The organism is Nitrospirota bacterium, assembly GCA_015233895.1.
GTDB lineage: Bacteria > Nitrospirota > Thermodesulfovibrionia > Thermodesulfovibrionales > Magnetobacteriaceae > Magnetomonas.
Genome location: JADFXG010000003.1, coordinates 115343 through 217718 on the forward strand (window position 1 = coordinate 115343; position 102376 = coordinate 217718).

At 41.8% G+C, this 102376-nt stretch carries 92 protein-coding genes, 1 tRNA gene, 1 pseudogene and 1 riboswitch; of the genes and pseudogenes, 48 read left to right on the forward strand and 46 right to left on the reverse strand.

Features of this window, described 5'->3' with window-relative positions; genetic code table 11:
• Positions 1–20: 20 nt before the first annotated feature.
• Entirely contained in the window at positions 21–1061 is a 1041-nt protein-coding gene (locus HQK88_04245; protein MBF0616014.1) for a glycosyltransferase family 2 protein, read from the reverse strand.
• 173 nt (positions 1062–1234) lie between these two features.
• On the opposite strand from HQK88_04245, the gene HQK88_04250 reads away from it, so the two are divergent.
• Positions 1235–1873: a glycosyltransferase family 2 protein gene (locus HQK88_04250; protein MBF0616015.1), complete on the forward strand. Its 639-nt coding sequence runs from the start codon at positions 1235–1237 to the stop codon at positions 1871–1873.
• Between the two features lie 51 nt (positions 1874–1924).
• Here the strand turns inward: HQK88_04250 and HQK88_04255 are convergent, their stop codons facing one another.
• From HQK88_04255 to ilvB, 3 genes are read right to left on the reverse strand one after another with little or no spacing between them, the layout of a single operon-like run.
• On the reverse strand, positions 1925–3496 hold the full coding sequence (locus HQK88_04255; protein MBF0616016.1) for a B12-binding domain-containing radical SAM protein: 1572 nt from the start codon (positions 3494–3496) through the stop codon (positions 1925–1927).
• A gap of 42 nt (positions 3497–3538) precedes the next feature.
• Positions 3539–4024 (reverse strand): acetolactate synthase small subunit, encoded by a 486-nt coding sequence (gene ilvN / locus HQK88_04260; GenBank protein MBF0616017.1) that lies wholly within the window; start codon positions 4022–4024, stop codon positions 3539–3541.
• 13 nt (positions 4025–4037) lie between these two features.
• Entirely contained in the window at positions 4038–5771 is a 1734-nt protein-coding gene (gene ilvB, locus HQK88_04265) for a biosynthetic-type acetolactate synthase large subunit (protein ID MBF0616018.1), read from the reverse strand.
• Between the two features lie 511 nt (positions 5772–6282).
• On the opposite strand from ilvB, the gene HQK88_04270 reads away from it, so the two are divergent.
• The gene (locus HQK88_04270; GenBank protein MBF0616019.1) at positions 6283–7281 is read left to right on the forward strand and encodes a DUF4062 domain-containing protein; all 999 of its coding nucleotides are present in this window, start codon (positions 6283–6285) and stop codon (positions 7279–7281) included.
• Complete coding sequence (locus HQK88_04275) at positions 7281–7607, forward strand: hypothetical protein (protein MBF0616020.1); 327 nt, start codon at positions 7281–7283, stop codon at positions 7605–7607. Before HQK88_04270 ends, HQK88_04275 begins: the two co-directional genes overlap by 1 nt.
• A gap of 282 nt (positions 7608–7889) precedes the next feature.
• Here the strand turns inward: HQK88_04275 and HQK88_04280 are convergent, their stop codons facing one another.
• The 3 genes from HQK88_04280 to HQK88_04290 all read right to left on the reverse strand — a co-directional run bounded on the left by HQK88_04280 (position 7890) and on the right by HQK88_04290 (position 12594).
• The gene (locus HQK88_04280; GenBank protein ID MBF0616021.1) at positions 7890–9332 is read right to left on the reverse strand and encodes a menaquinone biosynthesis decarboxylase; all 1443 of its coding nucleotides are present in this window, start codon (positions 9330–9332) and stop codon (positions 7890–7892) included.
• Positions 9333–9355: 23 nt separating this feature from the next.
• Positions 9356–11944, reverse strand: coding sequence for a hypothetical protein (locus HQK88_04285; protein ID MBF0616022.1), 2589 nt, complete (start codon positions 11942–11944; stop codon positions 9356–9358).
• Positions 11945–12045: 101 nt separating this feature from the next.
• Complete coding sequence (locus tag HQK88_04290; GenBank protein ID MBF0616023.1) at positions 12046–12594, reverse strand: hypothetical protein; 549 nt, start codon at positions 12592–12594, stop codon at positions 12046–12048.
• Between the two features lie 258 nt (positions 12595–12852).
• Here HQK88_04290 and HQK88_04295 point away from each other — a divergent pair, with 258 nt between their 5' ends.
• From HQK88_04295 to HQK88_04350, 12 genes are all read left to right on the forward strand, one after another.
• Entirely contained in the window at positions 12853–14040 is a 1188-nt protein-coding gene (locus HQK88_04295; protein MBF0616024.1) for an argininosuccinate synthase, read from the forward strand.
• A 14-nt stretch (positions 14041–14054) separates the two neighbouring features.
• The gene (dprA, locus tag HQK88_04300) at positions 14055–15245 is read left to right on the forward strand and encodes a DNA-protecting protein DprA (protein ID MBF0616025.1); all 1191 of its coding nucleotides are present in this window, start codon (positions 14055–14057) and stop codon (positions 15243–15245) included.
• A gap of 76 nt (positions 15246–15321) precedes the next feature.
• Positions 15322–15606, forward strand: a complete 285-nt coding sequence (locus HQK88_04305) for a hypothetical protein (protein ID MBF0616026.1) — start codon at positions 15322–15324, stop codon at positions 15604–15606.
• On the forward strand, positions 15597–17888 hold the full coding sequence (gene topA, locus HQK88_04310) for a type I DNA topoisomerase (GenBank protein MBF0616027.1): 2292 nt from the start codon (positions 15597–15599) through the stop codon (positions 17886–17888). The genes HQK88_04305 and topA overlap by 10 nt, the downstream gene beginning before the upstream one ends.
• A gap of 96 nt (positions 17889–17984) precedes the next feature.
• Positions 17985–18059: transfer RNA gene (locus tag HQK88_04315), tRNA-Val, on the forward strand.
• Positions 18060–18227: 168 nt separating this feature from the next.
• Positions 18228–19292: a sigma-54-dependent Fis family transcriptional regulator gene (locus HQK88_04320; protein MBF0616028.1), complete on the forward strand. Its 1065-nt coding sequence runs from the start codon at positions 18228–18230 to the stop codon at positions 19290–19292.
• Between the two features lie 159 nt (positions 19293–19451).
• Entirely contained in the window at positions 19452–20234 is a 783-nt protein-coding gene (locus tag HQK88_04325) for a slipin family protein (protein ID MBF0616029.1), read from the forward strand.
• A 173-nt stretch (positions 20235–20407) separates the two neighbouring features.
• Entirely contained in the window at positions 20408–21676 is a 1269-nt protein-coding gene (locus HQK88_04330) for a sigma-54-dependent Fis family transcriptional regulator (protein ID MBF0616030.1), read from the forward strand.
• A gap of 48 nt (positions 21677–21724) precedes the next feature.
• The gene (locus HQK88_04335) at positions 21725–22369 is read left to right on the forward strand and encodes a hypothetical protein (protein ID MBF0616031.1); all 645 of its coding nucleotides are present in this window, start codon (positions 21725–21727) and stop codon (positions 22367–22369) included.
• A complete protein-coding gene (locus HQK88_04340; GenBank protein MBF0616032.1) occupies positions 22357–22758 on the forward strand; it encodes a hypothetical protein in 402 nt (133 codons plus the stop codon). Before HQK88_04335 ends, HQK88_04340 begins: the two co-directional genes overlap by 13 nt.
• Before the next feature lie 3 nt (positions 22759–22761).
• A complete protein-coding gene (locus HQK88_04345) occupies positions 22762–24093 on the forward strand; it encodes a hypothetical protein (protein MBF0616033.1) in 1332 nt (443 codons plus the stop codon).
• Complete coding sequence (locus HQK88_04350) at positions 24086–25144, forward strand: hypothetical protein (protein ID MBF0616034.1); 1059 nt, start codon at positions 24086–24088, stop codon at positions 25142–25144. Before HQK88_04345 ends, HQK88_04350 begins: the two co-directional genes overlap by 8 nt.
• Positions 25145–25208: 64 nt before the next feature.
• Here HQK88_04350 and HQK88_04355 read toward each other — a convergent pair whose 3' ends face one another.
• The 9 genes and pseudogenes from HQK88_04355 to HQK88_04395 form a co-directional block, all read right to left on the reverse strand.
• Positions 25209–25835 (reverse strand): hypothetical protein, encoded by a 627-nt coding sequence (locus HQK88_04355; protein MBF0616035.1) that lies wholly within the window; start codon positions 25833–25835, stop codon positions 25209–25211.
• Positions 25813–27183 (reverse strand): DNA repair protein RadA, encoded by a 1371-nt coding sequence (gene radA / locus HQK88_04360; protein MBF0616036.1) that lies wholly within the window; start codon positions 27181–27183, stop codon positions 25813–25815. The genes HQK88_04355 and radA overlap by 23 nt, the downstream gene beginning before the upstream one ends.
• Positions 27184–27192: 9 nt before the next feature.
• Positions 27193–27360 (reverse strand): hypothetical protein, encoded by a 168-nt coding sequence (locus HQK88_04365; protein MBF0616037.1) that lies wholly within the window; start codon positions 27358–27360, stop codon positions 27193–27195.
• Positions 27353–28120 (reverse strand): bifunctional hydroxymethylpyrimidine kinase/phosphomethylpyrimidine kinase, encoded by a 768-nt coding sequence (gene thiD / locus HQK88_04370; GenBank protein ID MBF0616038.1) that lies wholly within the window; start codon positions 28118–28120, stop codon positions 27353–27355. Before thiD ends, HQK88_04365 begins: the two co-directional genes overlap by 8 nt.
• Positions 28117–29415: a phosphomethylpyrimidine synthase ThiC gene (gene thiC, locus HQK88_04375; protein ID MBF0616039.1), complete on the reverse strand. Its 1299-nt coding sequence runs from the start codon at positions 29413–29415 to the stop codon at positions 28117–28119. Before thiC ends, thiD begins: the two co-directional genes overlap by 4 nt.
• The gene (thiE, locus tag HQK88_04380) at positions 29412–30032 is read right to left on the reverse strand and encodes a thiamine phosphate synthase (protein ID MBF0616040.1); all 621 of its coding nucleotides are present in this window, start codon (positions 30030–30032) and stop codon (positions 29412–29414) included. The genes thiC and thiE overlap by 4 nt, the downstream gene beginning before the upstream one ends.
• 21 nt (positions 30033–30053) lie before the next feature.
• Positions 30054–31076: pseudogene (thiS, locus tag HQK88_04385) on the reverse strand (sulfur carrier protein ThiS).
• A gap of 62 nt (positions 31077–31138) precedes the next feature.
• Positions 31139–31261, reverse strand: a riboswitch (TPP riboswitch).
• Between the two features lie 84 nt (positions 31262–31345).
• Positions 31346–32590: a divalent metal cation transporter gene (locus tag HQK88_04390; protein MBF0616041.1), complete on the reverse strand. Its 1245-nt coding sequence runs from the start codon at positions 32588–32590 to the stop codon at positions 31346–31348.
• Between the two features lie 3 nt (positions 32591–32593).
• Complete coding sequence (locus HQK88_04395; GenBank protein ID MBF0616042.1) at positions 32594–33877, reverse strand: magnesium transporter; 1284 nt, start codon at positions 33875–33877, stop codon at positions 32594–32596.
• Positions 33878–34053: 176 nt separating this feature from the next.
• Between HQK88_04395 and HQK88_04400 the strand changes: the two genes are divergently transcribed.
• The 12 genes from HQK88_04400 (at position 34054) to murA (ending at position 47221) form a co-directional block, all read left to right on the forward strand.
• Entirely contained in the window at positions 34054–34839 is a 786-nt protein-coding gene (locus tag HQK88_04400; GenBank protein ID MBF0616043.1) for a transketolase, read from the forward strand.
• Complete coding sequence (locus tag HQK88_04405; protein MBF0616044.1) at positions 34836–35756, forward strand: 1-deoxy-D-xylulose-5-phosphate synthase; 921 nt, start codon at positions 34836–34838, stop codon at positions 35754–35756. The genes HQK88_04400 and HQK88_04405 overlap by 4 nt, the downstream gene beginning before the upstream one ends.
• A 4-nt stretch (positions 35757–35760) precedes the next feature.
• Positions 35761–36840 carry a radical SAM protein gene (locus HQK88_04410; GenBank protein MBF0616045.1) on the forward strand — a complete coding sequence of 360 codons (1080 nt, stop codon included), beginning with the start codon at positions 35761–35763 and terminating at the stop codon, positions 36838–36840.
• A gap of 13 nt (positions 36841–36853) precedes the next feature.
• Positions 36854–38401 (forward strand): radical SAM protein, encoded by a 1548-nt coding sequence (locus HQK88_04415; protein MBF0616046.1) that lies wholly within the window; start codon positions 36854–36856, stop codon positions 38399–38401.
• 24 nt (positions 38402–38425) lie between these two features.
• On the forward strand, positions 38426–38905 hold the full coding sequence (locus tag HQK88_04420; protein ID MBF0616047.1) for a hypothetical protein: 480 nt from the start codon (positions 38426–38428) through the stop codon (positions 38903–38905).
• Positions 38880–39863, forward strand: a complete 984-nt coding sequence (locus HQK88_04425; protein MBF0616048.1) for a glycosyltransferase family 2 protein — start codon at positions 38880–38882, stop codon at positions 39861–39863. Before HQK88_04420 ends, HQK88_04425 begins: the two co-directional genes overlap by 26 nt.
• Positions 39850–40776, forward strand: coding sequence for a class I SAM-dependent methyltransferase (locus HQK88_04430; protein ID MBF0616049.1), 927 nt, complete (start codon positions 39850–39852; stop codon positions 40774–40776). The genes HQK88_04425 and HQK88_04430 overlap by 14 nt, the downstream gene beginning before the upstream one ends.
• The gene (locus HQK88_04435) at positions 40773–41495 is read left to right on the forward strand and encodes a class I SAM-dependent methyltransferase (protein MBF0616050.1); all 723 of its coding nucleotides are present in this window, start codon (positions 40773–40775) and stop codon (positions 41493–41495) included. The genes HQK88_04430 and HQK88_04435 overlap by 4 nt, the downstream gene beginning before the upstream one ends.
• Complete coding sequence (locus HQK88_04440; GenBank protein ID MBF0616051.1) at positions 41496–42458, forward strand: NAD(P)-dependent oxidoreductase; 963 nt, start codon at positions 41496–41498, stop codon at positions 42456–42458.
• 682 nt (positions 42459–43140) lie between these two features.
• Complete coding sequence (locus HQK88_04445) at positions 43141–43683, forward strand: hypothetical protein (GenBank protein ID MBF0616052.1); 543 nt, start codon at positions 43141–43143, stop codon at positions 43681–43683.
• A gap of 181 nt (positions 43684–43864) precedes the next feature.
• Complete coding sequence (cobB, locus tag HQK88_04450) at positions 43865–45940, forward strand: hydrogenobyrinic acid a,c-diamide synthase (glutamine-hydrolyzing) (protein ID MBF0616053.1); 2076 nt, start codon at positions 43865–43867, stop codon at positions 45938–45940.
• A 15-nt stretch (positions 45941–45955) separates the two neighbouring features.
• Entirely contained in the window at positions 45956–47221 is a 1266-nt protein-coding gene (gene murA / locus HQK88_04455; protein ID MBF0616054.1) for a UDP-N-acetylglucosamine 1-carboxyvinyltransferase, read from the forward strand.
• Here the strand turns inward: murA and HQK88_04460 are convergent.
• The 4 genes from HQK88_04460 to HQK88_04475 all read right to left on the reverse strand — a co-directional run bounded on the left by HQK88_04460 (position 47211) and on the right by HQK88_04475 (position 54055).
• Entirely contained in the window at positions 47211–51821 is a 4611-nt protein-coding gene (locus HQK88_04460; protein ID MBF0616055.1) for a protein kinase, read from the reverse strand. The two genes, murA and HQK88_04460, sit on opposite strands and share 11 nt — an antisense overlap.
• A 121-nt stretch (positions 51822–51942) precedes the next feature.
• Complete coding sequence (locus HQK88_04465) at positions 51943–52266, reverse strand: hypothetical protein (protein ID MBF0616056.1); 324 nt, start codon at positions 52264–52266, stop codon at positions 51943–51945.
• Position 52267: 1 nt separating this feature from the next.
• Positions 52268–53788, reverse strand: coding sequence for a protein kinase (locus tag HQK88_04470; GenBank protein ID MBF0616057.1), 1521 nt, complete (start codon positions 53786–53788; stop codon positions 52268–52270).
• A gap of 6 nt (positions 53789–53794) precedes the next feature.
• Positions 53795–54055, reverse strand: a complete 261-nt coding sequence (locus HQK88_04475) for a hypothetical protein (protein ID MBF0616058.1) — start codon at positions 54053–54055, stop codon at positions 53795–53797.
• Positions 54056–54205: 150 nt separating this feature from the next.
• On the opposite strand from HQK88_04475, the gene HQK88_04480 reads away from it, so the two are divergent.
• The gene (locus HQK88_04480) at positions 54206–54997 is read left to right on the forward strand and encodes a DsbC family protein (protein ID MBF0616059.1); all 792 of its coding nucleotides are present in this window, start codon (positions 54206–54208) and stop codon (positions 54995–54997) included.
• Positions 54998–55117: 120 nt separating this feature from the next.
• Here HQK88_04480 and HQK88_04485 read toward each other — a convergent pair whose 3' ends face one another.
• The 3 genes from HQK88_04485 to HQK88_04495 all read right to left on the reverse strand — a co-directional run bounded on the left by HQK88_04485 (position 55118) and on the right by HQK88_04495 (position 58414).
• Positions 55118–56344, reverse strand: a complete 1227-nt coding sequence (locus HQK88_04485) for a glycosyltransferase (GenBank protein MBF0616060.1) — start codon at positions 56342–56344, stop codon at positions 55118–55120.
• A gap of 11 nt (positions 56345–56355) precedes the next feature.
• Positions 56356–57048, reverse strand: coding sequence for a PHP domain-containing protein (locus tag HQK88_04490; protein ID MBF0616061.1), 693 nt, complete (start codon positions 57046–57048; stop codon positions 56356–56358).
• Positions 57049–57166: 118 nt separating this feature from the next.
• Positions 57167–58414, reverse strand: a complete 1248-nt coding sequence (locus tag HQK88_04495; protein MBF0616062.1) for a family 1 glycosylhydrolase — start codon at positions 58412–58414, stop codon at positions 57167–57169.
• Positions 58415–58617: 203 nt separating this feature from the next.
• On the opposite strand from HQK88_04495, the gene HQK88_04500 reads away from it, so the two are divergent.
• Both HQK88_04500 and HQK88_04505 read left to right on the forward strand, forming a co-directional pair.
• Entirely contained in the window at positions 58618–60222 is a 1605-nt protein-coding gene (locus HQK88_04500; protein ID MBF0616063.1) for a glycosyltransferase family 39 protein, read from the forward strand.
• 13 nt (positions 60223–60235) lie between these two features.
• A complete protein-coding gene (locus HQK88_04505) occupies positions 60236–61246 on the forward strand; it encodes a hypothetical protein (GenBank protein MBF0616064.1) in 1011 nt (336 codons plus the stop codon).
• An 8-nt stretch (positions 61247–61254) separates the two neighbouring features.
• On the opposite strand, the gene HQK88_04510 is transcribed toward HQK88_04505, so the two are convergent.
• The 4 genes from HQK88_04510 to HQK88_04525 all read right to left on the reverse strand — a co-directional run bounded on the left by HQK88_04510 (position 61255) and on the right by HQK88_04525 (position 65352).
• Positions 61255–62202 carry an AEC family transporter gene (locus tag HQK88_04510; protein ID MBF0616065.1) on the reverse strand — a complete coding sequence of 316 codons (948 nt, stop codon included), beginning with the start codon at positions 62200–62202 and terminating at the stop codon, positions 61255–61257.
• A gap of 346 nt (positions 62203–62548) precedes the next feature.
• Positions 62549–63817 (reverse strand): glutamyl-tRNA reductase, encoded by a 1269-nt coding sequence (locus HQK88_04515; protein MBF0616066.1) that lies wholly within the window; start codon positions 63815–63817, stop codon positions 62549–62551.
• Positions 63814–64527, reverse strand: a complete 714-nt coding sequence (gene ccsB, locus HQK88_04520) for a c-type cytochrome biogenesis protein CcsB (protein ID MBF0616067.1) — start codon at positions 64525–64527, stop codon at positions 63814–63816. The genes HQK88_04515 and ccsB overlap by 4 nt, the downstream gene beginning before the upstream one ends.
• A gap of 99 nt (positions 64528–64626) precedes the next feature.
• Entirely contained in the window at positions 64627–65352 is a 726-nt protein-coding gene (locus HQK88_04525) for a molybdopterin-guanine dinucleotide biosynthesis protein MobB (protein ID MBF0616068.1), read from the reverse strand.
• 222 nt (positions 65353–65574) lie between these two features.
• On the opposite strand from HQK88_04525, the gene lptC reads away from it, so the two are divergent.
• From lptC to rapZ, 6 genes are read left to right on the forward strand one after another with little or no spacing between them, the layout of a single operon-like run.
• On the forward strand, positions 65575–66084 hold the full coding sequence (lptC, locus tag HQK88_04530) for an LPS export ABC transporter periplasmic protein LptC (GenBank protein MBF0616069.1): 510 nt from the start codon (positions 65575–65577) through the stop codon (positions 66082–66084).
• Entirely contained in the window at positions 66084–66638 is a 555-nt protein-coding gene (gene lptA, locus HQK88_04535; protein MBF0616070.1) for a lipopolysaccharide transport periplasmic protein LptA, read from the forward strand. The genes lptC and lptA overlap by 1 nt, the downstream gene beginning before the upstream one ends.
• The gene (gene lptB / locus HQK88_04540) at positions 66635–67357 is read left to right on the forward strand and encodes an LPS export ABC transporter ATP-binding protein (protein MBF0616071.1); all 723 of its coding nucleotides are present in this window, start codon (positions 66635–66637) and stop codon (positions 67355–67357) included. The genes lptA and lptB overlap by 4 nt, the downstream gene beginning before the upstream one ends.
• Positions 67357–68811: an RNA polymerase factor sigma-54 gene (rpoN, locus tag HQK88_04545; GenBank protein MBF0616072.1), complete on the forward strand. Its 1455-nt coding sequence runs from the start codon at positions 67357–67359 to the stop codon at positions 68809–68811. The genes lptB and rpoN overlap by 1 nt, the downstream gene beginning before the upstream one ends.
• Positions 68812–68849: 38 nt before the next feature.
• Positions 68850–69386 (forward strand): ribosome-associated translation inhibitor RaiA, encoded by a 537-nt coding sequence (gene raiA, locus HQK88_04550; GenBank protein MBF0616073.1) that lies wholly within the window; start codon positions 68850–68852, stop codon positions 69384–69386.
• Positions 69383–70240, forward strand: coding sequence for an RNase adapter RapZ (rapZ, locus tag HQK88_04555; protein ID MBF0616074.1), 858 nt, complete (start codon positions 69383–69385; stop codon positions 70238–70240). The genes raiA and rapZ overlap by 4 nt, the downstream gene beginning before the upstream one ends.
• Here rapZ and HQK88_04560 read toward each other — a convergent pair whose 3' ends face one another.
• Positions 70241–72073 (reverse strand): TonB-dependent receptor plug domain-containing protein, encoded by a 1833-nt coding sequence (locus tag HQK88_04560; GenBank protein ID MBF0616075.1) that lies wholly within the window; start codon positions 72071–72073, stop codon positions 70241–70243.
• A 201-nt stretch (positions 72074–72274) separates the two neighbouring features.
• On the opposite strand from HQK88_04560, the gene waaF reads away from it, so the two are divergent.
• From waaF to HQK88_04585, 5 genes are read left to right on the forward strand one after another with little or no spacing between them, the layout of a single operon-like run.
• Positions 72275–73294 carry a lipopolysaccharide heptosyltransferase II gene (gene waaF, locus HQK88_04565; protein MBF0616076.1) on the forward strand — a complete coding sequence of 340 codons (1020 nt, stop codon included), beginning with the start codon at positions 72275–72277 and terminating at the stop codon, positions 73292–73294.
• A 33-nt stretch (positions 73295–73327) separates the two neighbouring features.
• Positions 73328–74497, forward strand: coding sequence for a hypothetical protein (locus HQK88_04570; GenBank protein ID MBF0616077.1), 1170 nt, complete (start codon positions 73328–73330; stop codon positions 74495–74497).
• 36 nt (positions 74498–74533) lie between these two features.
• Positions 74534–74836, forward strand: a complete 303-nt coding sequence (locus tag HQK88_04575; protein ID MBF0616078.1) for a DsrE family protein — start codon at positions 74534–74536, stop codon at positions 74834–74836.
• Between the two features lie 15 nt (positions 74837–74851).
• Positions 74852–75124: a hypothetical protein gene (locus tag HQK88_04580; protein ID MBF0616079.1), complete on the forward strand. Its 273-nt coding sequence runs from the start codon at positions 74852–74854 to the stop codon at positions 75122–75124.
• Positions 75125–75138: 14 nt separating this feature from the next.
• Complete coding sequence (locus HQK88_04585) at positions 75139–75306, forward strand: hypothetical protein (protein ID MBF0616080.1); 168 nt, start codon at positions 75139–75141, stop codon at positions 75304–75306.
• A gap of 238 nt (positions 75307–75544) precedes the next feature.
• On the opposite strand, the gene HQK88_04590 is transcribed toward HQK88_04585, so the two are convergent.
• From HQK88_04590 to xth, 3 genes are all read right to left on the reverse strand, one after another.
• The gene (locus tag HQK88_04590) at positions 75545–76825 is read right to left on the reverse strand and encodes a 4Fe-4S binding protein (protein ID MBF0616081.1); all 1281 of its coding nucleotides are present in this window, start codon (positions 76823–76825) and stop codon (positions 75545–75547) included.
• Between the two features lie 144 nt (positions 76826–76969).
• Positions 76970–77680 carry a hypothetical protein gene (locus tag HQK88_04595; GenBank protein MBF0616082.1) on the reverse strand — a complete coding sequence of 237 codons (711 nt, stop codon included), beginning with the start codon at positions 77678–77680 and terminating at the stop codon, positions 76970–76972.
• Complete coding sequence (xth, locus tag HQK88_04600) at positions 77670–78446, reverse strand: exodeoxyribonuclease III (GenBank protein MBF0616083.1); 777 nt, start codon at positions 78444–78446, stop codon at positions 77670–77672. Before xth ends, HQK88_04595 begins: the two co-directional genes overlap by 11 nt.
• Positions 78447–78551: 105 nt before the next feature.
• On the opposite strand from xth, the gene HQK88_04605 reads away from it, so the two are divergent.
• Positions 78552–81494: a glycosyltransferase gene (locus HQK88_04605; GenBank protein MBF0616084.1), complete on the forward strand. Its 2943-nt coding sequence runs from the start codon at positions 78552–78554 to the stop codon at positions 81492–81494.
• A 115-nt stretch (positions 81495–81609) separates the two neighbouring features.
• Here the strand turns inward: HQK88_04605 and HQK88_04610 are convergent, their stop codons facing one another.
• Positions 81610–82137, reverse strand: a complete 528-nt coding sequence (locus HQK88_04610; GenBank protein ID MBF0616085.1) for a chemotaxis protein CheW — start codon at positions 82135–82137, stop codon at positions 81610–81612.
• Between the two features lie 149 nt (positions 82138–82286).
• Between HQK88_04610 and HQK88_04615 the strand changes: the two genes are divergently transcribed.
• From HQK88_04615 to HQK88_04630, 4 genes are all read left to right on the forward strand, one after another.
• Positions 82287–82961, forward strand: a complete 675-nt coding sequence (locus HQK88_04615) for a hypothetical protein (GenBank protein MBF0616086.1) — start codon at positions 82287–82289, stop codon at positions 82959–82961.
• Positions 82958–83662 (forward strand): endonuclease V, encoded by a 705-nt coding sequence (locus tag HQK88_04620; protein ID MBF0616087.1) that lies wholly within the window; start codon positions 82958–82960, stop codon positions 83660–83662. Before HQK88_04615 ends, HQK88_04620 begins: the two co-directional genes overlap by 4 nt.
• An 84-nt stretch (positions 83663–83746) precedes the next feature.
• Positions 83747–84007, forward strand: coding sequence for a type II toxin-antitoxin system HicA family toxin (locus tag HQK88_04625; protein ID MBF0616088.1), 261 nt, complete (start codon positions 83747–83749; stop codon positions 84005–84007).
• Positions 84004–84342 carry a type II toxin-antitoxin system HicB family antitoxin gene (locus tag HQK88_04630; protein ID MBF0616089.1) on the forward strand — a complete coding sequence of 113 codons (339 nt, stop codon included), beginning with the start codon at positions 84004–84006 and terminating at the stop codon, positions 84340–84342. Before HQK88_04625 ends, HQK88_04630 begins: the two co-directional genes overlap by 4 nt.
• A 29-nt stretch (positions 84343–84371) precedes the next feature.
• Here HQK88_04630 and HQK88_04635 read toward each other — a convergent pair whose 3' ends face one another.
• Positions 84372–87740, reverse strand: a complete 3369-nt coding sequence (locus tag HQK88_04635) for a DEAD/DEAH box helicase (protein MBF0616090.1) — start codon at positions 87738–87740, stop codon at positions 84372–84374.
• A gap of 208 nt (positions 87741–87948) precedes the next feature.
• Here HQK88_04635 and HQK88_04640 point away from each other — a divergent pair, with 208 nt between their 5' ends.
• A complete protein-coding gene (locus HQK88_04640) occupies positions 87949–89181 on the forward strand; it encodes an ATP-binding protein (protein ID MBF0616091.1) in 1233 nt (410 codons plus the stop codon).
• Positions 89178–89612, forward strand: coding sequence for a hypothetical protein (locus tag HQK88_04645; protein MBF0616092.1), 435 nt, complete (start codon positions 89178–89180; stop codon positions 89610–89612). The genes HQK88_04640 and HQK88_04645 overlap by 4 nt, the downstream gene beginning before the upstream one ends.
• Before the next feature lie 114 nt (positions 89613–89726).
• Here HQK88_04645 and HQK88_04650 read toward each other — a convergent pair whose 3' ends face one another.
• The 13 genes from HQK88_04650 to HQK88_04710 all read right to left on the reverse strand — a co-directional run bounded on the left by HQK88_04650 (position 89727) and on the right by HQK88_04710 (position 102111).
• Positions 89727–90881 carry an NTP transferase domain-containing protein gene (locus HQK88_04650; protein MBF0616093.1) on the reverse strand — a complete coding sequence of 385 codons (1155 nt, stop codon included), beginning with the start codon at positions 90879–90881 and terminating at the stop codon, positions 89727–89729.
• A 5-nt stretch (positions 90882–90886) separates the two neighbouring features.
• Positions 90887–92053: a UDP-4-amino-4,6-dideoxy-N-acetyl-beta-L-altrosamine transaminase gene (gene pseC / locus HQK88_04655; GenBank protein ID MBF0616094.1), complete on the reverse strand. Its 1167-nt coding sequence runs from the start codon at positions 92051–92053 to the stop codon at positions 90887–90889.
• The gene (pseB, locus tag HQK88_04660) at positions 92050–93066 is read right to left on the reverse strand and encodes a UDP-N-acetylglucosamine 4,6-dehydratase (inverting) (GenBank protein ID MBF0616095.1); all 1017 of its coding nucleotides are present in this window, start codon (positions 93064–93066) and stop codon (positions 92050–92052) included. The genes pseC and pseB overlap by 4 nt, the downstream gene beginning before the upstream one ends.
• Positions 93067–93141: 75 nt before the next feature.
• A complete protein-coding gene (locus HQK88_04665) occupies positions 93142–94635 on the reverse strand; it encodes a protein kinase (protein MBF0616096.1) in 1494 nt (497 codons plus the stop codon).
• A gap of 41 nt (positions 94636–94676) precedes the next feature.
• The gene (locus tag HQK88_04670; GenBank protein MBF0616097.1) at positions 94677–95030 is read right to left on the reverse strand and encodes a hypothetical protein; all 354 of its coding nucleotides are present in this window, start codon (positions 95028–95030) and stop codon (positions 94677–94679) included.
• A gap of 14 nt (positions 95031–95044) precedes the next feature.
• Positions 95045–95881 (reverse strand): OmpA family protein, encoded by an 837-nt coding sequence (locus HQK88_04675; GenBank protein MBF0616098.1) that lies wholly within the window; start codon positions 95879–95881, stop codon positions 95045–95047.
• Complete coding sequence (gene motA, locus HQK88_04680) at positions 95878–96726, reverse strand: flagellar motor stator protein MotA (GenBank protein ID MBF0616099.1); 849 nt, start codon at positions 96724–96726, stop codon at positions 95878–95880. Before motA ends, HQK88_04675 begins: the two co-directional genes overlap by 4 nt.
• Positions 96727–96733: 7 nt before the next feature.
• Positions 96734–97504, reverse strand: coding sequence for a PilZ domain-containing protein (locus HQK88_04685; protein ID MBF0616100.1), 771 nt, complete (start codon positions 97502–97504; stop codon positions 96734–96736).
• 299 nt (positions 97505–97803) lie between these two features.
• Positions 97804–98229 carry a flagellar export chaperone FliS gene (gene fliS / locus HQK88_04690; protein MBF0616101.1) on the reverse strand — a complete coding sequence of 142 codons (426 nt, stop codon included), beginning with the start codon at positions 98227–98229 and terminating at the stop codon, positions 97804–97806.
• A 38-nt stretch (positions 98230–98267) separates the two neighbouring features.
• Positions 98268–99695 (reverse strand): flagellar filament capping protein FliD, encoded by a 1428-nt coding sequence (gene fliD / locus HQK88_04695; protein ID MBF0616102.1) that lies wholly within the window; start codon positions 99693–99695, stop codon positions 98268–98270.
• A 1-nt stretch (position 99696) separates the two neighbouring features.
• Positions 99697–100035, reverse strand: a complete 339-nt coding sequence (locus tag HQK88_04700) for a flagellar protein FlaG (GenBank protein MBF0616103.1) — start codon at positions 100033–100035, stop codon at positions 99697–99699.
• Between the two features lie 322 nt (positions 100036–100357).
• Positions 100358–101545 (reverse strand): hypothetical protein, encoded by a 1188-nt coding sequence (locus HQK88_04705; protein ID MBF0616104.1) that lies wholly within the window; start codon positions 101543–101545, stop codon positions 100358–100360.
• A gap of 2 nt (positions 101546–101547) precedes the next feature.
• Entirely contained in the window at positions 101548–102111 is a 564-nt protein-coding gene (locus HQK88_04710) for a hypothetical protein (protein ID MBF0616105.1), read from the reverse strand.
• Positions 102112–102376 lie beyond the last annotated feature (265 nt).

Below are 102376 nucleotides of genomic sequence, written 5' to 3' on the forward strand. Positions count from 1 at the left end.
CCACCTGTTCAATGATAACACTATCCCCTTGATTTGTCTATCACTAAGGGGGCAGGAGTGATCTTAAATATCTTTTCCTGAACAAATCGGTATATATGTCTCATCACGATATACACAGGTCTTGGAATAAAGATCATGGGTAAACTTATTAAACGGAGTTTCCATGAAAATCTGACAAATATAGTCAACATGTCTTTATAAAAAGTACCTTTATTAAATATTTTCCCATGGCCTATAAACATCATTAGAAACCTGTAACCACCTTGTTGTTTGAAAGGTGAGGCCATAGTTAGCTCCCTCAGTTTTGGGTCATGGATGATTGAACAGCAATATATCCAGTGCCTATACCATGAAAGAAGAGTAATAGGGGAGGCTCCCAGAAGATTCCTGATGACTATCAATTGTTCCGATACATATACAGTGAAATTTTCTCTGACCGATTTGTCAATAATTGCAAAATGGGGATAAGAATATGGGAAGAACTTATAATTTTCTATAAGGCACTGGGAATCATATTTTTCGGTTCTGTAAATAAATCCAGGGATAAAAGACAAAACATAATAATAATATATTCCTTGTTTAATTAAATCCATAGGATTGCCTCTTATCCCTCTTTGTGTATCAAAGAGCCCGGGGGAACCAACTATAATAATATCATAAGTACCGTAAATTATCGCACCAATGACATCAGAGACTTCTGTAAAATCAAAAGTGTCATCATCACATAATATCCATGTGTACTCCATATCCGAAATTTCAACAGCACGGGCATAATTCCCCGCGCCACCTATATTGTGTTTATGTCGAAAAATTGCAATGTTTCTGAAAAGATGGCTGTACTTTTCACATACCACAGGCGTATCATCCGGTGAGCAATTGTCTAAAACTGTTATCTTACAGTCTTTAAATGGACTACTTAGGAGTTGGCGCAGGGTTTCATCTAAGTATGAGGCCCTGTTGTAGGTAATTATCGTGATGCCGAGTTTCTCTTCTACCACTGTTTTGCAAAATAGCAGCAAGTGGGCTCTTTTGTCAAGAACATTTTTTACAGAGTTCTGCATACGATCCATGGTGAGAGGACAGACTTGTTTTCTTCTTATACTTAGGGTAGTATAAATATAGGGTGATTAGTTGTTAATGTTAATACAAGCAAGTGCTGTCCGATTTGTTATTGACAGAGGTGGCTGCTATCTGCTTATTTCATACACTAATGGATTAACGAGGGGTGTTGACCGTGCTTGAAGAGAAGCTCGGTATATCAATTATAACTTACAACAGGGACAAATACCTTGACCACACCTTGTCGAGCGTTTTAAACAGCATTTTTAAAAAATGCAATATAACAGTCTATGACAACTGCTCCACAGATGAAACACAAACAGTATGCGAAAAGTACAGGAGTTTGTTTTCAAACTTTGTAGTGATTCGGCATAGGTTGAATATTGGAGGCAGCGCTAATTACCTTCGTGCGGTGGAAAATTCTGACACTGAATATACATGGATATTGGCTGCTGCCAATGATTACGACTTTGAAGACGTTAGCGAAGTTGTTACAGCAATAGAGGATGGTACTTACGATATGATTGTCGTTGGTGATCAGCAGCCAGGTGAAGCTAGGAATGTGCAATGGAGATGGAATCAGCGTGGTGTTGGTAAAAAAGCAAAAGAATTACACATGGAAGGGATGAAGTACTTTTACCATATTAATTCTGTTCCTTGTATTATTTTTAAGACAGAGCTTTTTGATTCTGTTTGCTTACAAAGAGGTTACGAGTGTTTGTCCTGTAATTGGCCCAACGCTGAATTTATAAATAAATCAATAAGAGATAACTTCAAAGTATATATTTGCAAAAAATATCTGATATCTGGATAACTATTTACCTGCGGCCTGTGTAACGAGCACCGTATCGGATAACCCTTTACTTTATAAAAAGAACCGCTTAATGCGGTCATGTATTTTAATTAATTTAACGAATAATCTGTAATTCCACGGATATAAGAACAGTAACAATAATTTCCTGATAATATTATATGCAGAGGATAAGGGATAGAATCTTCGTTTGCAGTTTTTGCAAAAGATATGCCATGTTGTAGTGAATAAACGGGTTGTGTCAAAGTTTTTATACTCTAATCTTTCCTTACAATATGGGCAGCATACTATAAAACTATCTTTTTGTATCAGCTCAGGAACAACGTATTTGTTATATTTCCATGAATATCTATAGATTAATACAGACATTCTATAAAAGTCATTATCGTCCATTTGAGTCATGTTTATAATTTCAAATAAATGGTTCTTTACGAAATCAACACTGTCTTTAATGAGTCCTTTTTCGATACAATAACGATATAACATGCTGTTTGGAAAAGGTAAAATGAATCCAAGCAATATACCGGCTTCTATGTGTGTACGCCAGAACTCAAGAGTTTCCTTAGCAGTGTCAAGAGTTTCTTTCACATCGCCAAAAATGAAATTGCCCTGTATTGATATTCCGCAGTCCAACGTCATATGAATCGCGCTATGTATTTGTTCCTGAGTTATATGTTTTTTCATGCTTTTTAGTACAACAGGGCTATAGCTTTCAAATCCATAACTTATTATAAAACATCCGGATTGTTTCATAGACTTAAGGACTGTCTCATCTAATGACTCAACCCGCATCTGACAACCCCATTTAATATCCCATGATAATGTTTTTGTGAAATCCTTAAATCTTTCGCAAAACTCTAATATCCTGTCTGAATTATATGAAAACAACTCATCATAAATCCCTACAATATTTATACGGTATCTGGGAATCATAAGTTTCAGTTCCTGCATGATGGAGTCAATTGAGCGTTGCCTGTATTTATCACCTAAAGGATGATAACAAAACGTGCATGAGTATGGGCACGAACGGGACGATACCAGAGGATATTCCCTTGGAAAATCATAGAGATTATAATAATATGAATCCGATGATCTCAGTGAGTCCAGATGGTGGCTGAAATCGAAACTCTCATAATCCGGCATCGGTAATGAATCAAGGTTTTCTCTCTGTCTCCGTCTTCCGTTTAAGATAAACTCTCCGTTTTTGTAGTAACCAAGACCTAAGACATTAGATAAATCCATCCCATTATCCAAACAAGACAGAAGCTCTGTGACTGAATCCTCACCCTCGCCGACAACAGCATAATCAACGCCCAGGTGCCGGCTCATCAGTTCCGGGTCAGATGTGATAATACCACCACCGGCAATTATTTTCTTACCGTTTTCTTTTGCTAAATTCGTTATATCCTTGATATTGTGATATTGAAAAGATAGTCCGCCTGTTGCAACGAAATCGTAATTGTTCTTATTTAAGAGGTTCATCATGCCATTTTTACCCTTAAACACAAGGCAATCTACCTCATGGCCGGCAGACTTCAACGCTGCTGTTATATAAGAGAGCCCTACGGGGAAAATAAAATCTCCGCCTCCAATGCCAATATCAGGCGAAACGGCCAGTATTTTCACACACTATCTCCCTCTTGTTGTGGAAAATTCTGAATTACACTGCTATTGCCTGATTTTTTCTCTAGCGATAGCAATCTTACCGGAGCGTACAAATTCCTTTACACCCATAGGTTTCATAAGTTCTACAAAGGCCTCGATTTTCTTTTCATCTCCGGTAATTTCTATGGTGTAAGTTTTTTGGCTTGAGTCAACTACCCTGCCCCGGAATATCTCGGCAAGCCTCAAAGCCTCTGCCTTTAATTGTGCCGGAGGAGTTATTTTAATCAGTACCATTTCTCTTTCAACGTGTTCAACCTCGAAGAGATCCTGCACTTTTATGACGTCAATTAGTTTGTTCAACTGCTTTGTAATCTGCTCGACAATTGCCTCCTCACCCTCAGTAACAATAGTCATAACAGATATTTTAGGGTCAAGGGTTTCACCAACAGAAATACTCTCTATGTTGTATCCGCGGCCACTGAAAAGTCCGGCTACGCGGGACAGTACTCCAAACTTATTTTCTACCAAAATCGAAATAGTGTGTCTCATGTCCCTTAGCTCCTTATTTTATAACTTTTAACTTTTTTTCTTCTTTCTTAGGCTCTTCATCAAAAAGCATCTGGTCTATCGGAGCGCCTGCCGGTACCATTGGATAAACCTTCTCCTTCCAGTCTATGACAAAATCCATAAACACTGGCTTCCGCACACGCAGCGCCTCCCGTATAACAGGCTCAACGTCAGAGGGTTTCTCTGCTCTGAGTCCTACCGCTCCGTAAGCCTCTGCGATTTTTACAAAACTTGGCACCTCGTGCAGATAACTGTGCGAGTACCGCTCGTTAAAAAACAACTCCTGCCACTGTCTGACCATACCGAGATAATGATTATTTAAAATAGCCACCTTTACCGGCAGATCATATATGACCGCCGTGGCAAGCTCCTGAATGTTCATCTGAATACTGCCGTCTCCGGCTATATCTATTACGGTTTTATCGGGAAACGCCACCTGTGCCCCAAGGGCTGCCGGAAAGCCGTAACCCATTGTGCCAAGTCCGCCTGAGCTTAAAAATGTCCGCGGCTTTTTGTATTTAAAGAACTGGGCTGCCCACATCTGGTTTTGCCCTACCTCGGTGGCTATTATAGCATCCCCTCCGGTTGCCTCATAAAGCTTCTCAATAACATACTGCGGCTTTATGATATTTTCGTCAAACCGGTAACTAAGCGGCCTTGCCTTTTTCCACTCATCTATGTGTTTAATCCATGACTTCCTGATTTCCTCCCACTGCGGCTTGTCCGTTTCCTTAAGTATCTGATTAAGGGTAAACAGCACTTTTGTTGAATCGCCAACTATTGGGATATCCACATCCACATTCTTTCTTATAGACGTTGGGTCTATGTCAATGTGGATGATTTCTGCATTAGGAGCAAAGGCATCTATTTTACCTGTAACCCTGTCATCAAACCTCATTCCAACGGCAATTAGGAGGTCTGACTCCTGAATGGCCATATTGGCGTAGTAGGTACCGTGCATACCGAGCATTCCAAGCGACAGATGATGGTCGGTGGGAAATGCGCCTATTCCCATAAGTGTGGTAGTGACGGGAATATCCGTAAACTCGGCAAAAATTCTCAGCTCATCTGAGGCCCCGGAAAGTATTACTCCGCCTCCGGCGATTATAACCGGTTTTTTTGAACGGGTGATTTTTTCTGCCGCCTTTTCTATCATCCACCGGTTGCCCTCCATAGTGGGGTTATAGCTTCTTAAGTTAAGTTTGTCCGGCCAGTGGAATTTTCCCGTAGCGGCAGAGACGTCTTTTGGTAAATCTATGACAACCGGCCCGGGTCTGCCTGATGAGGCTATGTGAAAAGCCTCCTTTATTGTATAAGCCAGGTCATTTATATCTTTGACAAGGTAATTGTACTTACAGCAGGGACGGGTGATTCCAACAATGTCAGCCTCCTGAAAGGCGTCATTTCCGATAAGCATTGTGGGCACCTGACCAGTTAAGACCACAATTGGGATAGAGTCCATGGCAGCTGTTGCAATTCCTGTAACTGTGTTTGTAGCGCCCGGGCCTGAGGTAACAAGAGCAACCCCCACCTTGCCGGTTGAGCGGGCATAACCGTCTGCCATATGCGTTGCCCCCTGCTCATGCCGCGTTAGAAATAACTTTATGTCCTTGGCATCATAGAGAGCATCAAAAATGTTTAAAACCACCCCGCCCGGATAACCAAATATGTGCCTTACCCCTTCTTTTTTTAACGACTCAACTATTATCTGTGATCCTGTTGCTTTCATTCCTTTTACCTCTCTCTATACGTACTTTCATACTTTTTTTAACGTTAGCGTGTATTAAAGCATATTTTTAATGATAAGGTAAAGTAATCAAGAGAGTTTAAGAGAAAGGGAAAGGGCTTTGCCCTCTCCCTTAGACCTTCTCCTACAAGGAGGCTAGCCTCCTTGACCTCAGGTTTTTTGTCAGCGATTTGGTGGTTTAGTATTATGTTTTGTTTGTATGATTGTGATTTTAAGTTTTTTAACCGGCGTTCCGCCGCTTAAAAAGTTTCACAGGGGAATCCCCATTTGGGGAGGCGAGCTCTGCCCGCAAAACAGACAAGCAGATTAAAAGATTTATAAATGTTATTGCTTTGAACTCAATTTGCTATACCACTTTGAGCTTACTGTTATTACTTTCTTAAAAAGAATAATTCTGGACGGCGACGCTTTCTTATTCACATAAAATATGTTAAAATCTCCCATACACTAAGTAAGTTTCTATATATTATAAAAGGGAGTAGACCTCGAGACCTTGGAAGAGACTGTAAGAGTATATATTTCCTCAACGTTTGATGATCTGAAAGACTATCGGGCTGAGGTTAGAAAGGCGTTGAGTAAGATAAAAGCCCAACCAGTAGGCATGGAGGATTATACGGCACAGGATTACCGTCCTGTGGATAGCTGCCTTGAGGATGTTGCTTCATGCGATATATATGTCGGGATAATTGCCAGGCGTTACGGGGATATTCCGGACGGGCACAGTGAATCAATTACTGAGCTTGAATACAGAAAGGCTGTAGAGTTAAAAATCCCTATTCTCATTTTTTTACTTGACGAGAAAACAACAGACTGGCCGAGTGAATATTGTGCTATTGACAATGATAAAAAATGTCTTAATAAACTAAAAAATGAACTAAAAGGCAATAAGATGATAGCTCAGTTCACAAATCGTTATGATCTTGCCCTGGAAGTTATGCCTGCTGTTGCGGACTATCAAAAAAAGAAAATCATCAGGCTTCAAATGGAAAAAACCCTGAGAGACCAGTATGCAGAACTGAGTGTTACCGATAGCCTCAAAAAGGAAGCTGCCATAGTGCAATCTTTGTCTGAAAAGGGAAAAATGCAATCAGACGAGGTAAGTGAAATAACAGAAAGTGAGCAACAGAATATAGAGGCTATTAAAGAAATAGTTTTGTCTGGAGTTTATAATAAAGATAAAGAGAAGATTGTAAAAAATAAATTAAAAGAAAAGCTTGATAAAGTCTTAGCATCAGGACATAATAAAGAAAACTGTATAGATATTCTAAAAAGGGACTTAAATATTAATATCAAGGAAATAGCTGATGAAATAAATAATTATCTTAGAAAATACGGTAATAATTTAAATGAATATCAACAAATGAATATAGGTTTGTTGAATTCCAATTACCGCGATCTGGAACGTTTAAACAAAACAATTGAGAGTATTCTAAACACGAATAAGGATTCAAATAAAGCATTTGCTGAAATAATGATTGAATTATCTACCTAGTGGACTTAATAAGTATATATTTGGTTTATCTTGGCGTACTTTTACATGAAAAGAAACAGACGGCGGAGGCTCAGGATTTTATAGACCGTGGAATCACAATATGCAGGGATATTCTTGAAAAAACGCCAAAACAGTATGAGCAGCTCTATACGTTAGCGCTCGCGTTTATAGATAAAAGAAATGTAACTGAATCATTGGGCACTTACAAAAAAGCTATCGTAACATGCCCGGCAAAAGGCGTTTTGAAAAAAGAACTAATGACCTTAGATTTGCTGACAGGGCAGTACCGGAATGCCCAGAGCTTGACGAGGTTCAGAAGCTTCTGACAGAGGCTAATACATAAATCTTTTAATCTGCTCGTATGTTTAGCGGGCAGAGCTCGCTGTGAAACTTTTTAAGCGGCGGTACGCCGGTTAAAAAAATATTTACCTCACAACACACAATCAAAACAGCATATTTATTAAAAGCTGAGATTGCCACACCCCCTTACGGTGGTTCGCAATGACGTCAAAGAAGTCTGACAACAAACTTAGGGTCAAGGGAGCTAGCTCCCTTGTGGGAGAGGGTTTAAGGGAGAGGGCAAAGCCCTTTCCCTTACTTACTTACTCTTAAAAACCGTACTCTTTCCACTTTTCAGTAACTAACTTTATGATTTTTTCATCCATAACAATGTCAGGCGGCCACTCTCTGTGAAACCCCTCTGAGGGAAGTTTTTTTGTGGCGTCAATCCCCATCTTTCCGCCGTAAGCGGTTATAGGAGAGGCATGTTCAAGCACATCTAACGGCCCCTCAAGGATAACAACATCCCGTTTTGGATCCACATTGTTGCCAATTCTCCAGACAACCTCCGATGTGTTTTGCACATCCACCCACTTATCAACAATCACTATCATTTTAGTGAAACTCATCTGCCCCATTCCCCAAAGAGCATACATAATCCTTCTGGCATGACCCGGGTAACGTTTATCTATAGAGACTAATGCAATGTTATGAAACACTCCCTCAAGCGGCAAATTCATGTCAACCACCTCTGGCAGCTGCTTTCTGAGTAGCGGCAGGAAAATCCGCTCCGTAGCCTTTGCTATAAAGCAGTCCTCCATCGGAGGCTTACCCACTATGGTGGCAGGATATATGGCGTCTTTCCGGTGTGTGATACAGGTTATATGAAATACGGGGAAATCATCTTTCATAGAATAGTAACCGGTGTGGTCGCCAAAGGGCCCTTCAGTCCTTCTTTCAAACGGGTTCACGTATCCCTCAAGGACAATTTCCGCATTTGCCGGAACCTCCAGCTCCACGGTTTCACACTTGACAAGCTCAACGGCTGATTTTCGTAAAAATCCGGCAAAGAGCATCTCGTCAATTCCCTCCGGAAGTGGCGCTGTAGCGGAGTACATCACTGCCGGGTCTGCCCCTATTGCTACTGCCACCTCAAGCGGCTTGCCCAGTTTCTCTGCTTTTCTGTAGTGCCGTGCCCCGTCTTTGTGCATATGCCAGTGCATGCCGGTTGTGTGCTCATCGTAAACATGCATACGGTACATGCCGCAGTTGCGCTCGCCGGTTTCAGGGTCTTTTGTAAAGACCAATGGAAGGGTTATAAAGCGGCCTCCGTCTGAAGGCCACGTTTTAAGAATCGGAAATATACTTAATGATGGATTTTCTTTTGTTATAACATCCTTACAGTGTCCTGTTTTAACATATTTGGGTAAAAAATCCGCAAGGCGCTTTAACTTAGGAAGCGCCCTCAGTTTGGATATCAGATTTGTCGGTATCTCAGGCTCTAAAAACTCAAGAATCTCCACTCCGATATCATCTAATTTATCCACCTCAAGAGCCAGACACATCCTTTCAAAAGTGCCAAAGAGATTGACAACGCATGGAAATTGCGCTCCCTTGCAGTTTTCAAAAAAAAGAGCCTCTCCGCCGTTTTTGACAAACCTGTCGTTAATCTCAGTAATTTCAAGCTCAGGGTCAACCTCTGCTTTAATATACTTAATAAGCCCCTTCTTCTTTAATAACCCTATAAAGTCTCTGATATCTCTGTATGCCATCTCATCCTTTTTGCAATCAGCCCTTAACTCAGAGGCTTTTTACCACCTTTATTTTTACCACGGTTGCTGTTGCTCTTTTCTGCCGGAGTATCTTCAGTTGATACGTCATCTATACCGGCGATGCCTAAATCAGCCGGCAAGGAGATATCCGGTGTCATCTCCTCAGGTGTTATTTCAACACCACTGACACTCTCCTCACTGAGAATCTCCACAGTCGTGTCATTCAGCGATAAGTCATAATTTTCAAAAGACAACTTGGACGGCACTATCGTCTCCTCATCAAAGTCCGGAGTGCTGCTCTCATCTGTAGCTAACACTGCTGAATCACTTAGTCCAGGTTCATCATCAAGAGAGAGTTCAAGGTCCGGAATATCGTCTAAGTCCGGAGCGCTGCTCTCATCTATAGCTAACACAACTGAATCGCTAAGTCTTGGTTCATCGTCAAGAGAAAGTCCAAGGTCCGGAATATCCTCTAAATCCGGAGCGCTGCTCTCATCTATAGCTAACACAGCTGAATCACTTAGTCTCGGTTCATCGTCAAGAGAAAGCTCAAGGTCAGGAATATCCTCTAAATCCGGAGTGCTGCTCTCATCTATAGCTAACACAGCTGAATCACTAAGTCTCGGCTCATCCTCAAGAGAAAGCTCAAGGTCAGGAATATCCTCTAAATCCGGTGCGCTGCTCTCATCTGTAGCTAACACAGCTGAATCACTAAGTCTCGGCTCATCATCTAGCGAAAGTTCAAGGTCCGGAATATCGTCTAAATCCGGAGTGCTGCTCTCATCTGTAGCTAACACAGCTGAATCGCTAAGTCTCGGTTCATCGTCAAGTGTAAGCTCAAGATCTGGCTCTACAGCAACTTGCGGCTGTTTTTTGCTATCAATATCAATTCCAAAGTCCTCTATATCCTGGCCTAAAACAACAGTGGAATCATCCGAATAATCATAGTCCTCATCCTTAATCTCAAAGTCCTCTTTATTCTCCTCATTATAGTCGGAGTGCTCATCTTTTTCAGCTTGCGGCTCATCCCCCAAATCTATTTCCAGTGAAGAGGATAAATCCACTTCTGCATCATCATATGGTTTTTGATTTTCTATATTTATCTGATCTGATGGAGTTTCCAGAACAAGGTCGGAGTCAAAATCATCTGATAGTTCAAAGTCTTCACTGCCAGCTTCATCAAGTTTAAACTCCTCATCAGATGAAATCATGTCAACCGGTGTTTCCAGGCTGTCTTCTAACGCCTCAGCGTTTTTAATGCCAGGGCCTGTTATTGTCTCATACTCTTCATCGTCAGTTTTGAGAGCTGAGTCCTCCCCTGAATCGTACCGCAGCACACCCTGTTCAGAGTCATCCTCCACAACTTCAAACCCGAGGTCTTCTTTGTTAATCGTAAGAGTTTCCTCATCTTCAGCCGTCTCAGTCTGAGCAGTTTGTTCTAATGTTACAGCCTCATCAGAATCATCATTATATACAGCAATCGTGTCATCTATAGAGGAAAAATCATAACCCCGCGAGGGTGTTAAGCCAGCCCCTGCTGCAGACATATCCGTAGTTGACATATCCGATACATCATCCCATGCTCTTTTTTCGGAGGGGAGCTGTCCACCGGCAAATCTCTCCGCAAACATTTCCTCCTGTTTGCGCTTTTTGCCCGACATCCATATCAGATACTCAGGTGTTAAAAAGAACGCTAGTGTGCCAAGAAGCAGAAAAACAGACTCTGCTATTGCCAAAATAAAAGAAACAGGCAGCAACACTATGCAAACAAAAGATATTCCCCAAAATACATAAGAAGCGGCATGAACAACCCCTGCTTTCCTGTCAAGCCCCAGGTTTTCCGCAAGCGACATGTATGAAGCTGTAAACGCATACGGTAACGTTAAAGGAAAAATCAAAAGAGCTATCCACCACACAGGCTTTCCTGACACAATGACAACAGTATAGAAGTTGACAACCGGAATAAGAGCAATCAATACAGCAGGTACCTCAAGAAGCTTGGCAATCCTAAACAGTGAATAACCAAAGAACAAAGCAAACAGAAATATAACAATAGGAGCAATTTTAAGAAACAGAGGGTATTTTGTGGATATGATTTCAAAGTTTTTTAACAGTGCGTATTTTGATTTTGGAGATACTTTAACCTTGCCGGCTGTAACAGGAAACTTCTTAACGGGGTGCTTTGGCGGCTGTATGCGCTGAGGCTGAGTGGCTGCCGGCTGCTGCTCTGGGACAGGAGGTGCTGAAGCTGTAATGGCCGGTACAGGAGCAGGAGAGGGGGATGGAGCCATGGTTGGAGTTGGCGTCGGGGTACTTTGAGCTGTTTGCTGTTGTTCAGCCGGTTTGGGATTTTTTGCTTTCGTATCTTGTTTTTGTGTAACCTCTTTACCATGTCCGGGTGCAGTTACAGGAGATTTTTTTGACGGCGCCGGTGTTGGCAGAGGAGGTTCCTCATCCGATGTCGTTACATCCTCTGCGGGAGGAAAGTCGGTAAAATGAGTCATGCCTGCCTTATCCTTCCATCTATACAATTTGGCTTCAGATACTGCTGTCAGAAAAACCAATAGGGCCAACACAAAAGATGAGACTCCTACAGCGTACTTACCAAACATACATCCTCCCTTAATAAGGATTAATCAACACACTCCATGCTGTTTATCGCTCTCTTACACGATAACCGCTGCTGCTTGCTTTGCAATTATCAGGCAGACTACTATTTTATTTTTTCAAATTTGATAGTTATCACTTTGCCTGATGAGAAAACAGCTGAGCAGTCACTTCCGCTTACAGAGTTGCAACCGTTCCATGATGAGATAAAAGAGTGTGACGACGGTGTGGCAATAATAGACAGCTTTTTATCCTTTTTTAAATGGCCTATTGAACCTACATGACCTTTCCACGATATTTTATCCCCGCCTTTTACTGAAACAGTGCCGTTGCCTGTGCCCTCCTTTACTATGTATAGGACATCTGGTGAAGAGGGCGTTACCGCTGCTGCATAAAACTTACCATTACCGCCGGGTGTTGAACCGTTACTGAAGCCCGGCTCTGATTTCAAGCCCCGAAACTCAGGCAGCGCTGTAGTCTCGCTCCTCACGCTTATTTCATGTGTGTTCAAAGAGCCCTTAATAACCTTAAAGTCCGGGAATTCCTTAAATGTTGTCAACATGATAGTCAAAAATGAGAGCACATATATGGGGTTAAATATCGGATGTGCCGTCATAAAAGACCCTCTGCCCAACGTATTTACATTTTCTTTCATTTTGCTGCTGAACCTCCATATTTTATAATTACCATTGCCTCTGTCATACCCTGTTTGCTACTTTCTTCACCCTTCTGCATATGTGATGTAACCCTGCCGGATTCTATAACAAACTACCGTTACTTGTCAACATGCCGTAATTTCATAACAAAAAACTATATATAAATTCCCTTATGCGCTTAACAAAAAATATTTACATTTTTAACATTATAATGCTAAGTTTTAAGTAAAATAATTTTTAGCCAGCAGGGGGACATAATGAAAAAAGTGGTGCTTGCGTATTCGGGCGGGCTTGATACGTCGGTTGCTATAAAGTGGCTTAAGGAAAGCGTTGATGCTGATGTGGTAGCGTTTTGCGCCGATTTAGGACAGGGTGAGGAACTTGACCACGTAAGAGAAAAAGCGCTTAAAACCGGTGCATCTAAAGTCTATGTTGAGGACGTACGAGAGGAGTTTGCCAGAGATTATGTTTTTCCGATGCTTCGGTCTAATGCCGTCTATGAGCAGTACTATCTGCTTGGCACCTCAATAGCAAGACCATTAATTGCTAAAAAACTTATAGAGATTGCAATAAAGGAAAACGCAGCATACGTTGCACACGGGGCTACTGGTAAGGGCAACGATCAGGTACGATTTGAGCTTGGCTCGTATGCTTTAAAACCCGACATTAAAATAATAGCTCCGTGGCGGATGTGGCCGTTTAAATCAAGGCAATCACTGATAGAATATGCCGCAGCACACGGCATAGATGTTCCCGTAACTAAAGAAAAACCATATAGCACAGACAGAAACGCTCTTCACATTAGCTACGAGGGTGGCATACTTGAAGATCCGTGGGCTGAGCCCCCCTCTGATATGTTCACGCTTATGGTGTCTCCTGAAAAAGCCCCGGATGTGCCCACATACGTTGAGATTGAGTACGAAAGAGGGAATCCTGTAGCAGTTGACGGCAAAAAAATGTCCCCGTATGAGCTTCTCTCATCCTTAAATAAAACAGCCGGCAGTAACGGTGTTGGCAGAGTCGATATTGTAGAAAACCGGTATGTTGGCATTAAATCCCGTGGAGTGTATGAAACTCCGGGAGGAACCACTCTTCATGTTGCCCACAGAGCAGTTGAGTCCATAACTTTGGACAGAGAAGTGCTCCATCTCAGGGATTCATTAATTCCAAAGTATGCAGAGATGGTCTATAACGGGTACTGGTTTTCGCCGGAACGGCTTGTCCTTCAGAAGTTTATGGATGAGTGTCAGGACGTGGTAACAGGCACGGTGCGTCTTAAGCTCTATAAGGGTAATTGTAGTGTAACAGGCAGAAAGTCGCCACATTCTCTCTATGACTCACGACTTGCCACATTTGAAGAGGAGGATGTGTATAATCAGGCAGATGCCGAGGGATTCATAAAACTAAATGCGCTCCGTTTAAAAACAGGCCGCTTAAAACTCTAAGGCTGTAAAAATTGATGCAAGGGGATATTAAACATTGGCTGGCGCTTTCTGCGATAAAAAACGTGGGGCCAGGAACCGTACGAAAGCTTCTTGCCCATTTTAAAACTCCGGAAAACATATTTAAGGCAACTCTTACCGAACTTAAGGCTGTGGAGGGCGTTAAATCATTCAGAGCCGAGAGCGTTAAGAATTTCAACAGTTGGGATGCTGTTGAGCTTGCGTTAAAAAAAATTGAGCAAAACGGAATTAAAGTGTTTTGCTATCTGGAGGATGATTATCCGGAGATGTTGAAACCGTTTCCGGACAGTCCCCCTCTGCTTTTTGTTAAAGGAGATATAGTGCGTGAGGACCGCTACGCTATAGCGATAGTGGGTACACGTAAGCTCAGTCATTACGGGCAAAAGGTGGCGGAAAAGTTTACCGGTGAGCTTGTGGATATGGGCTTTACGATTGTAAGCGGGATGGCAAGAGGGATAGATACGATAGCGCACCGTGAGGCACTAAAATGTAACGGGCGCACTATAGCGGTTTTAGGCACAGGGATAGACATAGCTTATCCTCCGGAAAACTTGTGGCTTATGCAGCGGATAGCTGAAAACGGTGCTGTAGTGTCTGAGTTTTTACCCGGCACCCGTCCCCAAAGAGAGAATTTCCCGATAAGAAACAGAATTATAAGCGCCTTGTCTTTAGGAGTTCTTGTTGTAGAAGCCGGACAGAGAAGCGGCGCTCTTATTACTGCTAATTTTGCACTTGAACAGGGTAAAGAGGTGTTTGCTGTTCCCGGAAACGTGCTCTCCTTATCTGCTCAGGGCTCTCACAGCCTCATCCAAAGCGGAGCAAAGCTTGTTAACAACGCCTGCGATATTTTAGGGGAACTCGGAGATTTAATAAAAGCCTACATCAAAGAGAGAAAAGAAAATCCACCGGTTAAACGTAATGCAGAAAAATCTAAGACAACTGCTGCAGAAAAAAGAAAAGTCTCAGCTCATGATTCTCTGCGCACAACCTCCGATGAAAAACCTGTCTCAGAGCAAAGTGACGATGGTAAAAAGGTATTTTCCGTGCTTGGTTTTGAAAGTATGCACGTTGATGAAATTATCCGTAAGACATTGCTGCCGGCTCACAAGGTGCTCAACGTTTTACTAGAGCTTGAGTTAAAGGGACTGGTTAAACAGTCTGAGGGCATGAAATTTTATATTGTGTAACAGAGGGTGTTTATTTAAATAGAGTGTTCTGATAGAATAGTTGGAAATGTAAGCAATACATGTGGAGGTTAGATAGATGTACAGGAAATTTATGGCGTTACTAAAGCTGATAGCAAATGAGATAGTGTTAAATGATTTAAACTTAGAGTACAGTAACGTCAACATGATGGTTAAGGACTACAATGTGGCTGATTTGTACGAGGATTTGATGGAACTAGAAAGTCTTGGAATCATGACAGACGAGGATATTGACACATTGAAGTCTTTTTTGACTTACATAATCTCTAAAGACACTCATATGGACAAGGATGAGATTTACTCGATGGTCTTTGGCCGTGGTAAAAGGATCGTATGGCATTAAAACTCTTAATAGTGGAATCCCCTGCAAAGGCAAAAACGATAGAGAAAATACTTGGCAAGGACTTTACGGTAAAGGCATCGGTAGGACACATATTGGATTTACCTAAAAAGGTACTGGGTGTGGACAGAGAAAATGGCTATGAGCCAGAATATGTGACAATTCCCGGCAAAGAGAAAATCACATTAGAACTCAGAGAGGCAGCCCAAAAAGCAGAGGAAGTTTACTTAGCTCCTGACCCTGACAGAGAGGGGGAGATAATAGCCTGGCACATATCCACAATAATATCAAAAAACAAAGGCAGACAGCCCAAAATGTTTAGGGTGACCTTTAATGAGATAACGGAAAGAGCGGTAAAAGAAGCGATGACCCGTCCATCAAACATAGACATGAACAAGGTCAATGCACAGCAGGCCAGACGTGTGCTGGACAGACTGGTCGGCTATGGCTTAAGCCCAATGCTGTGGAAAAAGATAAGCTTTGGACTAAGTGCCGGCAGGGTGCAGTCGGTAGCAGTCCGCCTGATTGTTGACAGGGAAAGAGAGATAGAAGCGTTTAAAAAAGAGGAGTACTGGTCATTAACCGCTTCGTTTCTTGCCGACATAGAGCCTTCATTTCCGGCAAAGCTGCATAAGTATGAAGGGAAAACTGTCATTGAGAAATCATCAAAGGGTAACAAGTTTTTAATAACCAAAGAAGAGCAGGCAACTAAAATAAGAGAAAGTCTCTTAGTGGAGACTTACACACTAAAAAGTGTGGACAAAAAGGAAAAAAAGAGAATGCCTGCTCCGCCCTTTATAACCAGTACCCTTCAGCAGGAGGCAATTAAAAAACTTCGCTTTACTGCAAAGAAAACAATGAGTATAGCTCAAAAGCTATACGAGGGAGTGGGTCTTGGCTCTGAGGGTTCAGTCGGGTTAATATCTTACATGCGTACCGATTCAGTCCGCAGTGCTCCAGAGGCGGTAAAGTGGGCAAGGGAGTATATAGAAAAGACCTTTGGCAAAGAATACATACCAACTAAGCCCCATACTTTTAAAACCAAGCGATCAGCGCAGGATGCCCATGAGGCTATAAGGCCAACATACGTTAAGTATCCGCCTGAGGCAGTAAAAAAATACCTTAAACCTGAGGAATACGCTCTGTATGAGCTAATCTGGAAGCGCTTTATGGCAAGCCAGATGGCACAGGCAGAGCTTTTGCAGACCTCGTTTGACATATTTGACAGCGCTGAGAAGGCGCTCTTTAGAGCAAGCGGCACAATAATTAAATTTAAGGGATTTCTGGCTCTCTATTCAGAAGCACTTGAAAGTGATGACAGCGGTGAAACCTCAGTTTTACCAGCACTAAGCGGCGGCGAAAAACTTAAACTTCTTGAACTTAAACCGGAACAGCACTTCACTCAACCCCCACCCAGATACACCGAGGCCTCCCTTGTTAAGACTCTTGAGGAAAAAGGCGTAGGCAGACCCAGCACCTATGCCGCCATTTTATCCACCATAGGGGAAAGACAGTATGTTAACAAAGAGGAGGGAAAGTTTAAACCCACGGAGCTCGGAAAAATTGTAAATGATCTTTTGGTTAAGCGCTTTCCTGAGCTGATAGACATAACCTTTACGGCTAAAATGGAGGACGACCTTGATAAGGTAGAGGAGGGCAGTATTGCCTGGAATGCTCTCATTGGGGACTTCTATCCGCCATTTAAAAAGGAACTGGATGAGGCCACAGAAGCTAAGGACAGGGTTAAGCCTGAGGATATTCCCACTGATACGGTGTGTGAGAAGTGCGGCAAGGTAATGGTAAAAAAATGGAGCAAAAACGGCTGGTTTCTTTCCTGCAGCGGATACCCGAAGTGTAAAAACGCAAAACCTCTTGATGACGAACAAAATGGAACAAGCGGCGCTCCTGTGGAACAGACCGATGAGATATGTGATAAGTGTTCATCTCCTATGATCATAAAGACCGGCAAATTTGGCAGATTTATGGCCTGTTCCGCCTATCCTGACTGTAAGAACATAAAGCCAATCCCTACCGGGCTTAAGTGTCCTGAGGACGGGGGTGATCTTATAGAAAGAAAGTCTACAAAAGGAAAGTTCAGGGGACGAATTTTCTACAGTTGCAGCAACTATCCGAAATGCAAGTTTATCTCTAACTACAAACCAGTTAATGAAAGCTGTCCGCACTGTAACGCAAAAACCATGTACGAAAAGAAAAACAAAGATGGAGATACAATTATTTTTTGCCAGAACAAAGACTGTAAGCACAAAAGCGTGGTTGCTGACTGATACCAACTCAGAGACCGTTGCAAAAGTAACAGTAAATGTTGAGGTAAACAAATAAGTTGACTGAAAGCAGAGATGTTTTATAGAATACACATAGACAGGCGCATAGCTCAGTGGTAGAGCGCTACCTTGACACGGTAGAGGTCGGGGGTTCGATACCCCCTGTGCCTACCATTCCTATATCGGACTTCGGGTTAATCATTGACTTTTTTCCCTGTAAGTATTTATAGTACTAACTAAGTGATAGTGTTGTAGAAAGCTCAGTGTTGTTTTGGGGAGCAACATATGTAAAGGTGGCGTGTATATTGTGTTAAATATTACAAGAAGAAAGGAGCATACAATATGGCGGCACAAAAAGATTTAAGAAATGTGTTAGTAAAGGTCAAACTGGGTGATAGCGAAACTATGTCTAAAATTACCAAAGACGTGTTGGCAGCATCTGAAAATGACGAGATTGTGGTTATCGAAGGGGAGGCAGGTACAGGAAAACGTTACATAGCAAAGCTCATCCATCGCCTGAGTAAAAGAGCAACCCAACCTTTTGTTAAAGTTGATCTAAGTTTGATTCCGGAACACTTACTGGAAAGTGAATTGTTTGGATACGAAAAGGGAGCCATTGAAGGAGCAGAAAACGGAAAGCCCGGGTTTTTTGAGGCAGCCAACAATGGCACTCTGGTTTTAGATGAACTGCAATCTGTGTCGCGTCAACTGCAAACCAAACTGCTGCAGGTCATTAAGGACAGCAAAGTTACCCCTTTGGGAGCTAAACACCCCAAAGACATGGATATACGAATAATCGTAACAACAGATAAAAGCCTTGAGGAGCTTGTCAAACACGACTGTTTCAGTGCTGATTTATACAAAACGATCAATGAGCATTTGATAATAATTCCGGCAATAAGAGACCACAGAGATGATATAAAATTCTTTGCCTACAGGTTTTTAGAGGAAATAACAGGTGAGCTGGAAAAACAAATATACGGCTTTACTGATGAGGCGATTACGCTGCTTGGTTTTCACAATTGGCCCGGCAACTTAAGGGAAATAAAAAGTGTTATAAAAAGAGCTATATTGATCTGCAAGGGCAGCACCATAGAACATACCGACCTTGTATTTCTGCGCGCATATATAAAGGGCTATCGCCCTGCAGCAACAGGCAGACGCCGTGAAAGAATACACAAAACTTTAAAGGATATTTCCAATAAGGCAACTGAGTTCTTTGAAAAAGATGCGATATGCCATGTTCTTAACATCACATCGGGTAACAAAAAGAAGGCTGCCAGCCTCCTGCAAGTGGACTACAAGACGCTTTTCAATAAAATCAGGGATTATGATCTGATTTACCCCAAAGAGCCGCTTACTCTGAGGCCGCCCAGACTGGACATGAGGGCTAAAAGAGTTTTCTAAACCATAGTAAATTGATGCGGATGTGGAGAGGGCGAGGCGCTCTACCTCATCATCTGTATTACCATTTTATAAACACAATAGCGTATAATTAATCATCAGGGATTTAAGCTATATAAGAAAAGCAGTAAAAACCCTTTAATTACGTAAAGGAGGCTGACCATGTTCAACGTTTCCACAGGAATGCTGGTACTAATGGCTGTTTTGTTTTTTTTCTGGAGTGCCATAAAAATACTAAATGAATACGAAAGAGGCGTTGTGTTCAGGCTTGGCAGGGTGATACCGTTAAAAGGCCCCGGACTTGTTATAATCCTGCCCATGATTGACAAGCTTGTAAGGGTCAGCCTGCGAACCGTGACTATGGATGTGCCGTCTCAGGACGTGATTACAAGAGACAACGTAACAGTTAAGGTCAATGCAGTTGTGTATTTCAAAGTAGTTGAGCCGATAAAGGCTATAACTGAAATAGAAAATTTCTATTTCGCAACAAGCCAGATAGCCCAAACAACCTTAAGAAGCACCCTTGGACAGAGCCAACTCGATGATCTTCTTTCCAAACGAGAGGAGATAAACGCTCAACTTCAAAAGATAATAGATCTGCAAACAGAGCCGTGGGGAATTAAAGTGACCGCAGTTGAAACCAAAAATGTTGATTTGCCTGTAGAGATGCAGCGAGCAATAGCTAAGCAGGCTGAGGCTGAAAGAGAAAGACGCGCCAAGATTATACATGCCGAGGGTGAGCTTCAGGCTTCTTATAAACTGGCTGATGCCGCAAAGATTATTTCATCTGAATCCGGCACACTACAGTTAAGATACCTGCAAACACTGACTGAGATTTCGGCTGAGAAAAACTCAACCATAATCTTCCCGCTTCCCATTGAGCTTCTGACGCCTTTTCTAGATCGCTTCAAAAATAAGCCGGACCAGACAGTGAAAGACGCTTAAAATAGTGCTGTTATTCTAAAGGAACGACACTGGCGCAAACGAACCCAGACTTAACAGGCCTTTCTCTGCTAATCGTAAGTGGCAGCAAAGCTTCATTTAACGATATCCGGAAGAGATTTGAACAATTCGGAGGAAAAGCTTTTGTAGCAACGGAGCCGGATGCTGCCCTTTATATGTCAATGAAGGAGCGTATTGACATAGTGCTGGCTGATTCAAAAACGCTTGGGAGTAACGTATCTGTTTTTATAGAAAAATGTAAGTCAACAAATCCTGCCGCTATAATTTATCTGACAATTGATAACTTACGGGGTGCTGCCTCATCTGTGCTGCCGCAAGGAGTTGAGGATTATCTGCATAACAATATAACCGGAATCAGGTTTGCGCAAATGACGGAGATGAGATTTGGCAGGGGGCAGCAAGGGGAAAGCAGCTCGCTGACACTGATGGATCCTCTGGTGTCGCGTTTAAGGCCGTATTTTCAGTTTCACTCAGAGGCCATGCGCCGGGCGCTTGTCAATCTGCCAGCTATCGCCCGTTCAGAGCAAACCGTGCTGATTTCCGGTGAAACAGGGACAGGCAAAGAGATGACAGCCCGCTCGATACACGTACTAAGTAAACGGTCATCAGGCCCATTTGTAGCCGTTAACTGCGGAGCTATTCCGGAAACTCTGATAGAGGGTGAACTGTTTGGACATGAGAAAGGTGCTTTTACCGGTGCTTTCCGCACACGGAAGGGTAAGTTTGAAGCGGCTGCAAACGGCACCCTGTTTCTTGATGAAATCGGCGATATGCCTTTAGCGCTTCAGAGAAGACTGCTCAGGGTTTTAGAAGAGGGGCAAATTTACAGAGTAGGCGCTGAATCCCCCGTCTCTATAAACGCAAGAGTGATAGCTGCTACCGGCAGAGATTTAAAGCACTCAGTACAAAACGGACTTTTCAGAGAAGACCTCTACTACAGACTCAACATTTTGCCAATACATCTGCCACCACTCAGAGAGCGCATTGAGGACATCCCATACCTTGCGATATATTTTCTGGGGCGTGCTATGACAGAACAAGGTATCCCTCCCCCGTACCCAGCCCTTTCCCCTGCCACTATTGATGTGCTTGAAAAGTATCCGTGGCGGGGTAATGTCAGAGAACTCAGAAACGTTATGACTCGTGTGGCAACTCTTATCCCAGGCGGAATTGAACAAGTGCTGCCCATTCACATAATCCCTCACCTTGAGGAAAACCTCATAAAATCGGCATTATCACTACAACCGGAAAAATCCGGCAGTAACGGAGTATTTATCCCTGTCGGCACACCGATGTCTGAAGCTCATGATATGATAATTGCTGAAACTCTCCGTCACACAGGCGGTAACCGTACAAAAGCCGCCGAATTGCTAAAAATCGGACTCCGTACTCTCAGAAGGCGGCTAAACTGTCCTGAACGATAATCTTTACAAAAACTCTGTGCAGTTGTAGAATATTAATAAGGTTATAGAATGGCAAATAAACAGAATATTAAAAAAAAATTAAAACCAGGAGATATTTTGCTTCTGTTGCTATACGTTGATGACTGTTCATCTATAAGAGGGCGAACAAGGCTTCAAAAAATGGTTTTTGTTTTTGAAGAGGAAATTTTGAAGCAAAATGGTTTTGACAAACTACTATCCCAAAATCACCAACAGTCCTTGTTTGACTTTAAACCTCATTATTATGGACCTTTTTCTGAGAAAGTTTTGACAAATATGGAATTTTTTGTAAACGTTGGCATGGTTGAAGCTAAATGTGATATTCAAGACGGAGATTTTGAAGAAGCTCTTGCCGGTATAGATGATCAACAAATCCTAATGGATGATCTTAGGGAATTACCTGATGGGCTTGAAGATGATGAGGCATACGGAATTGAAGATGAATTTTGCATAGAACCTGAGTATTTTCTAAGTGAGACTGGGAAGAAATATGTTAATGAGAAGCTCATTGTTTTTATCAGTGGAGAGCAGAAAAATGCCTTAACTATCCTAAAAAAGAATTTTAATAAAATTTCTTTAAACAATATTCTAAGATATGTTTATACTAAATATCCAAATATGTCGGAAGAATCATTAATTAAGGATACTGTGTTAGAGAAGCCATGGCAATTCTAGAAAAAGAGCTTATAACCAGTTTTAAAGCGATATTTAATGGAAAAGATAATATGCATGAGGAGGTTGCTTTTGGTAATCGCTGCATTGATATGGTTCTGGTTAGAGATTCTGTAATAACAACAATCGAATTTAAAATAAATAACTGGCGTAAAGCATTAACTCAAATAGAAGACCATTTATTAGTTGCTGATTTCTCCTATTTATGTATGCCGAAAAAAAGAATTTCAGAGGAGCTATTAACAATTCTAAGAAAAAATGGAATTGGCTTATGGCATTATGACTTTGAGGTTAATGAATTAATTGAAGTAGTAAAACCTGATAAATCCTCATACCAATTTGAATTCTATAAAAACGCTATGTTGGAAAAGCTATCCAAAAGGTCGAATTAGATCATGAAGGAGTCTCACTTTCTCAGATATGGGACATCTTCTGAACAAAAATATATGGCCAGTTATCAACACACTTATGATGGAATAGCAATAAATGGGAATATGTTAGCCCATATTTCAAAGAGCATATCTCTTTTTGTCCACAAGGATATAGGAAAAGAATTTTTTATAGACCCAATGACTCATTCTTTTCAACATGAAACAGAAAAAATATCATCAGCTTCAGGTCGGATAAAGTCGTCTATCAAAAAACTTATAGAAATTTATGGAAATCCGTTAAAATTAATATTGGATGAGTTCCGTCCAATTACTGCAACCGATTTTAACACTAACAATATTCCTAAATTTGTAGCCACCGTGCTGGGATTCCAAAAAGACCATATAAGACGAAGCTTAGATGAGGAATATAGTGATTATATCGACTATTTAGAAATTTCCAAAGAGCCTATCTTTCTAATTGCACCTTACTTTTATATGCAATCAGATAGAACATTTGATGATTGGTTTAGCTTAAACAGTAGAATGATTAACGAAAGTATAAAATTAAAGGCAGAATATAAAAAGGATATTTTTGCTGAACTCGTTATTGATAAAAAACTACTATGTGACGAGGATAAGATAAATAAAATACTTAAAACCTATTCTGATTCAAAGATAGATGGTTTACTATACTGGATCAATGGCTTTGATGAGACTCAGGCAACTGTAGATGAGCTATCGGCAGTCAAAGATTTTGTTGTAAAATACAAACGTAGTAATCCAAATAAAAAAATTATTTCTCTTTACGGTGGTTATTTTTCTGAATTGTTAATGGGGATATCTAACGCACTTGATGGTGTTGTTCACGGTTTAGAGTATGGCGAATCACGAGAGGTAGTTCCTGTAGGTGGTGGTATTCCAATATCAAAATATTATTTCCCGGACATAAAAAAACGCATGCCTGAACTAAGAATGTCTAAAATACTATTAGTTCTCAAAATTGATACCCCTGTTAAATTTCATAAACAGATTTGCGATTGCAAGAAATGTAAAGAAACAATCGTAAAAGATGTTCTTCCTGATTTTAACAGATATTTTAAGGCTAAACCTAAAATTATTAAGTTTAAAAAAACAGGAAACACAAGAGAAATAGATTATCCTGAGAGAGAAAGTAAAGAGCTTTGCTTATTTCACTATCTGGAGGTTAAAAATAAGGAATTTAAATATATAAAAGAGCATGGAATATCAGACATAGCTAATGAGTTAACCAAAGTGCATGAAAAGTACAAAGAGCATTTAAACGAAATGGAGATAGGGCATTTAGAGCGTTGGGCAAAAGTTCTTAGTGATGGCTAAAAAAACAGTTTTTATTCTTGGGGCGGGTTTTTCATATGATGCTGGAATTCCACTTCAGGCGGCACTTTTAAAGGAAGCATTAACCATTACTCCACCTGTATTTACATATAATAACCCTGAAGCAATTTCCTTTATGGAGTATCAGAAAAAATTAAAGGATTTTATCAATAACTTGTTTGGTTCATTAGATAATGTAGCTTTAGAAGATATTTTTACAATACTTGATAAAAGTGTTATAGGAAAAGAACGATTTAAAGAATATTCGTGGAAAGAACTCTATGAGTACAGAGGTTATTTAGTAAATCTAATCCTTCAGGTACTTACGATAAAACTAAAAGATATTACTAATTCATCAGAAAAACCGTATAAAAAATTTGCAGAAAAAGTAATTGAAATAAGGGAAAAAGCAGGGCAGAAAACAGACTCACTTGGAATTATTTCATTAAATTGGGACACATTACTTGAGTTATCTCTTAATAAAGCTCTTACTGATTCTAAAGATAAGAAATGCCGTATTGATTATTGTGCCTATACTCATCACAGAGACAACACTGAAGTCTCTCATATCAATTTAAAATCTTTGGGTTTTTATAATATTAAAGTGTTGAAATTGCACGGCTCCTTAAACTGGCTTTATTGTAGTAATTGCGGACGATTGTATGTAGATGATGGAAATATTGGTATTGAAAAAATAGAATGTAATTACTGCAAATCTTATACGGAAAAATTATATGAAGAGCCTCTTATAATTACCCCAACAATGATAAAAGAACTGCATAATCTTCATATTAAAAATATTTGGCAAAATGCCTTTATAGAAATACAAGAGGCGACTGATATTTATTTTATAGGATATTCACTTCCTTACGCCGATTTCGAGTTTAAGTATATTTTGAAAAAAGCTATTGATAAAAAAAGCAAAATAACTGTTGTTCTGAGTAAAAATGACGAAACAAACGGAACCAACAAAAGATATCAAGAGTTCCTTGGTAATAGTGTGAAACTATATAATGGCGGATTCTCTGACTGGATAAGTAATAATAATATTTAGAGCTTTAGGGGAGGGGTGAGGCACCCCCGCCGTTATGGGCAGCGCCTTCCCCTTACTTATTCCTTTATCTCTCAAACTTAACATCTTCAGTAACAATCGTAAACTTATACCCGCCTACAGTTGCAGTGATACGGTTCGGGTACCATACACCCCCAAGCCACTTTACATCTCCATAGGCAATGTGCAGAATGCCGCCTCTGGGTAAGTATATAAATTGTTCAATTGGCATCAGAGATTCACTATCTAAAACCATTTGTTGGCGGGGTTGTTTGATTTTAAGGTATCTGCCCTCTGTTGTGATATTATTTACGTTATTAATCCACCAGAACAGTCCGTTTTTAATACATAGCGAGATGAGTTGCTCCTCTTCGGGTTTTAACTTCGGCTGACTGTAAAACACTCCGCCACGCTCCCGGAACTCGCCAACCGGTATGCCAAGCGTATAGAGCTTAACTTCATACTCGTTTGGAGAGAGTTTCATAGAGGCCATCCCGGACATGTACGCATCGTGCATCTGCATGGAAATGTCGGCAGTACCCTTTATCTGACGGATTGCTCTCAGCCGGCTGATAAATTCATCGAATGATATTTTTTCGTAATTCTCTTGTACTGGAACATACTGAGTACATGAAAACAACATGACAGTTAAGATGACAAAAATAAGTGATTTAATAATTGATAGCGGCTTCAATTGCCTCCTCTATGTTTTTAACCCCGGTGATTTTAATGTCCGGCTTAAAAGTAAGCCGCTGCAAGGTGGAATCAGGAATAATCGCCTCCTTAAAGCCAATCTTAGTGCCTTCCTTAATTCGTCCCTCAGCCTGTGACACTCCCCGTATCTCTCCGGATAGTCCCACCTCACCAAACACGAAAAGAGTCTCCCTGACGGGTTTTTCCTTAAATGAAGAGACAATCGCCGTGATGATACCCAAATCAAAAGCCGGCTCGTTTATCTTAAGTCCGCCGACTACGTTAAGAAACACATCCATTCCGCCAAGATGCACCCCGCCCACCTTTTCAAGCACGGCAATTAGAAGATTAACCCGGTTGGTTTCAACCCCTATGGCGGTTCTTCTTGGCATAGCAGTGTTGGAATGTGAAACCAGCGCCTGAAGCTCTACCATAATCGGGCGGGTTCCCTCTATAGTAGAAACAACGGCGGTGCCGGATGCCCCCTCAGGGCGCTCCGAAAGAAACAGCTCGGATGGATTTGTTATTTCTACCAGTCCCAAATCCCGCATCTCAAACACCCCGATCTCATTTGTCGAGCCAAAGCGGTTTTTCACAGCCCGCAGGATTCTGTAAGGATTGCCCCTGTCTCCTTCGAAATATAAAACCGTATCCACAATGTGTTCAAGAGTGCGTGGACCTGCTATAGCGCCGTCTTTGGTTACATGCCCAATTAAAAAAATTGATGTCATGGAATTCTTTGCTAAAAACATGAGCTTAAGCGCACACTCCCTCACCTGAGTGACAGAGCCCGGAGCTGAGGGCGCATCCTGTGTAAACATGGTTTGAATTGAATCAATGATTACAACTGCGGGCTTTAACGATTTTATTTGCTCAGTGATACTCTCAAGACAAGTCTCAGAAAGGACGTTTATTTCAGGATTGTCAACATTCAGTCTGCCTGCGCGAATTTTTATCTGCTTCATGGACTCCTCGCCTGAGACGTAGAGGGAGATGTTTTTCATGGTAGCATTGGTTTTATAAAGGGAGGCCAGCATTTGAAGCACAATGGTTGACTTACCAATTCCAGGGTCTCCGCCAATTAAAATCAAAGAGCCTGCCACAATGCCTCCGCCAAGCACACGGTTAAGCTCCTCTATGCCGGTAGAGAGCCTGTCTTCAGCGTTTAGAGGGATGTCACTAAGAGACATTGCCTCAGAGCTGCCTGGGCGTGCCATCCCTTTTTTAACCTGCACCTCCTGCTCTTCAGTAAAACTGTTCCAGCTACCGCAGTCCGGGCACTTTCCAACCCACTTGGGTGAGCTGAACCCGCACGATTGGCACTGAAATATGGTTTTTGTCTTAGACATATTGCCCTATCAGTAAGCTCTGCAAAAAAACTGGATTCCTGCCTCCGCAGGAATGACAGAAAAAACCATCTCCTCCTCTGTCATTCCCGCCTCCGAGCGGGAATCCAGTCCCTTTTTATACATTTTTAGCTGACAGAAAACCATCAACCTGAGTAATTTCATAAGTATTTTATACATTTAAAATTGCCATCCCGCCTCCGGGATAAATTGCCCGTGTATCTATCGCATTTGTGACAAATGCTTTTGCAAGCCGGGCACTTTCAAGTGCTGCTATACCTTTTGCAAGATTTGCCGACACTGCCGCCGAATACAGACACCCTGTGCCGTGATATGTCCCCGGCTTTAGAGGGGTCTCCATCCTTATAAATTCCGCTCCGCCATAAAAAGTATCCGTAGCACTTTTAAGACCTTGTCCGCCTGTTATTATAACGTTCCTGACTCCAAACTCTCTTAACAGCCTGGCTGCAACGTCTATATCGGCTTCTGTTTTTATGTCCATTCCTGAATAGAGAGCAGCCTCACTGATATTTGGAGTAAAGCACTCACAAAGCGGCAGTAGTTTTTGTTTGACTGCCTCCGGAACTCCGGCTTCTGTCATCGTTTTGCCTGAGGTAGATACCGTTACCGGATCAATAACGAGATTTTTAAGATTATATTTTCTAATGTAGTGGTCAAGAATTTCAACAATGTCAGCGGTTGGCAAAATTCCGGTTTTAACGGCATCCGGAGTTAAATCGGAAAGAAGGACTGAAAGTTGCCGCTCGAAAATTTCAGGGCTCACAGCATAAACATCGCTAACCCCTTGTGTGTTTTGGGCGGTTATCGAGGATGCTACCGAAAGCCCATAAACCCCATGAGCGTGGAAGGCTTTTAAATCCGCCTGAAGTCCGGCTCCGCCTGTAGGGTCGAAGCCGGCAACGGTTAACGCTGTGGTCATTCTGCCGCTTTGCCTGTGGGGTGAAGCGCGCGCTCAACGGTTCTGATAGCGCAAAAATCGGCACACATGCTACAAACCTCAGATAGTGCGGGGGGGAGGTGTGCCCTCATGTTTCTGACCTTATCGGGATTAAAAGACATAGAAATCTGCCCCTCCCAGTCAAGGTTTTTTCTGTACCGCGCCATCTTTTTATCCCTCTCTATAGCAGAGGGAATTCCCTTTGCTATGTCAGCCGCATGTGCTGCTATTTTTGAAGCTACAACACCTTCTATGACATCATTGAGTTCCGGAAGCCGGACGTGCTCTGAGGGCGTTACGTAGCAGAGAAAATCTGCCCCGGCAGCTCCCGCAATTGCTCCGCCTATGGCTGAGGTTATGTGGTCATACCCCATTCCAACATCTGTGACAAGAGGCCCTAGCACATAAAACGGGGCGCCGCTACACAGTGATTTCTGAAGTTTTATATTCATTTCTACCTGGTTAATCGGGACGTGGCCCGGCCCCTCGATTATCACCTGCACACCGTGCTCAAGAGCGATTTTCTGTAGCTTTCCTAAAGTAATAAGCTCCTCCACCTGCGCTCTGTCCGTAGCGTCAGCCAGACAGCCGGGTCTTAGCCCATCCCCTAAGCTAAGTGTCATGTCGTACTTTTTTGATATTTCAAGCAGCCTGTCATATTGCTCAAAGAGGGGGTTTTCCCGGTCGTTTACAATCATCCATTCAAGCATTATGGAGCCTCCGCGGCTTACAATATCAAGAATCCTGCCCTGTGCTTTCAGATGCTCAACTGTATCTCTGGTTAGCCCGGCATGTACCGTTACAAAGTCAACCCCTTCTTTAGCATGAACCTCTATGATTTCAAACAAATCATCGGCAGTCATCTTTATGATGCTGCCGTACTTTTCAACAGCCATGACGGCAGTCTCGTATATGGGTACAGTGCCGATAGGCACGGGGGATTTTTCGGTCATCATCCGTCTCAGGTCTCTTATTGGCCCTCCGGTTGATAAATCCATGATGGCATCAGAGCCGTATTTAACTGATGCCTCAAGCTTAAGCATCTCCTCACCCACCGAGGCATGGTCTTTTGATGTGCCGATGTTTGCGTTTATCTTTGTGGTAAGCCCTCTGCCAATGCCCGTGGGTTTGATTTTATGCAGAATGTTTTTTGTGATGACGGTGAAACCTGCTGCAATGTCTTCTGAGATTTTTTCTGCCGATACTGATTCACTTTGCGCTACAGCCTTTACATCATCTGTTATAATGCCCTTTTTAGCCGACTCTATAGTTGTCATTTTAGTAACTCCAGGTATTTTTTAGTTTCGCCAAAAACATCAGTTGACGACAGAATTCCGGAAATCACGGCTACGCCGTCCGCCCCGGCCTCTAAGACCTCTGTTAAATTATCCGGCTTGATGCCACCTATGGCAAAGACCGGTATCTTTAATTTCTTTTTGACCTTTGTGATGGTTTGCACTCCTATTGGGGGCCCAAACTGAAGTTTGGACTTTGTTTCGTAAATTGGCCCAAGTGTTATAAAATCAGCGCCCTTGCTTTGTGCTAAAATCGCCTCCTCAAGAGAATGTGTGGACTGAGCTATGATGAGCCTGTCTCCGGCTATCTTTCTTGCCGCTGCAACGGGAATACTGTTCTGGGTCAGGTGCACTCCGTCAGCCTCCACTGCAAGGGCAACATCAACCCGGTCATTTATAAACAGTTTGGCTTTGTAGGTTTTGGTAAGCTCCCTCATTTTTTCAGCCAGCACCATTATTTCTTTGATATTTAGATCTTTTTCCCTTAGCTGAACAGCGCCTGCTCCAGCCGCAAGTGCTGCCTCAAGCACATCACAACAGGGCTTGTTAACAAGAGATCTGTCACTTATAAGATAGAGCTTAAAATCAATTCCTGCCATGTTCTTTCTCCTCCGGTTTTACTACAGCATTCCTTCAATGGGGCTGCTTGCCGATGCGTAGAGTTTCCGGGGTATGCGCCCGGACTTGTAGGCATATCGTCCGGCAATTACTGCGTGTTTCATAGCCTCAGCCATCATAATAGGATCCTTTGCGCCGGCAATAGCCGTGTTAATGAGCACAGCGTCACACCCAAGCTCCATTGCCTCTGCCGCATCCGAGGCTGTCCCCACACCGGCATCTACCACAATGGGCAAGGTTTTTATAAGCTCAAGGATGATTTTGATATTATAGGGGTTTCTTATGCCAAGCCCTGAGCCAATGGGAGCGCCAAGGGGCATAACCGCTGCGGCTCCTGCATCAACAAGCCTTTGAGCCGTGATGGGGTCATCGCTTGAGTATGGGAGCACGATAAACCCTTCTTTAGCTAAAATCTCTGTGGCCTTAAGCAGACCGCAGACATCTGGAAACAGGGTTTTTTCGTCCCCTATGACCTCAAGTTTTACCATATCAGACACTCCTGCCTCACGCCCAAGGCGAGCGTATCTAAGGGCATCCTCGACATTATAACATCCTGCGGTGTTAGGCAAGATTTTGTACTTCTTTGGGTCTATGTAGTCAAGCAGGTTTGTACTCTTTCTGTCAGTTATATTAACTCTTCTTACTGCAACAGTTACAATGTCAGCTCCTGATGCCTCAATAGCACGGGCTGTCTCATCAAAATCCTTATACTTACCAGTGCCTACCCAAAGGCGGGATTTTATTTCTATCGAGGAAACTATTAGTTTATCGTCCATGCGCTCTCCTTATCTTTATAGTATATGAGTAATGTCAGCATTTTAAAATTATCCACCCCCTACAAAGTTAACAATTTCCACCGTATCGCCGTCCTGAATTTGAGTTAGAAGGAGGTCGGCTTTTTTTATCACTTTCAGATTTAATTCAACTGCAACCCTATTCATTTGAATATCTAACTCATCAAGGAGCTCTTTAACCGTTTTAGCCCCCTTTACAGCGTAATCTTCAGAGTTTAATTTAATTATCATAGTTAAATTTCGTTTACGGGCTATTAAAAAGCAAAAAAACCGCATTCCTATACTTGAAGGAATACGGCCTTTAGCCCTTTTCCCTCCGTCGGTATAACCCGTATCAGGTTCAAGGGGTCACCTTATAATAAGGTTTCTCAGGCTTAACACCGATTTCGTGTTTTTAGCCTCCCCCAAGGGTACTGCTTAATTGGATGTTATTACAAATTAATGGAAATAGTCAAGAGTTTTGGAGAGATTGTGGTAACACGTAGCTATATCTATATTGTTTATACAACCATTGCAACTAACATAGCGATGGTTAGCAAAATTATCAGGACAATAGTTATCCATGTGATGATGTTATAGCCGCGCGGATTTATATACTCTCCCATCAGAGTCTTTTTATTGATGAGAGTCACTGCATATACAAGCACAAATGGCAGCAGGAGACCGTTAACAAAAGAGGAAAGCACCATCAGGAAAACAAGCGGCGCATGAGGCAGAATAACAAAAAATGCGGCAAGAAAAATAGTTATCGAATAAATCCACACAAATTGAGGGGCCTGAGAGTATCGTTTGTTGATTCCGGTCTCCCAGCCTAACGCCTCGCATATATAGTAGGCAGTGGCAATGGGAACGATAATAGCGCCCAGAAGGGAGGCGCTCCCCAGACTTAGAGCATAAATCGCTGAGGCATAATGCCCGGCAAGCGGCTTAAGAGCAAGGGCAGCCTCTGATGCCTCATTTATTACTATTCCTTTTGGAAACAACACCGCACCACAGGTTACCACCATAAAAAACGAAATTAAATCCGTTACGATGCTTCCTACAAATATCTCAAGTTTTGACATTGCAAAATTTTCTGTCTTTACCCCCTTTTCCACTATCGAGGACTGAAGGTAAAACTGCATCCACGGTGTTATCGTAGTGCCAATGATTGCAATTGAAAGCATTACGTATTGAGCATCAAGCGGATTGGTTATCTTTCTCAGAGTTTCTTTTGGCGGAAATAGTGTTGCCTTAAAAACACTGCCCCACTCAGGCTGCGCTAAAACGGCGGATATTACATACCCAACATACATCAAACAGGCAAGAAGGAGGATTTTTTCCACTGAGCTGTAAGTCCCCCTCGTTACGATTAACCAGATAGCAAAAGCGCCTGTCGGCACCATGACGTACTTTGTAAGGCCCAATACCTCCATGCTTGCTGCAAATCCGGCAAAATCGGCCACCGTTGTTCCAAGATTTGCGATAAAAAGGCCAACCATCATAAGACAAGCTGCCTTTACACCGTAGTTTTCCCTTATTAAGTCCGCAAGCCCCTTACCAGTCACTACCCCAAGGCGCGCAACCATCTCCTGTACCACAACCAGTGAAACCGTTATTGGGATTATTGTCCACAAAAGCCCATAGCCATACCTTGCGCCTGCCACAGAAAATGTGGTAACACCGGCTGCGTCATTATCTATCATAGAGGTAATTAGCCCAGGGCCAATTACAGCAAGATAAATTTTCAGGCGCTTCAGCGTCATATGTTAAATTTTCTTCCTCTTTTTTCTTGCACTTGGAGGTAAAATAAAGTCTATAATGTCATCGGCGGTTACTATCCCAAGCATTATGCCGTCATCGTCAACAACCGGAATTGCCACAAGGTTATACTTTGAAATCATGGCTGCTACCGTGTCCTCATCGTCATCGGGTTTTAGTGACTTAATGTTTGTATTCATACAGTCCATAAGTTTAATGCTGGAATCTGAAAGCAGGAGTTCCTTTAACGATATAACCCCTATGAGTTTGTCATCATCATCAACAACATACACATAGTAGATGGTTTCAACTTCTTTGGCATCAACTTTAAAACTATGAATGACATCTATTACTTTAGTGTCCGGACTATAAGAAAGAAACTCGGTGGTCATAAGCCCTCCGGCCGTATCCTCGTCGTGTCCCAGCAGCTCTCTGATGTTTTCAGCATCATCTTTTTGTAACGTGTCAAGAATCTCACCGATTTTACTTTTGTGCAGGTCACTGAGAGTGTCAACAGCATCATCGGGGGACATTTCCTCGATAATCATGGCAATCTGCCTGGTGTCCATGCTGGCAATGATATCGGCCTGAGTTTCAGGCTCAAGTTCCGGAAGGGTCTCAGCCGCAGATTCAACATCCAGGTTGCTGAAAAAATTTGCGCCCTCCTCCCGCGACAGTGAGCTTATGATTTCAGCTAAATCTGCCGGGTGCATCTTAGATAGCATCTGCTGGGGCATCGTAAGAGATATGGACTTAAGTCTTGGGCTTATTGGCTGCAGATAGTTCCATGCAATCAGATTATATGGAATGGAAATTTTAAAGAATTTCAGGAAATCTTCTCCTTTTTTCTCAATCCTGAGCCGCCTTAAAATTCCCCTTATACCAACATCAATAGCAAACAACATGGCATGGTTTTGATAGCCGCCTAATTTAATATCGTTAACTCTAACCACCTTTGCGCCGTTAATATCCACCACCTGCTTATCCAGGACATCGCGCACGGCAAGAAGATCATCCTCCGTGAAGTCATACCCAGGGAGCTCTTCATGGCTTAAGGTGCTTGTTATTATTCTTCTGTTAAAAATGCTCAGGCTGCTAAAATCCACCTTGTAAAACTGCTTTCGTTTCTCTGACAAATTTCCTGTCCCCTCCACGATGAGAGCATCCAGAAGCGGCAGGGTCGTGCCGCGCACTACCACAATATCGTTTAGTCTGCCTAACTCTTCACCCTTTTGGTCATAGACAACTTTCTTAAGTATCTCACTTATAAATAACTCACCAATGAGAGGCATTTTTTCACCTCAAAAATTTTTTTTGGAGCAGTGTATCCAATAAAGTCAACCGCTGATTATACCACAATCAAAGTGTGTATTTTGGTTACAATTTGGTTACAAGAAAACCAGTGCTGTGTGCGTGCGCAAACTTGACAGCTCTGTCTTATAAACTGTACACTAATCCATATTGGTGTATGCTTAGTTCAAAGAAAATAAGAGAGCTCGTTATTACTCAGTCTAAGAGGGCTAATGTTGGGCATATCGGGTGCGCTCTGTCAGTGGCTGATATATTGGCAGTCCTCTACGGAGGAATAATGAGGATAGATAGCTTTGATGATCCTGCCAGAGATCGTTTTATTCTCTCCAAAGGACATGCAGCGTTGGCACTTTATGCTGTGTTTTATCTTAAGGGTTGGATATCTGAGGTGGAACTCAATACGTTTTACACAAATAATACACTTTTAGCTGTGCATCCGGAGAGTGCCCATAGGTGCGTGGATTTCTCAACCGGGTCATTAGGCCAGGGGATAACGTTTGGAGTTGGAGCTGCACTTGCCGCAAAAATGAAGAAATCTACTCACAGAGCTTTTGTGCTGGTAAGCGATGGCGAGTGTAATGAGGGCGCTTTATGGGAGGCAGTTATGTTTGCCGCTCACAACAAATTATCTAATTTAGTAGTTATAGTGGATTTAAATGGCCTTCAGGCATTGGGTCACACTAAAGATATAATCTCGTTAGAACCATTAAGCGGAAAGTGGCGCTCCTTTGGCTGGAATGTTATTGAGGTGGATGGCCACGATACGGCTAAGATGACTGAAACTATTGAAAAAATTGATACAACCTCAGGCCCCCCTACCGTAATAATTGCTAACACAGTGTTTGGTAAAGGTGTTTCTTTTATGGAAAATAATTTGAAATGGCACTACATGCCAATGACTGATGAGCAATTCAAAACAGCCCTTTCTGAGATTAAACAATGAGAAAATCTTTTGTTACAGCCCTTGTAGATATAGCCCAAAAAGACAGCCGCATTGTGCTTCTAACCGGGGATTTAGGGTTTATGGTGCTTGAGCCGTTTATCGAGCGATTTCCGGAGCGTTTTTTTAACGTTGGCGTTTCCGAACAAAATATGGCAGGAATTGCCACAGGCTTAGCGGAGGCTGGATTTATCCCATTTATATATTCAATAGCGCCATTTGCCGCTCTGCGCACGTATGAGTTTATTCGTAACGGCCCGATTAAGCATAAGCTCCCTGTCAGAGTTGTCGGGGTAGGTGCTGGTTTTGACTATGGGCTGAATGGCCTCACTCACTGGGGACTGGAGGATATAAGCGTAATGCGAATTCAGCCCGGGATAACGGTAATTGCGCCTGCTGACAGCGCTCAGGCAAGCAGCGCTTTAAAAGCATCATGGAATTTAAACGGCCCGGTTTACTACAGTCTTGGAAAAGATGAGGACTCTCTTGTGGCTGCTCTTAACGGTAAATTTGAGATTGGCAAGATAGATACTGTAAGAGACGGAGATGACATTCTGATAATAACAATGGGAGGCATAGTGTTTGAGGCTATTGCCGCTGCTGATATGTTAAAAGCCTCCGGTGTGAGCTCTCAGATTGCAATTGTGTCGTGTGTTAATCCACCTCCAACCGATGACATTGTTAAAGCCCTTAAGCGGCATAAGATAGTGTTAACCGTTGAGGTGCAGTATGTAAACGGGGGGTTGGGTTCTCTGGTGTCAGAGACAATAGCTGAGTTTGGACTTAACTTAAGGCTTGTACGGATTGGTGTACGCAAACACATAGAGGGCCCGATAGGAAATCAGAAATTCATGCAGGCTCTTTGCGGTCTTTCGGCTGAAAACATAGCACAGAGCGCTTTAAATACGCTAAAAGGATAGAGGAATGTTTGGTATAGATAAGGATAAATTAATCAGACGGGCAAAGATTCTTTCAAAACTTGGCTCAGCCATTGTTAAAGCAAAACTCTTAAAAGAAAGAAAACCTATTTTTGTCGGGTTATACATTACTAATTTGTGTAATCTCAGATGTAAGTACTGTTTTGTTAACATAGATGATCGCTTTAATGAGCCATCAAGGGCTGGTTTCAATAAGGATGAGGTTATCAAAATTGTAGATGAACTCTATGAAATGGGCACAAGGTGGATATTTCTGTTGGGCGGTGAGCCACTTATGCACAAAGACATCGGTCCCATTGTAAGGCATATTACAAAAAAGGGAATTTTACTTCATATACTAACAAACGGCACTCTGATTAAGCAGAAAATTGATGAGATAGATACAGCAGACAGTGTTTGCATTAGCATTGACGGAGCAGAGGACTCAACAGACAAGATGCGGGGACAGGGCACGTTTAAGCGGGCGCTAAGTGGAGTGGAAACTGCTCTTTCTCGCGGAATGTTGGTCAGGGTTCATGCCGTGCTAAATAAGCACAGCCTTACCGAAATGGATGCTCTGGTTGAAATGGCAAAGGAAATGAAAATTACAATAACAATTTCTCCGCCAAATTATCTGGGCAAATCTGATGATCCTGCACTTGCACTCACAACCGACGAGTACAAGGAGTTTTATCTCCGCTATAGAAAGCTTAAAGAAAAAGGCTATCCGATTGGTAATTCCTTCTACTCTATTGATAAATCATTGCACTGGCCGATAAGTTATCACAACTACATTACAACAGAGCAGAAATTTGCGCACTATAAGCCTATTCCTTGTGTTATCGGCTACACTCACGGCTGTATAGACGCCGAGGGCACCATGTTTAACTGCATTCAACGCGGTTGCCTGGACGGACTAAACATAAAAGAGGTTGGAATCAAACGGGCATGGGATGCTCTTCCTGAGCGCAGAGCCGACTGCGTAAGCTGCTCCTCTATTAATACGATTGAGACATCGGCTTACTTAAATCTCATTCCGGATATAATGCTGGATGGTTTCAGGTTTTTCCTTGGGCAACGAAAATGAAGGAGACTCAACAGTGAGAGTAGTGTTTTATGACAGTGGATATGAAACTTTTGGTGTGCAATATTTAATTTCGGTGTTGAAAGAAAAAGGGCATGATGTCAGGCTTTTTTTCGATTCCTCATTTGCAAGGGATTATTTAGCACAAGACTTCTTCCTTATGGATTTTTTCTCTTTGACTGCAAAACAGGTTTGTGACGGAATTTGCGCCCATTCCCCTGATGTTGTATGTTTTTCTGTTTTCACAATATTTTACCAGAGTAATCTCTCTGTCATAAGACTTATCAAACGTCAGATGCCTGACGTTAAAATTGTCTGTGGCGGAGTTCACGTCTCTTTGTTGCCAGACATTGTTTTACAAAATGATGAGATTGATTTTGTTGTGCTTGGTGAGGCTGAGGAGTCATTACCACTTCTTGTTGAAAAACTGCAGCAGATGGATAAGCAAGTAGTTAAGGATTTGCCGTTTGACCAATTGCCTGGTGTTTGGAATGTAAGCAAAGGGAATTTGGTAAAAAGAGGCCTGTCCCCCATTCCTCACGATTTAGATAAAATCCCGTTTCCTGAAAAATCTATGTATTATAAAACTAATCCATCCCTTGCAATCACATACACTGCCATTGCAAGCCGCGGGTGCCCCTACAGTTGCAGTTACTGTAATAGTGATACGATAAAATCTCTCTACGGTTCTTATAAAGAACGTTATTACAGATACAGGTCTGTGGAAAATATAATAGCCGAGCTTAAGTACGCTCTCAGAGAGTATAAGCCCAGGTATATTATGTTTTTTGATAACGTGTTTGCTTCAAGAAAGGACTGGTTGATTGAATTTGTTAAAAGGTACAAAGAGGAAATTGGATTGCCCTACTACTGTCAGACCAGTCCTCTGACACACAATAAAGAAAGTTTGCAGTTGCTGTATGACAGTGGTTGTTGTCTGCTTGAGTTTGGCTTTCAGAGCGCTAATGAGGAGGTACGCAGAGAAATATTGAACCGGCGTGAAAAAACTCCAGCCATGAAAGAACTTATAAGGTCGGCTGTAAATATAGGCATGTTCACTGAGGTTGATATGATAGCCAATTTGCCTGGTGAAACAGCACAGCATTTAGACGAGGCTCTGGATTTCTTTATAGAAACACGCCCAAACTGGGTAAATCTTGCTTTCCTTCAGTTTTATCCTAAAACAATGATAACAGATATTGCCATTTCAAAAAATATACTCAAACCTGAGGATGTTACTAAGATTGAGCATGGTTACATGGCTACGTCTATGAGATTGTTATCAAAATCAAACCTTGGGAAAACATACCGTGTGCTTCCTTTTCAGGTTTTTGCAGCTTTTTATTTTAATGAGAAAATATCAAGACGAATTATTGCTTTGACCAAAAATAAATTGTTTTCATCCCTTTTGTCTTATATGGCCTCTCCATTCCTTTACTTCTCACGGATACTTTTAAGCTACATGGACAGGAGGGATTTTTTAATCAGACATCATGTTGTACGCTCATTCCATGCAGCTAAAAATGTTTTATCTGCAAAAATATTTGGGTCTAAAAAGCATTGAGATACACACAACTGATCTAATATAATGAAACCACTGTGGCATGTCATAGCAGGCGCAGGGCTTGGCCTTGCGGCATATAAGGTTACAGGGAGTTGGGAATTTACTTCTGTAACAGTAGCTGCAGAAATTTTAATTGATACTGACCATATCATTGACCACCTGACACAAAGTGACAAACCCTTTGACATAAAAGCCTTTTTTTCGGATGAAGAATCCCTTAAGTGGAAAAAGATTATGTTTATTTTTCATTCTTATGAATTGGTTTTGCTAATAGCTGTTGCTGCTTTTTATTTTTCATATCCTTTGTTGTTGGCCGTTTCTATAGGCATGCTCCTTCATCTTATACTTGATGAGACAGGTAACCGGAACGTTTCCTTTCCAATACGTATGGTGCCTGCATTTTATTTTCTCTCCTGCCGGCTTATACATGGTTTTAATACTAACAAACTATTGTACAGGCTTCAGGAAAAGGAAATAAATGGTAAAGGCAAGTGTCTTGTCTAAAAAAATAACTGCAGTTATAGCTTGTTATAAGGACGCTCAGGCAATACCTTTTATGTACAGGCGGCTTGTCGATGTCTTTACAAAAATAGGAGTTGATTATGAAATCATTTTTGTAAATGACTGCAGCCCCGACAATGCCCGTGAGGTTTTAGAGGAGCTGACATCAAAAGACAGCAAAGTTATTGCTATCAACCACTCAAGAAACTTTGGTTCACAGAATGCTTTCACAAGCGGCATGAGAATATCCTCTGGTGATGCGGTGGTTCTGTTAGATGGCGACCTGCAGGATCCCCCTGAGGTGATAGAGCACTTTTATTACAAATGGCTGGAGGGTTTTGATGTTGTCTATGGAGTGAGAATTAAAAGGGAAGCAAACCTGTTTCTTAACATAGCGTATAAAGCATTCTACAGAGTTTTCAAATACATGTCTTACATTAATATTCCGGTTGACGCCGGAGATTTTTCTTTAATAGATCGTAAGGTTGTAAACATAATTAATACATTGCCTGAAAATAACAGATTCATGCGCGGACTTCGTGCCTGGGCTGGTTTTAAACAAACTGGTGTTGAGTACTTCAGGCCAGAGAGAATGTTTGGGAAATCTACCAATTCCATGATTAACAACATGGCCTGGGCAAGAAAAGCAATATTTTCTTTTTCTTATGTTCCTATGGATTTTATGATTGTGTTAGCTCTGTTTTTTCTATTAATTTCGTTTATATTGGCATCTGTTCAAATTACCATGAAGCTTTTGCACCCTGAGTTATCTCCTTCAGGTTACACAACACTGTTGCTTGTAACAATATTTATGGGAAGCATTCAACTGTTGTGTTTTGCTATCATAGGGTCATATATATCACACATGTATGATGAGATAAAGCACCGTCCCCCGTATGTTGTGGAAAGTTACATAAATTATTTACCGAAAAAATCTGCTGATAAAGATGCCCCACACTAAGCCGCTATTCCCCACAAAGTGTGCCATTTGTAACACTGAGGGAAACTCAACAGAACTATACAGAGCAAACTTTGAACCGGAGTCTTTTAACGCTACAAAGTTTTCGGCGCGCAGAGTGCCTGATAAAACTCACTACCGTATCGTTAAATGTAACAGCTGCGGGCTGGTTCGTTCCGACCCTGTTGTCTCTGCTGATGTTGCCGCAGGGCTTTACCATCAAAGCTCTTTCAAATATGAGGATGAGGTGGAGAACCTGAAAATTACTTATGGAAGGTATTTGAAAAAGCTGACTAAATATGGGCAAAAAAAAGAATCAATTTTCGAAATAGGCTGCGGTAACGGTTTTTTTCTTGAATATGCCAAAAGCTTTGGTTTCACCCATGTCTGTGGAATAGAGCCCAGCAAGGATGCAATTTCAAAAGCCTCAGACTATATGAAACAGCATATTATTTGTGACATGCTGAACCCTGGTAAGTTTGAACCCGAAACTTTTGATGTAATTTGTTTTTTTCAATTGATAGACCACATTTATGACGTTGGTTTACTGTTAAAGGAGTGTTACCGGCTTCTTAAACCAGGCGGACTTATCCTGTGTATTAATCACAATGTAAGTGCACTTTCCAGCCGGTTACTTGGTGAGCATAGCCCTATTTTTGATATAGAACATACATACCTGTTTGATGAGAAAACCTTAAGTAAAGTGTTTCTTGCTAACAATTTTACAGTAAAAGAGGTTGCTACCTCTCTAAACCGGATTTCATTAAGTTACCTGAACCATCTGTTGCCGCTGCCATCACATTTTAAAGTAGCAGTGTCATCATTTTTAAAATATACAAAAGTAGCAGCAACGTCATTTTTTTTACCATTAGGTAATATATATATAATTGCAGAGAAACCGGGGGAATCACTATGAAACACTCTGATAAAGACGCAGTGCAGATATTCAATCGGGATATTGAAGCTAATAAGGGCTACCTATATACTACAAATGCCTCGTTAAGCAGTTATCTGTCCAATAAACGCCTTACGGATGCCGTGTTGGAGCTGATAGATTTTAAAAACAAAACAGTCCTTGATATTGGCTGTGGGGATGGCACTTTTACAAGAGATATTTGCCATCGCGGTCAGACTTCACATATAGTTGGGATTGACCCGGCCCGCGAGGCAATTGAAACCGCTAAGAAAAAAAAAACCGGCATTGAAAATATAACTTTTGAGGTGCAAAACGCCTGTGCCCTGCCGTTTGAATCAAAGAGCTTTGATATAGCGCATATAAGGGGAGTGCTGCATCATATGGAAAACCCAAAAGATGCGTTAAAAGAGGCTCTAAGGGTAGCAAAGATGACAATTGTGGTAGAGCCAAATGGTTATAACCCTGTGTTAAAATTATTAGAGCGGTTTTCAAAATACCATAGAGATCATGACGAGAAGTCCTATAGCCCAGCTCTTTTGGATTTTTGGATACGGCAACTTGGCGCTGATGTCAAAACACGGTGTTATGCTGGTCTCGTTCCGTTTTTTTGCCCTGATTGGATGGCTAAAACATTAAAGAAAATGGAGGCTTTTGTTGAAGACATTCCTGTTGTTAAATCAGTTTGTTGCGGCGTGTATATTTTTACTGCAGGGGATTAAATGAAAAAAGTAATTATTACCGGAGCCACGGGCTTTGTGGGCTCTAATCTGGCAAGAGCACTGCTTAGACAAGGACATGATGTGCATCTTTTCCTTCGCCATGGTTTTAATCCATGGAGAATTAACAGTGTCATTGACAATGTACGCATACATGAGGTTTCTCTTACAAATGAAGAACAACTCACTCAAACAATGAAAGAAATCAAGCCGGACTGGATTTTTCATCTTGCCGTTCATGGAGCTTATTCGTGGCAGACAGACGTATATAAAATTATAGAGACAAACATTACCGGAACGGTTAGTTTGGTTTGTGCAGCAGTAAAGACCGGATTTGAGGCATTTATAAATACTGGCAGCTCCTCGGAATATGGCTACAAAAGTGATGCTCCTAAGGAAAGCGACTGCCCACAGCCTAATAGTTATTATGCTGTAGCAAAAACCTCAGCCACGATGTTTTGCGCCTACATGGCAAAACAGCATATGGTAAACATATCCACATTAAGGCTTTACTCGGCTTACGGACCATTTGAGGAGCCAAACAGGCTCATTCCCACTCTGATGATTAATGGACTTCACGGCAAACTGCCGGTATTGGTACGGCCTGACATTTCACGGGATTACATATACATAGATGACATTACAGACCTTTATACACTTATTGCAGCAAATCACCCATCTGAGCCAGGAGCAATATTCAACGTTGGGACAGGAGTACAAACCTCGCTCAGAGAGATAGTGGAAATTACAAGAGCGATGTTTAATATCAAGGAACTCCCTGTGTGGGGCAGCATGCCTGAGAGACTTTGGGACACTGATATTTGGCGTTGTGACAGTAGTAAACTAAAGGAAACATTTTTGTGGAATTATCGTTATAGTTTAGAAGATGGATTAAAGAAAACCAGAGAATGGCTTGAAACTGACGGGTATCTGTCTGAATATGAAAATCAAATTAAATTGATATGACAAACTCTAAAGGTGTTACACATAGTAAAGTAGAAATATGGATAACTTTGTAGTAATAGGAGTGAGATATGAGTGGTTGAAAGCTGCTGTAGATGGGTATTTAAAAACAAAGCAGCCTCTTATAGCTAATTATAATGGTACTTTGGGGGTAGCAGGCCCTTCGGATGATATTGGTATCTATTATTTTATTCCCAAAATAGCTTGTTGGTTTGGACTGTCTCTTGACCAATCGTTGTACGTTTTCTATGGTGGCATTACGGTGTTATCTTTGTTATCCGGCCTTATCGGATTCATTTTCTTGTACCGAAAGCAATATTGTCATCTTGCCGTAGCTTTTGTTTTCCTGGCATGGTTTATTTTTTTTGCGCTGAGACGTCTTACAGAAGTTTATATTATCCCTCCGGCTTTGGTGATAGCCCTCGTTCCATGGATAATGTATTCTTTACACTCAAATGTTAAGTATTCAATAATTTTGTATTCAATAGTTTCATTTATCGCTTCTATCAGCCATTTTATACGTACTCATGCGGCTACAGGATTGCTCATATTTATGGTAACTCTTATTGTCCTGTCAAAGAATTTTTCCAAAAAAATTAAAGTGATAATGCTTTTTTTTATTGTACTGTCTTTTATGATTCCGTTTATTTATGCTCAGAATTTAATAAAGGCAAGAGATAATTTAATGAAAGCAAAATATCCTGATTACAAAAAAATAATTGCAAAGCATGAACTGTGGCACTCTGTATATATAGGTTTGGCATTTGTAGAGAACCCTGTAGTTGGCCCATTTTTCAATGATATTGCAGGTTTCGATAAAGCTCTGTCTATTAATCCAAATTTACCTGGAGCTGTTAATCCGCCCAAATACTTAGGTGGTGCAAATATAGGCGGATATCAGGATTATTATGATATCTTAAAAAAAGAATTTTTCAAGGTAGTATTTAGACATCCTATTGTAATAATTGAAAATTTTGGCACAAAACTTGCTATACTATATATCTATTTTATAATCTTTGCAAACATAGGCATAATTTTTGCCTTCATTTACAAAAAACCCATACAAATTGAGGTTGCTCTATGGTGTGGGATACTATTTAATGCTTTACCAGGGCTGTTGGTTGTTCCAGCGTTTCATTATAATGCCGCCTTTATAGCCTTTGCAGCAATATACGGACTTTTTAGTGTCAATCAAGCATGTAGCTCTGACAGAGCTCTCGACAATTGAAATTACAACTGAATATAAAGAAGCTGTGATAGAGGGGTTGTTATGGTTTCAGGAGTAACAGCAGGGTCGGATTGGCTGTTGGGATTTTTGTTTGGTATCTGATGTCACACAGTTTGCTTTTTTTTATTTTTAAGTAGTTAAATAGAGTAATGTGTGAAATTATTAATATTGTGTTACGTAAATGCCGGTAGGCAGGGTGGTGATAGCCGGGCTTAGGGGCGGCTCAGGAAAGACCACGCTGTCGTTAGGGCTTTTGAGGCTTTGGCGAGGCAGCCGTAAGGTAGTGCCGTTTAAAAAGGGGCCTGACTATATTGATGCCGGATGGCTTTCACAAGCCGCTGGCACACAGTGTTATAATCTGGACACATTTATAATTGCCGGAGACAGGATTCTTCAATCCATATCAAAAAACTCTAAAGACGCCGATTTTGCCGTGATAGAAGGTAACAGAGGTCTCTTTGACGGCCTTGACTCTAAGGGCACTTTTAGCACTGCCTCACTTGCCGTGCTTACTGACACACCGGTTATTCTTGTTGTGGACTGCTTAAAGGCAACGACAACAGTGGGCGTAATAGTTAAAGGAGTTGTGGCGTTTGACTCAAAAGTTAAAATAAAAGGAGTGGTGCTTAACAGTGTCTCTAATCAGCGGCATGAGTCAGTGATAAGAGAGGCTGTGGAGACATACTCAGGCGTACCGGTTGTGGGGGCGTTAAAAAAGACATCCACCCCGCTTTTGCCTGAAAGACACATGGGACTTGTAACTGCCGATGAGCATATGCAGGTTGAAAGAGCGCTTACGGAAATCTGCACACTTGTTAAGGACTCCGTAGATATTGAGAGAATATGGGAAACTGGCATGGCCGCTGGAATTCTCAACATTCCGGTTGTCTCAGAGCCACAGTATGAAAACAAGGAAAATGTAAAAATCGGAGTCATAAAAGATACCGCGTTTCAGTTTTACTATCCTGAAAATCTGGATGAATTAAGGAAAGCTGGCGGAGAGCTTTCAGAGATAAGCGCAGTTTCTCAAGAGGATTTACCAGATGTTGATGCGCTTTATATCGGAGGCGGATTTCCAGAGACAAACGCAATAAAACTTTCTGAAAATGTACAATTTAAAACGCAACTAAAAACCGCCATAGAAAACGGACTTCCCGTATATGCCGAATGCGGTGGTTTAATGTTCCTTGGCCGCAGCATAACAATGGATGGCAAAAGATACCCGATGGTGGGGGTTTTCCCTATGGATTTTGAAATGCAACCTAAACCTCAGGCACACGGTTACACTGTGGTTGAGACTGTTAAGGAAACTCCGTTTTTTGGCAAAAACGTGGTGCTGCGGGGCCATGAGTTTCATTACTCACGGGTAAGCGGACTGAGTGGCGGGGAGATGGATTTTGCCTTTAAGATGAAAAGAGGTAAGGGGATTTTTAATGGGCAGGATGGAGTGTGCTACAAAAGTGTATTTGCCTCCTACACTCACCTTCATGCCCTTGGCGCTCCTGAGTGGGTTAAAGGAATGATTAGTGCTGCCATACAGTTTAAAAGAACAAGGGGGGTACAGATGGAAGAAAGTTTTTTAAAGAATCTTAAAAAAACTGAGATGTCACTGAGACAATTAAAACAAATCATTAAAGCACACATAGAGAAAGAGGAGTCTTCAAGCATTGAGGAATTCGTAAAGAAAGACAAACGAGCTCTGAGTGCACTTGTGTCAATGTCGTACGATAAAAGTATTAAGAACTGCTGGAGGGCGGCCTTGTTAGCTGGCCAGATAATAGGACGCATGGCTAACTGGAATTCAAAAGAGGCGCGTGGCCAGGTGCAGAGACTCCTGTGGAATATGAGTGATGAATCCGGCACAATCCCGTGGATGGTGCCGGAAATATTAGGCGAGGTGGTGCGTGAAAACCCTGAGCCATTTTCTGACATACCGGCCATAATTGTCGGGTACTCACATTCGGAAACTGAAGACAACATATTCCTTGCTGGTGTGCTTTATGCTATCGGGCGCATTGGGGAGATTCATAAAGAGTACATTGCTGATTATCCGTACATTCTCGTGAAAGAGAGTTTTCTTCACCGTGAGGCTGATGTCTGTATAAATGCGGTGGTGGCGGCCAAAAGACTGTCCATGACTGGCGTTGACGATTTATTGGTTAAGGTTAAAAAACGAAATGATATTGTAAATGTTTATTATGACAACTGTCTGAGGACGGTAACGATAGCTGAGATGGCAGGAGAGTTATTTTCATAGAAAAGGGGAAATTAAATGGATAAATTATTAATAAGAGGCGGTAAAGCGCTAAGAGGAGAGGTGGAGATAAGCGGAGCAAAAAATGCGGCGCTTCCCATTATGGCAGCAACTATTTTGAGCCCCGGGCTAAACACCCTCTATAATATTCCTGATTTAAAAGATATAAAAACCATGTCAACCGTGTTGGAGAGCATGGGGGGGAGGGTGGCAAGGGCAGATGAGGATGGAGCGCTTACAATAAACACAGAAGGGGTGGAAACCGTTGAGGCCCCCTATGAGTTGGTAAAAACAATGAGAGCGTCGGTGCTGACTTTGGGGCCATTAATGGCGCGTTTTGGGTATGCGCGTGTGTCGATGCCCGGTGGTTGTGCAATAGGAGCGCGTCCCATAAACCTGCACCTAATGGGACTTGAAAAAATGGGAGCGGAAATCACCCTCTCACAGGGTTACGTAGTGGCAAAGGCAGAGCGGCTCAAAGGGGCTGATATTAACTTTGACACGGTCACGGTAACCGGAACGGAGAACCTGATGATGGCTGCAGTGCTTGCTAATGGAGTAACACGGCTTGAAAACGCAGCCCGAGAGCCTGAGGTCTGTGACCTTGCTGGGGTGTTAATCCAAATGGGTGCCCATATAACAGGGGTTGGCACACCGCTTATAGAAATAGAAGGTGTAAGTGAGCTTAGACCTGCCAATTACCGTATAATACCGGACAGGATAGAGACCGGCACATTTTTGGCCTTTGCAGGAATTACAGGGGGCGACATATTAATAAAAAACTGTGAAGTAACACACATTGGCTCGGTGATAAAAAAGTTTATGGAGGCAGGGCTTACGATAAGCGAGGAGGCAGGGGGCTTAAGAGTAATCGGGCCGCACGCAGGCGCCCTTAAAGCGGCAGAGGTTGCAACCTCGCCCTATCCTGGGTTTCCCACAGATATGCAGGCACAACTTATGGCGCTGATGTGTGTAGCAGATGGCACAAGTATCATAAGAGAGACGATTTTTGAAAATCGCTTCATGCACGCTGCCGAATTAAGGCGAATGGGAGCAAACATAGAGGTGGAGGACAATTTGGCGATAGTCAAAGGAGTCAACAAACTTCTTGGAGCTCAGGTTATGGCAACCGACCTGAGAGCCAGCGCATCCCTGGTTGTAGCAGCACTTGCCGCCGAGGGAGAGACAATTATCGACAGAATCTACCATCTTGACCGCGGTTATGAAAAAATAGAATATAAACTCTCTAAGCTCGGAGCAGATATACACAGAGTTAGTGCATAGCAGAGACCTTTTTAGCTTCATCGACAACCTCGCTGTTAGAATCCGATAAGCCTTTAGCAAGAAGGTCTTTTGCTGTTGAGCCTTTAAAGTATTTAAGTGTGGCCACCGCATCTTTTCTTACTTTGTTGTCAGGGTTATTTAGTAAACTTTCAATGAGAGACAAAGCAATTGCTGCTTCTATTTTACCGGATGCTATGATTTTACCAAGAAACGGCGATATTATGCCGGTTAGTGAGGGCGTTGCTGAAATTAGTGTAACAAGCTCATTAACAGCCTCATCGGTTGCAATAACTGACAGCACATGAACAATCCGTTTTGCTCCCGCAGGATTTCCTTTTACAAATTGCTCATCGCGTAACAAACCAGAAAGTGGCGCAAACACATCGTTTCCCATATAAGCCAACAGATACTCTAATGCTTGTGAGTCAGCAGGGTCCGGGGCTTTTACCATCTCTGAAATCAGTGTTTTTACCGCTATGGCATCTTTGCGCCCGGACAGAAGACAAGTGATGTTTTCACGGCTTTTGGGATATGCCGCTTGAACCTCTGCACGGTTCTTTTTTATAAACACTATGTAGCTTTCCCTGTATGAGTCTGACTCAGATGCGTTACAGCCGGAGGCAGGCTTATCCAAAGATTTCAAAGCATCAGCTACTAAAGCAAAATAACTGTCCTCCTCACTTTTTTTGTTAATTTCACCTGAGTCATATTTTGTAACTGTGCTCTGATACACATAATAAGCCACACCGAGAATAACCACTAACAGAGCTAACGCAACCGTTAATAGTTTGTTCTTTTTCTTTTCTGCTTTAGTTTGTATTTCATGAGAGGTCGGCTTTTGGGCTATCTCCTCTTGTATAAGAGACGGGCGCATTATTGTTGTTGTCCCCATCTGCTTTGATTGTTTAAGCGGCTGATCAGTTTTAATATCCTGCTCTTCTGACAGTTCCCAGTCAAGAAACCACTGTATCACAGTAGCATCCTTGCCGCCGGAGTATAAGTACCACCCATTAGGGGTAAACGCTAACGCGTTTACGCCATCAGTGTGGCCATGAAGTGTGGCCAAAATCTCACCGCTTTCAACACTGTGAATGTTTATCGTCTCATTGGATGTTCCCACTGCAAAGCATTTTCCATCAGGATGAAACACGGCAGTTAACACTCCTTTATTTGACACCTTATGCCGTTTCACTCGTCTCATTGTCTTAGTGCCCCAACCACACACGTAACCGTCCTCACCTCCGGTAAGAAAATGCTCCCCGTCAGCACTGAATGATATTGAGTTTACAGAGCCCGTATGTCCCTCAACACTTGACAGCACTTTACCTGTGACACTGTCCCAAAATATGACCAATCCATTTACTGTGCCTGAAATTAGCGTTCTTTCCTCATTATGCAGCGCTATGGTGGTTATCTCATCGGAGCTTTCCTCAAATCTGCCGTAGTATCTGCCATGTATTGCGTCAAACAAACGGATGGTTCTTTCCGGGGATGCCGAAAAGACATATCTGCCGTCAGAGGTTAATACAACCGTCGTCACAGACCCCACTGGGACTTTTAAGTCGCTCAGACGTTCAGTGTTATCTAAATCCCACGTCTGAATTGTCCCCTCAGCACTGCCAAAGCACACCGTATGTGACGTATAATCTATTGCAAGCGTTTTTACCGACCCAGGCGCTGTAATCTCTGACAAATCAGTGTTGGAGGGGGAGGAAATGTCGGTCCTTACGACTTTGCCATCGTCTCCGCCTGTTATTAGATACCTTTCGTCGGAGCTTATGACAACAGCGGTAACTGAATCTATGTGATGCTGATAGTCTCTGAGTTTAAATCCTGCTCTTAAGAATTTTTTACTATAAATTAGCGGAATTGTGGTTAAGAGCGATATTGCTGCCGGGTTCTGTTCAAAACCTGTCAGACTCCTTGCTCCCTCAATGAGATTAAGCGCTTCGGTGAATTCTGATTGATTGATTTTCTGGGAAGCATCGGATAGTCTTTTTGAAAACTCGTATCGTATCTCCTCTTCACGGATTGCGGCAGGTGTTATAAGCGTATATGAAAGAGAGTACCGGTTATGAAAATTCAGCACCATTATCTCATTGCCGTGCGCTATTGTAAGCTTATTTTGTGCCAACCCCAAAGCGGCGCAAGTAAGAGGGCCTCTGTATTTAAAAATAGTGTGGGTGAGTTTACTTTTAATATCCCACACTCGTAGATTTCTCTCATCAGCGGAGAGTAAGAATCTGCCGTCAGCACTGATTCCCACATACAGCACAGGACTTGTGTGGCCGGAGAAGGTGTGAATGCTTTTCCCAGACTCAGTATCCCACAAAATCACTGCTGACTGCCCTGCCCCTGCGGTTACTGCAAGTTTCCCGTTGTTGCTTAAAAAAATTGAGACAGCTCCGCTCTTATGGCCCGAAAATGTGCTCACAGGTTTACCGGTTTTAGTTTCCCACACACACGGAGGCCCCCCCTTATGAGCAGTATAAACTTGCTTTAAATCCGGCGACAGCGCTAAAGATGTTACCGGCTTTCCCTCGGTTTTAAATGCTCCTGCGCTTTTCCCTGTCTTTATGTCCCATACTAAAATTATGCTGTCTGCCGAAGCTGAGATTACATAATTTTTAGACGCTAAAAACTTAATTGCCGACACAGCTTTCGTGTGCTTTTTAAAAAACCATATTTCGCTGCCGTCTGAGGCATTAAGAATGTGTACTGAGCCGTCCTCATGCCCAGAGGCAATGATGTCTCCTTTGGGATTTATATCAATGGCAGTGACTTTCCCATAGCTGAGCTTAAACACCTCTGCCGGCGACTCTGATGCTACATCATAAACATTTATGTGACCGTCACTCATACCGGCATAGATATGCTGTCCGCAAGCGGATACCGCAAGGGAGCATGGCACTCTGAACTCGTCAAAATATGTCCTTTGTACTGAAAACCCTGGCAGATACTGAGACACGGCCTCATCCAGAGAGTCCGGGAGTTCCATAAAGCGCGCTCTCATGGAGTCATAGAGTGCGGCATAATCCTCTCCAAGTTCTCTCAGGCAGTAGCAGTAACCTGCAGCCACAACTGGGTCATCTTTGCCGTTGTCTAAAAACCACTTAAAGCTATCTGCGGCCTTTTTAAGTGAAATCGTGTCCTGTTTTGTGACCTCCCGGTTGGCAATGGAAAGAGCTTGTAATTTAAGCGCCTCCGCCGACTCCTTGCCCTCTGTGATTATTTCATTTATCAGATTGAGGGCATTGTGCTCATCGGCATGAAAGAGGTGAAGTTTACCCAATAGAAACTTTCCCTGTCCGGTGTGTTGCACGCTCCGCAGAAAGTCCCGCATCTCGGAAACCGCTGTATCTTCTGTTAACTCACCAGTTTTACATTTAAGCATAGTTAAATTAAAGGCAGCCTCAACGTGCTCAGGCTCGGCAGTGAGCGCCTCTTTCCAACTATTTTCCGCACGGTGCAGTTGATTAATTGTTGCATAGGAGACCCCCTGATTATTGAGGGAATCGGCCTTTAAGTCGTCGGATTTTGCCTCAGGGCGAGGATACGGTGTGCCCGTTAAGTGGCTGTATATTGAAACAAGCCTGTTTAAGATTTCTTTGAAACTATCTGGTCTTCCCACCGGATTTTTAGCAAGACACTCTACCATGAGGGAGGACAGTGCGTCATCAAGATTTACGCTCAAGTCCTGAGGATTTGGTGGAGGTTCGCCAGTGTGCATTTTTTGCCAAAGCATCAGTTGATAAAAAATCACGGCATGCCTTTGCTCTTCTGTAAGAACAAACGGTCTGCGCCCGCAAAATAATTCATAGAGAATGCAGCCGTAAGCATAAATATCTGCCGGGATGCCGGCAGTGTGCGCATTTGCAAACTGCTCCGGAGCCATGTACTGAGGAGTGCCAAACGGTACTCCCCCTATGGTCATAGTCTGCCACGGGTTTGATGAGTCCTCCTCATCGCTTGCCATCTGACTTGACACAAGGTCTATCATGCTTTTGTTTTTCTCGGAGACTGTAAAAATCTCTTCATTTCCCCAACTGCCTAATCCCACTAGACCAAAATCTGTGATTAATGACATCCCGTACCTGCTCATAAGAATGTTAGCCGGTTTAAGGTCTCTGTGCACAAGGCCAGTTTGAGAGTCTCCGTTTTCGTCTGTCCAAATGAGTGAATGCGTGTGATCCATACCGGCAGCTATTTGAATTGCTATATCGAGTTTTTCGGTAAGCGTTGAAAAACGTCCTTCTTTGAGCCACTTATCCATAGCTCCGCCATCGACGTATTCAACAAACAGACGGGGGATTCCCTCCATCACCTGAACATAGTAAGCAGAGCAGATGTTAGGGTGAATTCCCAGACTTATCCAAGCCTCCGCCTCCCTGTAAAAACGTTTAAGACCCTCCTCGTTTTTAAGCACTGAGGGAAGCGGGGTTTTTACAGCCATCATCCTGCCTATTTCACGGTCATAGACAAAATAGACCTCACCCATGCCGCCGCGGGCAAGTCCCCTGACATCGTAACGATTGTCTATAACATCGTTTTTAGACCAAAGCCCTTTCTCTTTGATTGAGATTGTGGACAGTGTCGCCATTTAAAAACCTTAATTTCTCCTACTAAAGAGATTTTTAACCACAGATAAACACGGATTATAATCATTTATTTTATCTGCGTTCATCTGCGTCATCTGCGGACAAATCTTTTTCAAGAGTTACTCACTTAAGTGACAGTGCACCGGTTTTAGGATCATAGTTATAAACACCCTTATCCAGGGCTGAACCGGAAAACTGTTCCAATTCTGCCAGATCTTTTGGGAATCTGCCCTCAGAGGCGTTAAAAGCGTTAATGGCTGCGCGCAGATTTTCAAGCTCTGTTTTCTGTGCCACCACCTTAGACTTGTCCAGCGCATCCTTTCGTGATTTGGCCATCTCCTGAACCTTGTCCGTCATTCCCTCTTTTTTATCATCTTGTTTTTCACAAGCTGACAGTAGCAGTACCACAAATGAAAACAGTAACAACAATTTAAATGTTTTTCTCATTTTACCTCCAACCCTCGCGTTCCATTATATTGTCTATCAGCAAACACAGCGTATTGGCGCTCTGATAGCTTACCTTAATGTCTTTTGTAACGGCTTTATCTATGACGGTAGCCAGAACCGGTGGGATATCCACCCTGCGTTTCAGTATTGGTATCGGTTTTTCCTCTAACACGATATCAAGGGGATGTCTTTGAGATTTACTTTCTCCGGTTATCGGCATATTTTTAATCTCATCCGGTACATCTACAGTGTATTTGCCTGTCAGCATAAAATAGAGTGTGACTGCTGCGGCATAGACATCCACAGGGGGCTTTGAGTACTTATAGTTTTTAATAAGCTCAGGGGACATGTACATAAGAGAGCCAGCAAAGCCGCCATGAGTTCTGGTTATATCAAAGAAAGAATCACCTACATTTTCAAAAGACTTAGCAAGACCGTAATCGCATATCTTTGCTAAAGGAGATTCATCCTGATTTGGGCAGGATAGCAAAATATTTGAGGGTTTAATGTCTCTGTGAATAAAGCCTCTGCTATGCAGTGCGTTAAGCCCTTTAAGAATTTGAACCGCAATTGCGCAGGCGTTTTTCACTGAGAGAGTTTTACTGGCAGAGTTTTTCATAAGATTTAACACATCGCCTCCCGCCATAAACTCAGTAACAAAGTAGTATGTTGTGCCAAAAGTGCCCTTATCGGTAATGGCAACGAGATTAGGATGTGTGGCTTCAGACTGAACCGCCATCTCACGCTCAAAGAGTTTTAATCGCCGGGGGTCATCCAAAGTGGATGGGTGAAGTTTTTTTATTGCGCACACTCTGCCGGTACTTCTTTGCACCGCTTTATAGACTACACCCATACCGCCCCGGCCTAACTCTCCAATGGTTGCATAGTGGTTTTCGTAGTCAAAATGCTGTGATTTGTCCTCAATGCGGTTTGTACAATCTTTACAAATATATACAGCAAGAGGAAAAAAGTTAGCCATACCATCAGAGTTGGCACAGTCTGAGACATCAGTAGAACAACGGCTGCACAGAAACGTTTTTCTGGCTGGTTTACCGGACTTATCTTCTGGTGCAAAATCAATCTTTTCAGAGGTTTCAACCTCATTTGTCTGACATTCCTCACAAAGGGCGTCTCCGGCATCTGTCTTATCGCCATCGTAACTAACTAACTTCACTATTTCAACCCCGCAAAGTCTGCATAACACGGGGGTAGTGCCTGCCTCTTCATGTGTAAAACGTAAAAGAACATCCCCTATTTTTATTATGTCCATGGGGTTTAAAACCTGTTTGGATATTTTCCTTCCGTTAACAAGTGTACCGTTTTTGCTTTGCAAATCAGACAGTACACATTGATTTGCTGTCATCACCAGTTTACAGTGGCTGCGGGAAATTGACCCGTCGCTGCTTGACAACTGTATATCAGCATTTTTAGAGCGCCCTATGATTACCTCTTTAGAGCCACTAAAGAGAAACCGTTTGCCTTTCTGAGAACCCTCCAGTATTTCTATCCTGATGCCGGACATCCTTTGCTATTCCTGCTTGTTGATAAATATAAGCGGTTTAACTTTAGTTAGTAGTTGAGATATTCTGTACTGTCTCAGGTTTTGTCTGCCAGAAAGCAGAATAAAGACAATCAAAACAAACCTTGGCCCGTTAAAGTCTTTGTTGATTATGTGGTAAATTAAGAGTGCAATTCCAATCAATGTGCTTGATATGCTGAAGATAAGAAAGTAGATTTTTCTTCTTATCAAACGGTTTATAAACTTTGTATCTTTATCATCCAGTTCCACAAATCGCCCTCTTACAATTATTCTACACTGATTCCCCTTGTAAATCCTGCCTTAAGTATAGCCTGTACATTGCAAAATGTCCAGACATGCGAAAATTTTTTTTAATCAGCATTATTGACTAAATATCCAGCATTATGATATAAAAAGGTGATGAAAAAATTGGTGCTTATGGGTATGCTTCTGATGGCTGTGATGTTTTATTACACGGCAACAACTGAGGGAATGAGCGGATGTGACACAAACTGTGTGGCGTGTCACACGTTGACCGAAGAGGAGGCCACAGACATACTAAAGCAGCTTGGACCTGCCATAACTGTAACGAAGGTGCAGGGAGCTCCGTCAAAGGGATTGTGGGAGGTAACCATTAAAGCTGCGGATAAAGAGGGACACCAAAAAGACGGTGTTGTGTATATTGACTACTCAAAAGGAAACGTTATATTAGGAAACATTCTTAAGTTAAAGACCAGAGAGAACATGACCGAAAAGCGTATGGGTGAAATAAAGAAGTTTGATTATAAATCCATACCGTTAAAAAATGCCATCCTGCTTGGGAATAAAAAGGCCAAATACAAGATAATCGTGTTTACTGACCCTGACTGTCCATTTTGCCAGAAATTGCATGGGGAGTTAAAACAGGTTGTTGCTGAAAGGGATGATATCGCATTTTACATCCTGATGTTTCCACTTACGGAAATTCATCCTGGCTCATACAAAAAGGCTGTCTCTATAATGTGCACTAAGTCACTAAAACTCCTTGACGATGCAGCGGAAAAGAAGGAGATACCTGAGGAAAATTGCAGCACAAAGGCCGTGGATGATAACATAAAACTTGCTAACAAACTTGGTATAACTGGCACCCCCACAGTCATCTTACCCAACGGCAGACAGTATCGCGGCAATATGAAAACGGAGGAGCTGATAAACGCAATTGAAAACAAGTAAGTTGTAATAGTTCTTTTTGCTGTATATATGTACTACAATCATATTTTTCAAGCTCTAACCAGATCCATCACATAGTCTGTTTGTTCTTTAATCAGTCTTGTTGCAAACAGACGTCTATCACTATTTATCCGCAAGCTCTATATCGGGCAGTATTGAAGGACACTCTTTTTTTATGCTAAATAGCCTGTATATCAATAACCACAAACCAGTCTCTTGCAATGGTGATAAGGCAGAACCTTTGCCGATGATATATCTGTTACCTCTCCAGTTGATAGTGTTGCTGAAAATCGGTACAAACCAAATAATCCCTATTATAATATCCTTAACTGGTGATAACAAATACAGAAGCGGATTCATCCCGGCTTGAAGTCTGGTTCCGATGTGAATGTCATGAGCAATTTTAAGCAAACTAACTGCTACTGCAAACAAGATGGAGGCAGGTGATAATGGCATAATAAACATCAGAATGAAAGCCATAAATACGGCATTACTAAACAGTTCGGAGAAGTACTTTGCGCCGCCAATTTGCCATCTTAGCTTTCCCCACCTTGTATGCCGGTTAATAAAACGCTTTAAACTCCAGTATTCATTAACATTATTAATAAGATGACTTGAAAGAATGATCTTTTTTCCAAGTGCATGAATTCTTTGGCCGATTATGTAGTCCTCTGCAAGAAAGTCCTTAACTGAGGTTAAGCCACCAATGGACTCAAGGTCATCCTTGCGGATGAGTATAGATTTTCCAATGACGCATGGCATGTCGAGATATTTATCTAAAATACAGACACTTCCAACAACAAATGAATTCAGGTGAAGATTTTCCATGACAGCCCCAAACGACCGACCGCCTACTCCCCTTATCAAATTGGTTACGAGTCCGACAGATGGATCGTCCATATGTCGGGAAATATCCGCCAAATAGTCTTTTTCAACCCGGATATTGCTGTCACTGATAAGTATAAGGTCGTATTTGGCTTTTCTATATGCTGGTATCAGATTATTCACCTTGGGATTCAATCCTGCGTCACAATGTTCTACGATAATAGAGATATCCTTAAAACAGTATTTATCCTTGACTTTCCTTACCACTTTATAGGCAGGGTCATTCTGATCATGCAGAGTAAAGATGATTTCATAAACAGGATAATCCTGATTACAAAAGCTTTCGAGATTATCAAATAATCCATCCTCAAGGCCTTTAAGTGGTTTAATGATTGAAATAGCGGGAAATGTATCAGGAATCAGTTCGATATCTGGTTTAGTGAAAGACGTATAAGATCTTACAGCCATCACCTCAAGCAGATACAGGGCAATAACAACCACTATCAATACCATAAAAACCGACATATGTTTACCTCCTAATTTCTGAAAAGTGTTACGGCTACACCCTTGTTATGCCTGATACATTGTTTTATGGAATCTATATTGTTAGCGCAGTTTAGAAGAGTTTTCCACGAAAAAAGATGTTTCGGTTTATGGAAGTCGCTGTTTGCAATATATGGATACTTTTTCAGGCTTATAACATTGAATATATCATCTCTGTTGCCAATCTCCCATGCGTCAATATAACGGGCATATTTTCCTCTGTTATTCCAGAGAAAAAGTGTGTCCTTATCGATTTTTCTTGTCATATAATGTGGATGGCAGGCTACTATCAGGGCATTTTGCAATTTCGCCTTCAGGAATATCTCTTCATAACTTAGACATGCCGGTATAAACTCATGGATATCGATAATCAGAATGTGTGCAGAATTGCTGGCAGAAAAATGATTTTTCGTTATTTCAATACCTGGAATAACGAGCATACCGTATCTGTCATAAGCCCTTTGGGCCTCCTCCCGTATGTGGTAGATATACTGGGTGAAGTTATCGGCCGTTATAGTATATTTAAATCGATGTGCCAGTTTTCCCAGCGGATTATCCCTGTTAACCACGTGATCGGTAATTGCTATTACATCAAAGCCGGCTTGTCCAAAAATATCTATTGTTTTTCTAAGCTCGACCGAGCCATCGGAATAAGTGGTGTGAATATGGAAGTCACACAGCAACATGTCAATATGTATAACAGCTAATCATTTATAACTATTATAGCGATTAAATATTACAGCATAATGAAATTATCATTACAATATGGTTAAAGATTTAGCAGTAAAAAATTTTATCGAAAGGTTAGAATTTTCTATTTTTTATGATATAAGAATAATATGTGGCTGCACTTGTAGGCTTACGTTCGAGGGTCTCGAAATTGACGTTATAGAGCCCGAAGCGGGCATCAAGGCCATTGAGCCACTCGTAATTGTCAATCAGTGACCAGTAGAAATAACCTCTTATATCCAATCCGTGCTTTTTTTTGCAGTGTTCCATTGAGTCAATATGTTCTTTTATAAATCGGATTTTTTTGTGGCTATCCCTTGTAGCTATTCCATTTTCGGTTATTATAAGAGGAACATTTAACGTCGAGGCGAACTTCAGCATCTTTTCAAGTCCGCGCGGATATATCTCCCAACCCATGTCGGTAAGTCCATGGCCATCGATGTCCAAATGTCTCATCTCAACTCCCATCTTTTTCAGTGGATTAAACCTCATATGTATCCTTGTGTAGTAGTTCACGCCAAAGAAGTCGAGTTTTCCTTTTATGGGAACTGGAAATCTCATTTCCTCCTTTAATGGGAATTTAACTATCAACAATCCGGTGCGAAAGGCATCGAGCAGGGATTGATTATAGAAACTTCTTGCAAACCTAGCAAGCAGTTTATCCAGGGGATTCCATTTACTCCACGGAGCAAGCGCAGCCATATTATGGGCCACACTCACCTCCGCATCCGGGTATGCGGCATGTATGATCTCATATGCCCCTGCATGAGCCTTGAGAATATTCACAAGGGCCTTGATTCCTAACGGTACATTATTCATTGCCGGAGGAATACACCCTTCAAAATAGCCTGCAAGGATAAGGACATAGGGTTCGTTAAAGGTTATCCAGTATTTTACGTTTTTTACTGCAGCAACTATTCTTTTTACATAGGCAAGGAATATATCCACAGATTCATCCTCGTGCCATGGGTATTTCTTTATAAACCAAAGGGGATGTGTAAAATGATGCAGGGTAAGCATAGGTTCGATGCGGTATTTTATGAGAATATCTATGATTTCCACATAATGTTCGATTGCCAGGTCATCCCATGTGTGTTCATGCGGTTGTATCCGGCTCCATTCAAGCGAGAAGCGGTACGCGTTTACCCCAAGGTCGTGAAGGAGACTGAGGTCTTTTCTGTACAGTTCATAATGGTTTGTTATTTTAGGCTTTTCACTAAGTATAGTGTCCCATGATGACCAGTCAGCGTGAGGAGAACCCTCAAGCTGAAAGGCAGACGTTGCAACCCCCCATAAAAAAGTTTCACGTGAACATTCTTTCATATTATCCGTGCAGGTGCTAATACGTTCTCCACATTAGTTGTCTTTTTTTTATCCATGCTTTTTATTATAACTTAATCGTTGCCATATTCTAAAAAGTCTGTGCATGTTTGCCTCAAAACTTGATTTATTTCCAAAAAGTAAGCTAATATTTGGATATTACTGATAGAGTCGGTTTGCGCTATTTATGCAGTTAAAGGAGTGATGTGCATTTTCTTAAGACAAAATATCCGGCAATAATTCTGATAGTAGCACTTGCCTACGGCTTCTATCTGCGCTCTTACCATATAGACTATCCAAGTGTTGGTTATCACAACATGAAAGAAAACCAGCATCTGAGCGAAACCCTCAATTTCTACAAGACCGGTATATCTATTCACAGACAAGTGTATTTCCAGGAGGCTGACAGAGACATTCCATATTATGAGGAGTATCCGCAACTGCCATTTATTCCTGCTATTGGCGATGTTTTATGGAAAATCTTCGGCGTCTCATATTGGCTTATGCGTATTCAGATGATAGCCTACTCTTTGGGCACAATTGTTATTTCCTGCATTTTTGTAAAAAGGCTGACTGATGACACCAACCTGTCTTTGCTTACAGCCGTCTATATGGCAATTATGCCGTTAAACGTGTTCTTTGGGCGCAATATACAACCGGAGTCGCCTTGTCTGTTTTTTGTAATGCTGTTTTATCTGTTGTTTTTCGAATGGGTCGAAAAACCCTCCTTTAAATATTCGTTTCTTTCGGCACTGTCCTTATCTATAGCCGCAATGGCTAAGATGTCTTTCCTTGTTCCGGCCATTGCCGTAATTGGTTTTATTCCGCTTAGGGAAACTATTAAAAAAGTACGGGCGGCTAAAATGAAATCCGTCTATGGTTTTTTGATTTTTGCAACTGTACCCTTTTATGTATGGTTAACTAAAATCACAAATATAAACGAAACTCTGACAGAGGGTTCAATTCATAAAATAAAAATTTTTGAACCTTTTACCCTTAACTTTTGGAAAATCAACTCGGCCACTTTAATGAGTTTTTTTGTTGATAACTATACCATATTTAATGGAATTCTAATGTTTGGCGGACTTCTGCTTTTACCGCTTGCTTACAAAAAAGCACGGGGATTTTTCTCGTTCTATCTTATCTCATTAGTGTGTTATATATCTGTTTTTAATTTCTATTTTAAAGAGCACAGTTACTACCAGATGCCGTATGTGTTTCTTGCGGCCTTTCTTATGGCATACTGCGTTAACTATGTATTTTCTCATATTTTTAAAAATCTGCAAACACACTACATAACAGCTCTGTCATTAATCGTGCCTCTTTTGAGTCTCACAGCCGTAAATGCCTCACTTACCAGACAGTATGACAAGCAGTTTTTTGGAATAGACGTGGCTGGCCAGTACATCAAAACACACACCGCCGAAAAGGACAGATTTCTGCTTACCGTAACTGCCCAAAAACTCGGAGTCTGCTACTTTGCCGAAAGGTTTTGTCTTGGCACTCCAGATAAACCAGAGGCAGTAGAGGCATACGAAAAGAAATTTAATTCAAAATATATTTTTGTCCATGTTAGTTCCTTCTCTGAATTTATGAAGCTAAAATCCTGGCTATACATTGAGAAAAACTATAGAATAGTTCAGGGCGGCTTTACTCCATATCAAGGACAAATGGTTCTTAACTATCTTATCCTTGAAAAAGGCGGAGTGTTTTCGATGGATGACTTAAAGAAGTCTCAGCCTTTTTTTGCCAAATCATACGAGCTTAAGAATGAGGCAATTCCATTTTACACCGTTACATTGGTAAAGTAGCAACTGTAAAAAAATGGCAAAAGCTGTAGCATTATTATCAGGCGGCCTTGACAGCACACTGGCCGTGCTTGTGTTACTAAGGCAAAACATAGAAATAACCGCCGTAACGTTTCAGACCTGGTTTGGCTGCGATGCCTCAAGTGTGTCCTCATGTGGACGGCCTACGTATGATTTAGCCGCAAAGTTTGGGTTTGACGTTGAAACAATCACGCTTGGTGAAAGTTTTATAGATATAGTGAAAAACCCCCACCACGGCCACGGAAAGAACATGAACCCGTGTATAGACTGCCGGATTCTGATGCTTAAAGAGGCACTCACATTGATGCACTCAATTGGCGCTGATTTTCTTGTAACCGGCGAGGTGCTGGGACAGAGGCCGATGAGCCAGAGGCGGGAGTGCTTTCCCCTTATTGACCGGGATGCCGGTGTTGAGGGATACGTGCTCAGGCCTCTTTGTGCCAAACTTCTAAAACCAACCATCGCTGAGGAAAAGGGGCTTGTTGACAGGGCACAGCTATATGCAATGAGCGGCAGAACCCGAAAGCCTCAGATGGCATTAGCTGAAGAGCTTGGGCTTACGGAGTATCCTGCCCCTGCCGGCGGCTGCCTTCTGACCGATCCCATCTATTCACAAAGGCTTAAGGAACTCCTCCATTACGACCCGGATGCCTCCGTTAGAGACATATCCCTGCTTCAAATTGGCAGGCATTTTCGCCTCAATCCAACATGTAAGGCTGTTGTAGGCAGAAATGAAGCAGAAAACGAAAAAATCGAGCTATTACTCAATAATGATTCTGTCCTTTTTGCTGTAACAGAGGTCGGTTCTCCAACCACTTTGCTGATTAATAAAGATACCGCTGTAACAGCAGAATTAATCAGGCTTACTGCTGCAATAACCGCCAGATATTCTGATGCTAAGAGAGAAAAAGAAGTTGAGGTAGTCTATTGGGGAAAAACAAGCGGAAAAATAACCGTCAATCCAACTAACCCCGATGTTGCGGAAAGTTTCAGAATAAAAGAATAATTCTGATTTTAATTCAGGAGTCTTTCAATAACCGGCAGAGTAAACAAAGAGCAGGCAGTGGTGGAGACAATCATAAAAGCAGAGAGAGTAACGTCAAGGTTAAATCTTGCAGCAATAAGGAGAGATAGAACCATGGTTGGCATGGCGCCCTCAATGGCACAGGCATTCAGTGCAACGCCAACGAGTCCGAGTTTTTTTGCTACAAAATATGCCAAAAGCGGAGAGATAATAACTTTGATGCCACCTGAGATTGCGGCACAATAAACATGGCTGACTTTTGGAACGGTTATGGCAAGCCCGAGACTGAAAATCATAAGCGGTACAACAAGTGAACCTAACAGGGAAAAAGCTTTAAACACGGGTTCTGGCAGCGTAATACCAGCGCTTTGGATAATCCCGCCAAGTATGACTCCATGGATTGGCGGGAGCATGAGAACACTTTTCAAAGATGAATACAGCATTTGTTTTTTACTGGCAGAGTTTTTTACGGACAGCCCGCCATACCTTGCCGCTACCTGAGTGCCGATTAGCCATAGAATTGGGGTGGCAGTCATAAGGTCGTAGTAGAGGACATACTTTTGAGCACTCTGTCCGTAGAGTTCGGTTATTACAGGAAGTCCAAGGTAGGTGGTGTTGCCAAATGCGGCACATATAATAAGGGCTCCAACCTCCGGCATAGAGAGGTTTTTAAATTTACCGATTATTTTAAAAACAAAATGGGCGAGTGCCATAAGCGCAAATATAGTAAGCGCTGCCGTTATAGGAACCAGAAGAGCCTCAATATCAAGTTTGGTTTCAGCGAAAATCTTTACACACAAAGCCGGCAAAAAAACATTTAAGACAGTCGCATTTATTGAGTTTCGTGCCGTATCGGCATCAACTCCGCCGGGTTTAAGACGCCGAAAGGCAACACCTGCCAGCACTATCAGGGTAAAAGATAAAAGTGTAGAATACATAAAGGCTACGGTATTATAACAAAATGTCAGTTATCGTATCCACAATTAAACCGATTATCAGCTACTAATACCAGGTTGCGCTCAAAGATATAACTAAATGTCATAGTAAAAAGAGCTCCACTCAAAGCGACGTGACAAGCACGCTCCTGTAACAGGTCGTAAGACAGACGTGAGGGTAGAGCTGGTTTGATATAATTTTTCATTCTGAGCGGTTCTCTGCCGAGATAAAACAGCACCTGTTTTACCGGCTTTCCGTACGTCTTGTTAATATAAATCCGGTACCTGAGCATTCTATATGGCATGTTGCTGTTATTTGTGGCCTGAAATTCTATATGCAATTAGTATATTATTTCATATCTCCATTAATACCGTACAGCCGTCTTACGGCAGCAATAAGAATGTCCCTGTCCTCGTCATCACTTTTAAGGGCAACCGTCGGGGGATGAATTAGTTTGTTGACAATGGCTGAGGCCATAAGTTCTATAGATTTTTTTTCTTTTTCTCCAAGGCCATCCAGTTTGTTAAAGAGTTTTGTAAGTTCCTCATCGCGAATATCTCCTGCCGTTTTTCTCAATGCCACGATAGTTGGCACAGCATCAAGAGACTGCATCCACTTAAAAAACACTTCAACCTCCTCTTTTACTATCTCTTCAGCCTTAAGAGCCTCCTTCTGTCTTTCGTGAAGGTTTGAATCTACTACCCCCTGCAGATCATCTATATCGTAAAGATACACGTTGTCTATGTCGTTGACGGCAGGGTCTATGTTGCGCGGCACTGAGATATCTATGATAAAGACGGAACGCTTTTTTCTGTCTTTCATTATTTTTTCCATATCAGACTTATTTAAAACATACGATGGCGCTCCGGTAGAACATATTACTATATCGGCTTTGGCCATTTCATGTTTAAACTGTGAAAACTCAATCGCCCTGCCGGAAAACTCCTCGGCAAGCGCACACCCTCTTTCAAAAGTCCGGTTGGCCACTATGACCTCTTTGACGCCAAAGCCTGTCAGATGTTTTGCCGCTAATTCTGCCATCTCACCAGCCCCAAGAAGCATAGAGACTTTATCCGACAACTCTCCAAAAATCTTCTTAGCCAGCTCCACCGCAGCATATCCTATTGAGACAGCGTTTTCCGCTACCTTTGTCTCTGTGCGCACGCGTTTGGCTACAGAGATGGCTTTTTTCATTAGTTTATTTAGAATGATTCCTGATGAGGAATTTTTTAGCGCAAGATCAAATGCACTCTTAAGCTGGCCCAGTATCTGCGGCTCTCCTAAAACCATAGAGTCCAGACTGGATGCTACGCGAAATATATGCCGCACTCCGTCATAGTCTCCCCGCATGTAAAGAGCCGCCTCAAGCTTTTCCCTTTCAATGTTGCGGAGGGCTGAAAAGTAGTCCTTAACGCCTGTTGATATTTTATCTGAGCCAGCACCACTGAGGTATATCTCAACGCGGTTACAAGTTGATAGTATCACGGCTTCATTTACGCCGGTTATACTTTTGAGGGTACTTAACCCCGCAGGGATTTCATCGGCAGCAAAGGCGATTTTTTCCCTTACATCAACATCTGCTGTTTTATGGTTAAGACCGACTACCAGAATGCTCATTTAAACTCGTGTATAGATTTTAAAAGTATGCTTACACCAAAAAATGTAAACAAGACAGCAACAAATCCTGCCACTGACATTATCGCAGAGCGTTTGCCGTGCCAACCGGCGGTAATCCTGAGGTGTATTATGAGGGCATAGAAAAACCATGTAATCAGCGACCATACCTCCTTAGGATCCCATCTCCAAAACGTTCCCCACACTCCTTCTGCCCACACAGCCCCGGAAATAATGGCAAGCGTAAGAAGTGGAAACCCAATGGTTATCAACCTGTAGTTGACCTCATCAAGCACACGGAGGCTTGGCAGGCGGTGGAAAAGCCCGCCCAATTTCTTGGCCTTAACAAAATGCTCCTGAATCAGATACATAACCCCTATGCCGCAGGCTACCGCAAAGGCGGCATCTCCGGTAAAAGCTAAAAGCGTGTGAATCCACAGCCAGTAATTTTGAAGCACCGGGCTCAGTGGATTTATCTCTCGTGGGAGTATCGAGGACGATAGCATTAAAATAAATGCCATAGGCATGATAAATGCCCCAAGCAAACCTACCCTGTATTTAATCTCTATAATGAAGAAAACAATGACCACACTCCAGGCAAACAACGAGGCCGCCTCGTGAAGATTAGCCACCGGCATGTGGCCGCCCTGTATAAACCGCATAAGTATGGACAGCGTGTGCAAGGTAAAACCTGAAATAGCAAAAACTGTCATCCCACCTGACGTTGCCTTTGAGCCTTTTACCAGCTCAAGCACGCCCAGTATTGTTGATATGAAATAACAGGTCAGAGCTAATTCAAATGCTATAACCACTTAAAAACATCCTAAATCACAGCTTTTTATTTTAACATGAAGCCTGTTAGCCTCTGCCCCTAACTCCTTATACGGTATCTCCAACTCCTCTGCTAAGGCTCTTGCCAAAGCGCAGGAGACCCTGCCATCAGTTACTCTCTCAAACAGTCTCTTTTGTATCTCTTTAGTTTTCAGCATTTCTATAATCATCCCTGTACATGTTTTAAAATCCAGCTCCCCGTTATTATATACTGAAGCAGTACAAGTTTTCATCCCCTCCGGCCATTGTTTTATTTTATGGTATGCCTCTGGTGTCTGGAAAACAACGGCAATATCAGATTTTTCAAAAAACTTCTCTGCCGATTCTTTAAACCGTCCTGCATCAGTGCCTAAGACAAAGACGGTAAGATCTGGCCTTACAAAATCCATCGGACTGTTACCTTCAATGATAATCCCCAAAACCCTCGGTAAGTCAAACATTGCAAACCTCAAAGCCTCGTCAAGGGCACTGTACGGGGACTGTACCCACTTTACGGCCACTGCCCCTGCTTGTAAAAGCCGCGTGGAATCTTTACCCTCCTGATTGGCCGTGTCAGCGGCATCAGTAACAGATGTATAAAAGGATGTCTTTGTATACTTTATCGCCGCCCATTTGCCTTTCACATTTTTTAACAACTCTGTGGCAAGCGAGGTTTTTCCGGAGCCGCTGTATGCCCCTCCTATACACACTATTAACGGATTAGCCATTCTTATTTTAAATCACTACCAGTAACCTATTAAGGTAACAGATGTGTAGCAAATAAGTAAACCCCCCGAATTCATAACCTATAGTTTACCACTGTTATAACTCTTCACTCTCTCCTGTTGTTTTTTAACGCTCTCTGCTTAGTGTGAATATTTTATTAATAATTTCATTCGGGTATGAGTTTTGCATTGAAATGAAGTCTGTTTTCATGATACAATCTAAGTGTGAAAAACACTATACCTATAATAGTGGTTGTAGCAGCAACGGTTATTTATATAATGCTTGCAATGCCAGAGAATGATTTAACAAAAAATGTTAAAATTCAACCAGGTGAATCTGTTATGGAAAAGGTCAATATCTACAGAAGCACAGACACAAAGATTATTTGGAGTGCACAAGTGAACAGGCTGATATTAGAGGATAATAGTAAGAAGGCTAAGATTGACGGTATTGAGGCTGATTTTCCTAAAAGCGGAATAACCATTAAAGCCAAAAGCGGTCTCTATAACCTCTCTAACAATACCATTACGGTTGACAGCAATGTGCTGGCTTACAATAAAGATGCTCAGATAACGTCAAAAGATATATACGTTGATTTCAAAACTCAGGCGGTTAGTTCTAAAAGCGGTGTAACAATCACAGGGAAAAATTACACTGTGACTGCTGATTCTTTTAACTCATTAAATGGTGACAATGTAACCTTAAACGGCAATGTAAAGGTGGTTTATAACTGATGGTAAACCACACGGTGGCAAATAAAGCTGAGACAGGAGTAAAGATGAAGATATTTATATCGGCAGCGATTTTACTTGTCGTGACGGCTCTGCCAGGCTTAAGCACCACAGCACTTTACGCACAACCACCCTCCGATAATGAATCTACTTCTATGAAGTTATTTAAAGGAGATAAGAACGTACCTCTGATAATTACAAGTAATCAACTAAGCACTGACAATAAAAACAAAACTGCAACTTTCACAGGCTCTGTTAAAGCTGTAAAGGGTGAGACCACATTCTACGCTGATAAAATGGTCGTGTATTATACTGATGACCAGTCTAAGATAAAACAAATAGATGCAACCGGCAACACTAAACTTATTCGGGGAGAGAAGATAGTCACGGCCGCTAAGACAGTTTATTTTGCAGGCGCTGACGAACACGTTGTCTTTACCGGTAACCCTGTGGCAACAGAGGGCAAAAACACAATAACCGGCACTAAGATGACTTACTACATGAGCGATGACCGCTCTGTTGTGGAAAACAGCCGCGCACATCTTGAGGATAAGTGAACACGATAGAAGCAACAGGGCTGAAAAAGAGTTACTCAAAAAAAACAGTAGTTTGGAATCTGAGTTTAACTCTTAATACGGGTGAAATTGTGGGGCTTTTGGGCCCTAACGGCGCAGGGAAAACAACAACATTTTATATGCTGACAGGAATTATCAAACACGATGCCGGCTCCATTGCCTTAAACAAAAAAGACATTGGCTCGCTCCCCATGTATGTACGGGCAAGGCACGGAATATCATACCTGCCGCAGGAGACCTCGATTTTCAGAAAACTCACGGTTGCTGAAAACATCCAGGCAGTGCTTGAAATTAAAGGAATGAACAGGCAGCAGATTACCGATAAGGTGCAACAGGTTCTTGAGGAGTTTTCCATATCGCACATTGCCGGAAATATAGCTTATACGCTTTCCGGAGGCGAAAGAAGGCGCACAGAAATAGCACGCGCTATCGCCACAGACCCCGTGTTCATTCTCTTTGATGAACCATTTACCGGCATAGACCCGATAGCTATAATAGAGCTTAAAAAAATGCTGACCTACTTAAAAAACCGCGGGCTTGGGATTCTCATTACAGACCACAACGTTCGCGATACACTTTCCATAACCGATCGCGCCTACATAATAAATCACGGCGAGGTGCTGGATGAGGGTACACCGGAAAAACTTATCAGTAACAGAAATGTCAAACAAGCATACCTTGGCGAGGATTTCACTCTGTAATGGCACTTGAGACACGGTTAGAAGCAAGACTATCACAAAAGTTGGTACTGACGCCACAGTTGCAGATGGCGATAAGGCTTCTGCAGTTGCCCCAGCTTGAGCTTACGCAGGCGATAAATCAGGAAATTATAGAAAATCCGTTTCTTGAAGAGCATACGGATGATTTGTATCAGGGGGAATCAGAGGGCGGACCTAGTAACGAGCCGGAGTCACACTCTGATAGCGAAAATGAGGGGGCATATTCAGAGGTTACCATGGAGGGACTTACGTCTTTTTCCGTGGATGAGTACTTTGAAGAGCGCGGGGCAGACGGACGCGATCTTGGATATTTCACTTCCGGAGAGGACGAAAAACCCGGCTTTGAAACTTTTCTCACCGAGTCCTTAGATTTAACAGACCATCTGAAACTTCAATTGGATATGTCAGAGGCACACGGCAGGCTGAAAGAGGCTGCCGAGATGATTATCGGCAATATTGATGAAAACGGCTATTTATGTGCAACCGTTGAAGAGCTTGCAAAGGTGCTTGGCGAGGAACTACCGGTTGTGGAAAAGGCGCTGAGGCTGGTGCAGAGATTTGATCCGCCGGGAGTAGGTGCGCGTAACATAAAAGAGTGTCTGATAATACAGATAAAACTTCTGGGACTTGAGAATACGTTAGTAGAGAAAATTGTAGGAAACAATCTGGAGGACCTTGAAAAGAAGAAATACCAGGCTATCGCCAGAAGTTACCGTGTAACCCTTGAGGAGGTAATGGTAGCTGTTAAGATAATCGAGGGACTTGAGCCAAAGCCAGCCAGAAATTTTTCCAACGTCAGTATCTCTTTCATCACACCGGATGTATATGTGGAACGTGTGGATGACCTCTATAAGATAATCCTAAACGATGAACACACACCACGCGTGCGGATAAGCAGCAGATACCGGGAGCTTTTAAAAAGTAAAAACATTCTGGATAAAACAGAAAAGCAATTCCTCTTAGAAAAGTATCGTTCTGCCACATGGCTGATAAAGAGCCTTGATGAGCGTAACCGCACAATATACCGTGTGACGGAGAGCATTCTGAGGCGTCAGCGGGAGTTTTTCGAAAACGGCATACAATATCTCAAACCACTTAACCTTAAAACAATAGCCGAGGACGTAAGCGTCCACGAAAGCAACATAAGCCGCGTCACTTCAAACAAGTACCTTGCGTGCAGCCACGGGGTGTATCCGTTCAGGTTTTTTTTCAGCAACTCTCTTGGCTCAGATGACGGCGATATATCCTCAACAACAGTTAAGGAACTGATAAAAAAAATCATAAGCGAGGAGGATAAAACTAACCCGTTAACAGATCAGAAATTAATGGACATTCTAAGCGGTAAAGGGATAAAAATAGCAAGGCGCACACTTGCCAAATACAGAGAGGAGCTAAACATTGCTCCGCACACAAAGAGGAAAAAAATAGCCAATTAGATATAATAGGCATACATAATAAAAACACTGGAGGCACTATGAACGTAAATATTACCGGACGTAATTTCGACATAACGGAGTCAATAAAGGACTATGCGGAGGGCAAACTCAAGAAGTTTGCCAAGATGCTCGTTCATGAGTGTGACGCTATGGTAGTCTTAACGGTAGAAAAGTACAGACACAAGGCAGAGGTACTGATAAAGTCTAACGGGGTGCTGATTCAAGCCGAATCAATAACAGCGGAGATGTACTCGTCAATAGATGAGGTGCTGGAGAAACTGGAGCGTCAGATAAAAAAGTACAAGGACAAATTAACGTCAAAGAGAAAAACACTGGCTAAAGGCTCAGCCTCACACACCGAGCAAACAGAAAATGTCCTGGCAGAATCCAACCCGATACGAATAATCAAACGCAAGAGATTTGACATGAAACCGATGCCACCCGATGAAGCTGCCATGAATCTTGAGCTTCTGGATAAAGACTTTTACGTTTTTTCAAATGAAATCACAGGCGATGTAAACGTGATTTACAGAAGAAAGGACGGGGATTTTGGACTTATAGAGCCGACGCGATGAGTTCTAAGACTTTCATCCTGATAGTGACAGGTATGTCAGGGGCAGGAAAGACAGTGACTTTGCGGGCACTTGAGGACAGCAGTTACTTTTGTGTGGATAATCTACCGCCATCGCTGATTGATGATTTTGTAAAGATAACAGCAAAGAGCGCCGAGGTAGGCAGCATAGCCATAGGGATGGACGTCAGGGAAAAAAGTTTTCTTGCCGATTTAGAGTCAACCCTTGAGCATTTAAGAACAGCTTATACGCTTCAGATACTTTTTTTAGAGGCAGAGACAGATGTATTAATACGGCGGTTTAAGGAAACAAGGCGGCCTCACCCTCTGCAGAAACTCTATGACGGCAGCATGGAAAAAGCTATGGAGAGTGAGGAGGAGCTGCTTAGACCGCTTAGAGATGAGGCCGAAACTATCATTGATACCTCATCATACACCCCGCATCAGTTGAGAACCCATATAACATCGCTTTTTGGAGGGGGTTCATCAGCGTCATTAAAAGTTACACTGATTTCATTTGGTTTTAAAGCCGGCACTCCGCATCATTTGGACATGTTGTTTGATGTGCGGTTTCTTGCCAATCCACATTTTGTCGAAGCCTTAAGGCCCCTTACCGGGCTTGATATCTCGGTAAGTAATTACGTCTTAGAAAATCCTCTTACAGTGGAATACCTTAAAAAGGTAGAGGATTTATTGGATTTTCTCATACCAAATTATATAAAAGAGGGCAAATCGTTTCTCACCATAGGAATAGGCTGCACGGGGGGACGCCACAGGGCTCCGGCTATAACCCAAAAAATTGCAGCTTTCATCTCCAAACATTCCCTTAACGTGGAAACCATCCACAGAGACATTTAATTAGAAGTTTACCTTTACGCCGCCATAAATAATACGCCCGTTGTAGATGTGGTTTGCGTAAAAAATAAGAGAATCATTAAAAATATTGTTGCCCTTTACAAAGAGGCCAACATTCAGATTATTATCCCTATATACTTCTTTGGAAAGATTAAGGTCAAAAATCATGGCGTTATTGCCCAAAAATGTGTAGTAGTTATCGTATTTAGAGGGGTCATAGTACCATCTGATGTAGTGGCCTTTAAGTGAAGCGTTTAAAACCTTAGGATTGCGGTATTCAACACCTAAATCGTAGCTGTATTGAGGGGTGTCTTCAACCTTCTGTCCGGTATCGGCGTTTTTAGCATCGGTATAGGAACATCCCAAAGTTATGGTTGTATGATAAATCGGTGCGGTTTCAGTTTCCACCTCCACACCCTGACGGATTTGCCTGATATCGTTTTGCATCTGAAAGGTGTTTGATGATATGGTTTTCATAGTGAAAGCATCCCAAACGTCATGCCTGAAAAGAGAGGTCTTAAACCACAGGTATTTTAGTATGCCGCTTTCTATGCCAGCCTGGTAAGAGATAACCTTTTCTACTTTTAATTCAGGATTTGCAATATAATTGGTGTCCCCGGCCCTTATAGATACAGAGGAGTACTTAGCAGGGACAGCGTTAAATCCCCTGGTTACAAAAAACCGTAATAAGGTAGTTTTGCCTAAATCGTATGTAACTCCAAGGCCGGGACTTACAAATGCTCCGCCCTGTGTTAGCCAGTCGTATCTGATACCGGGAGTTATGGTAAACCTGCTAACAGGAATAGTATCGTTAACAAAAACCGCCCACTTTGTAAAATAAGCCTTCCCGCTTTCTATTGTATCGGTCTTAAGAATTTGGTAATCATAATCGCCGCCTGTCACCACGGAATGCCCGGGCGGACTCCACTTGACGTTTACACTGCCGCCATAATCAGTATCTTTTACAATCTCCTTTCCATTTACCATTTCTACCGTATGGTAAAAATCTGAGGTCCTGAGTGAAACATTAAAGTCTGTTGATTCACTTAATTTGGAATTTACGTTAAGCGTTGTGTACAAAGAATCGTTATAATCTGTCATTTGAGGATTAATCGGCTCACCTGAGGTCTTATTGTATCCCAGAGTGAACCGCATAACTGTATTTTGAGACAAAGCAACTTTAAACTTACTGTAAAAGTTGTGTTGATCGTTTGAAAGCTCAGAATTATAACCATCAGAAAACTGCCTGCCGTAGAACACATAATACCCCAGTGGTCCAACCTTACCGTTTAAAACAACCCGTTCATCCTGGGTATTATAAGATCCATAAGCACCCTGAAGCTTCATACTGATTGGTTTTTCACTGTAATTATCCTTTGTTATGATGTTAATTATACCGCCAAGCGAGGAACCCCAGGTGGAGGAGGCCGGGCCTTTGATGATTTCTATTCTTTCTATGTTTTCCACAGGAATGGTTTGTAAAGTAATGGTACCTAAAGATATATCATTTAAAGTTACTCCGTCTATTATAACTCTTACATGGTTTGTTGTCTCAGTTCCCTGAATGTGGGATTCTACACCTGCTCCGCCAGGAATCATCCTTGTCTGAAAACCGATAACATATTTTAAAACATCGGCAAGAGTGACAGCGCCAATTGCCTCTATGTCAGAAGCAGTAATCACAACTATGTTTTCAGCCACCTGGGATGTTGACTTAAGATACCTGGTCGGAGTTATAACCAAATCCTCTTTTTTGAAATACATGGAAAGCACCTTCTCATCGGTGTCATCAGTCCATGACAGCGCGATGCTGTTTGAGGATAACAACAAAGCCAATATAAGGCTAATTTTAAATATAGTCTTCACTTTGAGTGAGCATATTGTAACTTAAAAATCTATTAAAATCAACATATTTTATAACGAATGTCACAAATATTAACAAAAAGTAATAATGTTATTTTAGGGCTATGTTTAGAAATGTAAAACACCTGTGCTGATAGTGTATAATTAAACGCAGCACGATTGTGGGAGAGAATTTTGTACGAAAAAATTTTAGTAATAAAGCCAAGCTCTTATGGTGATGTGATTCATGCGCTGCCGTTTTTACAGGCATTAAAAAACAAATATCCAAAAGCTGAAATCCACTGGGTGATAGCTGCTTCACTTAAGAGTATTCTTTATAACCATCCATTGATTGACCGTCTGTGGGTAATCGAAAAAGACAAGTGGAAAAATATAGGGAGAATCACTGATACCATCAGAGAATTGCGCTCTCTGAGAACTGAACTCAGAAGAGAGCGGTACTCCCTTGTTGTGGATTTACAGGGGCTCCTCCGAAGCGGAGTAATTGCGCAGATGAGCGGATGCAACAACGTTATCGGCTTTAAAGAGGCACGGGAGGGCAGCAGATTTTTTTATACTCAGTTGATTGAAGGCGGACGTGACGTCCATGCCGTTGACAGATACCTTAAAGTTGCGGAGTTTTTGGGCTGCGATGTTTCCACTGTTTCGTTTCCGCTAAACCTAAGTGCGGAGCCCCCTAAGGTGATTGATGAACTCCCGTGGGAACGCTTAAGCAGGGAGGGATTTGTGGTAATGGTGCCGGGTGCCAGATGGGAAACAAAGCGATGGCCGCCATCTTATTTTGGCTGTCTTGCCGCCTTGCTGCCTATTTCCACTATCATCATAGGCTCAAAGGATGACATGGAGGCAGCGGATGAGGTTGTAAGGTTTTCCGGTGGAAAGGCTCTAAGCCTCGCCGGCAGAACCGGACTGGCTGATGCAGAGTGGATTATTTCAAAGGCAAAATTTATGGTATCTAACGACACAGGCCCAATGCACGTGGCAGCAGCTCTGGGCGTGTGGGTTTATGCTATTTTTGGACCCACTGAGCCTCTGAGAACCGCTCCTTATGGCAAAAACAACACCATCATCAGGAATTCTCTCAAATGTATGCCGTGTTTAAAAAAAAAATGTTACCTAATTGAGTGTATGAGGGATTTATCTTTTCACACTGTTTATGAAATAATAAGAGAACGTGAGTCTTTCCGGACTTAGAGTGTCGTAAAAAAATGAACTACCGGAGGTAAGATGAGATATAAATCAGGGATGCAATTGATGATGTCAGCTGTGGTATTGTTTGTGTTTTCCGCCTTTGGTTTAGCACAAGGGATTCCGGAGGGGGGAGAGCCCTTTATGTCTTCCCAAAAGTGTTCAGCCTGCCATCCTGCCATATTTAAAGAATGGTCAAGCTCTATGCACGGCAAGTCGTCGCTTCATAAAGACAGCGCCCATGCTGCTATGTATAACGCATTTCTTGCGGATATGCAAAAAGATAACATTGAGGCCGGTTATAACTGTGCCACATGCCACATGCCTATGGCAGACAATATTACGGATATACTAAGCGGAAAAATAAAACCTGACGAAAAAAACCTGCTTGAGCAAGACGGAGTAGGCTGTACATTTTGCCACAGGATTGAAAACACAATGCCAGGTAAAGACAGAAACACCTGCGTTATAAACAAAGACGGCAGTTTCTTTGTAAGTAAACCCAAGAACAAATCGCCCCACAAGACGGCCTCCAACCCTATGTTTTCAAGCGGAGAGCTGTGCCTTGGTTGTCATGGGTTTTTTGTAAATTCCAAAAATTTTACAATCTGTGCTATGAAAGATGAAGGGACAGGGAACTGTCTGTCGTGCCATATGCAAAAGATAGCCGGAGAGCCGGCTCTTTTGTCAACAGCAACTGAACACACCTCTCATGCCATATCAGGTGGACATGATGAGGAAATGTTGAAAAAAGCGGTAACTCTTGATGTCAGGTCAGATGGCAAAAACCTTCATGTCAGGGTAAAAAACAACACGGCACACGCCTTTCCATCAACTATGCCGATGAGAATGGCTTTTGTAACGGTCACCTTCAGAGACTATGCAGGGAAGGCGCTGTGGACCAATATAAAGGAAAACCCTGTGGCTGATGATAAACAATCCGTCTTTATAAAGGTCTTTAAGAGTGGTGATAAGACAGGGGTTCCTGCATGGAAAGCCGATGCCGTGGCGTTTGATACAAGACTTAAAGCGGCTGAAGAGCGGCACCTGACTTATCCGATAACAGGGGGTGACGTAAAAACCGCCGACGTTTACATCATGTACAGATTGTTCCCCCCATCTGCCATTGATAAGTATAGTATTCCCAAAGAGGGTTTAAACGATAACTCAATTATTGTAATAAAAAAAGAATTAACACTGAGCAAATAACATAACCGTAATGAAATACAAAGGAGGACAGAGTAAATGACAATCGGTTTGCTGATTACGCGTGATGGTTTCAGCCAGGACATCATAGGGCTGACTAAAGCGGCTGTGAAAAAGGGGCATCAGGTAATATTGTTTATGATGGATGATGGGACACGGCACACACAGAATAAAGATATTGTGGCACTGAAGGATCTGCCAGGGGTCACTATGAGTTTGTGTGACCACAGCGCCAAACTTAGGAACATAACAGAGGACATGATTCCTAATGGCTGTGCGGCAGGCAGTCAGTATCAGAATTCAGTTATGAATCAGGATGCCGACAGGGTTCTGACAATATAGTGATGGAGGAGACAAATGGCTAAGAAGATTGCCGTATTAGTTAGAGACAGACAGGGAGAGGCATTGAGGATGAGTGTTGGCATAACGGTCATGGATGACATCATAGAGGTGTTTATTTTGGACAATAAGGTAGTATCCAATGAAGAGAACGACATGAATATGGATATGATTAAAGAAATGGATATGACCATGTTTACAAACATAAGTAACTATGATGACATCAAGTACATATCAACAGAGGAAATTGCTAAGAAACTTCTTGAGTATGATAACATAATAGCCTATTAACGCAAGGGGGTATAATGAAGGTACTGTACATATTAAAACAGGATGCAAGTGAAACTGCAAAGACATTTATAGAAGTGCAAAAAAAACTTGCCGAGGTAACAGTCGTTGACCTCAGAAAAGACAAAAACTATGACGATATAATTGACAAAGTAGTTGCAAGCGACAAAATAATTACCTGGTAACAGTTGTTTTATATGGAGATAGGCACGTGCAGGATGCTATACCCGTTATCAGATGAGTGTAAAACTAATCTGAGACGGGACGTGCCCTTAAGTCGTATAAACTTTATCAGCGCGATTTGGCATAAGCTAATGTCCGCCGCAAATAACGAAGGTTGGGTCTTTGTGTGACTTAAATGTCCTGCATTGGAGTCAATTTTCACTGCCTATTAACAATTGTAGTTTCTCGTCCTTAATAAAGTTACATCAGACATTTTTTGAATTTACCTACATGCAGTGGATTCCATTTTATTTTTACCTTACCCGTGACAAGTGCACTTAGTAGTGAAGTCCGGTTATTAATTACTTTAACCCAGGTTTCAGAGTCGGCTGTTAGTTTGGTCATGTTTGTATCAGAAACATTTTCGAGGATTTCTACCTTTGATTCATGTATAGATACGCAGAACGTGTCTGGCTCTTTTCCTGTAAATTCAAACAAAAGTTTTAGATTGACACCCTTTGCCGCCACTTGATTAAATGCAAGAGTGATCCCTTTTTTAAAAGATTCTATAGAATTAGGCCGAATTGTGTTGTTAACAAACCGGAGTGTCTTATCAGGGTTTTTAGAAGCGCTCACATGCCCTATAGTGTTTGGGATAACATAGACATTTTCTTTTTTTGTTCTAAGCGGCATTACTATTGTTTCAAAATATAGCTTTTTGTTATTAGTGTAGTCTTTAAGACTCTCTTTTCCAGCCGGACACACCGCCATGCAGTATGAACACCTGTACATACTGCCCAGAGTCAAAGATTGCCATTTGTTCATGGTCTCAGTGTCATTGTGCTTTGCTCTGTAGGCTTTGATGCTTTTTGATGAAACCACACCTTCAATCCAGTCCTGGAAGCCGCCAATCAGGTCATGGTAATTATGCATCGCACAGGACATAAAATTAAAATCACCAGTTTTATCAATAGCTCCAACCGGACAGACAAATGAACATAGTTTGCAATTTATACATATCTTATTTTCAATGGGGTGATCATATTTGTCTAAACCGGCATCAATAAGAATTGTCCCCAATGAAATAGTGTTTCCATAAATGGGATGAATGACAAGTCGGTTAAGGCCCATATTACCAATACCAGCCTCGGTTGCTATTGTCTTATGGCTAATATCCCAAATCTTACCCGGCCAGCGGGAAAAATCCATAGGAAACCCTGCCGGCACCGACACGCCTCGTATTCCAAGGGCATTTAGCCTGTTTATAACAGCCTGTGAAACATCAGAAAGCTTACGGAAAGATTTTATAAATTCATCGTTAACCACAGGCAACGACTGGCTTTGAACACTGTCGCGGTTTGCTTTTTTAATGATTGACATCAGAGTTTTAGTCCGGTTAAAGGCCTTCAATATATCTTTAACTTCATGAGATATAGTCTCTCTGGTAATTTCTACAAACCCAACGTCGTCTGCCCCCTCATCAAGGCAAATTTGTCGCAGTACGCTGTTGGAAAAAAACTTTTCTTGTGTAGTTTCCGTCATAAACTATCCCTCCTTCAATATTACCTTGACATACCAACTGGTATGTACGATAGATTATATCGCATACCAATTGGTATGTCAATAGTGCAGTTTAAAAAATTTAAACATTTAGCAAGTTAATGGTAGATCCGTTTGTGGTTAATCTTATAGCAGCGTATTTCTGATTGCAAGCATTTCATTACCGTTTTTTATAAAGCTGTAGTCAGTCTTTATAATTGTAAACTCAAGAGATTGAAGTTCAATGTCACTCATTAGTTGGCTTATGTACCGGGATGTTATTCCTTGTAAATTTACAAGTGGAAAAATACGTATTTCATTTTTTGTGATTTTAGCAAGTTCTTTTATTGTATCTTTATGAAACTTATAGTCAAGCAAATCCTCGTAAAGAAAAAGAAAATGCGATACCAGCGTTATGTCGAACTGATTTTCTAAAAAGTTTGAAAATGGGTATTCCACGTTTAAATACCGCTTATTCCTAAATTCTTTGTAGTCTTCAATGAACAGAGTTAACGCATTAAGCCTTGTTGCCTTTAACGCATCAATATCTTTGAAGTATTCCCAGTTGTAATTGTGCGCGACAGATGGCATTTTTTTCATTATCTCCTCAACATCAGAGAGACCCTTTTCATATATTTCCTCTGGTAAATGATTATAAATAACATCAGAAGCAGTTACATTATATCCCTTTGCATTGGCCTCTGCGCAAAATGAACTAACGCCTGAGGCAACGTCAAGAATACTGGTATCCGATTGGGAAATGTCCCTGAGATTAAACATATGATAATACTCATCAAAAACCCGCCCCAATAAAACCACTCTGTTAATATCGAGGTGATTTGTTTTGTCAAGTGACATCAAACTCAGCGATAAGTGGTGCGTGGTCAGAAGGCTTTAGAGTTTTCTTCTTTCTTGGCCATACATCAGCCTCTACAGAGCGCAGGTTTTTAATCATATCCTTTGTAGCTAATACGTAGTCAATTCTAAGTCCCTGGTCTTTCCATATAGCAGCACCGTATGCCCACCATGTGTATTGTCTGGCATCGGGATGCAAATGCCTGAAAGCATCAGTAAGTCCTAAGTCAATAACTCTTTGCAGTGACTCTCTTTCCTCAGGCATGGTAGCAATTGTGTCGTGATACGCTTTGGGGTCATAGACGTCAATATCAGCCATGGTTACATTAAAATCACCGACTATAATTATATTTTCACCCGCCTTAGCAATATGGTCAAGCAAAGACTTGTACCAGTTTAATTTATAGTAATACTTCTCTGCGCCTCTTTCGTCTCCATGCGGGGCATAGACATTTATTAAACTAATGTTACCAATATCAGCTTGTATGACCCTTCTTTGAGCATCCTCACTGTCTGTGGTAAATCCGCGTTTTACGTTGGTAAGCGGCAGCTTTGAGCATATTGCCACACCGTTGTAAGCTTTCTGGCCAAATGTCTCACAGTGAAGAAAGCCGTGTGAGTTAAAAAACTCATGGGGAAATGTCTCATCCACTCCTTTTAACTCCTGAAGGCAAAACACGTCTATGTCGTTTTCACGACGCTTAAGCCACTCTGCAATCAGTTCAAGGCGCTGTTTTATCGAGTTTACATTATATGAACATATTTTCATAATTCAGCCTTATTTATTATAATATAATACTACGCAGGTTGTCCTGCCGCATTACTTAACTATATCATGTACTAATCCAAATCTAAAGTTTTATAATACAACCGTATGGGATGCCTTAAGTTTTCGGTTGTGACAGTCTCCTATAATCAGGGGAAATACATAGAGGAAACCATCGTAAGCGTTCTCAGGCAGGATTACCCTGACTTTGAACATATCATAATTGACGGCGGTTCAACTGATAACACACTCGATATTCTCAGGAGCTATCCCCACCTGATATGGGTATCGGAGCGTGACGAGGGTCAGGCTGATGCCATAAATAAGGGATTTAAGATGGCTACCGGAGATGTCATCGCATGGATAAACTCAGACGATTACCACTACCCCGGAGCATATCATAAGGTAGCCGCTGCGTTTAAGGACAATCCCGAGGCAAGCGTTATATACGGTGATTGTCTGTACTATTTTGAAAACTCCGCAGAACACTACGTTAATATTAACTCCGAGCTTGACTTTGAAAAAATGCTCCGTTACTGGAGCCACAATGTGCCGCCTAATCAGCCCTCCGTGTTTTTTAAACGCGGTTTGCTTGAGGAATTTGGCAACATTGACACATCCTTAAAATACATGATGGACTATGATTTATTCCTCAGGTTTGCTCAAAAGCACAAGTTTTACTATATCCCGGAGACTCTGTCTGTCTATCGCTTTCACAAGGAATCCAAAAGCGGATTTGCCAACTGGAGTGTCTTTTACCCCGAAACCCGTGAAATCTATAAACGATACAAACACCTTTCATCTCAGCACCCTGACAAACCAATTGGTACACTTGCGATTCCTTTTGTTAAAGCTCTGCATGAAGAGTCAGAGTGGCACATGAAATCGCTAAAAAACACAATAACACAAATTTTGACTCAAATAAACCGGGACCTTGAAGTGCTGATTATAACGGATGTCCTCGGTGCTGACGAGGTTTTAGACATATACGATACTCACCTCGATATTGAGGTTATAGAAATTAACAAAATGTCGCAGTTTTTGTTTTATCAGGCAGTTGCACTGCACGCAACCGGATATTTTGTTCATTTTCCATCCATAACTGAACCACTTCATACCGGTTGGTTTAAGGATTCAATTAATGTTCTCTTAGATTACACTGAAAAATTATACTTCTATGATGTGTGGATGAGGGGAAAGACACATCCGGTTATTCCTGAGGGTGAGTTTCCAGGGCCTCAGGTTTCCATAAGAAGGAGTTTTTATGAGTGTTTTAAACCATTTTCTGCCTGTACGGTCACTGATAAGCCTGAGTTCACAGTTGTCATGACCTATGCTGGTAGTTTCCCGCTGCTTCTTCACACCATTTACACTGTAACTGAGCAATGTAAAAATATGGAAATAGAAATTATAGCGGTTTTACCGAAGGGATTAAGCAGCAGAAGCGAATGGTTAAATCATGTGAAAGGTCTCAGAGTTGCCACACTCTCTTCAGATGTTACTTTAAGTGGATTATTATCAACCGAACCGATAAACGGCAAATACGTTGTGTTAGTACACGGGGCATGTGAAATGAAAGCGGGGTTTTTTGATGAAATAAGGGAATCCTTCTTACGAATCAACCGTTGCGGCTTTTTAGGCGTAAGAGTGGTAAATTGTGAGGGGCAGGTAAAAAATATCGGCGCTACTATGTGGGCAAACGGCTATTTTACTAACCATCTGGACTTTGGAGAAAATCCTTATTCCGATAAATGTAATTTTCTCAGGGAAATTGATTTCTATGCTGAGGGATGTTTCGCTGTAACAGGAGATATTTTAAGAGATTATGCACTCAATTACCGTACTTACAAAACTGATTTATATGAAGCCGCAGATTTGTGCTTTTTTGTAAGAAGCCGCGGACTTAAAGTTTTTTATTTACCGGATACTGAAGCCTCCCTGATTGCACCCGATGAAAACTACATCGAAAAACCAAAAACTGACTCACACATAAAGGATGAGTTGTTGTTTAGAGACCGCTGTGCGTTTTTAGAGAGGTGGAAAACGCAGCTTACGAGTAACCACTATACACGTGACTATGAATTTTCAGACAGAACCTATGTTTATGGTAAAACTCAAGGGGTTTTGTTTGTTACCACTATGCCCTCTGCAACTGATACACCAAACAATGGTTTTAACTTGCGTGCATTAACCGCAGAGTTAATGGACAGAGGCGTTAAAGTTTCATTTTATCAAGAGAGCGGAATCTTAAAAAACCAGATTGCAAACTTTTCTGAATTTCCCGGCATTGAGGTTTGCCACGATATATGGGAGTTTGAAGAGTTTATCAGAGTAAACAGGGATCGCTTTGATTTAATATGGCTTAAGGGACGCACAAGTTCGTTTTATAAACTCGGAATCACACGTACGTGCAACTGTAATTCAAACGTATTATGTGAGATTGAAAACAGACAGTGGGATGTTTCACATAGCCGTGGGGTTAGTGAATATGAACGGGAAAAACTCCTTGAGATTTATAATCTCCAGTGTGAGTTTATTTATAAATATGCTGATTACTTAGTGGTTAACTCCAAAGCCGTAAAAGTAGATTCAGCCTCCATGAAAACTTTAGAATACACGGATGTATCAGAACAGAGTTTAAGTGAAATCATAAAAAAAGGTAAAAACTTAAACAGTTGCGTGAACATATCAGCCATGCTTAAAGAAAAAGATGAAATTGTCTCTGTAACGCTTGATGAATTAAGAAAAATCATCCCTAAAGTTGAAGACAGGGAAATATATATATGGGGTGCGGGCACAGCCGGTATTTCCACAAGATTTATGATCAATGAAATTGGTTTTTACGTAAATGGATTTATAGACGGTAATCCTGAAAGATGGGGGACGGAGTTTTATGGACTTTATGTGTACTCCCCTGATTCACTAAAAAACCGGCAGGACAAAAGGCCGTTTGTTGTTGTAGCCTCAATGTATTTTACCGAAATAGGAAAGCAGCTCTCTGGTATGGGATATATGGAAAAGTCAGATTTTGTAAATAATGTTTTCTATTAATAGCAGTCTGTCAAGGAACTCTTAAAAAGATTAATCCGCAAATTGTTTTTATCTGCGTCCATCTGCGCAATCTGCGGATAAAATACTTATTCTGTAACCTTTGTCAGGGAGTTTCTCAAGCGTGCAGCACCGCCACCTCCTCTTCTGTCTCTAAAGAAGTACGTCCGCCTTTCATATCACTAACAATCGTTAACTCATCAGCTGAAAATATCATGTCTATGTCCAGAATTATAATGAATTCCTCATCCTGTTTACCCATGCCCTCGATATACTCGTTGCTTAACTGTGTGCCTATCTTTGGAGGCGGCTCAATTGCAGACTTTTCCAACTCCATAACCTCCTTAACGCTGTCAACCATAGCACCCAGTACTATCTTCTCATCCTCCATGTTAACCTCTACAATCACTACACAGGTGTCCACTGCCTTTTCCGTATAGGACATCCCAAATTTCTGCTTCAAATCTATGACGGGTACAACGCTGCCGCGCAGGTTAATAACTCCCCTCATAAACTCCGGCGTTCTGGGCATTTTAGTAACTGTGGTAAATTCTAACACCTCACGTATTTTCTCAATGTGAATGGCAAAAACCTCGTCATCCAGCTTAAATGTAAGAAATTGTAAAAAATTAGTTTCCTCAGCCATTTAATACCTCCGCTTTGCGCCATCATGGTGTTCTGCCTTTGCTGTACTATTCCAACTTATCATAAATGCTCTGAAAATAGCAAGGAAAATATTTGTATTTTTCTCAGACTTATGGTAATCTGAGCTCATGTGTGGACAGGGGGGAATTTATGTTTAATTTTTGCATAAGTACTGCGTTTACAAAATGTTTTAGGATATTTTTTCTTATAGCTTTGTACTTTTTACTGACAGGTTTTACGTTTCAACAAAATAGAACCACTGTCTTTGATGTATTGCCAACGGACAATGACAGTATTGTTTTTTTTGGTGACAGCATAACACATTTCTGTGAGTGGAGTGAGTTGTTTTCAGATAGAAGGATAAAAAACAGAGGGATCGGGGGAGATACAACAGAAGGACTGCTACAAAGAGTTCATCAGATAGTAGAGATGAAACCCAAAACAGTATTTATCATGATTGGTGTAAATGATGTGTTTAGCGGCTTTAAAACTGAAATTATATTAAGTAATTACAAGAAAATCCTGGACATTCTTTTAAATAAGTCCGGTAAAACAAAAATATACGTACAAAGCACTCTGCCTGTTGTTTCAGATGATATAGCAAAAAGCATAGAAATAAATAATGAAATTATAAAGCTGAATAAAGGGCTAAGCGCAATGGTGTCAAAATTAAATAATCCAAATATAAAATACATAGACTTACACAATGATTTTGTAATGCCCGGTACCGGGGTGCTTAACTTTAAATACACGGTGGATGGCGTACATTTAAGCGGCAGTGGGTATCTGCTTTGGAAATCACTGATAAAAGATTATGTAAAGTGAAAACTGTGGAAACAGGACGCTATCGCCATCAACTTGCAGAGGCAGCGGCTCTTCAGATTGAGCTGTCCAAATCAATTATTTTACAGCCCTTTAAAGGCACGCTCAGGTACATTGCTGGTGTGGATGCGGCATTCATTGATGACACGATAATAGCCGCAGCTTGTTTGTACGAATTCACCTCTGATGAGGAAATCTCTAAAAAACATCTTCAGAAAACAGATGAAAAAACCGTGCTAAGAAATGTGGAATTCCCTTATATTCCCGGTTTTCTGTCATTCAGAGAGGCTCCGGCAATGATTGATGCCCTGAGGGCACTTATAACTCCTCCCGATATTATACTGGTTGATGGCCAGGGGATAGCGCATCCAAGAGGTTTTGGTTTAGCCTCACACATCGGTGTTTTAATGGGGTTACCTACAGTAGGCTCTGCTAAATCCAGACTGATCGGAAACTACATAGAACCAGACACTGTAAAGGGCAGCACTTCAGAGCTGCTTACCGGCACAAAAAAAGTTGGCACTGTGCTAAGAAGCCGTAACAACGTAAAACCACTTTTTATCTCACCTGGCCATCTTGTGGATTTTAACGATTCCGTCAGAATTGTCCTTGATTGTACCACTAACTACAGACTGCCGCAACCGATAAGGTGTGCCCATAATCTGGCTGCTGTAAGAAAGGTTAAAGGTTTGAAAAAGAGTTAGCTTCTATCGAAGAGACTAATCCCAAACACAGCATGTAACTAAACAATAGTTGCATAAATTTTGTTTTTCTGCTACAATAAAAGTGTGGGAAAGATGGAGAAATTGTTACAGAGGTTTTTGTCAAAACCCAGTGACTTTACTTTCGATGAACTTAGTGGGCTTCTAAGAGGTTTAAACTATGAAGTAATAAAGTTAGGCAAAACCTCAGGCTCAAGAGTTGCGTTTGTAAACCGTAACACAGGACATATAATAAGACTACACAAACCGCATCCAAACCCTGAACTTAAACGGTATCAATTAGATGACATTGAAACATTATTACGTAAAATGGGGGTGATAGAATGAAAGACGTATTAACGCACAAAAATTTTGTCGGTTCTGTACGTTTTAGTGCTGCTGATATGACATTTCACGGAAAGCTTGAGGGCATAAGTGACCTGGTAACATTTGAAGGACAAAGTGTCATGGAGCTGACAAAAGCATTTCATGAAGCCGTTGATGACTACGAAAACATTTGCAAAGAAGCAGGCAAAAAACCTGAACGCTCTTATAAGGGCAGTTTTAACGTAAGGATACCTGCAGAGTTACACAGAAAAGCTATTGAGAGGGCAACTATGACAGGAATACCCCTTAATCAACTTGTGCAAAAAGCTCTGGAGGAAAAACTATCTGATGTTTGATAGTAAAAAATTACGTGTACAGATACTTACTACACCGTAACATTTAAAATATATTCGAAATCTTTTTTAGAAAGCACCACTTTATCGCTCACCGTGGCTGGGTCCATGATGGCGTTATATATTTCAGATTTTCGCTTTTTCAGGTGCATTATCTTTTCCTCCACCGTGTGCTGCATGATAAGCCGTGTGATCATAACCTTGTTTTTTTGCCCGATGCGGTGCGCTCTGTCTGATGCCTGATTTTCCACTGCCGGATTCCACCACGGATCCATGTGGAACACATAGGTTGCCCTTGTCAGATTTAAACCCTGTCCGCCGGCTTTTAAACTAAGTAAAAATATGGACGGTGTTTCAGAGTTCTGAAAATCCTCTACAATCTTTTTTCGCTTTATTACAGTTGTTTCACCGTCTAAGCGGAAAAGTTTACAATCATGCTCTTTAAGACGAGCCTCAATTAAATCCAAAAAAGAGGTAAATTGCGAAAAAACAAGACAACTGTGCCCCTCCTCCATGAGCTCTGTTGTCTTATCCACCAAAAACTCTATCTTGGGTGACTTCTCTTTTTGTGCAGGCAGTAGCAGCCGCGAGGACAGACAGACCTGACGTAATCTCAGCAGCGCTGTCAGAGCTATTATCTTTGCCTGCGATTCAGGTTTATTTTCATAAGCTTCGGTCACTGTCTTTTTCACGTTTTCCACAGTCTTATTGTAAAGCGCCTTCTGGCTTTCCGTTAAAGTCAGATACACATCACTTTCCACCTTTGGGGGCAGTTCTTTAAGTATTTTATTTTTAGTACGTCTGAGTACAAACGGGCGTGTGGCTTGTATCAGAGACTCCATAGTGTCGCCTGATATTGTGCCCCTGTATTGTCGATACTGGCCTAAAAGCCCCGGCAGCAGGAGATCCATTATCGAGTAGTACTCTCCGATGTGATTTTCCAGCGGAGTCCCCGTTAGCCCAAGCTTAAAATGTCCATTGAGTTTTCGCACCGCTGCTGTCGTATCGGCATAGATGTTTTTTATCATCTGAGCCTCGTCAAACACTATTATATTAAACTTTAGAGCGCTCAACTTTTCTATATCTTTACGAATAAGCGCATACGATGTCAACACAACATCATAGCCATCAAAGTTGATATCTCTGTCCTTACCTCGGTATAAGTAAAGCTTTAGGTTAGGATAAAAACGCTCCAATTCGCTTTCCCAGTTAAACAGAAGGGTTGGCGGCACCACTACAAGATTAACACATGATGAACTGCCAGTGGCTGTAACCCCCTCTTTTACAGCGGCAAGCAGCGCTATTGCCTGAACCGTCTTACCTAATCCCATATCGTCGGCTAAGCAGGCTCCAAACCTGTGCTCATAGAGAAACGAAAGCCAACTGAAACCATCCTTCTGGTACTGTCGTAGCTTTGCCTTAAGGTTTGCGGGCACCTTTTTGGGCGCTATAGCATCAAAATTTAGCAGTCTGTCTAAAATCTCCTCTTCTTCTTTTGGCAACGTCACTTTTATGTTGGTTTTCCTTAGTGACAACAAATCAAATATCTGCAGCCTTGGTATTGTTACAATCTCTCTTTTTGACTCCTCCTTTAAGAGTTTAGAGAGCTTTGTGAGATTGTTAACCGTTGTTTCATCAAGGAAATGTAAGGCACCCTCGTGTTTGACCACACCACTTAAAGCTTCTTTTAGCATCTGCTTGCTTATCAATGTGCCGTGGTATCTGATTTCCTGCTTTATTTCAAACCAGTCTATCGCTTTTTTGGTTACACTCAGTTCAAAATCCCAGCTTGTGAGTAATACGTCCTGCTTGTTTATTAAAAATTCTACACCTTTTTCACTTAACGCACGTAACAGGGCCGGCACTTTGGATGTGAACTCCTGTTTTTCCACCCACATGCTGCCGGGCTCAGCAATACCCTCAAATATTTTCAAACCAAACAAATCGTACGGAACACTAAACAGGGGCAGCTGACTCCTTACGTCGATGGGCACCACAGACCATTGATTGTTGTTAAAAATCAGTTGCAGGCTTTCAAAATTCATTTCTGTATAACTTTTTAAAAGACTGCGGGCTTCCCTGACATATTTATGTTTTCCAAATGTCTCTTCATTAATCATTTTTTTTATGAGATCGGTTTTCCCTTTTTTAGTTTTTTCGTTAAACAGAACAACAAAAGTGTGGTATATTATATTTCGTTTTTTAAGTGAATTAAGGCCTGCTGGCATATAAATGTAAAAAAATTCAAAGGGATGTCTTGCCGGACCGAAGGTTGTACCCTCAGTAACTCCGGAGGCAGTTAACGAGTATCCTGCCTTGTCCTCATCTGCTGAAATCCTGTATTTGGGCAGAGGAGCGGTTTTTAAATCAACGAACTTACCGTTTATGCTAAACAAGAGAGAATCATACACCAACGTGTCCTGATTAAGCGCTGAAAATCTAAACACGCTGCTTTGAAAAGTTTGTAATGGTATTTGTATAACATTTTCGTTGGCAACGTCTGAGCCATTGAAAATATCTGTACGCTTTTGATGAGGATTCAACCTTTTTTTATCAAAGGTGTTTTTTAATTGTTTCCAGTAGTTGAGTCCTTTTGTATCATAGATTGGCGTTATCTCATTTGTAGCGGTATTTACTATAAAATTGCCCATCACAAGAAGGTTCTTTGCCTCATCAGGGTCTAATGAGCACAGTAACTTAAAAAACACCTTGCTACCGGCATAATCAAACTCAACGTATGTCTTGTAGATACGTTGTTCGTCAAAACTTATTGCAATTACTTTATCATGGTACCTTAAATTGACAGGTACCTTGTAATCTTTTTGCCGCATAATATGGTGAAATGTTTCTAAACTTTTATAATTTATTTGACGAAACATGTCTATCTCATGAGGTGCATCAGTGGGTAAACCATATCTGTGATCATATTTTTGGCCGTTTATCGTAATATATCCGCACGGAAAGTTTCTGTTATATTCAAACTCAACAGCATAAATGTTGGTTTTGTAGGAATACTCCGTGGAGTTCTCTTCAAACAGACGACTATACAGATAGTTTCTTTTTTTGCTGCTAATTTTCGTTTTTAATTTATATAGGTTTGGGTTTAACAAATTTTTAACCGTAACTATTGAGCAAATTATGTGATCACACTTATGACTGGCATGGTTAAAATCGCAACCGCATTTATACTCAAGTACGCCATCTCTTTCATAGATTTTAACCGTGACGGAAGGAAATCCGTGAATGTCCAGAGATAGCTCTGTCCTGTCTCTATTCCATTGAATCTCATTTACTCCGTCATTTTCATACCGCCTGAAGGCATTAAACAACGTTTGCTTAGTAGCTAAAAAGTACACCGAGGATGCGTCTAATTTATCCAAAAGGCTAAGCAGTTTTTCCATTTTGATAACTACCTAATGATGACATTTATTTGCCCCAAAACTGCAATATTATAACATATTAGATATATTTAGTGTTCATCTTTTTCAGGTAAAATGTCTATTTCAGTATATACTAAAGCAGATTTGACGCAATCTTAGTTATTTGCTAACATAAGTTAAGTCACGTGTCTAAAATGAGAAATAAATTTACGCATAACAGGATACAAAGATGATTTGTTTAGTTGAGACATTGCACTACAGATGTTTAAAGTATATCAAAAAAGACATTGGCAACTTCCACATTCTGGTAGGCCCTAATGCGAGCGGGAAATCCACTTTCCTTGACGTTATTTCATTCCTTGGTGATGTTGTCAGAATTGGGCCGGAACATGCCGTAAGTAACAGGACTCCAAATTATAGCGATCTTATTTGGCTTAGAGAGGGTGATTCTTTTGAACTTGCCATCGAAATGAATATTCCTGATAAATACGAAAAGGAAGGTAATTGCAGGTATGAAATTTCAATAGGAAAGATTGAAGAGACAAATGAATTCGGCATTTTAAGCGAAACTCTGTGGTTTAAACCGAAAGACACCGGACATATAGAAAGGACTTTAGAGCTTTTCCCATCTCCGCTCTTATCTCCAAAACAAATAGTTGTTAGTGGACGGAAACCAACATGGAAAAAAATAGTAAATAAAGTAAAAAATGGAAATGATAACTTTTATTCTGAGATTGAAAAAGGGTTTGATCATTCCTTCAAATTAGGACCTCAAAAATCTGCTTTAGGTAATTTACCTGAGGATGAAACCAGGTTTCCTGTAGCTATCTGGTTTAAGAAAATGCTTATGGATGGCATCCAAACCCTGATGCTTAACAGTGAGAAGATGAGAAAGCCAAGCCCGCCTGGAATGCCGAGGCAGTTTCGCACTGACGGCTCAAATTTGCCGTGGGTTATAGAAAGACTCAAAACAGAACATCCCAAAAGATTTGATGAATGGATAGAACACGTTAGAACCGCGCTGCCGGAACTTAAAACTGTTAAAACAGTAATTAGAGAAGACGATAAGCACCGCTATATTGTGGTTGTTTACGAAAATAATCTGGACGCGCCGTCATGGATGGTTTCAGATGGTACACTCAGACTGCTTGCACTAACGATTTTAGCATATCTGCCCGATATTGAAGGAATGCTTTTAATAGAGGAACCGGAAAACGGAATTCATCCCAGGGCTATAGAAACAGTATTTCAATCTTTGTCCTCTGTCTATAATGCTCAGGTGCTTGTCGCTACACATTCACCTGTAATTGTTAATGTTTCAGGAATTAAAGACATCCTGTGTTTTGCCAAAACAGAGGAGGGTGCAGTGGACATCATATCGGGGAAAGACCACCCTAATCTTAAACAATGGAAAGGAGAAACCCCACTTTCCGTACTTTTTGCCTCCGGCGTGTTGGGATGATAAAAGATCTTGTTATTATTGTGGCTGACAAAAATATGGAATATACATTGCAATTAAACCTGAATAACAATGGATGGAAAGACAAGTCAAAAGTGATAGTGCTGGATCCGGAACTTGAAATATGGATATGGAGCGACTCTCCTGAGGTGGCTCAATGTATAAACTGGGAACACAAAGAGCTGAGAGAATGGTTAATTAAACATTATCAAGTAAACAATTCCAATAAACCTATAAGGCCAAAGGAAGCATTTAAAGAAGCTTTAAGAATTAATACCAAGTTGCGCTCAAAAGAGGAGATTGCCACACCCCCTGCGGGGGTTCGCAATGACGGCGTGGGGTCGTACATTAGCATCCCTATCTGTCATTACGAGAAGCGTAGCGACGTCGTAATCTCCTCTTTAAATTATAGTTTAGATTGCAACTCGGTATAAGAAAATACCAAGGTCCTCATCTTTATACAAAAAGTTGGCAGGCAGAGTGGGATTTAAGAGATGTGAAGATTTTGCATTTAAAGATTTTACCTGTACATTGCAACAGTGGTTTTCTTAGTTTCCCAAAACCTGAAATATTTCTTCAGCAGAGTTATCAGCCACACCTGGCTCCGACAGGACTATGGCCTTAGCATTTACAGAAGCTTTAATTGAATCTATGAGCTCCTGAGTAATCGTATCATTACCGTCAACAAAGACAACCACATCAAAGGGAAATTCCTTATGAAAAGGTATAAGCTTGTCGGCAGCCCCAACATCCGCCCTTAACCCGCTCTCTTCTATAATCTTTTTAGATGGCTCATCAAAAGTTAAAAATCTTACCCCTACTCCGTATCTGTTCACTAAAATACCGGCTGTCTCAACTGCCCTTCTCACATGACCATATCCATTAAGCGGCTTCTCAGAGACAAAAAAGACAACCCTGTGCGTTATATCCTCAAGGGTTTTCCGGTAAACGTGTTTATTGAGGTCAGTAATCTCAGGGTTTTTAATAAGGACGGCTATCGCATTTTTTAAATTAAACTCTACTCCTGTCGTTTGCAAAATATCATAAAGCCTGTTTATAAATTTTAGGTCATCCGGCGTGTCAATCGATATGCGGTGGTTTACGCTATAGAAAATATCAGCGTCTTTAACATATACATTTTTTATGTGGGAAAATTTGTCAGGATAGACGTTTCTTAAAAAAACCGGAAACTGATGCTCTCTTAAGGCGGCAGTGTCTGAGTACTTATCGGCAAGTTCCCATAGAGTCCGTCTTGACACAATTATCCCCTCATGTATAGGGAAACGGCCGTTAATATCGGAAAATAAGACGTTATCGGCCTCAGAATTTTCCTTAAGCGTTCTAACCATCTGATCAATCGTCTCGCTGCTCAGAAGCGGGCAGTCACCGCTTGCCAATACACATATCTCAGCGCTATGCTTAACAGCGGCAACGGTCAACCGCCCTACAACATCATCAGGATTGCCGTCATAGATAAAAAGCGATACATCCTCTGAACCGGTAATCTCTTTCAGTTGCTCATTCTGTTTTTCTGAGGTCGTGCAAATTACTATTTCATCAAGTTCTTGAGCCGCTTTAAGTCTCAGTATTACCCATGAAAGGAGAGTTTTACCACCTATAAACTTAAGATGCTTTTCAGGCAGTCGGCTTGAGCTTAGCCTGACTGGAACAAAAGCAGCCGTTTTTTGTTTAGTTGCTATCACTTAAACTAAATTCCTTCAAACGTTTCCAACACTTTTTCAATGACCACCTGAACATCAGAGTCAGTCATTGCAGGGTACATGGGAATAGAGATTTCCCTGCTATAAAAATCCTCGGCACTCTCTATGCTTTTATATTGAAGTGCGCTGTAGTATGGATGCCTATAGACCGGAATGTAATGGCATTGAACACCAAGTCCGCATTCTTTTAATTTATTAAATATATCAAGTTTCCTTTGAACATATTCATCCTTAAGCCTTATATGGTAGAGATGATATGAGGATTTTGCGTAATCCCTTTCCGGTGGCAAATAAAAATACTGGTTACCGGCAAAAGCGCTGTTATAGGTCTTAGCAATGGAGCGTCTCCGCTCTATAAAAGCATCCAGCTTTCTAAGCTGAGATACGCCAAGAGCGGCCTGTATATCAGTCATTCGATAGTTAAGCCCAGGCGTTTGCATTTCGTAGTACCAGAGAGCAGGTTCAGGATTAACAAAATCACAGGCATGTTTAGTTATACCATGATTACCGAATAATTTTAGTTTCTTATAGTATGACAAGTCATTTGTGGTAACAGCACCGCCCTCACCTGTGGTAATGGCCTTAACCGGATGAAAACTAAAAGCGCACATGTGCGAGTGATTAAGCGCTCCCACCTTTTGCCAATTTGTTCCAACCCTGTCTTTATACAGAGTGCCAAGGGCATGGCAGGCATCCTCAACTATGACAATAGGGCCACCCTTAACCACATCAAAAAGAGCCTCAGAGTCAACCGGATGCCCTGCAAAATGCACAGGCACTATCAGTTTCGTCTTAGGCGTGATATGGCCATAAAGCTTTGTCACATCCAAATTTCCGGTATCCGGCTCAACCGGAGCAAACACAACATTTGCACCGGTTAAAACGCCAGCCGTAGCCGTAGCAGAAAACGTAACAGGACTTGTTATAAACTCATCCCCGGCACTTAACCCTGCGGCAAAGTATGCGGCATGAAGGGCTGATGTGCCTGAGTTAAAAACCACTGCGTATTTAGCTCCGCAGTAAGCAGACAGTGCCTCTTCAAATTCTGTAACACGAGGGCCCTGAGTGATAAAATCACTCCTCAGGGTTTCCAGCACTGCCTCTATATCATCGTCTTCTATTAACTGCCTGCCGTAAGGGATGAAAGCAGTCATAAACTATTGTTTTTGATCAAACCGTCAATATAGGCTCGCATCTGCTCAATGGTAAGCCATGCGTCATTTGTGTCGCTTCTGTAGGTGAAATCCTCTTTCAGCCTTTTAAATCCCCTGTATTTAGCTGTAGCCTTAGACTCGAAGTGCATGTGCGGGACAATGACAAACATATCTTTGCCGCGGGGGCGGTACTCTATAGTGGTGCGCGCTTCGTCTTCAGATATCAGGGTTTCGTGGATTTTTTCACCCGGCCTAACCCCCGAAAACTTAAACTTGCAGTCACCGCAAACAGCTCTTGCCAAATCGGTAATCTTCATGCTTGGAATTTTAGGGACAAACACCTCACCACCAGCCGATTCCTCAAGTGCATCCAAAACCAGCTCTACCGACTCCTCCATTGTTATCCAAAACCTCGTCATACGTTCATCAGTTATGGGTAAGTCTTTAATTCCGGATTGAATGAGTTTATGAAAAAGAGGCACAACACTCCCCCTGCTTCCCACCACGTTACCGTACCGGACTATGGAAAACTTTGTGTCTTTGCCTCCAACATATGCCCCTGCTGCCACAAAAATCTTTTCCATCGCAAGCTTAGTGGCGCCGTAGAGATTTAACGGACTTACCGCCTTATCGGTTGACAACGCTATGACTTTCTTTACCCCGTTATCAATAGCAGCATCAACAATATTTTCAGCCCCTATTATGTTTGTCTTAACCACCTCAAGCGGATTATACTCGGCGGCTAAAACGTGTTTCATAGCAGCGGCATGTATTACATAATCAACGCCGTTAAATGCCCTGTACAGTCTCTCCCGGTCTCTGATATCACCTATAAAATATCTTATCGGATACTGTGGAGTTTTGAATTGTGCGGACATTTCATACTGCTTAAACTCATCCCTGCTGAATATTATTAGTTTTTTTACTTTAAATTTTTTTAATATAAATTTTGCTAATTCCTTACCAAAGGAACCTGTTCCGCCCGTTACTAATATTGTCTTTCCGTCAAACATTTACACCATTCCCGCTTTTTGATACAATTTTACAACATTAACAGCAAAAAAAGCTCATTTTTTTTGCCGGTAAGGTTATAGTCCATCCATTTTTATAGCCTCATGGATAGCCTCCCTGAATTCAGAAGCCGACTGAAACCTTTTATGCTCGTCTTTTGAGACGGATTTGTCAACCACTGCAGCTAAGGCATCGGGCAGGTTTTTGTTACGCTCCAATATGGGAATCGGTGCATCCTCTAAAACCATGTCAAGCGGATGCCTCCATTTTTTCCCTGAACGGCTGGATTCAGGCGGATACTTTACAGTATATTTGGCAGTCAGCATGTAGTACAGACTTACGCCAACAGAGTAAATATCCGCCGGCGGTTTTACAAACTTATAATTTGTAATCTGCTCCGGTGACAAAAACATCAAAGAGCCGCCAAAAGTCCCCGTTTGGGTAAAATCATACAGGGAGTTCCCAGCCTCCTCATAAGACTTTGCAAGTCCATAGTCTGTTATCTTTATCGTTAACCCTGTATCGGTGTGGGTTTTATTTAAAAGAAAATTTGAAGGTTTCAGATCTCTGTGAACGTATCCGTTTAAATGGATGAACTCAAGGCCTTTTAAAACCTGTATTATGATTTTGCAGGCATACTCAGGAGTCAGCGGACCCTTAAGCGTTGTCTTTATGAGTTTACCCAAATCCCCTCCCGGCATAAACTCGCTCACTAAAAAGGGCATGTTTCCAGCCTCTCCCCTGTCCAGATATCTTATCAGATTTGGATGATTCAACAGGGACTGGATTTCCATCTCCCGTGCAAAGAGTTTCAGGCCGGAGGAGTTTTTCTTGCCGTCAATGTTGACCCTCTTAAGCGCATACACACGCCGTGTGCCGACATCAACTACCTTATACACTGTCCCCATTGCACCGCGGCCTATTATGCCTAACACTGCATAGGCATCTCCAGCGTCAAACACAGGGGACTTAGTGTGCCACTTAAACTCACACTTACTGCACAGATAAATACTGTCTTCAAACTCTGCCGCTCTGCCGTCAGAGTTTGCTGCCTCTGTCATATCACAGCCACAGCTTACACAAGTGTGTTGTTTGAGCAAGCCGCTGTGTTTTCTGATTGTTGCCAGCTCCTTGTTTTTAGCTCTGCACGCTTTACACGTATATGCCATAAACTCCCGTTCGCTCTGAGCAACATTATCATCCACCTCGTTATCCACATTTTCCTTACACACGCTGCAATAAACGTAGTGGTACTTCTGTGTGTCATCATGATCAATGCGAACCTTGATTTTTGTATTGCCTATTGTGATTTCATCATCGTCGTGAAGTTCTGCTCTGTCTATCCGCTTATCATTTACAAGTGTGCCGTTAGTGCTGTTTATATCGGTTATATAGCAAACATTACGCCTTATCTCTAAAATGAAATGAGTTCTTGATATGAAAAGATCATCTTTTTTGTTAAGCCGCAGGTGCGCCTTCTTTGATCTGCCAACTAAAAAAGTGTCCGATTCGGTAAACATGAATCTCTCTCCGGTGTTCGGGCCGGCTATAACATCAAGAGTTACTTTCATCGTCCCCTTTTGCTCTTAGTGATTGCAGTACGATAAGACTCTCAGGCGTTTAACCACGCAACAGCGCCGTCATAGTCGTTATGGAATACCTTGTGGTGTTTTGAAAGCACAAAGGCAATGGATGCCTTAAGTGCTGTGGCTGCCCCTGGGACCACTGTAGCGCTCTTTACCACTTTACTTTTAATACGGGCATCAAAGCTCTTCATCTGAAGAGCCAGCTTCATAGGCGGTTTTGACATTTTTAACGTATCGTATAGTATTTTATTTGCCTCTGTGCTGTTTAACAACTCCTCAATCTGAGCTGCAGAGTCATTTACAAGCGTGCTGTCCATCTCTCCCTCGTAGTGTGCTATTATCACAGAGCCTTTAACTTCTATCTCAAACTTACCACTCATAGTACTGACCTCCATTAATCTGTTTCAGGTTTATTTGCAGTCGTTTTTTCACTTTTCTTACCCTTTATTTTTTCCACTGTGGATTGATCGGCATTTAGAAGTAATATGCTTATCCTTCGGTTTCTGGGGTCAGAGGGGTTGTCAGCTATAAGCGGCTGAGTTGCTGCATAGCCTGAGACCCTTCCCAAATCATTTGGATCTATATTGTTTCTTTCAAGCTCCCTGCGTGCCGCCGATGCTCTGTCTGTGGAAAGTTCCCAGTTTGTGTATTTATTGCCGGAGTATGCTGTCGAATCGGTGTGTCCCTCTATTGATATTTTCAGGTCTTTAAAACCTCTTATTTCGTCTGACACAACTTTTAAAACAGCCTTTGCCTCCGGCCCTAACTCTGCGCTGCCTACGGTAAACATGGGTCTTCCTAACTTATCCACAATGTTTACCCGTACACCGCCCTCTATTACATCAACCATCACTTGATCTTTAACACCACTTAGTTTAGTTCCTATATCTTTTTTAAGCTTTTCAGTAAATTCCTCTTTGTTTAACTGGTTGAAACTTTCACTATTTTTTTGCTTTTCTTGCTCAGACGTATTAACAATCTCAGTGTCGAGTATATCCTTACCCTTACCCATAAAGCCTAAGCCAGCAGCCTCCATAATCCCAACAGTTTTAAAATAGGTAGCTAATTTCATTTTTTTTTCAGGAGCCACCATGGAAATAAGCCACATGAGCAGAAAAAACGCCATCATAGCTGTAACAAAGTCCGCATAGGCAACTTTCCACGAGCCGCCGTGAGCAGCAGCGTGGCCACCCTTTTTTACCTTTTTAATTATTATAGTCTGTCCTTTCATTTCCGTATCGCCTCCTCAAGTTCTGCAAAAGACGGTCTTTCAGAGTTAGGAATAGCACGCCTGCCTGACTCAACAGCTATTTGAGGTGCTGCTCCTCCCACAAAAGCTACCAGAGAGGCCTTTATTACCTGGAAATAAACCTCACCCTCTTTTGCCTTTAGCTCCAGATTTGTTGATACCGGACCAAAAAAACCATACGCCATCAATATGCCAAGAAATGTTCCCACAAGCGCTGAACCAATACTGTGCCCAAGCACTTCAGGCGGTTCGTTGATTTTACCCATTGTCACAACAACCCCCAAAACTGCAGCAACTATACCAAACCCAGGCATCGAATCACCCACTTTGCTTATACTCTGAGAGGGCAGGAGCGCCTCATGTGCATTAGCTTCAATGTCTATTTCAAGCAAATCAGAAAGCTCATGCGGCGGCATGTTGGTTGTGATTATTACTTTAAGGTTATCACAGATAAATCCCATAGCTTTTTTATTTTCCAAAACACTTTTATATTTTGTAAATATAGCGCTCTTACTCGGATCCTCTACATCCTGTTCGATAGATATTAACCCCTCTTTTCTGACCTTTGAAAACACAATGAAAAGCAAGGACAATAACTCCAGATATTCATGTTTTTCGGCGCCGCCTTTGCCAAAAACCGTAGATATGCTTCCTATAATAAGCTTAATGACAGCCGGAGGACTGGACACCACTAAAGAACCGATAGCGCAACCGCCAAGTATAACAAATTCCGGTATATTGACAAGCATTGCAACATTGCCATGCTCCATAAGATAGCCGCTCAGTATAGCGCCTAAAGTTATAACCATTCCAACGATAACGAGCATAAATTTGTTAGGGTTTAAGCCCCCTCTGCGTTCTCAACACCTCTCGCTGCCTTTTAAGGGTGTATTGGATGATTTCGTCCCTTACCCCCTCCTCAATGTTTGTGAAACTTATGGCCGTATCATACTGCGCACCCATGACCTTTTCAGAAAGCACTACAACGCCAATAACAGTCACTCCAATTGGCGGCGACGAGGGTAAGAGCATTTTCACCGACACATTTTCATGAAGCTCATATTTTTCATCAAGTAATAACCGTATTCCTGAGCCGCTTATACTCACTGCCCTCTCAGGCGCTTTCATTAATCCCTCATGCTCTAAAAACAATCTGTCCAGTATCAGGCCGATTTTCATATTTATATCCACAAGCATTTTCCACAGCACCGGACTGATATTTTCATCAGGCACATCAACACTGTATGTTCGCATATCTGATAACTCCAGGCCGTACTCTGATATAATCTTAGACTTTCTCTCAAACGGATTCCCGGTTATCTTTGTAATAACCACCGGAAAGGTATCATCTACTCTGAAATAATCCCGCTTTTCACTGCCCTGAATCCGTAAAACAGCGATATTGTCCTTTATGGCGGCAACCTCCGTGTAGTAGTCCATTGTTTCTGATGCAACAACAAGACTCATTCCAACACGTAAGTTAGCAGTGCCCTCTTTAATATTTAAAAACATCATGTTGTCACGGAGCTCCTCTACAGAGGCAACGTACTGCTCCGGTTTAGGCATCAGCTTACAAATTACATTTTCACCTTTTGCTATGGACATCTGTTGCGGCTCCATCTACCAAGTAACATTCTATCGTCTAACTTTGTTGGCATCGTCAAAAGCTCCTCAACGTACGAAAAGTACGCCTACGTCGCTTTCTCCTTGCCGCCTCGTTATACTTCTGACTGCTACTTGGTATAATTATCACAGAAAAGCAGATTCCTCCTGTTAGTAATACAAGCTCCTTGGCTAATTTAGCAGAAAACGGCACAGCGTGTCAACCGGCATCATCCGGCTGTTTAAAACACCTGCGGGTAGAGGTGATAACTAAAAAAATTGTCTTAATTCCCCTTGTGCGTTTAGTGGGAACTGTTTATTGATTTAATGGCATACGACTCCGACACGGGAGTGTTTGTAATCTTTATCTCCTGCCAGGCGCTTTTTAATGTCCTCATGAGGTCTTGTACATGATAAACCTTATCAATGGAGTTATTGGCATTAGCACGTGTAAGTTCTACTATCATGTATGTATAAAGGTCTTGCAAATGCAGGGCTACCTCGCCACCTGCCTCTACATTTAAAGAGGAAAGAAGCTCTTCTAAGATCATGCGCGTTTTATTTATATAATTAATTTTCGCAATTTTATCCTTTTTTTCAATGCCGACTGCCGCCTTTGATAAAAAACTTATAGCTCCGTCGTAGAGCTTGATTATGAGGTCAAGGGGAGATAAGCTACCAATGTCTATGCTTCTATAGGCATTGTGAGCATATGAGATGTTTTGCATTTACAATCCTCCTGTGATTTAACAATAATTACGCTGTATTACTTGCCTGTACTCGAACTTGTCCCGGATGTCATGCCGGTTATAGCACTTCCTTGAGATTGCAGTTGACCAATAGTTTGCTCCATGGCCGCAAATTTCTTAACATACGCAGCCCGCTTCTGATCCAAAATTTCCTGCATTGAGCTTTGTTTATTAGTAAATTGGCTTACCTCTGTATTAAGATTACTATCCACGGATGTAATAGTGTTAGTGAGAAAGTTCGTTATCGTGGTTGAAAAAGAGCTGGAAAAAGAATTTACAGCATTATAAAAAGCACGCATGTTCTTTTGGGTTGCTGTATCCATCTTTGAGGTGTCAATGGTTAACGTGCCGTCCTTATTGTGCATGATGCCATACAAGGCAATTGAATTATTTTGGTCACGTGATGTGGTAAAAGCTGTCCTGACAGAGTTCATTAATGAGGAGAGCGTTCCGTCATACTGAAGCGGTTGTCCGGCTGCTGTAAGTTGCTGTAATGTAGCAAGAGCCGTATTATAGGCATTTACAAAGTTTGTCATATTTGTTGAACTTGATATAGCGTTGGCATCAACAGAAATGGTAACAGCTCTGTTAGATGTGGTGTTAAGCAGATCAAAAGATAGTCCGCTGATAACGTTAGATACTTTGTTTGTGGGACTTGTCAATGTTAAACCGTCCACTGAAAACTTAGCATCCTGGCGGTATTGAAGTAAAGTCATGCCACCTCCGTCAGTTGGGTTAGGATTTGCCGGGTCAAAACTAAAAGCATTCAAGGAGTTTCCATTTCCTCCGGCATCTGAAACAGACACAGACAACGGAGCAGAGGATGTGCCCCCTACTGAGCTAAGCATTAAACGGTAACCGGAGCCATCATTGATTATCGTGGCGCTGACATCGGTAGCTGCAGAGTTTATGGCATCCCTGATACCGGAAAGTGTCTTATTTGAGGTACTTATGTTTATTGTGGTGCTGTGGCTGCCATTAGAGACAGTAATCGTGCCGGAATTATAAACCGCCGAGGTTGATGTTGCAGCCTGCGAATACATCTTCTCTGACTGAGCCAGCTGAGAAACCTTTACACTATATTGCCCTGTGTTCACAGAGGAATCTGATGTGACTCTTACAGAGCCAGTATCAGATGACGAGGAGGTATATGTGTTAAGGTTGTTGGACTGAATATTTGTCAGGGCTGTTTTAAGAGAAGTCAAGTTGGACGCTATCTGCCCAAATGAACTTATCTTCGCCTGGTCTTTCTGTATTTGCGTGGTAAGCTTATTATAAGGTTGTTGTTCTACTGACATAAGGGCGTCAATGATTTGTCCGGTGTTTAACCCTGAATATGGTCCGACTGATGTTGTTATCGCACCACTTGACGACGTTGAGCTTCCAGGTGTCGTCGTTGACACCGCAGGTGTTGATGTAACTGAAGGAATTGTTAAATCGGCCATATCATGTCTCCTTATGGAACAAACTCTTTGCGGTATGCTCCAGCTGTTGTGCCATTTTCACATAATCCTCAGCAGGTATTTGTTTAATAACTTTACCCTCAGAATCTAAAATTCTGATTACAACTTTTTTATTATCATCAACGGCAAAAACCGCCTTACTATCCTTTGAGTCGGCAGGCTTTTCTGACTGTGCTTTTTCTGAAACACTATTCTGATTACCGTTACCTGCACTATGCTGTCCGGTGTGCTGGTCCTGTCCGCTTACGGCAGCATCAGTATGCTGTGACTGTTTTGCCCAATCCTGGGAATATGTACTCAGAGGTCCTAAGTTAATATCCATGTCCTATCCCTCCTCTATTGTGCCAGCCAGTGCCCTGTTCATACCACGCTGCACATTCAAATACGTTATCATCGTGTCAATTATTAAATCCATAGCTTACCTCCCTGTAAATTCAATGAGTCTAAAGTTAAAATAACAGCATCCAGCTATTATTTTATAATCTGCCATACCCTCCGGCACTTTCCCATCATCTCCACATCCAGCCTCTCTCATACATCCCCTCTGCCAACATATTACATTTAATCACTAATAAAGCTCTCAGCTTTCACTTTCCTTATCGGCAGTATCAATTAAAACTTTAGTCTTTTTATTAATAAAAAAATTAAAATCCGGCAGCAGCCTTGTCATTTATTACAGTCCTTACGATATCCGGAATAGATGTTAACGCCTTTTTTTGCGCATAATATTTTAAAATGGCACTCTTTAGAAGTTCTTTATTTTCTATAAATACGGCATTGGGGTCGGCAAGTTTTTTATCAACAAGCGGATTATACACAATGGCTAACTTTCCATACCCTGCGGCAAATCCCAGTGTGGTAAGGTATGCAGGGGATATTATCACATCTGAAAGCATAAGCAAAGAGCCCTTAGAGTCTGGCTCCATTAAGAAAACCCTGCCCTTTAGTTTTTTTATTTTTGGCATAAAGTAGCTGTTTATGACGTCATCCTCGGTAAGTTCTCTTATAACAAATTTTCGTTTAAGAAAAAACACCGTTTTAGGTATATCAAGCTCATTGAGAACATCCAACGCTTCTGAGACACAAAATCTTAGCCGTGGATGGTTTATAAGCATAATAGAGAGCTCCTGCTTGGGGATATGTAAGCCGGGATTAAGCAAAGAATCCAGATACTTATCCTCAATGGTGCTGAAAAAATATCCCTCATGGCCGTAAGTAACCACAAATGCCTTGTTTAGGTCAAAAGCAAACTCTTTGAGCATCTCTTTTTCCCAGTCATGCTTTAAAATTATATAATCCATTGCACAGTAGTATATGGGAGGGGTCTGAACCACAGGATACAGTTGAATACCGATTAATGGGATTTTATTTTCCTTGGCGTAGAAGCATATAGTGGAGTAGAATATGTCAGCGTCGGGCAGGGGTGGAATCTCGTTAGAGGGAATGGGGAAAATGACGGCATCGTAAGTGGAGAAATCTGTCTCAGGATATGTAAAGTTAGCAATATGGCCGCGAAAATCATCAAAAGCTGTAAGCTTATAGAATTTAAGGTCGGTCTCTGGCAGGTAAATATCGTAAGTTAACTTAATAAACGTATTAACCAGCGACGTAATGTGGTGGTAGTGCGTGGGCTCAGACTCAATGCGAACTGTTCTTACCTCTTTCATTTCCTTAAAAAGCCCGTTAGAAAACTCAGCTACGGACTCGCTGTATGTCATAACGTCAACTGATATGCCCTCAAGAGCGAGAGATTTGGCAATGTGTAAAAGCCTGCCGCTTGTGGCCTGTAGTTCGGTCTCCCCTACTGGTAACAGCACTTTAGGAGCAGCCATGATTAGTTGCTTTTAAAATCCATTGCACGCATGATGTCATAAGCTTTAGAGACGTTTTCGCCGGTAGAGAACTCCTTGACCTTTTCTATAGTGTTGTTGAGCACGTTTAAGATCATGGCATGGTTTTGGGTGTTATTGTAGGCAAGGGGCAGATAGACGGTAAACACTTCATTGATAGCATCAGTGTTGACAAAATCATAGCCATAAGCGTCCCTGTCCGGTAAATCTATGGAAATCAGATAGGCTATAATGGAGCTAAGCATATCGCCATATCTGTGCTGGAGCTTGGCAAGAAAGATATCGAGAAAGAGGAAATCGGCATAGAACTTCTTAGTCTTAATGCCCTCTTTAATATAGTAGTAGGCAATTCTCTCATCGGTGTCTTCTATGGCAAATCTGGCGCAGAAAAACAGGATTTTTAAATACGCGAGATTCTCGGGCAGCTTTTCATCCTCCGGCACCTGCGACAGTGCCCGCTTCATGGTGGAGACGGCGTCTTTCCTCTGGTCATTTTTTAAATACGACAGGGCTGTCTCCAGATTTGCCTCGTAACTTTTCTGCACCATCTATTTCACACTCCTTCTATTGACATAGCACACAATCATTCAAATTTTCATTTAAAGCAGTTCTCTCACCTTAATTTATTATACCAGTAATCATACCATATTTAAAAGTATTGGAGTTTCTAATGAACTAATACCAAGTAGAGACCGTTGCAAAAATATTATAACACCAAAGTTGAGTTCAAAAATATAACAAAATGTTATAGAAAAAGGATGAGATTGCCACACCCCCTGCGGGGGTTCGCAATGACGGCGTGGGCTGTGCGTG

Bases quoted from the DNA above. Each gene is read 5' to 3' on its own strand.
- HQK88_04245 (MBF0616014.1), bottom strand. From the start codon at position 1,061: ATGCAGAACTCTGTAAAAAATGTTCTTGACAAAAGAGCCCACTTGCTG.
- ilvN (MBF0616017.1), bottom strand. From the start codon at position 4,024: ATGAGACACACTATTTCGATTTTGGTAGAAAATAAGTTTGGAGTACTG.
- ilvB (MBF0616018.1), bottom strand. From the start codon at position 5,771: ATGAAAGCAACAGGATCACAGATAATAGTTGAGTCGTTAAAAAAAGAA.
- HQK88_04280 (MBF0616021.1), bottom strand. From the start codon at position 9,332: ATGGCATACAGAGATATCAGAGACTTTATAGGGTTATTAAAGAAGAAG.
- HQK88_04285 (MBF0616022.1), bottom strand. From the start codon at position 11,944: ATGTTTGGTAAGTACGCTGTAGGAGTCTCATCTTTTGTGTTGGCCCTA.
- HQK88_04290 (MBF0616023.1), bottom strand. From the start codon at position 12,594: ATGAAAGAAAATGTAAATACGTTGGGCAGAGGGTCTTTTATGACGGCA.
- HQK88_04295 (MBF0616024.1), top strand. From the start codon at position 12,853: ATGAAAAAAGTGGTGCTTGCGTATTCGGGCGGGCTTGATACGTCGGTT.
- dprA (MBF0616025.1), top strand. From the start codon at position 14,055: ATGCAAGGGGATATTAAACATTGGCTGGCGCTTTCTGCGATAAAAAAC.
- HQK88_04305 (MBF0616026.1), top strand. From the start codon at position 15,322: ATGTACAGGAAATTTATGGCGTTACTAAAGCTGATAGCAAATGAGATA.
- topA (MBF0616027.1), top strand. From the start codon at position 15,597: ATGGCATTAAAACTCTTAATAGTGGAATCCCCTGCAAAGGCAAAAACG.
- HQK88_04320 (MBF0616028.1), top strand. From the start codon at position 18,228: ATGGCGGCACAAAAAGATTTAAGAAATGTGTTAGTAAAGGTCAAACTG.
- HQK88_04325 (MBF0616029.1), top strand. From the start codon at position 19,452: ATGTTCAACGTTTCCACAGGAATGCTGGTACTAATGGCTGTTTTGTTT.
- HQK88_04330 (MBF0616030.1), top strand. From the start codon at position 20,408: ATGTCAATGAAGGAGCGTATTGACATAGTGCTGGCTGATTCAAAAACG.
- HQK88_04335 (MBF0616031.1), top strand. From the start codon at position 21,725: ATGGCAAATAAACAGAATATTAAAAAAAAATTAAAACCAGGAGATATT.
- HQK88_04340 (MBF0616032.1), top strand. From the start codon at position 22,357: ATGGCAATTCTAGAAAAAGAGCTTATAACCAGTTTTAAAGCGATATTT.
- HQK88_04345 (MBF0616033.1), top strand. From the start codon at position 22,762: ATGAAGGAGTCTCACTTTCTCAGATATGGGACATCTTCTGAACAAAAA.
- HQK88_04350 (MBF0616034.1), top strand. From the start codon at position 24,086: ATGGCTAAAAAAACAGTTTTTATTCTTGGGGCGGGTTTTTCATATGAT.
- radA (MBF0616036.1), bottom strand. From the start codon at position 27,183: ATGTCTAAGACAAAAACCATATTTCAGTGCCAATCGTGCGGGTTCAGC.
- HQK88_04365 (MBF0616037.1), bottom strand. From the start codon at position 27,360: ATGTATAAAATACTTATGAAATTACTCAGGTTGATGGTTTTCTGTCAG.
- thiD (MBF0616038.1), bottom strand. From the start codon at position 28,120: ATGACCACAGCGTTAACCGTTGCCGGCTTCGACCCTACAGGCGGAGCC.
- thiC (MBF0616039.1), bottom strand. From the start codon at position 29,415: ATGACAACTATAGAGTCGGCTAAAAAGGGCATTATAACAGATGATGTA.
- thiE (MBF0616040.1), bottom strand. From the start codon at position 30,032: ATGGCAGGAATTGATTTTAAGCTCTATCTTATAAGTGACAGATCTCTT.
- HQK88_04390 (MBF0616041.1), bottom strand. From the start codon at position 32,590: ATGACGCTGAAGCGCCTGAAAATTTATCTTGCTGTAATTGGCCCTGGG.
- HQK88_04395 (MBF0616042.1), bottom strand. From the start codon at position 33,877: ATGCCTCTCATTGGTGAGTTATTTATAAGTGAGATACTTAAGAAAGTT.
- HQK88_04400 (MBF0616043.1), top strand. From the start codon at position 34,054: ATGCTTAGTTCAAAGAAAATAAGAGAGCTCGTTATTACTCAGTCTAAG.
- HQK88_04405 (MBF0616044.1), top strand. From the start codon at position 34,836: ATGAGAAAATCTTTTGTTACAGCCCTTGTAGATATAGCCCAAAAAGAC.
- HQK88_04410 (MBF0616045.1), top strand. From the start codon at position 35,761: ATGTTTGGTATAGATAAGGATAAATTAATCAGACGGGCAAAGATTCTT.
- HQK88_04420 (MBF0616047.1), top strand. From the start codon at position 38,426: ATGAAACCACTGTGGCATGTCATAGCAGGCGCAGGGCTTGGCCTTGCG.
- HQK88_04425 (MBF0616048.1), top strand. From the start codon at position 38,880: ATGGTAAAGGCAAGTGTCTTGTCTAAAAAAATAACTGCAGTTATAGCT.
- HQK88_04430 (MBF0616049.1), top strand. From the start codon at position 39,850: ATGCCCCACACTAAGCCGCTATTCCCCACAAAGTGTGCCATTTGTAAC.
- HQK88_04435 (MBF0616050.1), top strand. From the start codon at position 40,773: ATGAAACACTCTGATAAAGACGCAGTGCAGATATTCAATCGGGATATT.
- HQK88_04440 (MBF0616051.1), top strand. From the start codon at position 41,496: ATGAAAAAAGTAATTATTACCGGAGCCACGGGCTTTGTGGGCTCTAAT.
- HQK88_04445 (MBF0616052.1), top strand. From the start codon at position 43,141: ATGAAAGCAAAATATCCTGATTACAAAAAAATAATTGCAAAGCATGAA.
- cobB (MBF0616053.1), top strand. From the start codon at position 43,865: ATGCCGGTAGGCAGGGTGGTGATAGCCGGGCTTAGGGGCGGCTCAGGA.
- murA (MBF0616054.1), top strand. From the start codon at position 45,956: ATGGATAAATTATTAATAAGAGGCGGTAAAGCGCTAAGAGGAGAGGTG.
- HQK88_04460 (MBF0616055.1), bottom strand. From the start codon at position 51,821: ATGGCGACACTGTCCACAATCTCAATCAAAGAGAAAGGGCTTTGGTCT.
- HQK88_04465 (MBF0616056.1), bottom strand. From the start codon at position 52,266: ATGAGAAAAACATTTAAATTGTTGTTACTGTTTTCATTTGTGGTACTG.
- HQK88_04470 (MBF0616057.1), bottom strand. From the start codon at position 53,788: ATGTCCGGCATCAGGATAGAAATACTGGAGGGTTCTCAGAAAGGCAAA.
- HQK88_04480 (MBF0616059.1), top strand. From the start codon at position 54,206: ATGAAAAAATTGGTGCTTATGGGTATGCTTCTGATGGCTGTGATGTTT.
- HQK88_04485 (MBF0616060.1), bottom strand. From the start codon at position 56,344: ATGTCGGTTTTTATGGTATTGATAGTGGTTGTTATTGCCCTGTATCTG.
- HQK88_04490 (MBF0616061.1), bottom strand. From the start codon at position 57,048: ATGTTGCTGTGTGACTTCCATATTCACACCACTTATTCCGATGGCTCG.
- HQK88_04495 (MBF0616062.1), bottom strand. From the start codon at position 58,414: ATGAAAGAATGTTCACGTGAAACTTTTTTATGGGGGGTTGCAACGTCT.
- HQK88_04505 (MBF0616064.1), top strand. From the start codon at position 60,236: ATGGCAAAAGCTGTAGCATTATTATCAGGCGGCCTTGACAGCACACTG.
- HQK88_04510 (MBF0616065.1), bottom strand. From the start codon at position 62,202: ATGTATTCTACACTTTTATCTTTTACCCTGATAGTGCTGGCAGGTGTT.
- HQK88_04515 (MBF0616066.1), bottom strand. From the start codon at position 63,817: ATGAGCATTCTGGTAGTCGGTCTTAACCATAAAACAGCAGATGTTGAT.
- ccsB (MBF0616067.1), bottom strand. From the start codon at position 64,527: ATGACAGTTTTTGCTATTTCAGGTTTTACCTTGCACACGCTGTCCATA.
- HQK88_04525 (MBF0616068.1), bottom strand. From the start codon at position 65,352: ATGGCTAATCCGTTAATAGTGTGTATAGGAGGGGCATACAGCGGCTCC.
- lptA (MBF0616070.1), top strand. From the start codon at position 66,084: ATGGTAAACCACACGGTGGCAAATAAAGCTGAGACAGGAGTAAAGATG.
- rpoN (MBF0616072.1), top strand. From the start codon at position 67,357: ATGGCACTTGAGACACGGTTAGAAGCAAGACTATCACAAAAGTTGGTA.
- raiA (MBF0616073.1), top strand. From the start codon at position 68,850: ATGAACGTAAATATTACCGGACGTAATTTCGACATAACGGAGTCAATA.
- rapZ (MBF0616074.1), top strand. From the start codon at position 69,383: ATGAGTTCTAAGACTTTCATCCTGATAGTGACAGGTATGTCAGGGGCA.
- HQK88_04570 (MBF0616077.1), top strand. From the start codon at position 73,328: ATGAGATATAAATCAGGGATGCAATTGATGATGTCAGCTGTGGTATTG.
- HQK88_04575 (MBF0616078.1), top strand. From the start codon at position 74,534: ATGACAATCGGTTTGCTGATTACGCGTGATGGTTTCAGCCAGGACATC.
- HQK88_04580 (MBF0616079.1), top strand. From the start codon at position 74,852: ATGGCTAAGAAGATTGCCGTATTAGTTAGAGACAGACAGGGAGAGGCA.
- HQK88_04585 (MBF0616080.1), top strand. From the start codon at position 75,139: ATGAAGGTACTGTACATATTAAAACAGGATGCAAGTGAAACTGCAAAG.
- HQK88_04590 (MBF0616081.1), bottom strand. From the start codon at position 76,825: ATGACGGAAACTACACAAGAAAAGTTTTTTTCCAACAGCGTACTGCGA.
- HQK88_04595 (MBF0616082.1), bottom strand. From the start codon at position 77,680: ATGTCACTTGACAAAACAAATCACCTCGATATTAACAGAGTGGTTTTA.
- xth (MBF0616083.1), bottom strand. From the start codon at position 78,446: ATGAAAATATGTTCATATAATGTAAACTCGATAAAACAGCGCCTTGAA.
- HQK88_04605 (MBF0616084.1), top strand. From the start codon at position 78,552: ATGGGATGCCTTAAGTTTTCGGTTGTGACAGTCTCCTATAATCAGGGG.
- HQK88_04610 (MBF0616085.1), bottom strand. From the start codon at position 82,137: ATGGCTGAGGAAACTAATTTTTTACAATTTCTTACATTTAAGCTGGAT.
- HQK88_04615 (MBF0616086.1), top strand. From the start codon at position 82,287: ATGTTTAATTTTTGCATAAGTACTGCGTTTACAAAATGTTTTAGGATA.
- HQK88_04630 (MBF0616089.1), top strand. From the start codon at position 84,004: ATGAAAGACGTATTAACGCACAAAAATTTTGTCGGTTCTGTACGTTTT.
- HQK88_04635 (MBF0616090.1), bottom strand. From the start codon at position 87,740: ATGGAAAAACTGCTTAGCCTTTTGGATAAATTAGACGCATCCTCGGTG.
- HQK88_04640 (MBF0616091.1), top strand. From the start codon at position 87,949: ATGATTTGTTTAGTTGAGACATTGCACTACAGATGTTTAAAGTATATC.
- HQK88_04645 (MBF0616092.1), top strand. From the start codon at position 89,178: ATGATAAAAGATCTTGTTATTATTGTGGCTGACAAAAATATGGAATAT.
- pseC (MBF0616094.1), bottom strand. From the start codon at position 92,053: ATGACTGCTTTCATCCCTTACGGCAGGCAGTTAATAGAAGACGATGAT.
- pseB (MBF0616095.1), bottom strand. From the start codon at position 93,066: ATGTTTGACGGAAAGACAATATTAGTAACGGGCGGAACAGGTTCCTTT.
- HQK88_04665 (MBF0616096.1), bottom strand. From the start codon at position 94,635: ATGAAAGTAACTCTTGATGTTATAGCCGGCCCGAACACCGGAGAGAGA.
- HQK88_04670 (MBF0616097.1), bottom strand. From the start codon at position 95,030: ATGAGTGGTAAGTTTGAGATAGAAGTTAAAGGCTCTGTGATAATAGCA.
- HQK88_04675 (MBF0616098.1), bottom strand. From the start codon at position 95,881: ATGAAAGGACAGACTATAATAATTAAAAAGGTAAAAAAGGGTGGCCAC.
- motA (MBF0616099.1), bottom strand. From the start codon at position 96,726: ATGCTCGTTATCGTTGGAATGGTTATAACTTTAGGCGCTATACTGAGC.
- HQK88_04685 (MBF0616100.1), bottom strand. From the start codon at position 97,504: ATGTCCATAGCAAAAGGTGAAAATGTAATTTGTAAGCTGATGCCTAAA.
- fliS (MBF0616101.1), bottom strand. From the start codon at position 98,229: ATGCAAAACATCTCATATGCTCACAATGCCTATAGAAGCATAGACATT.
- fliD (MBF0616102.1), bottom strand. From the start codon at position 99,695: ATGGCCGATTTAACAATTCCTTCAGTTACATCAACACCTGCGGTGTCA.
- HQK88_04700 (MBF0616103.1), bottom strand. From the start codon at position 100,035: ATGGATATTAACTTAGGACCTCTGAGTACATATTCCCAGGATTGGGCA.
- HQK88_04705 (MBF0616104.1), bottom strand. From the start codon at position 101,545: ATGGCTGCTCCTAAAGTGCTGTTACCAGTAGGGGAGACCGAACTACAG.
- HQK88_04710 (MBF0616105.1), bottom strand. From the start codon at position 102,111: ATGGTGCAGAAAAGTTACGAGGCAAATCTGGAGACAGCCCTGTCGTAT.